The sequence below is a fragment of the Kitasatospora sp. NPDC058032 genome, from assembly GCF_042885845.1.
GTDB lineage: Bacteria > Actinomycetota > Actinomycetes > Streptomycetales > Streptomycetaceae > Kitasatospora.
Genome location: NZ_JBHVRK010000006.1, coordinates 113700 through 221825, shown reverse-complemented (window position 1 = coordinate 221825; position 108126 = coordinate 113700). Strand labels below are relative to the sequence as shown.

The 108126-nt window shown below is 73.9% G+C and carries 88 protein-coding genes, 1 pseudogene and 1 CRISPR repeat array (1 of these 90 cut by a window edge); of the genes and pseudogenes, 37 read left to right on the top strand and 52 right to left on the bottom strand.

The features are described from left to right. Positions 1-131: 131 nt before the first annotated feature. From ACFVUH_RS13100 to ACFVUH_RS13090, 3 genes are all read right to left on the bottom strand, one after another. A complete protein-coding gene (locus tag ACFVUH_RS13100) occupies positions 132-551 on the bottom strand; it encodes a hypothetical protein (RefSeq protein WP_387913021.1) in 420 nt (139 codons plus the stop codon). 264 nt (positions 552-815) lie between these two features. Then, on the bottom strand, positions 816-6347 hold the full coding sequence (locus tag ACFVUH_RS13095; protein WP_387913019.1) for an amino acid adenylation domain-containing protein: 5532 nt from the start codon (positions 6345-6347) through the stop codon (positions 816-818). A 103-nt stretch (positions 6348-6450) separates the two neighbouring features. After that, positions 6451-11424, bottom strand: a complete 4974-nt coding sequence (locus ACFVUH_RS13090; protein WP_387913017.1) for an amino acid adenylation domain-containing protein — start codon at positions 11422-11424, stop codon at positions 6451-6453. 467 nt (positions 11425-11891) lie between these two features. On the opposite strand from ACFVUH_RS13090, the gene ACFVUH_RS13085 reads away from it, so the two are divergent. Next, complete coding sequence (locus ACFVUH_RS13085) at positions 11892-12329, top strand: YchJ family protein (RefSeq protein WP_387913015.1); 438 nt, start codon at positions 11892-11894, stop codon at positions 12327-12329. Between the two features lie 30 nt (positions 12330-12359). Here ACFVUH_RS13085 and ACFVUH_RS13080 read toward each other — a convergent pair whose 3' ends face one another. After that, a complete protein-coding gene (locus ACFVUH_RS13080; protein ID WP_387913013.1) occupies positions 12360-13373 on the bottom strand; it encodes a polysaccharide deacetylase family protein in 1014 nt (337 codons plus the stop codon). 169 nt (positions 13374-13542) lie between these two features. On the opposite strand from ACFVUH_RS13080, the gene ACFVUH_RS13075 reads away from it, so the two are divergent. Beyond that, a complete protein-coding gene (locus tag ACFVUH_RS13075) occupies positions 13543-14076 on the top strand; it encodes a GNAT family N-acetyltransferase (protein ID WP_387913011.1) in 534 nt (177 codons plus the stop codon). Further along, on the top strand, positions 14063-14587 hold the full coding sequence (locus tag ACFVUH_RS13070) for a 2'-5' RNA ligase family protein (RefSeq protein WP_355361414.1): 525 nt from the start codon (positions 14063-14065) through the stop codon (positions 14585-14587). Before ACFVUH_RS13075 ends, ACFVUH_RS13070 begins: the two co-directional genes overlap by 14 nt. A 121-nt stretch (positions 14588-14708) precedes the next feature. Here ACFVUH_RS13070 and ACFVUH_RS13065 read toward each other — a convergent pair whose 3' ends face one another. Together ACFVUH_RS13065 and ACFVUH_RS13060 are read right to left on the bottom strand one after the other, a co-directional pair. Next, complete coding sequence (locus tag ACFVUH_RS13065) at positions 14709-15110, bottom strand: hypothetical protein (protein WP_387913009.1); 402 nt, start codon at positions 15108-15110, stop codon at positions 14709-14711. Between the two features lie 177 nt (positions 15111-15287). Beyond that, positions 15288-16181 (bottom strand): carbohydrate kinase, encoded by an 894-nt coding sequence (locus ACFVUH_RS13060; RefSeq protein ID WP_387913007.1) that lies wholly within the window; start codon positions 16179-16181, stop codon positions 15288-15290. Positions 16182-16539: 358 nt separating this feature from the next. On the opposite strand from ACFVUH_RS13060, the gene ACFVUH_RS13055 reads away from it, so the two are divergent. From ACFVUH_RS13055 to ACFVUH_RS13040, 4 genes are all read left to right on the top strand, one after another. After that, positions 16540-18048, top strand: coding sequence for a M1 family metallopeptidase (locus tag ACFVUH_RS13055; RefSeq protein WP_387913005.1), 1509 nt, complete (start codon positions 16540-16542; stop codon positions 18046-18048). Positions 18049-18566: 518 nt separating this feature from the next. Further along, the gene (locus ACFVUH_RS13050; protein ID WP_355361422.1) at positions 18567-19091 is read left to right on the top strand and encodes a SigE family RNA polymerase sigma factor; all 525 of its coding nucleotides are present in this window, start codon (positions 18567-18569) and stop codon (positions 19089-19091) included. Further along, positions 19078-19953 (top strand): hypothetical protein, encoded by an 876-nt coding sequence (locus ACFVUH_RS13045; protein ID WP_387913003.1) that lies wholly within the window; start codon positions 19078-19080, stop codon positions 19951-19953. Before ACFVUH_RS13050 ends, ACFVUH_RS13045 begins: the two co-directional genes overlap by 14 nt. Before the next feature lie 102 nt (positions 19954-20055). Beyond that, positions 20056-20304: a hypothetical protein gene (locus ACFVUH_RS13040; protein ID WP_355361426.1), complete on the top strand. Its 249-nt coding sequence runs from the start codon at positions 20056-20058 to the stop codon at positions 20302-20304. 26 nt (positions 20305-20330) lie between these two features. Here the strand turns inward: ACFVUH_RS13040 and ACFVUH_RS13035 are convergent, their stop codons facing one another. The 3 genes from ACFVUH_RS13035 to ACFVUH_RS13025 form a co-directional block, all read right to left on the bottom strand. Then, positions 20331-21956, bottom strand: coding sequence for a sigma-70 family RNA polymerase sigma factor (locus ACFVUH_RS13035; protein WP_387913001.1), 1626 nt, complete (start codon positions 21954-21956; stop codon positions 20331-20333). A gap of 172 nt (positions 21957-22128) precedes the next feature. After that, positions 22129-23181 carry a CAP domain-containing protein gene (locus ACFVUH_RS13030; protein WP_387912999.1) on the bottom strand — a complete coding sequence of 351 codons (1053 nt, stop codon included), beginning with the start codon at positions 23179-23181 and terminating at the stop codon, positions 22129-22131. Positions 23182-23362: 181 nt separating this feature from the next. Next, positions 23363-23902 carry a GNAT family N-acetyltransferase gene (locus ACFVUH_RS13025; protein WP_387912998.1) on the bottom strand — a complete coding sequence of 180 codons (540 nt, stop codon included), beginning with the start codon at positions 23900-23902 and terminating at the stop codon, positions 23363-23365. Positions 23903-24179: 277 nt separating this feature from the next. Between ACFVUH_RS13025 and ACFVUH_RS13020 the strand changes: the two genes are divergently transcribed. The 5 genes from ACFVUH_RS13020 to ACFVUH_RS13000 all read left to right on the top strand — a co-directional run bounded on the left by ACFVUH_RS13020 (position 24180) and on the right by ACFVUH_RS13000 (position 28382). Continuing rightward, positions 24180-25727: an ATP-dependent DNA ligase gene (locus ACFVUH_RS13020; RefSeq protein WP_387912996.1), complete on the top strand. Its 1548-nt coding sequence runs from the start codon at positions 24180-24182 to the stop codon at positions 25725-25727. 219 nt (positions 25728-25946) lie between these two features. After that, positions 25947-26201, top strand: coding sequence for a ferredoxin (locus ACFVUH_RS13015; protein WP_387912994.1), 255 nt, complete (start codon positions 25947-25949; stop codon positions 26199-26201). A gap of 89 nt (positions 26202-26290) precedes the next feature. Then, positions 26291-27496 (top strand): cytochrome P450, encoded by a 1206-nt coding sequence (locus ACFVUH_RS13010; RefSeq protein WP_387913182.1) that lies wholly within the window; start codon positions 26291-26293, stop codon positions 27494-27496. A gap of 228 nt (positions 27497-27724) precedes the next feature. After that, positions 27725-27886: a hypothetical protein gene (locus ACFVUH_RS13005; protein WP_355361438.1), complete on the top strand. Its 162-nt coding sequence runs from the start codon at positions 27725-27727 to the stop codon at positions 27884-27886. 118 nt (positions 27887-28004) lie between these two features. After that, positions 28005-28382, top strand: a complete 378-nt coding sequence (locus ACFVUH_RS13000) for a hypothetical protein (protein WP_355361440.1) — start codon at positions 28005-28007, stop codon at positions 28380-28382. Between the two features lie 68 nt (positions 28383-28450). On the opposite strand, the gene ACFVUH_RS12995 is transcribed toward ACFVUH_RS13000, so the two are convergent. From ACFVUH_RS12995 to ACFVUH_RS12980, 4 genes are all read right to left on the bottom strand, one after another. Continuing rightward, the gene (locus ACFVUH_RS12995; protein ID WP_387912993.1) at positions 28451-29341 is read right to left on the bottom strand and encodes a hypothetical protein; all 891 of its coding nucleotides are present in this window, start codon (positions 29339-29341) and stop codon (positions 28451-28453) included. Positions 29342-29473: 132 nt separating this feature from the next. Next, a complete protein-coding gene (locus ACFVUH_RS12990) occupies positions 29474-29758 on the bottom strand; it encodes a DUF427 domain-containing protein (RefSeq protein ID WP_355361444.1) in 285 nt (94 codons plus the stop codon). A 68-nt stretch (positions 29759-29826) separates the two neighbouring features. Continuing rightward, positions 29827-30063, bottom strand: coding sequence for a DUF6296 family protein (locus ACFVUH_RS12985; protein WP_355361446.1), 237 nt, complete (start codon positions 30061-30063; stop codon positions 29827-29829). A gap of 33 nt (positions 30064-30096) precedes the next feature. Then, positions 30097-30333, bottom strand: coding sequence for a DUF2277 domain-containing protein (locus tag ACFVUH_RS12980; protein WP_355361448.1), 237 nt, complete (start codon positions 30331-30333; stop codon positions 30097-30099). A 159-nt stretch (positions 30334-30492) separates the two neighbouring features. On the opposite strand from ACFVUH_RS12980, the gene ACFVUH_RS12975 reads away from it, so the two are divergent. After that, positions 30493-31773: an MFS transporter gene (locus ACFVUH_RS12975; RefSeq protein ID WP_387912990.1), complete on the top strand. Its 1281-nt coding sequence runs from the start codon at positions 30493-30495 to the stop codon at positions 31771-31773. Between the two features lie 9 nt (positions 31774-31782). Here ACFVUH_RS12975 and ACFVUH_RS12970 read toward each other — a convergent pair whose 3' ends face one another. The 4 genes from ACFVUH_RS12970 to ACFVUH_RS12955 all read right to left on the bottom strand — a co-directional run bounded on the left by ACFVUH_RS12970 (position 31783) and on the right by ACFVUH_RS12955 (position 36140). Further along, the gene (locus tag ACFVUH_RS12970; RefSeq protein WP_387912988.1) at positions 31783-32328 is read right to left on the bottom strand and encodes a gamma carbonic anhydrase family protein; all 546 of its coding nucleotides are present in this window, start codon (positions 32326-32328) and stop codon (positions 31783-31785) included. Positions 32329-32415: 87 nt separating this feature from the next. Beyond that, entirely contained in the window at positions 32416-33618 is a 1203-nt protein-coding gene (locus ACFVUH_RS12965; RefSeq protein ID WP_387912986.1) for a serine hydrolase domain-containing protein, read from the bottom strand. Between the two features lie 364 nt (positions 33619-33982). Next, the gene (locus tag ACFVUH_RS12960; RefSeq protein WP_387912984.1) at positions 33983-35281 is read right to left on the bottom strand and encodes a serine hydrolase domain-containing protein; all 1299 of its coding nucleotides are present in this window, start codon (positions 35279-35281) and stop codon (positions 33983-33985) included. 292 nt (positions 35282-35573) lie between these two features. Then, positions 35574-36140 carry a DJ-1/PfpI family protein gene (locus tag ACFVUH_RS12955; RefSeq protein WP_355361459.1) on the bottom strand — a complete coding sequence of 189 codons (567 nt, stop codon included), beginning with the start codon at positions 36138-36140 and terminating at the stop codon, positions 35574-35576. Positions 36141-36393: 253 nt separating this feature from the next. On the opposite strand from ACFVUH_RS12955, the gene ACFVUH_RS12950 reads away from it, so the two are divergent. Then, complete coding sequence (locus ACFVUH_RS12950) at positions 36394-36942, top strand: RBBP9/YdeN family alpha/beta hydrolase (protein WP_387912982.1); 549 nt, start codon at positions 36394-36396, stop codon at positions 36940-36942. A gap of 378 nt (positions 36943-37320) precedes the next feature. Further along, the gene (locus ACFVUH_RS12945; RefSeq protein ID WP_355361463.1) at positions 37321-38601 is read left to right on the top strand and encodes a glycerophosphodiester phosphodiesterase; all 1281 of its coding nucleotides are present in this window, start codon (positions 37321-37323) and stop codon (positions 38599-38601) included. A 98-nt stretch (positions 38602-38699) separates the two neighbouring features. Here ACFVUH_RS12945 and ACFVUH_RS12940 read toward each other — a convergent pair whose 3' ends face one another. Next, positions 38700-41054 carry a transglycosylase domain-containing protein gene (locus tag ACFVUH_RS12940; RefSeq protein WP_355361465.1) on the bottom strand — a complete coding sequence of 785 codons (2355 nt, stop codon included), beginning with the start codon at positions 41052-41054 and terminating at the stop codon, positions 38700-38702. Between the two features lie 255 nt (positions 41055-41309). Beyond that, positions 41310-42413: a hypothetical protein gene (locus tag ACFVUH_RS12935; RefSeq protein ID WP_387912981.1), complete on the bottom strand. Its 1104-nt coding sequence runs from the start codon at positions 42411-42413 to the stop codon at positions 41310-41312. A 109-nt stretch (positions 42414-42522) separates the two neighbouring features. Here ACFVUH_RS12935 and ACFVUH_RS12930 point away from each other — a divergent pair, with 109 nt between their 5' ends. Both ACFVUH_RS12930 and ACFVUH_RS12925 read left to right on the top strand, forming a co-directional pair. Then, positions 42523-43539, top strand: coding sequence for an SPFH domain-containing protein (locus ACFVUH_RS12930; protein WP_355361467.1), 1017 nt, complete (start codon positions 42523-42525; stop codon positions 43537-43539). Continuing rightward, positions 43536-44450, top strand: a complete 915-nt coding sequence (locus ACFVUH_RS12925) for a hypothetical protein (RefSeq protein WP_387912979.1) — start codon at positions 43536-43538, stop codon at positions 44448-44450. Before ACFVUH_RS12930 ends, ACFVUH_RS12925 begins: the two co-directional genes overlap by 4 nt. Positions 44451-44475: 25 nt before the next feature. Here ACFVUH_RS12925 and ACFVUH_RS12920 read toward each other — a convergent pair whose 3' ends face one another. The 6 genes from ACFVUH_RS12920 to map all read right to left on the bottom strand — a co-directional run bounded on the left by ACFVUH_RS12920 (position 44476) and on the right by map (position 59216). Next, positions 44476-45315, bottom strand: coding sequence for a universal stress protein (locus ACFVUH_RS12920; RefSeq protein WP_355361471.1), 840 nt, complete (start codon positions 45313-45315; stop codon positions 44476-44478). Then, a complete protein-coding gene (locus ACFVUH_RS12915) occupies positions 45308-46243 on the bottom strand; it encodes a universal stress protein (RefSeq protein WP_355361473.1) in 936 nt (311 codons plus the stop codon). Before ACFVUH_RS12915 ends, ACFVUH_RS12920 begins: the two co-directional genes overlap by 8 nt. A 149-nt stretch (positions 46244-46392) precedes the next feature. Beyond that, positions 46393-46608 (bottom strand): hypothetical protein, encoded by a 216-nt coding sequence (locus tag ACFVUH_RS12910; RefSeq protein WP_387912977.1) that lies wholly within the window; start codon positions 46606-46608, stop codon positions 46393-46395. Between the two features lie 281 nt (positions 46609-46889). Beyond that, positions 46890-47438, bottom strand: coding sequence for an SMI1/KNR4 family protein (locus ACFVUH_RS12905; RefSeq protein WP_387912976.1), 549 nt, complete (start codon positions 47436-47438; stop codon positions 46890-46892). A 119-nt stretch (positions 47439-47557) separates the two neighbouring features. Next, the gene (locus ACFVUH_RS12900) at positions 47558-58294 is read right to left on the bottom strand and encodes a LamG-like jellyroll fold domain-containing protein (protein WP_387912975.1); all 10737 of its coding nucleotides are present in this window, start codon (positions 58292-58294) and stop codon (positions 47558-47560) included. 154 nt (positions 58295-58448) lie between these two features. Further along, a complete protein-coding gene (gene map, locus ACFVUH_RS12895) occupies positions 58449-59216 on the bottom strand; it encodes a type I methionyl aminopeptidase (RefSeq protein WP_387912974.1) in 768 nt (255 codons plus the stop codon). 97 nt (positions 59217-59313) lie between these two features. Here map and ACFVUH_RS12890 point away from each other — a divergent pair, with 97 nt between their 5' ends. Continuing rightward, positions 59314-59589 (top strand): helix-turn-helix domain-containing protein, encoded by a 276-nt coding sequence (locus ACFVUH_RS12890; protein ID WP_387912972.1) that lies wholly within the window; start codon positions 59314-59316, stop codon positions 59587-59589. 52 nt (positions 59590-59641) lie between these two features. Here ACFVUH_RS12890 and ACFVUH_RS12885 read toward each other — a convergent pair whose 3' ends face one another. The 5 genes from ACFVUH_RS12885 to ACFVUH_RS12865 all read right to left on the bottom strand — a co-directional run bounded on the left by ACFVUH_RS12885 (position 59642) and on the right by ACFVUH_RS12865 (position 63310). Beyond that, positions 59642-60412, bottom strand: coding sequence for an SDR family NAD(P)-dependent oxidoreductase (locus tag ACFVUH_RS12885; RefSeq protein WP_387912971.1), 771 nt, complete (start codon positions 60410-60412; stop codon positions 59642-59644). A 95-nt stretch (positions 60413-60507) separates the two neighbouring features. Beyond that, positions 60508-61098, bottom strand: a complete 591-nt coding sequence (locus tag ACFVUH_RS12880; RefSeq protein WP_387912970.1) for a TetR/AcrR family transcriptional regulator — start codon at positions 61096-61098, stop codon at positions 60508-60510. Between the two features lie 92 nt (positions 61099-61190). After that, positions 61191-61487, bottom strand: a complete 297-nt coding sequence (locus ACFVUH_RS12875) for an MTH1187 family thiamine-binding protein (protein WP_355361483.1) — start codon at positions 61485-61487, stop codon at positions 61191-61193. 72 nt (positions 61488-61559) lie between these two features. Further along, positions 61560-63101 carry a SulP family inorganic anion transporter gene (locus ACFVUH_RS12870; protein ID WP_387913180.1) on the bottom strand — a complete coding sequence of 514 codons (1542 nt, stop codon included), beginning with the start codon at positions 63099-63101 and terminating at the stop codon, positions 61560-61562. 83 nt (positions 63102-63184) lie between these two features. After that, complete coding sequence (locus tag ACFVUH_RS12865) at positions 63185-63310, bottom strand: hypothetical protein (protein ID WP_387912968.1); 126 nt, start codon at positions 63308-63310, stop codon at positions 63185-63187. A gap of 609 nt (positions 63311-63919) precedes the next feature. Between ACFVUH_RS12865 and ACFVUH_RS12860 the strand changes: the two genes are divergently transcribed. Together ACFVUH_RS12860 and ACFVUH_RS12855 are read left to right on the top strand one after the other, a co-directional pair. Next, a complete protein-coding gene (locus tag ACFVUH_RS12860; RefSeq protein WP_355361487.1) occupies positions 63920-64447 on the top strand; it encodes a pyridoxamine 5'-phosphate oxidase family protein in 528 nt (175 codons plus the stop codon). A gap of 114 nt (positions 64448-64561) precedes the next feature. Then, positions 64562-65050 carry a glutathione peroxidase gene (locus tag ACFVUH_RS12855; RefSeq protein ID WP_387912966.1) on the top strand — a complete coding sequence of 163 codons (489 nt, stop codon included), beginning with the start codon at positions 64562-64564 and terminating at the stop codon, positions 65048-65050. Positions 65051-65127: 77 nt separating this feature from the next. Here ACFVUH_RS12855 and ACFVUH_RS12850 read toward each other — a convergent pair whose 3' ends face one another. Then, the gene (locus tag ACFVUH_RS12850; RefSeq protein ID WP_355361491.1) at positions 65128-66048 is read right to left on the bottom strand and encodes a LysR substrate-binding domain-containing protein; all 921 of its coding nucleotides are present in this window, start codon (positions 66046-66048) and stop codon (positions 65128-65130) included. Positions 66049-66144: 96 nt separating this feature from the next. Between ACFVUH_RS12850 and ACFVUH_RS12845 the strand changes: the two genes are divergently transcribed. From ACFVUH_RS12845 to ACFVUH_RS12835, 3 genes are read left to right on the top strand one after another with little or no spacing between them, the layout of a single operon-like run. Continuing rightward, on the top strand, positions 66145-66849 hold the full coding sequence (locus ACFVUH_RS12845) for a succinate dehydrogenase cytochrome b subunit (protein WP_387912964.1): 705 nt from the start codon (positions 66145-66147) through the stop codon (positions 66847-66849). Next, a complete protein-coding gene (locus ACFVUH_RS12840) occupies positions 66846-68792 on the top strand; it encodes a fumarate reductase/succinate dehydrogenase flavoprotein subunit (protein WP_355361495.1) in 1947 nt (648 codons plus the stop codon). Before ACFVUH_RS12845 ends, ACFVUH_RS12840 begins: the two co-directional genes overlap by 4 nt. Next, the gene (locus ACFVUH_RS12835) at positions 68789-69526 is read left to right on the top strand and encodes a succinate dehydrogenase/fumarate reductase iron-sulfur subunit (RefSeq protein WP_355361497.1); all 738 of its coding nucleotides are present in this window, start codon (positions 68789-68791) and stop codon (positions 69524-69526) included. The genes ACFVUH_RS12840 and ACFVUH_RS12835 overlap by 4 nt, the downstream gene beginning before the upstream one ends. Before the next feature lie 64 nt (positions 69527-69590). Here ACFVUH_RS12835 and ACFVUH_RS12830 read toward each other — a convergent pair whose 3' ends face one another. Together ACFVUH_RS12830 and ACFVUH_RS12825 are read right to left on the bottom strand one after the other, a co-directional pair. Further along, positions 69591-71372: a sulfatase gene (locus tag ACFVUH_RS12830; protein ID WP_387912962.1), complete on the bottom strand. Its 1782-nt coding sequence runs from the start codon at positions 71370-71372 to the stop codon at positions 69591-69593. Then, the gene (locus ACFVUH_RS12825; RefSeq protein ID WP_355361501.1) at positions 71369-71995 is read right to left on the bottom strand and encodes a PadR family transcriptional regulator; all 627 of its coding nucleotides are present in this window, start codon (positions 71993-71995) and stop codon (positions 71369-71371) included. Before ACFVUH_RS12825 ends, ACFVUH_RS12830 begins: the two co-directional genes overlap by 4 nt. 86 nt (positions 71996-72081) lie before the next feature. Here ACFVUH_RS12825 and ACFVUH_RS12820 point away from each other — a divergent pair, with 86 nt between their 5' ends. Next, the gene (locus tag ACFVUH_RS12820; RefSeq protein WP_387912961.1) at positions 72082-73053 is read left to right on the top strand and encodes a formylglycine-generating enzyme family protein; all 972 of its coding nucleotides are present in this window, start codon (positions 72082-72084) and stop codon (positions 73051-73053) included. 302 nt (positions 73054-73355) lie between these two features. Continuing rightward, the gene (locus tag ACFVUH_RS12815; protein ID WP_387912960.1) at positions 73356-73670 is read left to right on the top strand and encodes a hypothetical protein; all 315 of its coding nucleotides are present in this window, start codon (positions 73356-73358) and stop codon (positions 73668-73670) included. Positions 73671-73845: 175 nt separating this feature from the next. On the opposite strand, the gene ACFVUH_RS12810 is transcribed toward ACFVUH_RS12815, so the two are convergent. The 3 genes from ACFVUH_RS12810 to ACFVUH_RS12800 form a co-directional block, all read right to left on the bottom strand. Then, a complete protein-coding gene (locus ACFVUH_RS12810; RefSeq protein WP_387912958.1) occupies positions 73846-74886 on the bottom strand; it encodes a hypothetical protein in 1041 nt (346 codons plus the stop codon). Further along, positions 74886-75401: an RNA polymerase sigma factor gene (locus tag ACFVUH_RS12805; RefSeq protein WP_387913179.1), complete on the bottom strand. Its 516-nt coding sequence runs from the start codon at positions 75399-75401 to the stop codon at positions 74886-74888. The genes ACFVUH_RS12810 and ACFVUH_RS12805 overlap by 1 nt, the downstream gene beginning before the upstream one ends. A gap of 659 nt (positions 75402-76060) precedes the next feature. Further along, on the bottom strand, positions 76061-76669 hold the full coding sequence (locus tag ACFVUH_RS12800) for a helix-turn-helix domain-containing protein (protein WP_387912957.1): 609 nt from the start codon (positions 76667-76669) through the stop codon (positions 76061-76063). A gap of 143 nt (positions 76670-76812) precedes the next feature. Here ACFVUH_RS12800 and ACFVUH_RS12795 point away from each other — a divergent pair, with 143 nt between their 5' ends. From ACFVUH_RS12795 to secD, 3 genes are all read left to right on the top strand, one after another. After that, a complete protein-coding gene (locus ACFVUH_RS12795; protein ID WP_387912956.1) occupies positions 76813-77802 on the top strand; it encodes an alpha/beta hydrolase in 990 nt (329 codons plus the stop codon). A gap of 389 nt (positions 77803-78191) precedes the next feature. After that, complete coding sequence (locus ACFVUH_RS12790; protein WP_387912954.1) at positions 78192-78596, top strand: hypothetical protein; 405 nt, start codon at positions 78192-78194, stop codon at positions 78594-78596. Between the two features lie 149 nt (positions 78597-78745). After that, positions 78746-81097 (top strand): protein translocase subunit SecD, encoded by a 2352-nt coding sequence (secD, locus tag ACFVUH_RS12785; RefSeq protein WP_355361513.1) that lies wholly within the window; start codon positions 78746-78748, stop codon positions 81095-81097. A gap of 289 nt (positions 81098-81386) precedes the next feature. On the opposite strand, the gene ACFVUH_RS12780 is transcribed toward secD, so the two are convergent. The 4 genes from ACFVUH_RS12780 to ACFVUH_RS12765 all read right to left on the bottom strand — a co-directional run bounded on the left by ACFVUH_RS12780 (position 81387) and on the right by ACFVUH_RS12765 (position 84942). After that, a complete protein-coding gene (locus ACFVUH_RS12780; protein ID WP_387912952.1) occupies positions 81387-82319 on the bottom strand; it encodes an alpha/beta fold hydrolase in 933 nt (310 codons plus the stop codon). A 117-nt stretch (positions 82320-82436) separates the two neighbouring features. Further along, a complete protein-coding gene (locus ACFVUH_RS12775; RefSeq protein ID WP_387912951.1) occupies positions 82437-83351 on the bottom strand; it encodes a DUF2797 domain-containing protein in 915 nt (304 codons plus the stop codon). Between the two features lie 180 nt (positions 83352-83531). Further along, a complete protein-coding gene (locus ACFVUH_RS12770; protein WP_387912949.1) occupies positions 83532-84119 on the bottom strand; it encodes a rhodanese-like domain-containing protein in 588 nt (195 codons plus the stop codon). A 46-nt stretch (positions 84120-84165) separates the two neighbouring features. After that, positions 84166-84942 carry a TSUP family transporter gene (locus tag ACFVUH_RS12765; RefSeq protein WP_387912948.1) on the bottom strand — a complete coding sequence of 259 codons (777 nt, stop codon included), beginning with the start codon at positions 84940-84942 and terminating at the stop codon, positions 84166-84168. 337 nt (positions 84943-85279) lie between these two features. On the opposite strand from ACFVUH_RS12765, the gene ACFVUH_RS12760 reads away from it, so the two are divergent. The 4 genes from ACFVUH_RS12760 (at position 85280) to ACFVUH_RS12745 (ending at position 91870) form a co-directional block, all read left to right on the top strand. Then, positions 85280-86014 (top strand): hypothetical protein, encoded by a 735-nt coding sequence (locus ACFVUH_RS12760; protein WP_387912946.1) that lies wholly within the window; start codon positions 85280-85282, stop codon positions 86012-86014. A gap of 142 nt (positions 86015-86156) precedes the next feature. After that, positions 86157-88313: a restriction endonuclease gene (locus ACFVUH_RS12755; RefSeq protein ID WP_387912944.1), complete on the top strand. Its 2157-nt coding sequence runs from the start codon at positions 86157-86159 to the stop codon at positions 88311-88313. 181 nt (positions 88314-88494) lie between these two features. Further along, positions 88495-89265 carry an ABC transporter ATP-binding protein gene (locus ACFVUH_RS12750; RefSeq protein WP_387912942.1) on the top strand — a complete coding sequence of 257 codons (771 nt, stop codon included), beginning with the start codon at positions 88495-88497 and terminating at the stop codon, positions 89263-89265. Positions 89266-89311: 46 nt separating this feature from the next. After that, on the top strand, positions 89312-91870 hold the full coding sequence (locus ACFVUH_RS12745; RefSeq protein ID WP_387912940.1) for an ABC transporter permease: 2559 nt from the start codon (positions 89312-89314) through the stop codon (positions 91868-91870). Between the two features lie 89 nt (positions 91871-91959). Here the strand turns inward: ACFVUH_RS12745 and ACFVUH_RS12740 are convergent, their stop codons facing one another. The 6 genes from ACFVUH_RS12740 to ACFVUH_RS12715 all read right to left on the bottom strand — a co-directional run bounded on the left by ACFVUH_RS12740 (position 91960) and on the right by ACFVUH_RS12715 (position 98244). After that, on the bottom strand, positions 91960-92607 hold the full coding sequence (locus tag ACFVUH_RS12740; RefSeq protein WP_355375981.1) for an HNH endonuclease family protein: 648 nt from the start codon (positions 92605-92607) through the stop codon (positions 91960-91962). Positions 92608-92857: 250 nt separating this feature from the next. Beyond that, positions 92858-93709: an iron uptake transporter permease EfeU gene (gene efeU / locus ACFVUH_RS12735; protein WP_387912938.1), complete on the bottom strand. Its 852-nt coding sequence runs from the start codon at positions 93707-93709 to the stop codon at positions 92858-92860. Between the two features lie 64 nt (positions 93710-93773). Continuing rightward, entirely contained in the window at positions 93774-95096 is a 1323-nt protein-coding gene (gene efeB / locus ACFVUH_RS12730) for an iron uptake transporter deferrochelatase/peroxidase subunit (protein ID WP_387912936.1), read from the bottom strand. 133 nt (positions 95097-95229) lie between these two features. Continuing rightward, the gene (efeO, locus tag ACFVUH_RS12725) at positions 95230-96369 is read right to left on the bottom strand and encodes an iron uptake system protein EfeO (RefSeq protein ID WP_355375972.1); all 1140 of its coding nucleotides are present in this window, start codon (positions 96367-96369) and stop codon (positions 95230-95232) included. A 331-nt stretch (positions 96370-96700) separates the two neighbouring features. Then, positions 96701-97606, bottom strand: a complete 906-nt coding sequence (locus ACFVUH_RS12720; protein WP_387912934.1) for an ABC transporter ATP-binding protein — start codon at positions 97604-97606, stop codon at positions 96701-96703. A gap of 200 nt (positions 97607-97806) precedes the next feature. Beyond that, positions 97807-98244, bottom strand: a complete 438-nt coding sequence (locus ACFVUH_RS12715) for a GNAT family N-acetyltransferase (RefSeq protein ID WP_387912932.1) — start codon at positions 98242-98244, stop codon at positions 97807-97809. Between the two features lie 163 nt (positions 98245-98407). Between ACFVUH_RS12715 and ACFVUH_RS12710 the strand changes: the two genes are divergently transcribed. After that, positions 98408-100003, top strand: a complete 1596-nt coding sequence (locus ACFVUH_RS12710) for a M4 family metallopeptidase (protein WP_355375964.1) — start codon at positions 98408-98410, stop codon at positions 100001-100003. 74 nt (positions 100004-100077) lie between these two features. On the opposite strand, the gene ACFVUH_RS12705 is transcribed toward ACFVUH_RS12710, so the two are convergent. Further along, a complete protein-coding gene (locus ACFVUH_RS12705; protein ID WP_355375961.1) occupies positions 100078-101040 on the bottom strand; it encodes a D-2-hydroxyacid dehydrogenase family protein in 963 nt (320 codons plus the stop codon). Between the two features lie 119 nt (positions 101041-101159). Here ACFVUH_RS12705 and ACFVUH_RS12700 point away from each other — a divergent pair, with 119 nt between their 5' ends. Further along, on the top strand, positions 101160-101786 hold the full coding sequence (locus ACFVUH_RS12700; RefSeq protein WP_387912930.1) for a dihydrofolate reductase family protein: 627 nt from the start codon (positions 101160-101162) through the stop codon (positions 101784-101786). 246 nt (positions 101787-102032) lie between these two features. Here the strand turns inward: ACFVUH_RS12700 and ACFVUH_RS12695 are convergent, their stop codons facing one another. Next, positions 102033-102365, bottom strand: coding sequence for a hypothetical protein (locus tag ACFVUH_RS12695; RefSeq protein WP_387912928.1), 333 nt, complete (start codon positions 102363-102365; stop codon positions 102033-102035). 123 nt (positions 102366-102488) lie between these two features. Then, positions 102489-103973: a glycerophosphodiester phosphodiesterase gene (locus ACFVUH_RS12690; RefSeq protein ID WP_387912926.1), complete on the bottom strand. Its 1485-nt coding sequence runs from the start codon at positions 103971-103973 to the stop codon at positions 102489-102491. On the opposite strand from ACFVUH_RS12690, the pseudogene ACFVUH_RS12685 reads away from it, so the two are divergent. Further along, positions 103972-104193, top strand: a pseudogene (locus ACFVUH_RS12685) (hypothetical protein); the annotation flags it as partial. The gene ACFVUH_RS12690 and the pseudogene ACFVUH_RS12685 overlap by 2 nt on opposite strands. A 73-nt stretch (positions 104194-104266) precedes the next feature. On the opposite strand, the gene ACFVUH_RS12680 reads toward ACFVUH_RS12685, so the two are convergent. Next, positions 104267-105061, bottom strand: a complete 795-nt coding sequence (locus tag ACFVUH_RS12680) for a phosphotransferase family protein (RefSeq protein ID WP_387912925.1) — start codon at positions 105059-105061, stop codon at positions 104267-104269. 232 nt (positions 105062-105293) lie between these two features. After that, positions 105294-105505: direct repeats of the CRISPR family, unit length 29 nt; unit sequence GGGACCATCCCCGCGTGTGCGGGGAGCAG. A gap of 233 nt (positions 105506-105738) precedes the next feature. Between ACFVUH_RS12680 and ACFVUH_RS12675 the strand changes: the two genes are divergently transcribed. After that, positions 105739-106527, top strand: coding sequence for an SDR family oxidoreductase (locus ACFVUH_RS12675; protein ID WP_387912924.1), 789 nt, complete (start codon positions 105739-105741; stop codon positions 106525-106527). Here ACFVUH_RS12675 and ACFVUH_RS12670 read toward each other — a convergent pair. Both ACFVUH_RS12670 and ACFVUH_RS12665 read right to left on the bottom strand, forming a co-directional pair. Then, positions 106491-107159, bottom strand: a complete 669-nt coding sequence (locus ACFVUH_RS12670; protein ID WP_387912922.1) for a class I SAM-dependent methyltransferase — start codon at positions 107157-107159, stop codon at positions 106491-106493. The genes ACFVUH_RS12675 and ACFVUH_RS12670 overlap by 37 nt on opposite strands. A 92-nt stretch (positions 107160-107251) precedes the next feature. Further along, positions 107252-107491, bottom strand: a complete 240-nt coding sequence (locus ACFVUH_RS12665; protein ID WP_380686952.1) for a hypothetical protein — start codon at positions 107489-107491, stop codon at positions 107252-107254. 449 nt (positions 107492-107940) lie between these two features. Here ACFVUH_RS12665 and ACFVUH_RS12660 point away from each other — a divergent pair, with 449 nt between their 5' ends. Further along, positions 107941-108126, top strand: the 5' portion of a protein-coding gene (locus tag ACFVUH_RS12660) for a hypothetical protein (protein WP_387912920.1). 573 nt of this gene lie beyond the right edge of the window; the window shows 186 of its 759 coding nt (coding positions 1-186); its start codon is at positions 107941-107943; its stop codon lies beyond the right edge, outside the window.

The window sequence follows — 108126 nt, the reverse complement described above, 5'->3', positions numbered from 1 at the left end:
ACTTCACCCCCCCCCCCCTGCGGGTTCCGCCCGGCTTCGTGCGCCGGCCCCCGCACCCGGCCGCGGGGGCGGGGGGGGGGGGGCCCCCCCCCCCCCCCCCCCCGGGCCGGGCCCTACACCGGGTCAGGCGGTCAGACGGTCACCCAGTCACCCCAGGAACCGGGAACCGGGCGGGTCTTGTACCAGCGCCGGCCGTCGATGCCCATGACCGAGATGGTCACGCTGGACGCCGAGGGCGAGATGGCGATGTACGGGGTGTCGAGCGCCCACTTGCCGCCGAAGTTCTGCCAGCTGCTCAGCGAGCCGCCCGGGTAGCTCCAGCGAGTCCAGACCGCACCGTCGATGCCGATCACGAACAGCTGCCGGGTGCCGTCGGACAGGTTCCACCAGGTCTCGCCGCGGTTGGGGTCGGCCAGGTCACAGACGTACTGGCCGCCCCAGCTGAAATGGCTGCAGACCGAGACCGGCGAAGCCTGCGCCGTCGGCGCCACGCCCGCGATCGTGCCCGCCACCGCGGCCGCCACCAGCAGCCCCTTGAACCGGTTCTTCATGATGTTCCCTCCCCTTGGTCGTTCTACCGAGAAGACGCGGAAAGACACCGCCGGCCGCGGAGTCCGCTCCCCCGCCGGCGCGTCCGTCCATGGTCGCAGGGGTTGACATGTCATGGACAGACCAGCTTTCTGGGGTGCCGGATCACCCCGAATGAGAGTCAGGACTCCGCTTTCCCGGACTCGAGGGCCGGGGCCGTCGGGCGGGGACGACGGCGCCCCCGCCCCCTCCGGAGAGGGGACGGGGGCGCGTGTACGCGGGTGGTGCTACCGGCCGGTGGAGGCGTGCACCCGGTCGGCGGGGTCGTCGTCCTCGACCGGCTCCGGCTTGCCGGACGGGTGCGGCACCCGGACGGAGCCCGGGACGCTCCGGCCCTTGCGGGCGGCCTCGGCGAGGGCGAGCTGCCGGTCGGCCTCGGCCTGGATGGCGTCCTTGTCACCGATCTCGGCGTCCGGCAGCGCGTCCGGCAGGATGTCCTCCAGCAGGCGCAGCGGCCGGTAGGCGAGGCCGAGCAGGCCCCAGACGAAGAGCACCAGGCCGACCACCACGAGCAGCAGTCCGGCGCCGCGGCCCGGCCCGGTGCCGAGCACCAGGCCGACCGAGTCGGCCAGCGCGCCGCCGGGGCGCATCATCGGCTCGAAGACGTGGTCGGAGAGCGGGCCCGCGGTGAGGAAGCCGAGCGGCATCATCGACATGGCGAGCATCTGGTTGGTCGCCAGGACGCGGCCCTGGAGCTCCATCCCGACCTTGGTCTGGATCAGCGCCATCCAGTGCGAGTTGAGGATCATCATGGCCGACCAGAGGACGAAGAGTCCGCAGGCGGTCAGCACGGTCTCGGGCCGGCTGCCGGCCAGCACGGCGGCGAGGCCGACCACCGAGGTGAAGCCGATCATGCCGATGGTGCGGCGGCGGGTACCGCCCCAGAGCCCCATGACCAGGGCGCCGACCATGGCCCCGAGGCCGCCGAGCGCGGTGATGACGCTGAGCTGCAGGGGCGTGCCGCTGGCCAGCACCATCGGGGTGATCAGCACGGTGGCGACGGCGAACAGGTAGTTGAACACCACGAAGAAGACCACCATCGCAACCAGGCTGTGCCGACGCGCGATGTACCGCCAGCCGGTGACGACCTCGCGCCAGAGCGGCTCCTCCTGCTTGTCGAACATGGCGTCCGGGAAGCGGACCAGCAGCAGGCAGGTGACACCGGTGAGGAAGGTGACCATGTCGAACAGCACGACGCCGTGCAGGCCGATCAGCGTGACCAGCACGCCGCCCGCGAGGATGGCCATCATGTCGCCCGCGCCGGTGCCGAGCTGGGCGAGGCCGTTGGCCTGGCCCAGGTAGCGCTTGGGCACGAGCTGGGTGATCGAGGCGAGGTAGGCGGGCCGTTGGAAGGCTCCACAGGTGGAGCCGATGCAGGCCACCACGTAGATGTGCCAGATCTCGAGCAGGTCGGCCCAGAGCAGCAGACCGAGGCCGAGCATGCCGGCGGCGGCCACGGTGTCCGTGATGATCATGATCTTGCGCCGGTCGACCCGGTCGGCGAGCGCGCCGGCGACCGGTAGCAGCAGGACGGCCGGCAGCACCGCGATGAACGAGATCATCGCGAAGTCGAAGGCCGAGTTGGTCTGCTGGTAGACCCAGACGCCGAGCGCGAAGGTCGACAGACTGGTGCCGATCATCGAGACGAACTGGCCGATCGCCACCTTGGCGAAGATCCCCAGCTCGGCCCGGGCGGCCGGGCGCTTGACCGCGGCCGGGGTGGATATCTTCCCGGTGGCGGCGAACTCCGCCAGCACCCGGGCGAGTTCGTCGGCCTGGTGCTTGAGGAAGTAGTGCCCGGCGCGCGGCACGACGGCGAGCTCGACGGTGTCGCCGAAGTGCTCCCACTCGGCGTACCGCTCCTCGTAGAGCAGGGTGGCGCGGTCCTTCTCGCCGACCACGCACAGGATCGGGGCGTCGATCTTCTCCGGCCGCGCGTCCCCGTAGGCGCGGGTGTAGAAGTCCTCGGCCTGCCGCACGTCGTGGCGCAGCGCCCGGACCAGGAAGTCCTGCTCGGCCTGGTCGTAGACGTCGGTGAAGCCGCCCATGGCGCGCAGGTACTCCAGGTAGCCGCGGTTGGACAGCACCCGGTCGCCCGGCATCCGGCGGGCCATCCACTCGGCGAAGCGTCCGGGCAGCCGGGCGGCCGGGAAGGTGCCGCCGAGCGCGAGGCCGCGCAGGTCGACGCCGGCCGCCTCCAGCCGGGCGCCGAGGGCGGTGGCGAGCGCGCCGCCCAGGCAGTGGCCGTAGAGCAGGACCGGGCCGTCGACCTTCTCCAGCACCTGGGCGGTCAGCTCGTCGGCGAGCCCGTCCAGCTCGGCGAGCTCGTCGTCGGGGCGGCTCGGGTCGTGGCCGGGCAGTTCGACGGCGTACAGCCGGTGGCCGGCGGGCAGCGCGTCGGCGAGCGGCTGGAAGGTGATCGGGCTGCCGCCGCCGTAGGGGACGCAGACCACGTTGATCCCGGCCGGGGCGTTGCCGCGGGTGAGCTTGTGCAGCAGGCTGCGCGGGCCCTCGTCGGCGGTGCCGCCGGCCCGGGCGTCGATCAGCGCGGCCAGCTCGTGCACGGTGGGGTGCTGGAACAGGTCGATGACCGACAGGCCGTCACCGATCAGGCGCACGGCCTTCACGGCGGAGAAGGAGTCGCCGCCGAGCGCGAAGAAGTCGTCGGCCGCGCCGATCTCCTCGGCCTCCAGCACCTTGCGGTAGACCTCGGCCACCGCGTGCTCGGTGTCGGTGGTCAGCTCGCCGCCGCCGGAGACCGGCTGGGCGGCGACCGGCTCGGGCAGCGCGGCCCGGTCGACCTTGCCGTTGGCGTTCAGCGGCAGGGCGTCCAGGACGACCAGGGCGGCCGGGACCATGTAGTCGGGCAGCCGGGTGCGCAGCGCGGCGCGCAGCTCGCCCGGGTCGGGCGCGGCGGCCGGGTCGGCGGGCACCAGGTAGCCGACCAGGGAGCGGGCGGCGCCCTCGCCGCGGGCGACCACGACGGCCTCGCGCACCTCGGGGCGGGCGGTCAGCTCGGCCTCGACCTCGCCGATCTCGACCCGGAAGCCGCGGATCTTGACCTGGTGGTCGATCCGGCCGAGGAACTCGATCGCGCCGTCGGGGCGGCGGCGGACCAGGTCGCCGGTGCGGTAGGCGCGGTGGCCGTCCACCTCCAGGAAGCGCTCGGCGGTGAGGTCGTCGCGGCCGAGGTAGCCGCGGGCGACACCGCCGCCGGAGACGTACAGCTCGCCGGGGACGCCGAGCGGGACGGGGCGCCGGTGCGCGTCCAGCAGGTGGGCGCGGACGTTGCCGAACGGCCGGCCGAGCGGCGCGGTGGCCGCGTCGCCGAGGTCGGCGGGCACCGGCATGCCGAGCATCGAGACGGTGGTCTCGGTGGGCCCGTAGTGGTTGTGCAGCGGCAGGTCGGGCCGGGCGGCGCGGATCCGGGCCACCAGGTCGGGCCGCAGCGCCTCGCCGGCGCAGATCAGCAGCCGGGTGGGGAGGATCGCGCCGAGGCCGGTGCCGTGCGCGGCCAGGCCCTCCAGGTGGCTGGGGACCAGCTTCATGGCGTCGATCCGGTGCTCGGCCGCGTAGGCGGCGAAGGCGTCCGGGTCGGTGGCCTGGTCGCGGGTCAGCAGGTGCAGGCAGCCGCCGGCGGTGAGCGCGCCGAACACGTTGGTGGTGCCCAGGTCGGCGGCGAAGGTGGAGACCAGCGCCCAGTTCCAGCCCTGCTGGTCGCCGCCGATCCGCTCGCGCAGGCCGTGCAGGTAGTTGCGGTAGTTGCGGTGCTCGACGGCGACGCCCTTGGGCGCGCCGGTGGAGCCGGAGGTGAAGATGAGGTAGCAGAGGTGCTCGGGGCGGACGTCCGCCCCGGGCGCGTCGGCGCGCTCCTCGCCGTCCGCGACGACCACCGGCAGGTCGGCGGTGAGCCGCTCGCGCAGGTCGTCGGTGGTGACGACGGCGGCGGCCCCGGCGGCGTCGAGCAGCGCGTGGATGCGCCCGTCCGGATAGACCGGGTCGAGCGGCAGGTAGGCGCCGCCGGCCTTGAGGATGCCGAGCATGCCGACCACCAGGGCGGCGGAGCGCTCGACCAGCAGGCCGACCGGGCGGTCCGGGCCGACGCCGTGCTCGCGCAGCCGGTGGGCCAGCGCGTTGGCGCGCCGGTCGAGTTCGGCGTAGCTGAGGACGCCGTCGGCGCCGCGCACGGCGGGCGCGTCGGGGGTGCGGCGGGCCTGCTCCTCGACCAGGCCGTGCAGGGTGCCGTCGAGGTCCCAGGTGCGCAGGGCCTCGTCGTCCCAGGCGGTGAGCTGCCGCTGCTCGGACGGGGTGAGCAGGGCCAGCTCGGCGAGCGGGCGGTCGGGGCCGGCGGCCATCGCGTCGAGCACCGTGGTGAGGTGGCCGAAGACCCGCCGGACGGTGGCCTCGTCGTACAGCTCGGTGCGCCAGACGAGGTCGGCGGCGAGGTCGCCGCCGGTGTCGACGACGGCCACCGACAGGTCGAACTTGGCGGTGTCGGTGCCGATCGGCTGCCAGTCGACGCTGTGGCCGGGCAGCTCGGGGCGGGCCTCGGCCTGGTTGTGGACGTTCAGCAGGACCTGGAACAGCGGGGTGTGGGCGAGTTCGCGCTCCAGGCCGAGGGCGTCGATCAGCCGCTCGAACGGCAGGTCCTGGTGGCCGTAGGCGCCCAGGGTGGCGTCCTTGACGCGCTCCAGGAGCTCACGGACCGTCGGGTCGCCGGAGAGGTCGGTGCGCATCGCCAGGGTGTTGACGAAGCAGCCGACCAGCGGCTCGGTCTCGCTGCGGGTGCGCCCGGCGATCGGGGTGCCGACGGTGACGTCCTCGCTGCCGGTGTAGCGGCCGAGGACGGTCTGCAGGGCGGCCAGCAGCACCATGTAGACGGTGCTGCCGGTCTGTTCGGCGAGGGCGCGGATGCGGCGGCTGCGCTCGGCGCCGAGCTCCGCGGTGAACCGGGCGCCGGTGGTGCCGGCGACGGCCGGCCGCGGCCGGTCGGCGGGCACCGTGACGGTGGCGGTGGCGCCGCGCAGGCGCTCCTGCCACCAGGCCTGCTGGCGGTCGAGTTCGGCGGCGAGCTCGGTCTGCTGCCAGTGCGCGACGTCCGCGTACTGGACGGGCAGCGGCGTGAACGCCGGGGCGGTGCCGGTGCGGCGGGCGCCGTAGGCGGTGGCGAGGTCGCCGAAGAGCACGCCGATCGACCAGCCGTCGGCCGCGATGTGGTGCAGCACCAGGCTGAGCACGGCGCCGTCGCCGGTGCGCAGCAGGGCGGCGCGCAGCGGCAGGTCGGCGGCGAGGTCGAACGGACGGCGGGCCTCGGTCTCCAGCCGGGCCTCGATCTGCTCGGCGGGGACGTCGGCGGTGGTGAGGGTGAACCGGTCGGCGGGCAGCGCCTCGGGGCGCACCTCGCCGTCGACCTCCGGGTAGACGGTGCGCAGCACCTCGTGCCGGGCGAGGACGTCGGTGAGGGCGGCGGCGAGGGCGGCCTCGTCGGGCTCGCCCTCGATGCGCAGGGCGAGCGGGATGTGGTAGGCGGCGCTGTCCGGCTCGTACTGGGCCAGGAACCACATCCGGCGCTGGGCCGAGGAGAGCGGCGCCGGGGTTCCCTCGGGGCGCGGGGCGATGGTGCGGCGGTCGGTGCCGCCACCGGCCGCGGCCGCCTCCTTGGCGGCCTTGGCCTTGGCGAGGCGGCGGCGCAGCAGTTCCTGCCGTCTGGCGGCCGGATCCGGTTCCGGGACGGTCCCGGCGGTGGGCTGGTCGGTCATGCGGGCTCCCCCGTTCGGGCGCCGGTGTCTCCGGCGGCCGGGCGTGCGTTGGTGGTTCCGGGCTCTCCGGTGTTGCCGGTGGTTCCGGATGCGGTGCGGTGGCTCACTGGGCGCTCCCGGCGGTGGCGTCGAGGCCGAGGTCGTCGAGGTCGTCGATCTCCTCCAGCAGGCGCTCCTCGACGCGGCGGGCCAGGGCGGCCAGGGTCCGGTCCTCGAAGACGACGCGCAGGGGCAGTTCGGTTTCGAAGGTGTCCCGGATCCTGGCGAGCAGCCGGGTGGCGAGCAGCGAGTGGCCGCCGAGCGCGAAGAAGTCGTCGTGCCGGGAGACCCGTTCGACCTTGAGGACCTCGATCCACAGGTCGGCGAGCAGTTCCTCGCAGTCGCCCTCGGGCGGGGCGCCGGCGCCGCCGAGCTGAGGCACCGGCAGCGAGGCGCGGTCGACCTTGCCGGCGGGGGTCAGCGGCAGCGCGTCGAGCAGGACCAGGCCGGCGGGCACCATGTAGTCGGGCAGCCGCTCGATCAGGGCGCTGCGCAGCGCGTCCTCGGTGAGGCCCGGGGCGACGGCGTAGCCGGCCAGGGCCGCTCCGGCCGGGGTCTCGACGAGCCGGGCGGCGCCCGCGGTGACGCCGGGGACGGCGGTGATCGCGGCCTCGATCTCGCCCAGCTCGATGCGGAAGCCGCGGAGCTTGACCTGGGCGTCGGCGCGGCCGTGGTACTCCAGGCGGCCGTCGGCGCGGCGGCAGGCGAGGTCGCCGGTGCGGTACATCCGCGCGCCGTCGGTGCGGCCGGGTTCGGCGGTGAACCGTTCGGCGGTCAGGTCGGACCGGCCGTGGTAGCCGAGCGCGACGCCGTCGCCGGCGATGCACAGTTCGCCGATGCCGTTGACCGGCACGGGCTGCCCGGCGGTGCCGAGCAGGTGCAGCCGGGTGTTGGCGATGGGCGCGCCGAGGGCCACCACGCCGCTGTGGGCGGCGATGTCGGGGGTGACCCGCTGGACGGTGGACCAGACGGTGGTCTCGGTCGGGCCGTACATGTTCCACAGCGTGCCGACCCGGTCGAGCAGGGCGCGGGCGAGGTCGGCGGTGAGCGCCTCGCCGCCGCACAGGGCGGTCAGCCCGGGGCGGCCGGCCCAGTCGGCCTCCAGCAGCATCCGCCAGGTGGCGGGGGTGGCCTGGACGTGGGTGACGCCCTGCTTGTCGATCCAGGCGCCGAGCGCGGTCCCGTCGGTGGCGGTGGCGCGGTCGGCGATCTCCAGCCGGGCGCCGGTGACCAGCGGCAGCCACAGCTCCAGGCCGGCGATGTCGAAGGTGACGGTGGTGACGGCGGCCATCACGTCCCGCTCGGTGAGGCCGGGTTCGCGGCCCATCGAGGTCAGGAAGTTGACGATCGCGCGGTGCGGCACGGCGACGCCCTTGGGCGCGCCGGTGGAGCCGGAGGTGTACAGCAGGTAGGCCGGGTCCTCCGGGCCGACGGTGACGGCGGGCGCCTCGGCGGGGGCGGCCGCGTGCTCGGGGCCGTCCACCAGGACGCTCTCGCGGCCGTGCAGCAGCTCGTCGCCGGCGGTGGCGGTGTCGGCGACCAGCAGGGTGACGCCGGCGTCGTCGAGCACGCCGCGGTTGCGGGCGAGCGGCTGGTCGACGTCGAGCGGCAGGTAGGCGGCGCCGCTGCGCAGCACGCCGAGCAGGGCGACGGGCAGCAGCCGGCCGCGCCGGACGGCGACGGCGACCAGGCTGCCGCGGCCCGCGCCGCGGGCGGCCAGCAGGTGGGCCAGCCGGTCGGCGGCGGCGTCGAGTTCGGCGTAGCTCAGGGTGCCGTCGGCGGCGGACACCGCGGGCGCGTCCGGGGTGCGGGCGGCCCGGGCGGCGACCAGCTCGTGCAGCCGGGCGTCGGGGACCGGCGCCTCGGTGCGGTTGACCGGCTCGTCGGCGGCGAGTTCGGCGGCGGAGAGCATGACCAGTTCGCCGAGCGGGCGGTCGGGTTCGGCGACGGCGGCGGCGAGCAGCGCGACCAGGTGGTCGAGCGCGGCGCGCACCGACCGCTCGTCGTAGCGGGCGGTCCGGTACTCGGCGGACAGCAGCGGGCCGGCGGTCGGGAACTCCAGGAACAGCGAGAGGTCGGTCTTCGCGGTGCTGTTGCACACCTCGGCGACGAACGTCAGGCTCAGGCCGGGCAGTTCGACGCCGGCCACCGGGTGGTTCTGGACGGCCAGCAGCACCTGGGAGATCGGCGAGGCGGTGAGGCCGGCCGAGCCGCCGGAGGCGCGGGCGTGCTCGACGAACGGGAAGCCGCTGTGCTCGGCGGCCTCCAGGACGGCCGGGCGGACCCGGGCGAGCAGTTCGCGGAAGCTGTCGGTGCCGGCCACGTCGAAGCGCAGCGCGACGGTGTTGATCAGCGAGCCGAGCACCGTCTCCAGCTCGGGCACCGGGCGGACGGAGAAGGGGCTGAGCACGGCGACGTCGGTGCGTCCGGTGTAGCGGTGCAGCACCCCGCCGAGCGCGGCGAGCACCGCCATGTAGAGGCTGGCGCCCTCCTGGGCGGCCCACTTCTCGACGCCGGTGACCAGGCCGGCGTCGAGCCGGCGGGCGATCCGGCGGCCGGCGACGTCCTGCGGGTTGGGGTGCGGGCGGTCGCCGGGCAGGTGCTGGTCGCCCTCGATGCCGCGCAGCCGCTCGCCCCAGCGCTCGGCGGCCTCGCGGCCGGCCGCGACGTTGAGCTCCTCCCAGCGGGCGACGTCGGACAGCTGGAGGTCGGGCTCGGGCAGTTCGCCGTCCCGGTAGGCACGGGCGAGCTCGGCGAGGAACAGCCCGGCGGCCCAGCCGTCCATCGCGGCGTGGTGCACGGTGAACAGCAGCTCGTGCCGGTCCTCGCCGGTGCGGATGGCGAGGGCGCGCAGCAGCCGGCCGTTGAACAGGTCGAGCGGGCGGCCGGCCTCGGCGCGCAGCGCGGCGTCGAGCGCCTCCTCGTCGGGCTGCGCGCCGTCGGCCCCGGTGAGGTCGAGCAGCGGCACCTCGACGGCGTACGGCGGGCGGACGTCGGCGTCGACCGGGTCGTGCTCGGTCGGGATCGCGGCTCCGCGCAGCGCGGTGCGCAGCGCCTCGTGGCGGCGGACGACCTCGGTCAGCGCGCGGCCGAGCGCCTCGCGGTCGAGGGCGCCCTCGGCGCGGATCCGCAGCGGCACGTTGTAGAGCGGGCTGTCGTGCTGCATGGACTCGTGCAGCCACAGTTCGCGCTGGAAGTCGGTGGCGCGGGCGGGCAGGTCGGCCCGGCGGTGGGGCGGCTCGACGGAGGCCCGTCCGCCGCCGCCGTTGGCGACCCGGACGGCCAGGGAGGCGATGGTCGGGGCGGCGAAGAACTCGGCGAGCGGGACCCGGGTACCGAATTCGCGCTCGATCCGGGCCAGCAGGCCGGCGGCGAGCAGCGAGTGGCCGCCGAGGTCGAGGAAGACGTCGTGGACGCCGACCTCGGGGACGCCGAGCAGGCCCTGCCAGAGTTCGGCGATCCGGCTCTCGACGGGGGTGCGGGGGGCGACGAACAGCTCGTGCCCGGCGCGGCTGCGGGCGACCGGGGGCAGCGCCTTGCGGTCGGTCTTGCCGTTGGGGGTGAGCGGCATCTCCGCCAGGACGGCGACGGCCAGCGGCACCATGTAGCCGGGCAGCGAGGCGGCGCAGTGGGCGCGCAGTTCGGCGGGCGTCGGCTCGGCGGCGCCGGCGGCGGGCTGGACGAAGGCGGCGAGGTAGTCGCCGGCCTCGTCGCGCTGGACGACCGCGGCGGCGGACTCGACGGCCGGGTGGGTGGCGAGCACGGCCTCGATCTCGCCGAGCTCGACGCGGAAGCCGCGGACCTTCACCTGGTGGTCGACGCGCCCGTGGTACTCCAGGTCGCCGTCGGGCAGCCGGCGGACCAGGTCGCCGGTGCGGTAGCAGCGCAGGCCGTCGACGTGGACGAAGCGCTCCTCGGTGAGGTCGGGGCGGCCGTGGTAGCCGCGGGCCAGGCCCTCGCCGGAGAGGTAGAGCTCGCCGATGCCGCCGTCGGGCACGGGTATCCGGTGCTCGTCCAGGACGTGGCCGAGGGTGCCGTCGAGCGGGCGGCCGATGACCGGCTCGCCGGCCCCGTCGCGGGAGACCAGCGACCAGGTGGAGTAGACGGTGTCCTCGGTGGGCCCGTACAGGTTGTAGAGGCGCTCGACCAGGGGCTGGGCGTAGACCTTGTCGGCCAGGTGACGGGGGAGGGCCTCGCCGGCCAGGTTGACCACGCGCACGGTGCCCGGCAGACCCCCGCCGCCGGGAAGGCCGTCGCCGCGCAGCAGCGCCGCCATGGCGCTGGGCACGGTGTTGACCAGGGTGACCTCGTCCCGGGCGGGCAGCTCGGGCAGGGCGAGGACGTTCTCCGCGACGATGATCGTGCCGCCGACGGAGAGCGGGAGGAACAGCTCGTACACCGAGATGTCGAAGCACACGGAGGTGCCGAAGAGCACGCCGGCGAGGTCGGCGGCGGTGTAGGTGCCGGCCGCCCAGCGGAGCATCGCGTTGACGCCGCGCTGGGTGACCGAGACGCCCTTGGGGCGGCCGGTGGAGCCGGAGGTGTAGAGCACGTAGGCGAGCGCGTCGGTGGTGGCGTCACCGGTGGTGGGGCGCGCGGCGGCCGGGTCGAGCGGAGCGGCGGGGCTCTCGCCGTCGACGTACAGGAGGGTGGCGCCGGCCCCGTTCAGCAGGTGCTCGTGGGCGCGGTCGGTGACCACGACGGGGGCCTGCGCGTCGCCGACCACCAGTTCGAGGCGGTCGCGCGGGTACGCCGGGTCGAGCGGTACGTAGGCGCCGCCGGCCCGCAGCACCGCCAGCAGGCTGACCACGAGGTCCGCCGTTCGCGGTAGGCAGACGCCGACCAGTGTCTCGGCGCGCACGCCGGCGGCGGCCAGCCGTCCCGCCATCGCGTCGGCCGCGGCGTCCAGTTCCCGGTAGGTCAGCCGGCGCGTGCCGTCGATCACGGCGGTGGCGTCCGGTGTCCGTCTGACCTGCGCGGTAACCAGTGCGGCCAGCGGCGCGGCCGGATCCAGCGGGGGAAGTCCCGTCGAACTCATCACTCTCTCCCGAGGGGTGCTGCTGCATCGACTTGTGGTCGGCGAGAAATGGGCGGTGTGCCCTGGGAGATGGTGGGGTAAAGATCTACGAATCACCAGCACATTTCCGTCACTCGTTCGATATGCCGGAAAGATCACCCCCGACACGCCCGCCAGCGGTGCTCAAGTGTGACGGTTCGTTGGCGATTTCGTACACATTGTCAGGCGCCTTGGCAGGGACAGTGCGGACCGATACGGTCTCTTTCGACACCCCGTCAGCTACGGGCACGCATGCCCTGACGTCGGTGCAAGCGGATTTCCGCCTTCCGAATTGTCGGAGGACGGTCAACTTCAGGCCATTCCGCCGCGCCGGCGGAAGAGCTCAGGAAGGGCCCCCGGAAGGCCTCGGCGGGACCACTGCGGTCCACCCCGCCGGACCGCGCCCGCACCGCTTCGGAGCCGGCCCCGCGAGGCGCCAGAATGGACCCATGTCCCGACGCCGATCCGCCGAGCGCGCCACCGCCCCCGCGCCGCGCCTGCTGCCCTCCTCGCCCTGCCCCTGCGGCCTGCCCGCCAGCTACGCCGAGTGCTGCGGCCGGCTGCACCGCGGCCAGAACGCCGCGACCACCGCCGAGACCCTGATGCGCTCGCGCTACAGCGCCTTCGCCGCCCGCGACGAGGCCTATCTGCTGCGCACCTGGCACCCGGACACCCGGCCGGACTCGGTCGACTTCGACCCGGGGCTGCGCTGGCTGCGGCTGGAGGTGCTCTCCACCACCGAGGGCGGGCCGTTCCACGCCGAGGGCACGGTGGCCTTCCGGGCGCACTACGCGGACGGGCGGGAGGAGGGCGTCCTCACCGAGCACAGCCGGTTCGTCCGGCACGAGGGCGCCTGGGTGTACCTGGACGCCCTCTCGCTCGACTGAGCCGCCCCCTCCCCCGCCCGCCGGCCCCGGCTACAGGTAGTCGTCCAGCCGGGCCAGCGCGAAGCCCTGCGCGGTCACCTCGTCGACCACCTTGCGCAGCAGGTCGGGCATGGTGCCGTTCCACAGGTCGGTGCCGCGGAAGTGGGTGAGGATGATGTCACCCGGGTGGAGCCGCTGGTCCTCGTAGCGGTACTCCATGTGGTCCGGGAACGCCTCCTCGTTCCACAGCGGCACCGCCTGGACGCCGCAGGAACCGGCCGCCCGCAGGGTGTCCTCGTTGTACTCGCCGTACGGCGGACGGAACAGCCGCGGTCGGGTGCCGATCTGCTCCTCCAGCTGGTCCTGCTGGCGGCAGATCTCCTCGTGCTGGGTGCCGTAGTCGAGCACCTTGAGGTTGCGGTGGTTGATGGTGTGGTTGTTCACCGCGTCGCCCTGGGCGGCCAGCCTGCGGAAGTAGCCGTAGTCGGAGCGGGCCAGGTAGTCCGCGACGAAGGTGGACAGCGGGACGCCCAGTTCGGCGGCCATCCGGCTGAACTCCGGGTCCTTCTCGGCGCCGTCGTCGACGGTGAGGAAGACGATCCGCTCCTCGGTCGGCACCCGGTAGACCACCGGCGGCAGCCCCTCCGCGAGCTTCACCCCCTGGGTGGCGAACAGCGCCGGGCGGCTCGCCGGGGGCGGCGGGGCGGGCAGCGGCGGCCGTGCCAGGCCCCACCGCGCGGCCGTCTCCAGCGCCGTCCTGGCGGCGCGCGCCTTGCGGGCCACGGCTTCGCCGCCGGCCTCCTCCTCGGCGCGGGCCGGGCCCGGCAGCACCAGCGGCGCCGCGGCCGCGCGCGGCCCGCCCCGGTCCGCCGACGTGCCCTCCGCGTTTGCCGCCGCGCCCGCTGCCGTGCTCGTCGGCGCGCTCCTCGGCGCGCTCGCCGCGGTCCGCTCGGCCGAGGGCGCCGCGCCGCCCCCGCCCGGAGCGCCGCACCCCGCGACCGCGGCGGCCAGGCACACCGCCGCGACCAGCCCGTTGCGCCCCCGCCGCGCCTGCCGCCCCGCCAATCCCCCACCAGTACGACTATCTGATGGTCTATCCATAGCCCCACTGCTCCCCCGCCACGCCGACCGCCCAATCCCCCCGTCACCCACCCGGCCCACCAGGGCGTGGGCGATCGAGAGGATGATCGAAAAGGGCTCGCAACAGGGTCGGCGAGCGACCGATAATGCGCGCATGACGATCAGCACGCAGCGCAGCACCACCGAACTCTGGGCGATCGCGCCCGCCGATGTCGGGTCCACCGAGGCCCTGGCGCTGCTGCGGGACTACTACGTCGACGTCGCCAACAGCTACTACCGGCTGCACCTCGGGCGGGACGGCACCCCCGAGGAGATCGAGACCGGCCTCGCCGGCTCCCCCAGCGACGACCTCGCCCCGCCCACCGGGGTCTTCCTGCTCGGCCGCTACGCCGACGAGCCCGCCGCCTGCGCCGGACTGCGCGTCATCGACGCCACCACCGTCGAGCTGACCCGGGTCTACGTCCGGCCGGTCCGACGCGGCACCGGCGGCGGCGCCCGGCTGATGGCCGCCATCGACGAGGCGGCGCGGGCGCTCGGCGCCGAACGGATCGTCCTGGACACCCGGCTCGACCTGGTGGAGGCCCGCACCCTGTACACGCGGCACGGCTACCGGGAGATCCCCGCCTACACCGACCGCCCGTACGCCGAGATCTGGTACGCCAAGGACCTCACCCGTGCAGACCGTTGAGCTGCTCTGCGACCCGCCGCTGGACCGCGCCGTGCGCGCGGTCTGGCGGCAGCTCGCCGACGGCGGCGTGGACAGCCTCGCCCACAACCCGCACCCCGGCCACCGCCCCCACCTCACCCTGGCCGCCTGCGCGGGGATGCCCGCCGAGGCGGTCGAGCGGCTCGACGAACTCCTCGCGGACGCCCTGCCGCTGACCGTCCGCCTGACCGGCCTGCTCTCCTTCGCCGCCCGCAGCCGCCGCCGGGTGCTCAGCTGGTCGGTCGTCCCGACCCTCGAGCTGCTGCAGCTGCACCACCGGGTCTGGCAGGCCCTGGAACACGCCGAGGAGCCCGACCCCCACTACGTCCCCGGCCGCTGGTCCCCCCACCTCAGCCTCACCCGCCGCCTCCCCCCGGACGACGTCACCCTCGCCCACACCCTCCTCGGCCGCCACCCCGACCTCACCGGCACCTTCGACACGGCCCGCACCTTCGACTCCGACACCCAGCAGACCCGCCCCCTGGGCGCCTGACCCGCCGCCGCGCCGAACGGCACGCTGGGCCTCGGTCGGCACAACGCGCGCCGGAACATCCGGAACATGATGAACGCTCGGCCCACGTGCCGACACCGGCACGAGCGAGCATGCCGCCACATCACGGCGGGGTCAGCAGCCGGGGCCGATCGGCGCAGACGCTGTCAGGGCGAGCGCCGCGATCCGCAGCTCGGCGTCCCTCGACAAGTCTCGCCGCCAGTCTGCGCAGGCCGTGGCGCCGCGCCAGGCCCCGGGCGGGCAGCTCGATCCCGGACTCGGCGAGTGCTTGCTCGAAGGCGCTGCGGATTTCGTGGTCGCCGGCGTCGCGCGGCCGGCCGGCGAGCTCGCACAGCGTCGGAGTGTCGAGTCCGGCCGCGAGCGCGTCAGCAGCGATCATCGGCAGGTCCTCCGGGCGGACTTCATCCGCTTGATAGCGGCACGCCACCTCACCCGGAATCGTGAGCCCGCTCCGCGTCGGGGCTTCCGCTTCCGGTGTCGTTCCTGCCGCTCCCATGAGTTCCACGATGCCGGCACCGTTCCCAGGAAGGCCGGCCAGGGGGCGTGTCCGCCGCGCTCGGAGCTGGGGGGCGTCACCCGGTGCCGGCCGGTTGTGCGTGGGTGGGAGCGCCGGCCGGCTGCTCCGCCGAGGTGAGCGTGGCGATGGTGATCGCGGCCGTCTTGCGACGGGGCCGACGTGGGGCTATCCGCGCAGGGCTGCCGCCAGTTCGACGGTGTCGGGTGGGGTGGCTCCGGGGCGGGTGACGGTGAGGGTGGCGGCGGTGGTGGCGCGGGTGAGGGCGGTGGGGAGGTCGGCGCCGGTGTGGCGGGCGTGCAGGAGGGCGGCCGTGAAGGCGTCGCCGGCGCCGACGGTGTCGGCGACCCGGACCGGGCGGGCGGCGGCCTCGATGCGGCGGCCGTCGGCGGTGAGCGCGAAGGCGCCGGCCGGGCCGCGGGTGACCGCGACGGTGGCCGGGCCGAGGCCGAGCCAGTGGTGGGCGGCCTCCTCCGGGGTACGGCCGGGGTAGAGCCAGGCGAGGTCCTCGTCGCTGGCCTTGACCAGGTCGCTGAGCGCCACGCAGCGCTCGACCCGGCGGACGGCCTCGGCGTGCTCGCCCATCAGCGCGGGCCGCACGTTCGGGTCGTAGCTGACGGTGGCCCGGCCGTGCCACCGCTCGACCAGCGCGAGCACGGCCGCCGCGCCGGGCGGGGTCACGGCCGCGATCGAGCCGATGTGCAGGTGCCCCGGCGGGACGGGGAGGTCGCCGGCCGGGAGGGTCCAGCCGATGTCGAAGGTGTAGTGCGCCCGGCCCTCGGCGTCCAGCCGCACCACCGCCGACGGGGTGCGCGGGCCGGTGGCGGCGGCGGACGGCTCGCGCAGCAGGGTCACCCCGGCCGGCTCCAGGTGGGCGCGGATCAGCCGGCCGTAGGGGTCGTCGGCGAGCTCGGTGAGCAGCCCGACCGGCTCCCCCAGCCGGGCCAGTCCGTACGCGACGTTGGCCGGGCTGCCGCCCGGGTGGACGGTGTCGGGCGCGCCGTCGGTACGGACGACGTCGGCGACGCACTCGCCGATCACCACGAAGTGCGGGCTGGTCACGGGGCTTGCTCCTGCCGGTCCGGTGGGCCGGCGGGGCTGCGGTCGGCCGGCGCGGCTGCCCAGCCTACGAGGCGGCGGGCACGGCGGGAACGGCGTGCGGGCACGAGTACGGCCGCCGGTCCTGGCCAGGCGCTCCGGCGGCCGTGGCCCCGCCCGTCAGGGGGCGGAGCTCTTCGACGATATGACACTGCGCAGCCGCTCGGCTACCGAAGTGCTCCATCCGGGCGACGCCGCGTGTCGCATCGATTGTCGGAGCCCTCTGCTACGGTCCGTGCCCAGTAGATCGCTCACCGGAACCGGGGCCCGCTCCGGCGCCGGGAGCGGGTCCGTTCGACAGGAGAGCTTCGACACGAGAGAGGTGATCGCCTTGTCCTGGCGCCGTTCCGTCCTCACCGCCGCGCTCGCGCTGGCCGTGCTCCCGCTCGGGCCCGCCCCGGCGGCGGGCGTGCCGACGGCGGGCAGCGGGGACCCCGTGTTCCCCTCGCTCGGCACCACCGCCTACGACGCGCTCGCCTACGACCTCGCGTTCGACTACCGCCCCGCCGACCGCAAGGTCGACGGCACCACCGTGCTGACCGCCCGGGTGCTGAAGCGGTCGACGGGCCTGGAGCTGGACGCGCTCGGCCTGGACGTGCACGCCGTGCGGGTCGACGGCCGCCCGGCCGGCTTCCGGGCGCACGAGGAGAAGCTGACCGTGCTGCCGACCCGACCGGTGCGGGCGGGCGCCGTGCTGCGGGTGGAGGTCGTGTACACCGCCGACCCGCGCGCGGCACTGCCGCACACCGGGTGGGTGGTGACTCCGGACGGTTTCGCGGTGGCCGGGCAGCCGGACGGCGCGCACACCGTCTTCCCGTGCAACGACCGGCCGGGCGACAAGGCCCGCTTCGCCATCGCCGTCACCGCGCCCGACGAGCTGTACGGCGCGGCCAACGGCCTGCTCACCGCCACCGAGCCGCACCCCGACGGCACGACCACCCGGCGCTACGTCTCGCGCGAGCCGATGGCGACCGAGCTGGTCCAGGCCTCGGTGGGCCGCTACACGGTCCGCGAGCGTCGGGGCCCGGACGGCCTGCCGCTGCGCGACGTCGTGCCCACCGCGCGGGCCGCCGACCTGGAACCGGCTCTCGCCCTGACGCCCGGCCAGCTGGCCTGGGCCGAGCAGCACCTCGGACGGTTCCCGTTCGAGACCTACGGGCTGCTGCCCGTCGACACCGACGATCCGGCGGCGTTCGGCTTCACCGGGCTGGAGACGCAGACGCTGACGCTCTACAAGCCGGACTTCCTGCGCCGGGCGGAGCCGCTGATCGGCTCGCACATGATGCACGAGCTGGTGCACTCCTGGTTCGGCAACAGCGTCACCCCGGGCAGCTGGGCCGACCTCTGGCTGAACGAGGGCCATGCCGACTTCTACGGGCTGCTGTACCACTACGAGCGCGGCTGGCCGGACTCCGGCGGCTTCACCACGCTCACCGACCGGATGCGCGCCGTCTACGCCCGGGGCGACCAGTGGCGCCACGACTCCGGTCCGGTGGCGGCGCCGACCGCCGCGACGCTGTTCGACAGCCAGCGCTACACCGGGGGCGCGCTGGTGCTGTTCGCCCTGCGGGAGCGGGTCGGGCCGGAGGTGTTCGACCGGATCGAGCAGGCCTTCCTGCGGCGCCACGGCCACGGCACCGCCACCACCGCCGACTTCCTGCGCACGGCCGACGAGGTGTCCGGGCAGCCACTGAGCGCTTTCCTCCACCCATGGCTCTACGGCGAACGGACCCCGCCGATGCCCGGTCACCCCGCCTGGACGGTGGACCAGGTGGATCCCGGCGTCGCCCGGGAGACGGGAGGTGTGCCGCACGGGTCGGGGACGCTCTGAGCGGTTCGGGGAGGCGGCGGCGTGGGGCGGCGGCGTGGGGCGGCGGCGTGGGGGGGGCGGGCGGCGTGGGGCGGGCGGACCGCCCGGTCAGGCGCGCCCTGCCGGTGCCCCCGGGCGCCCTTCGCGCGCCCTTGGCTGGCCGTGGTGGGGGGCGGATCGTGGTGGCCACGGCCCGCCCGCCGCCCGGCCGAGTCCCGGCCGGCTCGCGGGCCGTCCAGCATCCGCCTCCGGCTGCACCCGGCTGCCCCTGGCCGCTCCCGGCCCGCTCCCGCCCTGCACCGCGACGCCCCGTCCCGCCGCCCCGGCACCCCTGTGGAGCCCCGGCCGGACCCTGCGGCAGAGTGGACGGGAAAACCGGACCGCCGAGCGGGGCAACCCGGAGCGGACCCCAACGCGTTCAGCAGCCGTGAGAACGACAGCGAGGACCCGGCGGCCACGGCCGACCGGCAGGACCGCCGCCGACGTGGCGGCACGGGTGACGGAAACGGCGGCGGGAACGGCATGGCGGGGGCAGCGGGATGAGGAACGCGACACCGGACTTCGAAGAGTTCGTTGCCGCCCGCAGCCCCCGGCTGCTCCGGATGGCCTGGCTGCTGACCGGCGACCCGCACCTGGCCGAGGACCTGTTGCAGACGGCGCTCGCCAGGGTGTGGCCTCGCTGGGAGCAGATCTCCATCGACCGGCCCGAGGCGTACGTGCGCCGGGTGCTGGTGAACTCGCACGTCTCGTGGTGGCGCCGTCGCTGGCACGGGGAGCTGCCGCACGAGCAGCTGCCCGAGCCGCCGGCGGCCGCGGACCCCTTCGACGACGTGGTGATGGGCCAGGTGGTGGCGGCCGCCGTCCGGGCGCTGCCGCCCCGGCAGCGGGCCGTGGTGGTGCTGCGCTTCTTCGAGGACCTCAGCGTGGAGGACACCGCCGAGGCCCTGGGCTGTACCACGGGCACCGTCAAGAGCCAGACGCACCGCGCCCTGCAGGCGCTGCGCGGTCGGCTGCCCGCCCGGGAGCTGCTCATGAACGGAGGTGGTCGTCGTGACGGATCCTGAGTTCACCGCTGCGGACGCCGGGGAGCGGGAGACGGCCGAGGACCGCGAGGTGGCGGACGAGCTGCGGGTCCTGCTCCAGCTGGCCGCCCCCCAGCTGCCCTCGCCCGAGGACCGGATGCAGCGCGTGCTGGCCCGGGTGCTCCGGACCCGCCGCCGTCGTCGCCGCGCCGCCCTCGCGGGCGGACTGGCCGTCGGACTGACCGCCGCCGTACTGGCCGCGGCGCCCGCGCTGGCGCCCGGACCGCCGGCCACCGCGCTCGGCCCGGCCGCCTCCGGCCCGCCCGCCGACGCGTCGCCGAGCGCCTCGCCGGAGAGCGGGGCCGCCGACCAGCGGACGGTCCGCTTCCGCGGGCTGGACGACATCGCCGTCGACGTTCCGGAGGGCTGGTACGACCTCACGGTCCTGCCCGCCCCCAACCATCAGGAGCCCGTCGGCTACCTCGCCTCCCAGCAGCTGTCCGACGAGTCCGCCTGCCCGACCCGCGTCGGCCTGCAGGACTCGGTCTGCGTCTCCGCGGGCGGGCTGTCCAACGGCGGCGTGGTGCTCGCCCTCCGGCTGGTGCGCGATCCGGGCGCCGTCGGCAAGTACGGGGGCGAGGAACTGCTGCGCCCCGCGCTGAACGACGAGGACTGCGGGGTGATGGGCGGCACTCAGCGGGTGATCGGCTTCCGGAAGCTCGTGCTGGGCGGACGGCCGGAGGTCGTCCAGCTGACGGGCTGTCTGCGCCGTCCGTCGAAGGAGACGCTCGCGACGCTGGACACGATGGTCGCCTCGGTCCGCCCGGCCGGACAGGCTTCGGACGGCCCGCTCACCCCGTCCGCCCTGGCCGCCCCGACCACCCCGGCCGACCGCACGAAGTGACCACCCACGAGACGTGACCGTGGGGGCGCGCCGCCGACCCCGGCGCGCCCCTGAACCGCGGCCGGGCCGTGACCCGGGTGGCGGAGCGTCGTTGGAGGGGGCATGAAGAAGCGCAGCATGCTCGCCGTCGCCTCGCTCGCCGTCGGCGTCGTGGCCTCCCTGACCGCCCCCAGCGCCCACGCCGCCGGCCTCGTCGGCCAGGGCGACCTGACCGGACCGCTGCAGAGCGGGCCGCTCGCCTCGGTGCCGAACGCCCTGCCGGGGCAGGTCGGGGACGCCACCGGGGTGGTCGGCCAGACCACCGGCCACGTCACGGGCGAGGCGCCGGGGCTGGTCGGCCTGCCGGTCTGACCGACGGGTGCGTCTCGGCCCATCGCTCAGCCGAGCGGGGTGCCGAGGTCCTGGGTCCAGTAGGAGCCGCCGGGGCCGGTGGCCACGCCGATGCCGACGTCCTTGAACGCGCAGTCCAGCATGTTCGACTGGTGGATGCCGCCGTCCATCCAGCGGGAGAAGACCACGGCCGGGGCGCTCGGTCCCCGGTCGAGGTTCTCGCCCCACTGCGACCAGCGGTAGCCGGCTGCGGTCAGCCGGGTGTCCGTCCGGCTGCCGTCGGGAGCGACGTGGTCGAAGAAGTTGCGGGCGGCCATGTCCTCGGAGTGCTTCTGGGCGGCGGCGTGCAGCTTCGGGTCGATCCGCAGCGGGGCGCAGCCCCGCCGGGCCCGCTCGGCGTTGACCAGGTCGACCAGCTGGCGCTCCGGATTGGCCGGGACGGCCGGGGCCGTGCTCGGCCGGGTACTGCTCGCGGTGGGCGTGAGCGCCGGACCGGTCGTCGCCGCCGGTGGATCCGCCGGGGCGGGCACGGCAGTGGCCGACAGGGGTGCGCTCGGGCTCGGCGCGGCGGGTGCCGGGGGCGGCAGTGCCGGGGCCGACGGGGTTGATGCTGTCCGGTCCGGGGCGTCCAGGGCGGTGGCCGGGGTGCTCGCTTCCGGGGCGGGGTCGCCCGGTCCGGAGTGCTGGGGCCAGACCATCGCGAGCGTCGCCGCCGCGAGCACGGCCGCCGTCCCGCCCGCCAGCACGGTCTTCCGGCGGGCGTACCCGGCCCAGCCGCCGGTTCCTCCGGCCGGGTCGGCGGGCGGTGCGCCGGGCGGCGTGCCCCCCGCGGTACCCGTCGCGCCCGTCCCGCCCGTGGCACCCGTCGCGCCCGTCGTCTGGAAGACCAGCCCGTGCGGGCCGTTCAGCGGCACCGGAACGAGCGCCAGCCCGGCCAGCAGCCCCTCCGCCGGGACGAGGTCGCGCCCCAGCCCGTCGCAGGCGGCGCAGCCACGGATGTGCCGGGCTATCCGCTTGCGCCAGACCGAGTTCGGCGTGCCGTCCCAGCCCGCCGTCAGCTCGGCGAGTTCCGGGCAGCGCGGGTAGGCGGAGAGCGCGCGGACCACCACCCGGCCGGCCTCCAACTGCTTCTTCATCCGCTGGACGCGCACGGCGGCGTGCTGCGGCGTCAGGTCGAGCGCCTCGGCGAGTTCGGCGCGGGTGAGTTCACCGCCCGCCTCCAGCCACCAGAGGGCGAGCAGGTCCCGGTCGTCCGGGTCCAGCCAGCGGGTGGCCTCGGCGACCTCGCGGCGCTGGCCGGAGAGGCCGAGCCGGAGGATGGTCAGGTCGGTGAAGTCCGCGCGCGGGTCGGCCAGTTCCCAGCTCTCGTCCAGGCCTCCGACGGCGGCCTGCTGCTGACCGGTCGAGCGGCTGCGGACCTGGTTCATGGTGATCGCGACCAGCCAGGACCGGAACGCCTCCGGGTCGCGCAGGCCCGCCAGGCCGTCCAGGGCCCGGATCATCGTCTCCTGGGCGACGTCGTCCACGTCGGCGTGGCCGTTCAGCGCCCGGCCGGCGACGTTGTAGACCAGCGGGAACCAGGCGGCGACCAGCGCCTCGCGCGCCTGCGGGTCGCCCGCCTGGGCCGCGAGCACCAGGGTCGTCCCGGTCCTGCTCTGCACGTCTACGTTCATGGGTCCGCACTCCGTCTTGCTGTCGTCCGTCCGCCGCTGCCTCCTCGGAGACTTCTGGAGAGTGCTCAGATAACAACAATTCACGCTGATTCGGAAAATCGGAGCCCGCCGCCGTCCGGCGGGCCCGGACGGCGGCGAGGAGGCAGCCCGGAAGGACGGCCAGGACGGGCGGTCAGGACGGCGCGGCGAAGACCTGCGTCCACCAGGGGCCGCCCGACCCGGTCCGGACGCCGACGCCTATCTGCTTGAAGGAGCAGTTGAGGATGTTGGCGCGGTGGCCTGGGCTGTTCATCCAGGACTCCATCACCGCCGCCGGGTCCTTCTGGCCGCGCGCGATGTTCTCGCCCCAGGTGCTCCAGCGGTAGCCGGCCGCCTCGATGCGGTGGTCGGCGTGGTAGCCCTCGGGGCTGGCGTGGTCGAAGAAGCTCCGGTCGGCCATGTCGTCGCTGTGCACCTGGGCGGCGGTGGTCAGCCGGGCGTCGACGGTGAGCGGTCCGCAGCCGGCCTGCGAGCGCTGGACGTTGACCAGGTCCACCACCTGCTGGGCGATGGAGCCGTTGGACGAGCCGCCGGGCTTGGTGGTGGCGCTCGGACGCGGCGCGGTCGTGGAGGGCTTGGCACCGGCGGTCGCGGTGGCGGTCGCGGTGGCAGGGGCGTCGGGGGTGGCGGGGGCCGAGGCCGGAGCGCTCGGCTGCTGCGGGTCGGTGCCCCCGCCGGTGGCGGCTGCCGCGCCACCGGGTGCCGTGCTCGCAGCGGGGGTGTGCGGCGCGGCGGAGGCGGTGCCTGGCCCGCCGGAAGCGGACCGGCCCGGGGTGCTGGCCGCCGGGGCGGCGGAGGTCACGGGGCTCGTGGGTGAGGTCCCGGCCATCGGGGCCTGGTCGGTCGCGACCGGGGCCGCCGCCGGGGCGGCGGCGCCCGCCCCGGGTACCTGGATACCGTTCCGGTCGCCGGCCTCCGCGGCGACCAAGGGCTCGTGGGAGACCGCCCGGGCGGCGGTGTCGTTCCCCTCCTCGCCCCGGTACACCGCGTACCCGGCGCCGGTCAGTGCGGCGATCACGCCCGTCCCGGCCACGGCCGCGACGACGGCCACCACCGGTCCGGCCCCGCCGCGGCGGCGCCGCCGGCCGTGGCCGCTTCGCCGTTCCGCCGCGCGCCGCGCGGAACGCCCGCCGGGGCCGGGACGCCCGGTCGCGGGGAGGATGGTGGTCCGGTCTTCGCTGTTCACCTGCGCACGCTTCCTGTGTTCGGGTCCGTCGGGTCCGACGGGAGGGTCCGCCGGACGGGTGCCGACACAGGGGAGACCGTCGGGAGATCACCGAATAACGGAAAAGTGCGAACTGATTTCCGAACAGGACGGCGGAGCAGCAGGACGGCGCAGGACGGAGTGACGCAGCGGCGCGGCACCGTCAGGCGTCGGCCGGGGGCATGTCATAGGTGACGAACCGGGTGCGCGTGGCGACCTGGTCGTACTTGCTGCGGGCGCGGTAGTTGTCCTCCGAGGTGATCCAGCGGACGGCGTTCCAGCCGCGCTCGGCGGCGATCTCGCGCAGCCGGGCGAGCAGCAGGTCGACCGCGCCGCCGCCCCGCGCCTCGGGAGCGACGAACAGATCGTCGAGGAATCCGGCGACCGCGCCGTGCAGCGGGCGCACGAAGGGCCGGTAGTGGGCGAGGCCGACCGGGGTGCCGTCGGCGTCGCGGACCAGCAGGCCGTCCAGCTCGTGGGCCGGGTCCGTGAGCCACGACCAGACCAGTTCGGCCTTCTCGTCGGGGATCGGCACCCGGTAGAAGGCGCAGTAGCCGCGGAACAGCTCGCGCCAGGCGGCGAAGTCGGCCTCGGTCGGCGCGTCGACGCTCCAGCGGTCGGCGGTGACCGGGGCGGCAACGGCCGGTTCGGTGACGAGCGGTTCGGTGACGACCGGTTCGGTGGCGGCGGTGTCCGAGGTCATGCGGGGCTCCCTCTGGGTGGGTGGGTGGCGGGTGGGCCGGGATGCGCGCCAGCATGACGGCCCGTCGGCTCGGGCACCGATCGACAGCGTGGCCAAGAACGCCGCACCGCCACGCCAATCCGTCGGCTGGACCAGCTGCGCCTGGACCGGCTGCGACCGGCCCGGGTGCGGCCGGCCCCGCTGCCCGCCGCGCGTCGGCGGCCCGGATCGCCGATCCTGGACGCCCGGCCGGCGATGCCCCCGCCCCCGGAACCCCGCCCTCCCGAGGAGGCCCGCGATGCTGCTCCGCCGCCTGGCCCTGACCTCCCGCGCCGTGGCGGCCGAGCCCGGCCGCCGGGCCAAGACCGGGCTGCTCGCCGACTGTCTGCGCGCGCTCGGCCCGGACGAGGCGCCGTCGGCGGTCACGCTGCTGTCCGGCGAGTCGCAGCGGCTGCGCACCGGCCTCGGCCCCGCCGCCCTGCGCGACCTCCCGCCGCCCGCCGCCGAACCCGGGCTGGGCGTGCGGGAGACGGAGCGGACGCTGGAGGCGATCGCCGCCGTGCACGGCGCGGGCGCCCGCACGGAGCGGCACCGCCTGCTGACCGGGCTGTTCGAGCGGGCCACCGACGCGGAGCAGGCGTTCCTGCGCGCCGTCCTGCTCGGCGATCTGCGCCAGGGGGCGCTGGACGCGGTGGTCGCGGACGCCGTCGCGCAGGCCGCCGGGGTACCGGCGACGGCGGTGCGCCGGGCGCTGATGTTCCGCGGCTCGGCCCGGGCGGTCGCCGAGGCCGCGCTGACCGGCGGGCGGGCGGCGCTGGACGCGTTCCGCCTGGAGGTGGGCCGGCCGGTGCGGCCGATGCTGGCGGCCTCGGCGCCGGACGTCGCTACGGCGCTGGAGCGGTTCGCCGGGCCGGTGGCACTGGAGTGGAAGCTGGACGGCATCCGGGTGCAGGTGCACCGGGACGGCCGGGACGTCGGCGTCTTCACCCGGTCGCTGGACGACATCACCGCCCGGGTGCCCGAGGTGGTGGAGGCCGCGCTGGCGCTGCCGGTGCGGGCGGCGGTGCTGGACGGCGAGGCCCTCGCGCTCGGGCCGGACGGCCGGCCGCGGCCCTTCCAGGAGACCGCCGCCCGCACGGCGGCCCACCGGGACCCGGAGCGGCTGCGCGCCGAGGTCCCGCTCGGCGTGCACTTCTTCGACCTGCTGCACCGGGACGGCGAGGACCTGGTGGACCGCCCCGGGCGGGAGCGGTGGGCCGCGCTCGCCGGGGCCGTCCCGGCCGGGCTGCGGGTGGCGCACACCGAGACCGGGGACCCTGCCGAGGCGCTCGCCTTCTTCGAGCGGGCCCTCGCGCACGGCCACGAAGGGGTGCTGGTGAAGGACCCGGCGGCGGGCTACCGGGCCGGGCGGCGCGGCGCCGGCTGGGTCAAGGTCAAACCGCGGCACACCCTGGACCTGGTGGTACTGGCCGCCGAGTGGGGCAGCGGACGGCGCCGGGGCTTCCTCAGCAATCTGCACCTGGGCGCGCGGGCGGGCGGCGAACCGGGGCTGGGCCCGTGGGTGATGCTCGGCAAGACCTTCAAGGGGCTCACCGACGAGACGCTCGCCTGGCAGACCCGGGAGCTGCTGGCCCGCGAGGTCGAACGGGACGCCCGGACCGTCCGGGTACGGCCCGAGCTGGTCGTCGAGATCGCCTTCGACGGGGTCCAGCGCAGCCCGCGCTACCCGGCGGGGCTGGCGCTGCGGTTCGCCCGGGTGGTGCGCTACCGGGGCGACAAGAGCGCGGCGGAGGCGGACACCGTCGCCACCGTCCGGGAGATCGCCGTCGCGGAGGGCCTCGGCTGAGCTCCCGGACCCACCGGCACTTACCCGGAACAACCAACTGATGGCATATCAAACTCCGTTTTTGGCAAACCGGTTCACGACCGGAGGCATATCGGCCATTCTCCGCGAAGTGGCCGTCCACTCTTCGTGTGCGACGAGAGCCGGGGTTAGCTTGGCCATGACAGCGGAGGGCGACCCGGCCCCGGCGCGCCGGTGCCACACCACGGAGAGGTGTCCGACATGCAGGTGAACGTCGACCGGGACCGCTGCTGCAGCTCCGGCCAGTGCGTCATGACGGCGCCCGAGGTCTTCGAACAGGACGAGCGGGACGGCCTGGTGAACGTCCGCCCGGCCGCCCTCCCCGCCGCGTTCCTCGCCGACGTTCGCCTCGCCGCCGACCTCTGCCCCGGCGGTGCGATCAGCGTCACCGAGACCGACACCCGCACCGACACCACCACCGAGACCGGGGCCGACGGGCCCGGCACCACCGACTGACGACCACCGCCCGGACCCCGCCGCCCTCCCGCCGTCTCCCACCGCCTGCCACGGCTCTCACCCGTCACGCGAGGAGACCACCCTTGAGCATGTCCACCGTCCCCGTCACCCCGATCCCCGCCCGGCACGACACGGCCTGCCCGTTCGCGCCGCCGCCCGCGTACACCGAGGCCGCGAGCACCGGCCCGGTCAGCCGCGCGGAACTCCCCGACGGCAGCCCCTGCTGGCTGGTGACGGGCTACCAGGAGGTCCGCACGGTGCTGTCGGACCGCCGGTTCAGCGCCGACGCCCGGCGGCCCGCGTTCCCGTTCCTGAGCGAGGGGCGGCGCGCGCTGGTCGCCGCCAACCCGTCCTTCCTGCGCCTCGACGACCCCGAGCACGCCCGGCTGCGCCGCATGGTCACCGGCGAGTTCCTGGTCAAGCGGGTGGAGGAGATGCGCCCCGACGTCCAGCAGATCGTGGACGAGGCGCTCGACCGGATGACGGCCGGGGGCGGCCCGGCCGACCTGGTCTCCGCGTTCGCGCTGCCGGTGCCCTCGCTGGTGATCTGCCTGCTGCTCGGCGTCCCGTACGAGGACCGGGAGGCGTTCCAGGAGAACAGCCGGCTGCTGCTCACCACCAGCGCCGACGACCGGGACATCACCCGGGCGCAGGACGAGCTGCTGGACTACCTGACCCGGCTCGCCGAGCGGAAGCGCTCCGAGCCCGGCGAGGACATCGTCAGCCGGCTGGCGGCGCGCGACGACCTCACCGTGCGGGAGGTCGCGTCGACCGGGGTGCTGCTGCTGGTCGCCGGGCACGAGACCACCGCCAACATGATCGCGCTCTCCACCGCGCTGCTGATGCGCCGCCCCGAGCAGGCCGCCCGGCTCGCCGACCCGGCGGCCGTGCCCGGCGCGGTCGAGGAGCTGCTGCGGCTGCTCACCATCGTGCACACCGGGGTACCGCGGCAGGCGCTGGAGGACGTCGAGCTGGGCGGCACCCTGATCCGCGCCGGGGACGGGGTGATGGCGATGCTGTCGACGGCCAACCGGGACGACGCCCTGTTCGGCGCCGAGGGCCGGCTGGGCGTCGACGAGGTCGACCTCGACCGGGAGGCGCGCCGGCACCTCGCCTTCGGCTTCGGGGTGCACCAGTGCCTGGGGCAGCCGCTGGCCCGGGCGGAGCTGCAGATCGCGCTCGCCACGCTGTTCCGGCGGCTGCCGGGGCTGCGCCTGGCGGTGCCGGAGGAGGCGCTGGAGTTCCGTACGGAGGCGCTGATCTACGGGCTGAGGTCGCTGCCGGTCACCTGGTGACACCGGGTGGAGCCTGAACCGGGCCTCACCCGGGCCTGGGCCGAGCCTCAGCCGGGCCTGGGTCGGGCCTGGGCCGGGCGGGGGTCGGCACCCGCCCGGTTGGCCCTCCCCGGGGTGCGGAGGCAGGCTGGAGGTGCGAAACAGCGAACCGGCCCGGCGGCCGCCCGGCACCACGGTGTGCCGAGGCGGGTCCGGTCGCCCCGGCCGGCCGAGGAGACGGAGCCCGCGATGACCGACATGAGCGCACGCTCCGAGGTGAGCACCGACCGGGACGAGGACGTCCGCGCGGCCGACCCCGAGGAAGGCATCACCTCGATGCAGAACCAGCACGCACAGGACACCTCGCAGGCGGAGGGCGAGCCCCAGGAGGAGCCGAGGGCGGGCTCCTGACCCGCTCCGACCGCTCCGACACACCAGTTGCCACAAGGCCGCCCGAGTCCCGGGCGGCCTTCGCGACCGCCGGTGTCGCTGCCCGAGCGGCGGCGGACCGGCGAGGGAGGATGGGCGCATGACCGAACAGCAGCAGGGCACGGCAGGACAGGGCCCGGCGGGCGGGACGGGCGGGACGGCGGGGCGGGCGGCGCCTCCGCTGGATCCCCGGTCCTCGTGGGCCACCTGGACCACCCAGTCGATCATCAGCGGGCCCGGCGGGGTCACCACCGTCGAGGTCGGCCCGATCTCGGGCGACCTCACCGTGCACACCACCTGGGTGGACGGCGAGGTACAGCTGACCGTGCAGTACACCGGCGCGCTGGACTGGTACTCGGTGGCGGGCAGCCCGGTGCCGGCGGCCGACGAGAACACGGCGCGGGCCGTCCACCAGGCGATGGTGAACGCCGTGAAGGCGGGGCGGGGCGCAGCGGCCCCGCAGACACCGGCCGGCTGACCCGGCCAGGCACCGCCCGGCACCGCCCGGTGTCCCCGGGTGGTGCCGGGCCGCCGCGGGTACGCCCGTCAGTCGCCGCGTTGCGGCTCCGGGGCGGGAGCCGCGGCCACCCAGTACCCCGGGTCGGCCGGCGGGCGCTCGCGCAGGTCCTTGCGGACCGCGCGGGCCACCTTGCGGGTGTCGCGCAGGTTGACCGTGGCGCCGATGCCCGCGCCGACCAGCAGCGGGGTCAGCGACGGCAGGCGACGCAGCGAGCTGCGGGTCAGCCGGCGGCGCACCTGCTGGCGCACCTCGCTGCCGAGCGCCATCGCGGTCAGACCGGCCGGTTTGGCGAGCAGCGTGGGATCGATGCCGCGCCGGTCGGCCCAGGCCCCGACGTAGGCACCGGCGCGCTGGGCGGCGGTCCCCTGGACGGCAAAGCCGTAGACCTCGTGCAGTTCGGCGATCAGCTTGATCTCGACGGCCGCGACGGCGATCGTCTCGGCGGCGATCTCCACCGGCATCGCGGGCGGCACCGGGAGCATCGCGGCGGCGCCCACACCGGCGCCGAGTGCGCTGGAGGCCCGGCTCGCTCCGGTGATCAGCAGGTCGGCGAGCTTCTCGGGGTCGGCGGCCCCGGGGTGCTGGGCGCGCAGCGTGGCGAGGTTGCGGACCGGGATGCGCGGGGCGGTCCGGAGCAGCTGCTCGGTGAGGGCCCGGCCGCCGTACGCGGCGCCCTTGGCGGCGGTCCGGCTCCCGGTGCCGAGCCGGCGGGCGATGGCGGTGACCAGCCGGGCGCCGCGACGTCGGCCGCGTTCGACGGCCGCCCGGTACTCGGCGAGCCCGCCGGGGCCGCCCTCGGCGGGCTCGCCGGGTTCGGGGCGTTCGAGTTCCTCGACCAGGCCGGCCAGCTCGTCGGCGACGCGGTCGGGGGTGGGCTCGGGCTGCGCGGGCCGTCCCGGCTTCCTGAAGAGTGCCATGGTGTGGCGGTACCCGGCGGGGTGCGGCGACACGCCCCGGGGGTTGTCCCGGTCCTGCGACAGGACGACGACGGCCGCGTTCCGGTGGCCCGGGCCGTCAGGCCGGGGCCGTCAGGCCGGGGCCGGGCCGGTTCACTCGGTGATCTCCACGCCCCGCCAGAACGCCACCCGGCCGCGGATGTGCTCGGCCGCGGGATCGGGGTCGGCGTAGTACCAGGCCGCGTCCGGGTTGGTCGCGCCGTCGACCTGCAGCGAGTAGTACTCGGCGGTGCCCTTCCACCCGCAGACCGTGGTGGTGTCCGACGGGCGCAGGTACTCGGTGCGCACGGAGTCGGCCGGAAAGTAGTGGTTGCCCTCGACGACGACGGTGTCCTCGCTCTCGGCGACGACGGTGCCCTGCCAGCGTGCTGTGGTCATGTCCGGAGTCTGCCCCACGGGGACGGCGGTGTCACCGGGTCGAAGCCAGGTCGGAGCCGCGGCGGGCGTCAGGGCAGCGGCTGGGCGTGCACCGGGCAGTGCGGTGTCTGGTGGCCGCCGGTGGCGAGCATCCGGACCTCGCCCGCGTCGCTGATCTCGGCCCGCACGATGCCGCTGGGGTCCTCGTACACCGGGTGGCCGCCGGGCCCGGTGGCACTGGTGCGGGCGACCACGACCACGTCCTGCGGGGCCTGGGTGCCGGGGGTGCCCGGGAAGGTGAGTGCGTAACGGGTGACGGGACTCATCACCGACCTCCTGGTGCCTGTTCGACCCGGTCGCTAGGCGGCGGCCCTGGCCGGACGGGCGGAGGAGCCGCGGACCTCCAGCTCCGCGAGCAGCTGGGCGGTGGCCTCCGTGACGGCGTCCACGGCCCGGTCGAAGGCCTCGCGGTTGTGCGCGGCCGGCGCCCGGAAGCCGGACACCTTCCGCACGTACTGGAGCGCGGCCGCGTGGTAGTCCTCCGCCGTGGCGTCGGGCGTCACGGGTGGTCTCAGCGTCTTGATACTGCGGCACATGACCCCAGTCTCCCGCGCGGACGTCCGGGAGGCGACCCCCGTCCGTCACCGGACCGTCCACCGCCCCACACGGGCACGTCATCCGGTCGCACAGGAATTCGGATTAGGATTTCGGCCGGACAATCCCGACTCCTCCCGTTTCTCTCCCGGAGTACCCCCTTGCCTCTCGCGCTGGTCGCCCTGGCCGTCACCGCGTTCGCCATCGGAACCACCGAGTTCGCCGCCATGGGGCTGCTCCCCCAGGTGGCGGACGGCCTGGACGTCTCGATCCCCCAGGCCGGCTGGCTGATCTCGGCGTACGCGCTCGGCGTGGTGATCGGGGCGCCGCTGCTCACCGCGCTGGCCGCCGGACGGCCGCGCAAGGCGGTGCTGGTCGCGCTGGCCGCCTTCTTCGCCTTCGGGAACCTGCTCTGCGCGCTCGCCCCCGACTTCTGGACACTGGCCGCCGCCCGGCTGGTCAGCGGGCTGCCGCACGGAGCGTTCTTCGGCGCCGGGGCGGTGGCGGCGGCCGAGCTGGTGGCCCCGGACCGGCGGGCCCGGGCGGTCGCGGTGATGTTCTCCGGGCTGACCCTCGCCAACGTGGTCGGGGTGCCCGCCGCGACACTGCTCGGCCAGCACCTGGGGTGGCGGGCGACGATGCTGGTGGTGGTCGCGATCGGCGCGGCCGGGGCGGTGGCGATCGCCCGGCTCGTCCCGGACCTGCCCTCCCCCGCGCAGGCGGGCCTGCGGCACGAGCTGGGCGCGTTCCGCAGCGGGCAGCTCTGGCTGGCGCTGGCCACCGTGGTCTTCGGCTGCGGCGGCTTCTTCGCCTGCTACTCCTACATCACCCCGCTGCTCACCGAGGTCTCCGGGTACGCGACCGGCTCGGTGACCCTGGTGCTGGCGCTGTTCGGGGTGGGGATGACGATCGGCAACCTGCTCGGCGGGTACGCGGCCGACCGCGCGCTGCGACCGACCGTGTGCGCCGCGTTCCTGCTGCTCGCCGCCGTGCTGGCGCTGTTCGCGGTGACCGCGCGCACCGAGTGGTCGGCGGCGGTGACGGTGGTGCTGGTCGGGCTCTTCGGGTTCGCGATCGTGCCGGCGGTGCAGACGCTCGTGATGCGCGAGGCGCACGGCGCTCCGACGCTGGCCTCGGCGACCGTGCAGGGCGCGTTCAACCTGGCGAACGCCCAGGGCGCGTTCTTCGGCGGACTGGCGCTGGACGCGGGGCTGGGCTGGACCTCGCCACCGCTGGTCGGCTCGGGCCTGGCGGCCTCGGGCGCGGTGATCGCGGTGGCGGCCTGGGCCGCCGACCGGCGTCGGCGCGGGCGGACGCCGACGGTCGTGGTCGCCACCGGAAGCGGAAGCGGTGCGGGCGGCGGAAGCGGTGCGGGCGGCGCCGCGGCCCTGGTGCCCGGGCCCGCGCCAGCCGCGGACGACCGGGTCGGCGCGGGCCGCTGAGGCACCGGCTCAGGCGGAGGCGGCGGGCGGCAGCGGGCGCAGCTCGCGGTGGCCGTCGGCGAGCAGCAGGTAGCCCTCCGCGTTGAACTTGATGCCGGCCCGCTCCTCCTCGGTCAGCTCGCGGCGGACCTTGGCCGGCACCCCGGCGACCAGCGAGCCGGGCGGGACCTCCATGCCCTGCGGCACCACGGCGCCCGCGGCGACCAGCGAGCCCGCGCCGATCCGGGCGCCGTTGAGCACGGTGGCGTTCATCCCGACCAGCACGTCGTCCTCGATCACGCAGCCGTGCAGCACGGCGTTGTGGCCGACCGAGACCCGCTCCCCCATCACCAGCGGGAAGCCCAGGTCGGCGTGCAGGGTGCAGTTGTCCTGGACGTTGCTGCCCGCGCCGACCGTGATCGCCTCGGCGTCCCCGCGCAGCACCGCCCCGTACCAGACGCTCGCCCCCGCGCCGATCGTCACGCTGCCCACCACGACCGCGTTCGGTGCGACGAAGGCGCCCGGGTCGACGGCGGGCACCCGGCCCCCGACTTCGGCGATCAGCGGCTCTGCCATCTCTCGTCCTCCTCGTGACGACGGCCCATCAGGTGCGGGCCATGATGGCATCCCCGCCCGGCCGGTCCGGGAGCCGGGTGGCCCCGGTCAGCCGGTGCAGGTCGCGGCGTCGACCAGCTTCCCGTAGGCCTCCCCGGTGGCCCGGGGCAGCTGCTCGTCGTCGCCGTTGATCGAGACCGCGAACTGCCGGCGGAGGTCGGCGGTGGAGAACACGGCGGTGAAGTAGCCGTAGATGCTTCCGGTGTGGCCCCAGAGCGTGCCGCCGCAGGGCGTGGCCGCCCGCTCCAGGCCGAGGCCGTACCTCCCGCCGCTCTGCGGGGTGACCGTCGTCATCTCCGCGAGCTGCTGCCGGGGCAGCAGCCGCCCGCCGAGCAGGGCCGCGATGAAGGTGTCGAGGTCGGCGGTGGTGGAGATCCCGGCGCCGGCCGCGTCCGCCATGCTCGGGTCCAGCCGCGTGACGTCCGTGGGACCACCGGGGTGCGCGAGGTAGCCGTGCGCGTGCGGACCCGCGATGCCCGTCTCGTGGACGGGCATGGAGGTGCCGGTCAGGCCCAGCGGGCGGATGATCCGGCGCTCCACCTCCTGCTGCCAGCTGCGGCCGGTGGCCCGCTGGACGATCTGTCCGACCACGACGTAGTTGGTGTTGGAGTAGTGGAACTCCTGGCCGGGCGCGAAGTACGGCGGGTGGGCGTTGGCCAGGGCGATCAGCTGCTGCGGCGTCCAGCGGGTCCAGCGGCCGGTGTCCAGCCACTCCTGGACCTCGACGGGGTCCTTCCCGGGGCCGAGGGCCGGATCGTCGGCGAAGTCGAACAGCCCGCTGGTGTGGCTGAGCAGCTGGCGCAGGGTGATGTTCGCACCGTTCGGCACCGCGCCCGGCAGCAGCTTCTCCACCGGATCCTCCAGGCCGAGCCGCCCCTCGGCGACCAGCTGGAGCACGACGGTGGAGACGAAGCTCTTGGTCAGGCTGCCGATCCGGAACCGGCCGTCCGGGGAGGCCGGGGCGCCGGTGGTGATGTCGGCGGTGCCGGCGGCGCCCTTCCACAGGGTGTGGCCGTACTCGCCGACCCGGGCGAGCGAGGCGGTCACGCCGTCGCCCGCGAGCATGCCGCGCACCGAGGCCTCCAGGGCCCTGGTGTCGACGCCCGTCCGCGGGCCCCGGCCGGCGGCGTCCTCCGCCGTGTCCTGGGGACCGGTCACCGTCACCACCGCGGTCGGCGCCGCCGTGCCGAGGGCGCCGGCCGTCGGGGCCGCTACACCCACCAGACCCGCACCCGCAAGCGCGAGCGCCACGACGCGCACCGCCGTCCCGCGCCACCGGCGTTCCGCTCCCGCTCGGGACCGCCCCCGCGCCGCCCCCGGGTCCGCTCCGTGCCCGAACTCCGTCATGCCCATGAACCCTCCCCTGCCCGTTGCCACCGACTCCGGCAACTCCGGTGCCAGTCACCAGAACTGACATTCCGACAGATACGGCCGAAAGGTCGTCGGCCCACCGTCCGTACCGGCCGCGACTCGGGTACGACCCTCGCACGGCGGTCGCCCCTCGGGTAGGCCCTCGGACAGGGGATGCCCCCGAGGCCCGCCCGGGGGTGCCCTGGAGACCCACCCCGGAGTGCCCCGATCCGGGGGCACTCCGGGGTGGGCCGACGGTCCGGGGTCAGTCCCGGCCGAGCGGGGCCGGGGCGTCGCAGGTCGCGGCGGCGACCAGCTTCTCGAAGGCCTTCCTGGTGGGCAGCGGAGTCGAGATGCCACTGCCGTTCATCGACACCGAGAGCTGGCGGCGCAGGTCGGCGGTGCCGTACAGGAAGGTGCTGAAGCCGGGGATGCCGCCGGTGTGGCCCCAGAGCTCACCGCAGTCGGTGGTGGTCCGCTCCAGGCCCAGGCCGTACCCGCCCTGGCTCTGCGGGGTGACCGTCATCATCTCCGCGAGCTGCTGCCGGGGCAGCAGCCGCCCGCCGAGCAGGGCGGTGATGAAGGTGTTGAGGTCGGCGGTGGTGGAGATCCCGGCGCCGGACGCGCCCGCCATGCTCGGGTCCAGTTCGGTGACGTCCACGCGGCCGTCGGGCAGGTCGAAGTAGCCGTGCGCGTGCGGGCCGGGGACGGCCGTCTCGTGGTCGGGCATGGAGGTGGCGGTCAGGCCCAGCGGGCGGATGATGCGGCGCTCCACCTCCTGCTGCCAGGTGCGGCCGGTGGCCCGCTGGATGATCTGTCCGGCCAGGATGTAGTCGGTGTTGGAGTAGTGGTAGCCCTGACCCGGCGGGAAGTACACCGGGTGGTTGTTCGCCAGCGTGATGAGCTGCTGCGGTGTCCAGCGGGTGTAGCGACCGTTCACCAGCCACCGTTCGAGGGCGCCGGGCGCTCCGGGGTCGAAGGCCTGGTCCTCGGTGTAGTCGAACAGCCCGCTGGTGTGGTTGAGCAGCTGGCGCAGGGTGATGTTCGCGCCGTTCGGCACCGCGCCCGGCAGCAGTCGCTCCACCGGGTCGTCCAGGCCCAGCCGCCCCTCGGCGACCAACTGGAGGACGACGGTGGAGACGAAGGTCTTGGTCACGCTGCCGATCCGGAACCGGCCGGTGGCCGAGGCCGGGGCGCCGGTCGTGTAGTCGGCGGTGCCGGCGGCGCCCTTCCACAGCGTGCGGCCGTACTCGCCGACCCGGGCGAGCGAGGCCGAGGCACCGCCGGAGTCGACGATGGCCTGCGCCGCCGCGTCCAGGGCCCTGGGGTCGACACCCTTGCGCGGCCCCCGCGCACCGGTGTCCGGCGTCACCCCGTCCTGGGCGCCGGTCACCGTCACCACCCCGACCGGCCCCGCCGTGCCGAGGGCGCCGGCCGCCGGGGCCGTCACCCCGACCAGGCCCGCGCCCGCGAGCGCGAGCGCCACCAGGCGCGCGGCCGGGCGGCGGCGACGCCCCGCGCCCCCGCGACCGCCCGGATCCGTTCCGCCCCTGTGTTCCGCCATGTCCGTCCACCTTCCCGTGTCCATGCCGAGGAGCGCGTTCAACACCCTTGTGCATCTCGGCACTTGACACGCTGCCAGGTGGCGGCGGCCAGGTCGTCAGCCCATGGTCCAGGTCGGCTCCGACCCTGGACGTACCTTCGAACGGTGGGCCGCTCCCCCTCAAGGATGGGCCACTCCCCCGAGACCGCTCGGGGACACCGGCGGGCAAGGACACCGGCGCCCCCGCGTCCAGGCGGTCAGGCGTGCAGGCGTGCAGGCGTGCAGGCGATCAGGCGGTCAGGCGGTCAGGCGGTCAGGCGACCGGGGCCTTGACCCGCAGCACCTCGATGAACGCCCGCAGCCACGCCGGGTGGTCGGGCCAGGCGCGGGCCGAGACGACCACGCCGTCCACCACCGCCTCGCCGTCCACATAGGTCGCGCCCGCCGCCTTCACGTCCGGCTCCAGGGCCGGGTAGGCGGCGCTGGTCCGCCCGCCGAGCACCCCGGCGGCGGCGGACACCAGCGGGCCGTGGCAGATCTGCGCGACCGGCTTCTCGCCCTCGAAGAAGTGCCGGACGATCCGCTGCACCTCGGGGTCGTTGCGCAGGTACTCCGGGGCGCGTCCGCCCGGGATGACCAGGGCCACGTAGTCGGCCGGGTCGACGTCAGCGAACGCCACGTCGGCGGGCCAGGTGTAGCCCGGCTTCTCGGTGTAGGTGTCGAACCCCTCGACGAAGTCGTGCACCACGAACTGGAGCCGCTTCTTCGCCGGCGCCGCGATGTCGACCTGGTAGCCCTCCTCGCGCAGCCGCTGGTACGGGTAGAACACCTCCAGCGACTCCGCGGCGTCCCCGGTGACGAGCAGGATCTTCGATGCCATCGTCGACATCCCTCCGAAGTGATCGGTCCTCGAACAGTGGAGCAGTGGTACGGACCCCGACCGGCGGGCACCGGTGCGGGACCGCACCAACCTCCCGCACCCGTCCCACCCGCGCAACGGGGCGCACCGGTCAGCCGGCACCCTGTGCGCGCCCCCGCACGCCCCCCGTCGGCGGCGCGCGCCCCCACCAGGGCACACGCCTAGACTCCGTGCTGCCCCATGACCGCGACAGCCCCGGAGGGAGTCCGCCCCGATGTCGGACCGCACCACCTATCTCGTCCTGCCCGGCTACCAGAACTCCGGACCGGCCCACTGGCAGAGCCGCTGGGAGGCGGCCGACCCGGTGGCCTTCGTCCGGGTCCGGCAGCAGGACTGGGACCACCCGGAGCCGGAGGCCTGGGTGGGTCAGGTGGACGCGGCGGTCGCCGAGGCGGCGGTCGACGGGCCGGTGGTGCTGGTGGCGCACAGCCTCGGCTGTGTGGCGGTGGCCCGCTGGGCGGCCACCGCGCCGGCCGGACGGACGGCGGCCGTGCGCGGCGCGCTGCTGGTCGCGCCCGCCGACGTCGACCACGCGGACGTGCCCGAGCTGTTCGGCTTCCGCCCGGTGGCGCTGTCCCGGCTGCCGTTCCCGGCCACCGTGGTCGGCAGCACCGACGACCCGTGGGTCACCCCGGAACGGGCCCGGCGGTTCGCCGGGGCCTGGGGCGCGCGCTACGTCGAGCCCGGCGCCTTCGGGCACCTCAACTCCGACTCCGGGCTGGGCGACTGGCCGCTGGGCCGGGAGCTGCTCGCCGCCCTCTGAGCGGACGGGCGGCGCGGCTCGGGGGCTCGGGGGGGCCACGGGGCTCGGGGGCTCGGGGACCAGGGCTCGGGGGCCCGCGTTCATCCCAGGTTCCGGGGATGGGATTGCGTCCACCTCCCGGGCCAGAATCAAACGCAGTGGTCCGCCCACCCCGGACCGGGGGCCGGCCGCGGTGCGTGACCGCGGCCGGCCTCCCCCGTTCCCCGGGGCGGCGAGGCTCCAGCGGCGGCGGGGCCGGACGACGGGTACCGGGCCCGGACGGTAGGTGCGGGAACTTCTCCCGCAGTTCGCCCGACGGCCACCCGGCGGGGCACCACTGCTCCTAGTCTGCGGGCGGCACTCACACCGCGACGCCATCAGCGCGAGCTAGGAGCATCCATGACGTACCGTCCGTCCGACGGCAGCACCCCGGCGCAGTCCCCCGACACCACCGCCTCCTCCCGCCGGTCCTTCCTGCGGGTCACCGGTGCGGCCGGGCTCGGCGCGGCGGCCCTCGCGGCCGGCGCCGGCGAGGCCTTCGCCACCCCCGCCGCCGACGAGCCGGGCGACGAGCAGTACGGTGCCGCCGACGAGCGCGGCGCCGCCCGCCCGACCGGTACCCCCTCGCCGGTGCGCACCGGCACCGGCCTGGACCGCCTGCCGCACCCGCTGATCATCGGTCACCGCGGCGCCCCCGGCTACCGTCCCGAGCACACCCTCGGCTCCTACGACCTGGCGCTGCGGCTGGGCGCGGACGTCATCGAGCCGGACCTCGTCCCCACCAAGGACGGCCACCTGGTGGTCCGCCACGAGAACAACATCGCGGAGACCACGGACGTCGCGGACCACAAGGAGTTCGCGGACCGCCGCACCACCAGGACGATCGACGGCGCCGCCCAGACCGGCTGGTTCACCGAGGACTTCACGCTCGCCGAGCTGCGCACCCTGCGTGCCAAGGAGCGCCTGCCGCAGCAGCGCCAGCGCAACACGCTCTACGACGGCCGCTGGGCCGTGCCGACCTTCCGCGAGGTGGCCGACTTCGCCCGCAAGCGCGGCCGGGAGCTGGGCCGGGACGTCTGGGTCTACCCCGAGACCAAGCACCCCAGCTACTTCCGCTCGATCGGCCTGCCGCTGGAGGAGCGCCTCGCCGACGAGCTGCGCCGCACCGGCCTGGCCGGGCGCAACGGCCGGGCGATCCTGCAGTCCTTCGAGCCGAGCAGCCTGCAGCGCCTCGCCAAGCTGGTCGACAACCCGAAGATCTTCCTGCTCAGCGGCCCGACCAGCCAGCCGTACGACTTCGTGCTGTCCGGCGACAAGCGCACCGTCGCCGACCTGGTGAAGCCCGAGGGCCTGCGCTGGATCGCCTCCTTCGCGCACGGCATCGGCCCGACCACCACCCTGATCGCGCCCGTCGACGCGACCGGCAAGCTGCTGCCGCCGACCACCCTGGTCAAGGACGCGCACACGGCGGGCCTGCTGCTGCACCCCTACACGGTGCGCAACGAGAACTCCTTCCTGCCGCTGGACTACCGTCGGGGCACCGACCCCAACGCGTACGGCGACTCGATCGGCTGGGCGAAGTACCTCTACGAGCTCGGCGTGGACGGCTTCTTCACCGACCAGACGGACAGCACCGTGCTGGCCCGCCAGGACTTCTGGGCGGCCAAGGGCGTGCACTGACGCCAGGCTCCGCCCACGACCGCGCCCCGGAACGTCCGTCGACGTTCCGGGGCGCGGTGCCGTGCGGGGCGCGGTGCCGTGCGGGCGGGCGGGCCGGCTCAGCCGTCCTGGTGCTGCTGCTCGGGCTGCGCGGGCTCGCCCTGCTGCTGGTCCGGCTGCTTCGGCGGCTGCTCCTGCTGGGTCGGCTGCGCGGGCTTGGGGTTCGGGCTGGGGTTGCGCGGCGCCCGGGTGGACGGCTGGGGGCGTCCGGGCCAGGACGGCCAGTCGGTCGCGGAGCCGCTGCCCGATCCCGGGCTCGCCGAGGGGTCGCGCTTGGGCGCCGGGTTGGGGATGTAGACGGTCTTGAACTCCTGCTCCGGCATGCCCCGGACGGCGTCGTTCATCGCCATCTGCCAGATCGGTCCGGGGCCGGTGGCGCCGAAGACCTCGTCGAACCACTTGCCGCCGATCCGGATGTTCTTCATCTTCACCCCGCCGGCCGGGCCGCCCAGCCAGACCGAGGTGGCGAGGTTGGCGGTGTAGCCGCTGAACCAGGCGGACTTCTTCTCGTCGGAGGTGCCGGTCTTGCCGGCGATCTGGCGGTCGTCGTCGAGGCCGAGGTCGCGCGCGGTGCCGCCCTTCTCGGTCACCCCGAGCAGCACGGTGTTGATGATGTCGGCGGTGCCCTCGGAGAACACCCGCTCGCACTTGGCGGGGCTGACCGCGACGTCCTTGCCGTCGATCGTCTTGATGGCGCTGATCGCGACCGGCGTGCAGTAGGTGCCGCGGTTGGCGAAGGTCGCGTAGACGTTGGCCATGACCAGCGGGCTCACCTCCTGGGTACCCAGGCCCAGGGCGGGCAGCTCCTCCAGCGGCTTGCCGCTCGCCTTGGTGAGCACGCCGAGCTTGTTGGCCATCTGCTTGACCGCGCAGAGGCCGATCTCCTGCTCCATCTGCACGAAGTAGGTGTTGACCGAGAGCGCCATCGCCTCCTTGAGCTCGTACGGGCCGACCTCGCCCGTCGACTCGTTGGGGATGGTGCCGCTCTTCTTGCCCTTGTCCAGGTTCTTCCAGGTGCCGTCGCAGGTGCTCATCGTCGGCCAGTCCATCTTGTTCGGCGAGTCGTAGGCCTGGGTGGAGGTGAGCCCGGCCTCCAGGCCGGCGGCGGCCACGATCGGCTTGAAGTTGGAGCCCGGCTGGAAGCCGTTGCCGCCGCCCATCGCCGCGTCCACGTTGTAGTTGACGACCGTCTGGTTCTTCGACGGGTCGATGCCGTACGGGCGGGTCTGGGCCATCGCCAGGATCTTGCCGCTGCCCGGCTCCACCATGGTCATCGCCGCCGACACCTCGTCGGTGACCTTGACCTTCGTGGTCACCGCCTTGAGCGCGGCGGCCTGCTTCGCCGGGTCGAGGGTGGTGTGGATGTACAGGCCGCCCATGTCCCAGAGCTTCTTGCGCTCGGCGGCGGTCTTGCCGAAGACCGGGTCCTGCTTGATCACGTGCTTGACGTAGTCGCAGAAGAAGCCCATGCCCGCGTCGGCGGTGATGCAGCCGTTCTGCGGCGCCTGGTAGTGCAGCACGATCGGCCCGGACTTGGCCTCCTTGGCCTGCTCCGCGGTGAGGTGCTTGTTCTCCACCATCTTGTCGATCACGACGTCACGGCGCTTGCGCGAGGCCTCGGGGTGGGCCTTGGGGTCGAACTGGGAGGGGTTCTGCACCAGGCCGGCGAGGGTGGCCGCCTCGGCGACGGAGAGGTCCTTGGTGTTCTTGCCGAAGTAGCGCTGGGCCGCCGCCTGGATCCCGTACGCCTGCTGGCCGTAGTAGGTGATGTTCAGGTAGTTGGTGAGGATTTGCTCCTTGGTGAGCTCCTCCTCCAGCTTGATGGCGTACTTGAGCTCCTGCACCTTGCGGCCCAGGGTCTTGCGCTGGGCCTCCCGGACCGCCACCTGGTCGTCGCCGGCCTTCTCGACGTTGACGTTCTTCACGTACTGCTGCGTCAGGGTGGAGGCGCCCTGCAGGGCGGTGCCGCTCTCCGCGTTCTTGGTGATGGCCCGCAGGACGCCCTTGAGGTCGACGGCGCCGTGCTCGTAGAAGCGCGCGTCCTCGATGTCCACCTGGGCCTGGCGTATCAGCGGGCCCATCTCCTCCGCGGTGATCACCCGGCGGTCGCGCTCGTAGACCTTGGCTATCTGCTGGCCCTTGGCGTCGAATATCCAGCTGGCCTGGGTCAGCGGCGGGGCCTTCAGGTCGTCAGGGATGGTGTCGAACTCCTCCACGGTGCCCTTCATGCCGAGCCCGAGCGCGCCGGCGGCCGGCAGCGCGATGCCCGCCAGCAGCACGCCCGCGAGGGTGCTGTAGCCGAGGAACTTCACGCCGTGGCCGAGGAGGCCGAGCGGGGTCTCCCGGCGCCGGGGGCGCGGCACCCAGGTGTCGAGGGGCTCCGGGGAGGGCGTGCGGCGGCTTCTCCGTGACATAGTCGGAACACTACGTCCACGAAAACCGCCCGTGGGGCCGGTGTTGGCCAAGCTTTGTCACAAATCGGCGACAGATCGGCGTTGTTGGGCGTGGCATGACCACCGGACCGGAGTCCGGCCCGGTGCGGGCGGGGTCGTTCGCCGACGTCCGACCACGGCCGCCGCACCGAAACCGTTCGGGCCCCTCCGGCCGTCCGGCCCGTTCGGGCAGCTCCGGCAAGGCGGGCAGTTCCGGCGGCGCGGGCGGCGCCGGGGTCAGCCGTCGCGCTTCTTGCGGCGCAGCCCGAACACCGCGCCCGCCACCGCGAGCAGGAACGCCACCCCGAGCACCCGGTCCCCGGTGCCGGCCTCGGAGGAGCCACCGTCGGCCGAGGACGACGAGGAGCCCGCCGAGGCGCCCTCCGACGGCGGGGCCGCCGCGCCGGACGACGGCGCCGAGCGGTCCGCGGCCGTCGCGGTCGGGGTGGGCGTGGCGCTCGGCAGCGGCTTGACCGTGTCCGGGAGCTGGTCGTCGTCCAGCGGGGAGCGCCAGACCGGGCTGTCCTTGCCCTCGCTGCCGTAGAGCAGCGCCCGGCCGTCGGCGGTGAAGGTGACCGACTCGCCCTGGCGCTGGAAGGGCGTGGACAGCGGCTCGTCACCGCTCGGCGCGCCGTCCTTCCAGCGGTAGAGGGTGGCCGAGAAGTAGCCGCGCAGCACCAGCCGGGTGCCGTCCGGAGAGAAGGCGCCGTCGGTGATCCACGGGACGTCGGCGATCCGCCGGAAGGTGTTGACGCCGCTCGCCGACAGCTGCTCGGGACCCTGGTAGAGGCCGCCGCCGCCCTGCTTCTTGCTCGCGATGTAGGCGCGGCCGGTCACCGGGTGGACCATCAGCGCCTCGGCGTCGCGCGGGCCGTCCTCGTAGCGGACCCGGTAGCGGGTCACCTGCACGGTCTGGTCGCGGAGTTCGGCGGGCTCGGCGAAGGCGTAGATCCAGACCTCGGGCCACTTGCCGCCGAGGTTGTCGCCGATGTCGCCGACGTAGAGCCGGCCGTCCGGGCCGAGCGAGATCGCCTCGACGTCACGCGGCTCGATGCCGCGCAGGGTGACGGTGGCGACGGTGCGGCCCTGGGAGTCGACGGCGTAGACGTACGGGCCGTCGTCGCTGTCGTTGTGCGTCCAGTAGACGCCGGGGTGCTGCCGGCTGGCCGCGAGACCGCTGGACTCGGTGATCCGCGGGTCGCCGATGGTGAACGCCTGGCCGCCCGGGTCGGCCGCGCGGGCCGGCGGGGCGCCGACCGTGGCGGTGGCGGCGACCGCGGCGGTCGCGCAGGCGGCGGCCAGCAGGGCCGCGGGGAGCCTCGTCGTTCGCGTCCTCAGCACCGGTCGATCCTCCCACGGCCGTGGCGGCGGGACCGGACCGACCTTTTTCGTCACCTTGACGAAAACAGCGGGCGACCAATATCGTCATCACGACGATAAGGAGTCGCTCATGGCCGACATCACCAAGCGCTTCGGGCTGCGCCACCTGCGCGCCCGGCCCACCGCCCACATCCGCCACGTCCGGCACGGCCGCCTCGCCCACGACGGCACCGGCCTCGCCTTCTGGTTCCGCCCGCTCACCGCCGCGCTCTCCGAGGTCCCGGTCGACGACCGCGAGCTGGCCATGCTCTTCCACGCCCGCACCGCCGACTTCCAGGACGTCACCGTCCAGGGCACCCTCACCTACCGGATCACCGACCCGGCCACCGCCGCCGCCCGCGTCGACTTCGGCATCGACCCCCACACCGGCGCCTGGCGCTCCGCCCCGCTCGACCAGCTCGCCACCCTGCTCACCGAGACCGCCCAGCAGCACGCGCTCGGCCTGCTCGCCCGCACCCCGCTGGCCGCCGCGCTGGCCGACGGCGTCACCGCCGTCCGCGAGCGGATGGCCGCCGGGCTCGCCGCCGAGGCGCGGCTGGCCGAGACCGGGCTCGCCGTGATCGCCGTCCGGGTGGTCGCCCTGCGCCCCGAACCGGAGGTGGAGCGCGCGCTGCGCACCCCCGCCCGCGAACTGGTCCAGCAGGAGGCCGACCGGGCCACCTTCGAACGGCGCGCCGTCGCCGTCGAGCACGAGCGCGGCATCGCCGAGAACGAGCTCGCCAACCGGATCGAACTCGCCCGGCGCGAGGAGCAGCTGATCACCCAGCAGGGCGCCAACAGCCGGCTGCAGGCCGAGGACGAGTCCGCCGCCGACCGGATCCGCACCGACGCCGAGGCGCAGCGCCGCACCCGGCTGGCCGGTGCCGAGGCCGAAGCGGCCCGCGCCCTGGGCGAGGCCAAGGCCGCCGCCGAGGCCGCCTGGCTGGCCGCCCACCAGCAGGCCGACCCGGCCGTGCTGCGGGCGCTCGCGCTGATGCGCCTCGCCGAGCACCTGCCGCGGATCGACAGCCTCACGCTCACCCCGGACGTGCTCACCGGTCTGCTCGCCAAGCTCGGCGCGACGGGCGCCGAGGGGGCCGGGCGGTGACGCTCGCGCCCCGGGTGGTCCTGGTGCACCGCCGCACCGAGTACCAGGAGCTGCTCGCCCATCACGGCACGCCCGGCCAGGCGGCGTACTTCCTGAGCAGCCGGGGCCGGTCGGTGGAGGAGATCGAGCTGCGCCACCGGCGCCAGGAGCTGGCGCTCGCCGAAGCGGCCGGCGCAGTGCCGCTGGACTGGCGGCGCACCCGGGTCGAACGTGCCGACCTGCCGCGGTTCCTGTTCGAGCCGCAGGACGTGGTGGTCGTGGTCGGCCAGGACGGGCTGGTCGCCAACGTCGCCAAGTACCTGGCCGGGCAGCCGGTGATCGGCGTGGACGCGGAGCCCGGACGCAACCCGGGCGTCCTGGTCCGGCACCGCGCGCACGACCTCGCCCGGCTGCTGCCGGCCGCCGTCGGCCCGGGCGCCGAGCGGCGCACCGAGGAGCGGACCATGGTCGAGGCGGTGGCCGACGACACCCAGCGGCTGCTCGCGCTCAACGAGGTGTACATCGGCCAGCCCGGCCACCAGACGGCCCGCTACCGGCTGGCGGTCGAGGAACGGCCGGGCGGGGCCGACGCCGGTGAGCCGCAGGCCTCGTCCGGCGTGCTGGTGGGCACCGGGACGGGCGGTTCCGGCTGGTGCCGCTCGGTCTGGCTGGAACGCGGCGGGCCGCTCCCCCTGCCGGGGCCGGGCGCCCCGGCGCTCGCCTGGTTCGTGCGCGAGGCCTGGCCCTCCCCCGCCACCGGCACCGCGCGGGTGTACGGCCTGCTCGACGCGGGCCGGCGGCTGGTCCTGACGGTGGAGTCGGACCGGCTGGTGGCCTTCGGCGACGGGGTCGAGGCCGACGCGCTGGAGCTGGCCCGGGGCCAGAGCGTCCGGGTGGGCGTGGCCGCCACCCGACTGCGGCTGCTGGCGTGAACCCCGGGCCGGCTCCCGCGTGTCATCACTCCGCCGTGCGTTCCTCCGGATGACGGACGACGACGACCGGGCAGTGGGCGTGCTGGATCATCGCCTGGCTGGTGGAGCCCAGCAGCAGGCCCGCGAAGCCGCCGCGGCCGCGGGCGCCGACCACCAGCAGCTGCGCCTCCCGGCTCGCCTCGATCAGCGCCGGGCGGGTCTGCGCCTCGAAGACCTCGGAGCGCAGCTCGACGTCCGGGTACTTCTCCCGCCAGCCGGCCAGCGCCTCGGCGAGCACCCGCTCCTCCTGGTCGGGCCAGCTGGTGCTCGGGTGCGCGATGTGCAGGGCGGTCAGCGGGGCGCGGCGGGCGGAGGCCTCGGCGAAGGCGAAGCCGAGCGCCTCGGCGCCCACCCCGCTGCCGTCCACCGCCACCAGCACCGGCCCCTCCGGGTCCGGCCGGCCACGGACGATCAGCACCGGGCAGTCGGCGTGCGCGGCCAGGTGGACGGCCACCGAACCGATCAGCAGGGCGCCGAACCGGCCGAGCCCCCGGCTGCCGACCACCACCAGCCCGGCCTCCCGCGACCAGCGGGCCAGCACGGTCAGCGGCTCGCCGGTGACCAGCTCGGTGGCGATGTCGAGGCGCGGGTCCAGTGCCTCGGCGCGGGCCCGGGCGTCCGCCAGGATGCCCTCCGCCTGGTGCCGCAGCCCGCCCTCGGGCGGACCGTCCTGCGCCGGCCCGAGCGGGACGTGCATCAGCGGCCAGATGAACGCGTGCACGATCCGCAGCCGGGTGCCGCGCAGCCGCGCCTCGCGGACGGCGACGTCGACGGCGGCCAGGCTCTCCTCCGAGCCGTCGACGCCCACCAGCACCTGGTCACGCATCGCCGGCCTCCTGCTCCTGCTGCTCCTGCTTCTCGTCCCGCTCGTAGGGGACGACGGCGACCGGACAGGGCACGTGGTGCAGGACGGCGTGCGCGACGGCGCCGATGTGCGCGCCCAGCGGCGAGCGGCGGACCCGCCGTCCGATCACCACCAGCTCCGCTCCCGCCGCACGGTCGGCGAGCACCTTGGCCGGGCGGGCGTTCACGGCCTCCTCGGTGACGGCCACCCCGGGGTGCTTCTCCCGCCAGGGCTGCACCACCCGGGTCAGCTCGCCCTTGGCGTACACCAGCATCTCGCCGGTGACGTCGACGCTGGCCGCGATGCCCGCGTACTGGTAGGTCGCCGGCAGTGTCCAGGAGTACACGGCGCGCAGCGGCAGCCCGCGCCGCTCGGCCACCTCGAAGGCGTGCGCCAGCACCGCGTCCGCTCCCTCGAACGGGTCGACGCCGACCACCACCTCGCGCGGGCCGGCCGCTTCCTCCCCGTCCTCCCCCCGCCGGACCAGCACCACCGGGCAGTCCGTCCGGGCCAGCACCCGCTGGCTCACCGAGCCGACCAAGAACCCGGCCACCGCGCCGAACCCGCGCGAGCCCAGCACCAGCAGCTCCGCGGGCGCGCCGTCCGGCTCCTGCGCCCCGCTCACCTCGTCGACCAGCGCCCGCACCGGGTCGGTCGGCACCTGGACGGCCTGCACGGTCAGCTCCGGCCAGCGCTCCCGCACCCGCAGCTCGGCATCCCGCAGCGTGACGTCCGCCTGCCGGCGCGCCAGATCCACCGTCCCGAGCACCGCGAGCGGCGTCACCACCGTCGGCCAGGCGAGCACCACCTTCAGCGGCAGCCCGCGCCGCGCGGCCTCCTCCGCCGCCCAGTCCAGCGCGGCAAGGCTCTCGGGCGAACCATCGACACCGACGACGACGGACCTTGTCATGACGACCTCCGGCAGTTCTCGAACAGGATGCGGCCGGACGGGGTGGAAGCCCGGCCGCAACCACCACCCTTCCCGCCCCCTCCCAGTCCACCCAGAGTCCAAGGTCCCCGCCACCCGGCCGACGGTCCCGCGCCGCGGACCGGAAGCCGTCAGCCCTCTCGCCCGTTGCGGTACTCGTGCGGGGGAATGTTCCAGGAGCCGTCGCTGAAGGGATTGGGCAGCGTCCCGTCCAGAGCACCGGCGAGAAACTCACCGAAGCCCATCCCGTACCGGCGCCACGGGGCCGTTCCGTACGGCACCTGGCGCCTGAAGACGACGACGTCCCAGCTCTCGGGATCGAACGAGTTGCAGACCCAGAACGCCACGTCACCATTGGCGGTCGTCGCGAAAGGAAAGAAGCCTGCCCTCCTCGGACAGCCGGGAGACGCAGGCCTGTCTCCCTCTCCGACTCAGCCCAGTCGACAACATCCCCGCGGCCTTCTGAAGCTCCAAGCACGCCGAGCACTTCACCCCCCGCGCCGGGTGCCCGACGGGGGCCGCGGGGGAGCCGCCCCGCGAACCCGGAACTCCCCATGGCCCCCGCCGGTGGGCCTATCGACAAGGCGCCGTCGTGGACAAAAAGGTCCACACTCGCGCACCAGCCAAGCTAATCATTTATCGGCTCAAAAAATGGCGGCATCTCGCCGAACTCAACCAGTTCATCGGAATCATTCAGTTCCGACTCAGGGTTCAGGTATCGCAACTCCTGCGCAAACTTCACAATGAATTCGCCGAACGAGCCATCGAAAACCACCGGGTCAATGCCGTTCATATTGGTAACGATCTTCCATCGATCTGGATTCTCGTCACAGGGCCAGAAGAAATGCTCGTCCCCAGACTGGTCATAGCCCCACGAGATAAGCCCACCTGGACTCGGGAAGAAACTGAACGGATACCTTCCCGACTCGACTCGCCGCGACCGGCCGAAAGATTCATGAATTCTCAGCATGCGCGACAAGAGGGGGGTGCGGCCGTCAGGATGGAAAATTACCAACTCCCCACAGATCAATCCCGGACCATAGACATCGACAAATTCCTTGAAATCACCGGGAAGGCGCGATCCAAGATACTCCTCGATCTCCCCCCAGGCGCCCGCCCGATAGCCATGGGCCGGCGGCGCGCCAAAGATCCGGAAAATCTCGTCAAGATTCGACAAATCTCAGCACTCCACTAATCGAAGACAGGCGCAGGACACTGTAGTTCAATACCGCCACCTTATCAAGTGTCAGTTGCCATGTATGCCGCAAATCCCGCAAGAGCGGCCGCAAGTGGGTATCATTTGCAGCTGCTTCCCACCGCATCCGCACTATTGATAATCTCGCAATTAACCTCTACGGAGCCGAAGGCAAAGAACTTCACCGAGGTAGGGATCGGCGACGACTTGTTCCCATAGACGGGAATCACCTCAACGAAAACACTCCCACCACCCTTAATAGATTCCACAACCTCATCTTCCGCATTTTCATACATCCACTGATTTGCCACTTGATACATTGTCACAAAGTTGCGAGTGTCCGAGTTTGATCCGCCCATGGCAAATCCGATCAGGTGCCCCCGCGCCCTGTTCGTCACCGGAAGAGTCGTAAGATCCGGCAACGGAAAGGAGAGCCGCGGTCGAGGGCTGGGGGTGTAATCAGACTGGGTGAGCTGGGCGTAGGCACCAGAAGCAACACACACTCCAGCGTGTTCCTTCCTCGGGAGGTAGACCTTGGAACCGTCAAACGCAGCACCTGTGTCGCAGCGATTGCGCCGCGGATCGTCCTGACCCGGATCAGGGTTGCTCGGTTCGGGGCCAGGAGCGGTCTCGGTGGTGGGAGTGACGTTGGCGGCCAGAACGAGCATCGCGAGGACGTCGGTGCTGCTATAGGAAGCGGCGAGGAAGTTGAGGGCGTCGCGGGTGTCCGGAGCGACCCAGTCGGCTTGAGGGGTGGGTCGCTGGGGGGCCGGCGCGTTCTTGTCGAAGATGGGCTTGGGGGGCTCGGCCTTGGGGGCGGCCGGGCGCGGGGGTGCCTTGACGGGGCTGCAGGTCTTGCAGGGCTGCGGCTTCTGGGGGCTGCGGGCTCCGGTCGGGTTCTTGACGGGCGAGCCGGTCGGGTTCTTCGGCGCGGCCGGGCCCTTCGGCGGCGCGTACGGCGACCCCTGGGCGACCGGCGAGGGCGGGGAGCCCTGGCCACGCGGGGTGCTGCTGGACAGGCGTCCGGGGTTGCTCCGGCGCCAGTCCCGGGCCTCCTGCTTCTCCTGATCGATCTCATTGCGCCAGGAGCTGCTCGACGAGCTGCTCGCGGAACCGTAGCCGCCCATTCCGAGGCCTGCCACACCCGCGCCGGGGAAGGCCAGGCCCGGCGCGGGTGCCGGGTTCGGAGCCTGCGCCCGGGCGCCCGAGGTGTTCGGGACGTACGGCGCGGCCGGCTGGGCCGCCTGCGCGGGGGCCTGGTTACTCCCCGGGTTGATGGTGATGGAGCCGCTGAACTTACCGCCGTCGCCGGACTTGATCTCGCTGCCGTAGCCCTTGACGACCACCACCCTCGGAGCGGGCAGAGGGACGTTGGGACCCACCCCGCTATCGTTCCCGATGAACGCCATGTGCCCCGTCGGGTCGGTGGCGTTGAGCGGGCCGGCATTGCCGTAGGTGTAGCGGTTGGCCTGGACGGACGGAAACGGGTTCAGCTGCCAGGAATCCCGGGAGGTGAAGCCGCCGGTGCCGGGGCGGTACCAGCGGGCGTGCATGTTGACGTCGCCGGTGGTGGGGTCGGTCCAGCCTGACTGGTAGCCGAGGCTGGAGCGGGTGCCGCTGGTGGTGACGGGCTTGCCGAAGGGGTCGTAGGTGGCGGCCCCGATGACGGCGGTGCCATCGGCGTTGAGAGTGGCGGTGGCGTCGGTGTGCTGGTCGGTGCGGATACGGACGTTGGTGGTGCCGTCGGTGGCGCCGAGGAGAGTGCCGGCGCTGTCACGCGCATAGCTCCAGGTGCCGTCGCTGACCAGGTTGTTGGTACCGCCGTCGTAGGTGAACTTGGCGGCGTTGCGGGTGCTGACGCGGTCCAGGCCGTCGTACGTGTAGGTGGTGGAGCCGTCGCTGACCAGGCGGTTGAAGGCGTCGTAGCCGAGGGCCTCCTGCTGCACTCCGGTGGTCACGGCGGCGAGGGTGCCGCGGGCGGTGTAGCGATAGGTGCTGGTGCCGTCGCCGACGAGGCGGTTGCGCTCGTCGTAGGAGGCGGTGGCGGTGCCGTTGCCAGTGCGGTTGCCTGCGGCGTCCCATGTGTAGGGCGTGGTGGTGCCGTCGGCGGTCCAGGAAGTGAGGCGGCCGGCGAAGTCGTAGCCGTAGGTATTGTCCTTGGCCGGCTCGGTGAGGGTGCCGCTGACGATCTTGCGGGTGAGGCGGTTGTCGAGGTCATACGCGTAGGCAGTGGCGGTGAGCTGGGTGCCGGTGCCGACGGTGGGGTTCACGAGGAGCTGGTCGGTGGTGAGGCGGCCCAACGCGTCGTAACTGAGGCGGCGCTCGGACATGGCCTTGAGCTTGGTGGTGTCCGCCGGGTCCGGGGCAGCATAGACATGCTTGCTGAGGCGGCCGTCGCCGTCGTAGCCGTACCAGTTCTGGGTCCCGGTCTGCGGGTTGTGCGCCCAGTCCAGCTGGCCGTCGGCCCTGTAGCCGAAGTAGGTGGTACCCGTGGACTTGTCCCAGCGCTTGGTCTGGCGGCCCTCGGCGTCGTACTCCCAGGTCTGGGCCTGGGCGTTCAGCTCGGTGCCGGCCTTGAGCAGCAGGCCGCGGTCATTGTAGGCGTACGCCTGGGCCGTCAGGGCAGTCGCGTTGTGCTGGACCAGGTGTCCGGCCTTGTCGTAGACGAACTCGCGGTCAGTGGTGGCCGCCTCGGCCCCGGTTCCGCTCTCGCGGACCACGCGCCCGGCCGGGTCGAAGGTGCGAGTACGCACCACGCCGCCCGGTTCAGTGAGCTTCACTGCCTGACCGGCCACGTCGTACGCGGTGGTCCAGGTGCGGTCGGCCGCGGCGGGGTGGGCGGTGGTGGACGGTTCTACGGTGCTCTCGGGAAGGCCCCAGGCGTTGAACGTGTAGACGGTGGTGTTGCCGCGTCCGTCGGTGACACGGGTGCGGTTGCCTGCGGCGTCGTAGCCGAAGGTCGTGGTGACCGACTCGCCGGCCGAGACGGGCTCGGTGAGCGCGACCGGGCGGCCGAGCACGTCGAAGCGGGTGGTGGTGACGGCGCCGGTCGCCGGGCTGGTCGCGCTCACCGCTCGGCCTTCGAGGTCGAACGCCGTGGTGACGGTGCGCAGGACCGCACCGGCGGAGTCGAGGTCCTCGGCGACGACCGGGTTGCCGAGGCCGTCGAAGCGGGTACGGACAGCCTCTCCCATCGGGGTGGTGCTCTTGATGAGACGGCCTGCGCCGTCGTAGTCGCGGCGGCTGGTGCGGCCGAGCGGGTCGGTCGCGGTGACGATCTGGCCGGCCGCGTTGTACGTGGCCTTCCCGACGCTGCCGGTGGGGCTGGTGGCGGCGGTCTGGTTCCCGGCGTCGTCCCAGGTGAACCTGCTGGTGAGGTTCTGCAGGGTGGGCTTGCGTTCGACGACGGTGGCGGTGAGGACGCGGCCGAGCTGGTCGTAGGTCGCCTCGGTGCGGGCCCCCACCGGATCCGTGGCGGAGAGCTGTAGGCCCGTGGGGGTCCAAGTGGAGGTCCAGGTGGGCGGGTTGTCGTCGACGGGAGGCTGCAGACCGCCGAGCGAGTTGGGCTCCACACGCCTGGTCTCGTGACCCAGGCGGTCGTACGCGAACGTGGTCCGTCGCCCGGCCGCGTCATTGGCAGCCACGACACGCGACAGCTTGTCGTACTCGACCGTGCTGGTGGCGGTGAGCGGGGTGCCGGCTCCGGGTGGCGTGTAGGTGGGCAGGGTGGCCGAGGTGGCACGGCCGAGCCGGTCGACGGCGGTGCGGGCGACCCGGCCGAGCGGGTCCTTGGCGGAGACCGCCTCGCCGAACGCGTTGTAGCCGGTGGTGGAGATCGGCCGAACGTTCGCCGCAGCGCCGCCGCCGCTCTCCGCCGACACCGGCGGCGAGGCGACGGTCACGGCGCGGGCGAGGGTGTCGTAGCCGTACGTGGTGGTGTAGGCGGCCGGGTCCGCGCCCGCCACGTTTCCGAGCGGCGAGGTGCTGCTGACGACCAGGCCGCGCTGGTCATAGGCGTAGGTGGCGACGGCGCTCGGTCCCCCGAGCGAGGAGGACAGCTCGCTGCGGGTCAGGCGGCCGGCGGTGTCGTAGGTGCTGCTCTGGACACTGTTCTCGGTGTCACTGACCTTCAGCGTGGTGGACGTGACACGGTCGTCGGCGTCGTAGCTGGCGGAGATGGTGCGCTTGAGGCCCGCCGGGTCGAGCACGCTCTGGGTCACGTGGCCCACCGAGTCGTAGGTGTTCACCGTGGTGGTGCGCCCGCCGCCGGTAGTGCGCTTGACGAGCTGTCCGGCACCGTCGTACTCGTTCGCCTCCAGCACGATGGAGCGGCTGGTGCCGTCGGACTGGGTCACGCCCTCGGCCGTGGCCGTCGCGGGCAGCCCGTCGTCGAAGTAGGTGAAGGAGGTGACGGCGCCCATGGCGTCGGTGACGGACGCCAGGCGTCCGGCCGGGTCGTAGGCCCGGCTCTCGACGGTCAGGTCACGGGTGGTTCCGCCGTCGCCGGTCCACCCCTCGACGACGGTGGTCGCGCGCTGGCTGCGGGGGGTGTAGGTGAACCGCGTGACCTGGCCCAGCGGGTCGGTCAGGCGCGTCGTGCGGCCGAGTGCGTCGTAGCCGTAGCGGGTGATGCCGCCCTCGGCGTCGGTGTCGGTCTCGGCCCGGCCGGCCGTGTCGTACACCGTCGTGGCGGTCCGCGAGCCGTCGGTGCCGACGATGTCGGCGACCGTCGTGCCGGTCACCCGGCCGTCCCCGTCGTAGGTCGTCGTGGAACGGGTCTGGTGCTCGGCACCGGTCACCGCGTCGGAGACCTTCGGCCCGGTCTGGACGGTGAGGCGGTTGAGCACGTCGTACGCGTAGGTGGTGGTGACACCGGCCGGCTGCGCGTCCGAGGTCTCGGTCGTCCAGGTCTTGCGGCCGACCGCGTCGTAGCCGTAGGTGAAGACGAGCCCGCTGGGCAGCACGGACCGGACCACGTCGCCTGCCGCATTGTAGGCGTACGTCGTCACCGCACCGCCGGCCGTGGTCTCGGTGGCGAGCAGGCCCGGCGGGGTGGTGCCGCCGCCGGTGGCCGGCTCGGCGCCGGTGGTGTAGGTGGCGCGGGTGGTGCGGCCGTCGGGGCGGGTGGTGGTGTCGGGCAGGCCCAGTGCGGTGTAGCTGACGGTGGTGCGGTAGGTGTTGTCAGCGGGCCCGGAGGAGCGGCCGTCGCGGGTCTCGGTGGGTTTGTCGTTGCGCGGGTCGCGCGGGTTGTCGGGGTTGTGGAAGTAGCTGGTGTAGGAGGTCCAGCAGGAGTTGACGTCGCGGCAGGTGGTGAGCGAGACGGTGTTGCCCCGGGCGTCGTGGCCGCTGACCGCGGCGTGGCCGTTCGGATCGGTGACGGTGTGGAGGAAGCCGCCGGTGTCGTACGTGTAGTTCGTCGTGGCACCGGACTCGTCGGTGCGGGCGATGAGGCGGTTGGCCCGAGTCGCGTCGTGTACCTCGGTGGAGGCGTTGCCGGCGGGGTCGGTCAGCGTGACTCGGGACGCCAGCTCGGTGGCGGCCGACAGGGAGCGGGCCTGGTAGTGCGCGGCGACGCGCTCCGCGGTCAGCGGGTGCTGGTAAAGGGCGACCTCGTCGATCTGGCCGTTCAGCCAGGACCAGCCGCCATTGCCGCCGGGTGCGTTTCCGACGTAGCCGCCACCCAGGTAGGTGCGGTTCATGTTGAGGTGGTTGACCGTTCCCGCGAGGGTTCCGGCCAGCGCACCATCCAGATAGAGGGCCTGCGTGCCCTGCCCAGCGCTGAGAACCGCGTGGTGCCACGAGCCGTCGGTGACGACAGCACCCGAGGTGATCGGGCCGCCGGAGATGCCGTGGTACCACCCGCGGAGCCTGCCGTCGGAGCCGACGAACAAGGCCGGCACCACGTTGTACGGCGCGGCGTTCATGGGTTCGCTCTGCAGGGACAACAGCACACCTGGGCCCGTGGTGCGGAACCAGAGTTCGGCGGCGATGTCGGTCTTGGTCTGAAGGATGGGCGTGGGCAGGTCGACGTAGGAGGTGCTGGTGCCGTTGAACTCGGCCGCCTTGCCGTCACCGGGACCGAACACTCCGGTGGTGGCGGGCTTGGCGGCCGGCGCGTAGGTGCCGTTGCCCTTGATCGCGGCGACCTCGCTGGCCGCTGTGGTGCCCACGGTCTCGTCCAGGCGCCAGTAGCCGCCCGGCGAGTCGGCGACTACCGAGGCCCGGTAACCGACGCCCTGACCTGCCACCTGTGAGCTGCGGGCCCGGTAGTGCGCGACGACGTCCGCCTCGCTGAGCGGGTGCTGGTAGATCGCGGCCTCGTCGATCAGACCGGTGAAGTGGCTGATGTCGCCGGGAGAGGCGGGCCACATCCGCGCGAAGCCCGCGCCCAGGTAGGTACGGCTGTTGGCCTGGTGGTCGACGGAGCCCTGCTGGGTGCCGAGGAGCCGGCCGTCCAGGTAGAGGCTCTGCGCGGAGCCCTGTACAGACAGCACCGCGTGGTGCCAGTTGCCGTCGGTGACGGCGGTCGGGGAGACGGTGTCACCGGAGGCCTGGCAGCAGAACCGGCCGCGGAGCAGGCCGTCGGAGCCGACGTACATCACGGGAGTCCAGCTGCCGCCCACGCCCGCCGGGTCGTCCAGCGCGCGGCTCTGGTCTCCGAGCAGCACGCCCGGCTTGGTGGTGTTGAACCAGAGCTCGACGGCGAGGTCGGTGCCGGTGTGCAGGACGTCCTGGGGGATCTCGATCTGTGCGGCGGAGCCGCCGTCGAAGCGTGCCGCGGTGTCGTCGGTGGGCGCGAAGATGCCCGGCTCGCGCTTGGTGACGCCGTCACCGTAGGTGCCGGCCAGGCCGCTGCCGGCCTCGCTGGCTGCCAGCGCGCCGCCGCGGTCCCCCAGGCGCCAGAATGCGGCGGGGTCGGAGGCCTTGACCGCGTTGCTGTAGAGGAACGAGCCACCGGTGAATGCGGGTTCGGAGATCTTCCAGTCGCCGCCAGCCGAATCGGTGACGGTGGTGAGCCGTTCGGAGACTCCGTCGTAGCGGGCGCGGGCGCCGGTGCGGCCGGTGGGCAGGACGGTACCGGTCAGCTGGGCGCTGCCGGTGCGCAGGGCGTAGTGCTCGGCCACGGTGCGGTCGGTGAGCGGCTGGTCGTAGACGGCGACCTCGTCGATCTGGCCGCTGAACCAGGACCAGCCGCCGTTTCCACCAGGCATGGTTCCGGTCCAGCCACCGCCGAGATAGGCGCGGTCCATGTTGAGGTGGTCGATCTCACCGGCGGCGGTCCCCACGAGCGTGCCGTCGAGGAACAGCGCGGTGGTGTTCCGGGCGCCGGCGAGCACGACGTGGTGCCATGCGTTGTCCGCGACCGTGTCGGTGCTGGTGATCGGGCCTCCGGTGACGCCGTAGTAGAGGCCGCGGAGCCGGCCGTCGGATCCGACGTAGAGCGCGGGAACGACGTTCCACGGATCTTCGGACATCGCCCGGTTCTGCTGGGAGAGGATCACACCGGCGGAGGCCGTGCGGAACCACAGTTCGACGGTGCGGTTGGTGGAGGAGCTGATGGCCCGGCTCGGCAGCTCGACCCAGGAGGTGGGCCGTCCGTTGAGGGTCACCGCCGTGTCGGTGCTGCCCGCCAGCGGACCGGGTGCGCCCCAGACCACGTCCTTGGCATCGGCCGGTGCTCGGTCGCTGACCTGAGCGTCGTTGGCGGCGGCGGTGTCGCTGTTCTCGCCGAGCCGCCAGTATCCGCTTGCTCCGGCGTCCCGCACCGAGGTGCGGTAGCGCGAACCGGTGGCGTACTCGTAGACGGTGCAGCCCTTGTCAGCGGTGAGGGAGACCCCCGGCGGGCAGACCTTGCTGAGCCGGTCACCGTCGTACCGGTAGGACCAACTGCCGGTGGAACCGGTGGGGGTGATGGCGGCCACGTGATTACCGGTCCAGCTGAAGTCCAGGTGGCGGCCCGAGGTGGTGTCCTTGACCTGGACGAGTCTGTCGCCTGCGTAGAAGAGCTCCTGGATGTGCCCGGCCATGTCCCGGACCTGCCCCAGCCTGCCACTCGGGTCGAAGTAGTGGGTCTTCCCGCCGCGGTCGGTCAGAAGCCAGTTCCCGTCTGGGAGCCGGCTCAGGTTGGCGGCCATGCCGGAGCCTCCGACGTAGGCGTTCTTGCCCGGATCCCAGCCGAAGCGGGCCCGCGATCCGTTGGCGGCGGTCAGAAGGACGTTGCCGGGCAACGAGAGCCAGCTGGAGGTCTCGACGTCGATGCGCATGTCCCAGGGGCTGCCCCAGCCCGCGCCGAAAGCGCCGGTGGTGCGCGGATCCAGGGAGTTGTAGCTGCGGGTGACGGAAAGGTCAGGACCGACACTGGGCAGGGAGGCGTCGGTGGCGGCGGTGGTGTAGTTGCCGGCGGCGGTGTTGAAGCTTCGGCCGGCGTCGGAGCCGTTCACGAACTGGTTGGGCTGGGGCAGGACGGTGCGGATGTACGACGCGAGGGTCTTGGGGCTCTCCCCCGCGCCGTCACCGGCCTGGGCGTACCAGGCGTACTGCTCGTTCCAGGTCAGCCAGCCGGGCGGGACGGTGAAGCGGGACTGGCGGGTGAGCCAGCCGGAGTCCTTGCAGTCCACACGGGCGTCGCTGCCGACGACGCGGCACACCTCGAAGCGGTAGTCGAGCTCACGCGGGGCACGGTCCGGGTCCTCGCCCTCGACGGTCAGGGTGGGCTGGACCTGGTACACGACCGCGCCGGAGGGCGGAGCCAGCCTGGTGACGTGCGGGGGCACGTTGACGGAGGAGATGCGGATCGCGATGGGCTGCACACCCGCGTCGGCCCAGAAGTTGCTGGTCTGGTAGTCGTCCATGGTGAACGCGACGGTGTAGGTGCCCTGCGGCAGGGACCGGATGCGTGCGTCGATGACCACGCCGCCGCCCGGGGGGACGTCGTAGGGCATGGAGGTCCAGGCGACGTTGCTGCCGTAGCTGGTGATGTTGTTGCCCCACTGGTCGAACAGCAGGTACGACATCTTGTAGCTGTTGCCCGGCTTCCAGGTCTCCATCCCGCGGTTCCAGGCCCGCAGCCGGACGATGCCCTCCTGGGTGGCCGTCACCGGCTGCTGCAAGCCCCACAGGTCGTAGTCCGCACCGTACTTGGACCAGGTGACGTCCAGCACCGGCTGGCCGCCGTTGTGGTCGTCGCTGCCGAACTGCTTCCAGGCGTAGGAGTCCCACATGTCGGCCTTGATCGCCAGGCCGTAGTTGGGCGTCCAGTGGTGGGTCCACTCGTTGACGAGGTTGCGTCCGCCGGCGCCGAGGTCGATGGACTCCCAGGCCTGCCCGCAGACCCAGTCGCTGTTGGCGTTGGGCCGCCAGCCGTGCGCGAACGCCGGGGCCGCGAGAGCCGGTCCGGACGACGGGCCGGGGAAGGAACGCGGCGTCCCCTCCCACCAGTTGGAGGTGATCTGGTGGATGCCCACGGTGCGTGAACGGCAGCTGCTGGACCAGCCGTTGAACAGCGAGAGCCGCACGCCCAGCACGTTGGCGTTGCTGAGGGCGTCCTCCAGGCCGTTGAACTTGATGTAGGACTCGGCCTGGTGCGCGCCGCCGTCGTAGGTCCCGACCTTCAGCACGGTGTCGCCGGAGAAGTCCAGGTTGTAGGGCGACTCGATGTAGGTGCCGTCGACGGCCTTGATCGAGGACAGCGAGGGGTCGACCTTGATCGGGTAGACGCGCTCGGGAGCGTGCAGCCAGGCCTCGTCGAGCTTGACCTTGAGCGCCTGGCCGCCGCCGTCCAGGGGGACGAGTTCGTAGCCGACGCCCCCGGACACCGTGCCCTCCTCGGTGTTGGGGGCGAAGGCGGAGTCCTGCATCCAGCCTGCCGGCATCCGGCCGCGGGCCGTACCCGCGGCGTCGGTGAAGACCACGGCACCGTTGGCATCCAGGCTCGCGGTCACTCCCTTCAGGCGCAGCGGAAAGATCCACTCGGCAGGGGCGGCGGGGTCCTTGAGGACCAGGGTCTCCTTGAAGGACGTGCTGCCGGCCTGGAAGGTGACATCGGAGTGCGGGCGCGCATCGGGGTAGGTGATGGTGCTGCCCTGGGTGGTGCCGGGAGCGGTCGCGGCGCCCTGGAGCACGTAGCCGACGGAGAGGCCGTCACCGAGTGCCAGGCGGACCAACGGGTCGGCGTCGGCGGTGAGGCCGAGGGTCAGCTTGCTCTCACCCGCCACGGGGGTCCAGCCGGACTGGCTGGATGCCGCGCGGCCTGCGGTGGCCGTGCCGTCCGGGATCAGGGTGGTGTCGATCGTGGCCCAGGAGCCGTCGGCCCGCCGGAAGTTCACGGGGGTCGGATAGCTACGGGTGGTGAGGGTGCCGTCGGTGTTCTGGTAGGTGCGTTGGTGGGCGGTGCGCTTGTCCACCAGTTCCGTGCTCCTGGCCGGATCGAAGCCCTTGGCCGCAGTGGCGTCGGGGGCGGGCTTCCCGGCAAGCTCCGCCCGGCCCTGCGGCTTGGCCGGGGCGTCGACGGCCTCGGCGTCGGTGGCGGGCAGTTCGGCGGGCGGAGGAATGACCGAGGCCGCCGGGTCGACGGCAGCCGGCTGCTCCTCGGGCAACTCACCCGGCGCGGGCGCCGCGCCGTCGCGACCGCCCTCGGCCCCTGCCGCGCCGGTCTCGGCCGTCATCGCCTCATGGCCTCGGCCCTCCGCGTTGCCTGTCACCTGCCTGGGCAGGGGACCGGGATCCGGTGCCGCCGCGACGGCCTGACGGACGATCTCTTCCGCTGCCGTCGCACCCTCCGCCGTCCCGAGGACGACCATGGTCAACGACAGCACGATGGCGAGGGAGCGGCGCAGCACGCGGGACCCACCTGACGGTCAAGGGAGCATAAACCGAGCGTGCGCAGATATATCTGACTGTCATTAGGTCGACAAAGATCCATCGAGCGCGAAGTGATCCAACTCACATCACAAACAGGATCAAACATGAACGATCCCGCGCGCAGCCAACCGCTCAGGGGAGGGTGAGGATGCGGGGGCCGGCTTCGGTGATGGCGACGGTGTGCTCGATGTGGGCGGCGCGGGTGCCGTCGGTGGTGCGGAGGGTCCAGCCGTCGGGGTCGGTGGTGTGGGTGTCGGTGCCGCCGGCGATGAGCATGGGTTCGATGGCCAGGACCAGGCCGGGCTTGAGGGGGAAGCCCCGGCCGGGGCGGCCCTCGTTGGGGAGGTGCGGGTCCTCGTGCATGCGGCGGCCGATGCCGTGGCCGCCGTAGCCCTCCAGGAGGCCGTAGCGGGCGGTGCGGGCGACGGTGCCGACGGCGTGGGCGATGTCGCCGGTGCGGTGGCCGACCACGGCGGCGGCGATGCCGGCCTCCAGGGCGCGGCGGGTGGTGTCGATCAGGCGGACGTCCTCGGGGCGGGGCGTGCCGACGGTGAAGCTGACGGCGGCGTCGCCCGCCCAGCCGTCCAGGACGGCGCCGCAGTCGATGCTCACCAGGTCGCCGTCGCGCAGCCGGTAGCCGTTGGGGATGCCGTGCACCACCGCGTCGTTGACGGAGGCGCAGATGACGGCCGGGAACGGCACCGGGGCGAAGGACGGCCGGTAGCCGAGGAACGGCGAGGTCGCCCCGGCCTTCCGCAGCACGTCGTGCGCCACCTCGTCCAGTTCCAGCAGGCTCACCCCGGCACCCGCCGCCCGCTCGACCTCGGCCAGCGCCATGGCGACCACCCGCCCGGCCTCCCGCATCGCGGCCAGCGCCGCCTCGGACTTGAACTCCACCATGAGGTCCTCCGACCAACCGGCTCCAATTCTTATACCGGTATTTGTATCACGGTCGGGATGGTGCCGACGGCAGGACCCGTGGCCTACCATCGGGGGCATGGTGAGGACTCCGCTGACCCCCGGGGAACGCGAGCGCGGCGAGCGCTTCGGTGTGCTGCTGCGCGAGGCGCGGGGCGGGCGCAGCATGGTCGAGGTGGCGGCGGCGGCCGGCGTCTCGGCCGAGACACTGCGCAAGATCGAGACCGGGCGGGCGCCGACGCCCTCGTTCTTCACCGTCGCGGCGCTGGCGTACGCGCTGGGGCTCTCGCTGGACGAGCTGGCCACCGCCTGCGCGGATCCGGCCGAGGACGAGGGCGAGGCGCTGTCGGCCTGAGCCGGCGGGGGCCGGTGGCGCCCCGGGTAGGGAGGCCACCGGCCGGCGACGGTCAGGCGGTGACGCCGCCGTCGAGGACGAGGTCGGCGCCGACGGTGAACGCCGACTCCTCCGAGGCCAGGTGGAGGACGGCGGCGGCGACCTCCTCGACGGCACCGGCGCGGCCGACCGGGATGCTGTCCTTCATCCGGTCCGCCTTGTCGGAGTCGCTCTCGCCGGGCTGGGAGGACATCGTGGTGTTGATCGGGCCGGGGCTGACCAGGTTGATCCGCACACCCTCGGCGATGTGGTCGCGGGCGGCGGCCCGGGTCAGGGTGGCGACGGCGGCCTTGGAGACGGCGTAGGCGCCGACGTTCTCGAGCCGCCGGTGGGTGCCGAGGTTCGAGGAGATGTTGACGATCGCCCCGCCGCCGTTGGCGCGCAGGTGGGCGATCTGGTGCTTCATCGCGTACCAGGTGCCGGTGAGGTTGATGTCGATCAGCCGCTGCCACTCCTCGTCGGCGACGTCGGCGATCCGGCCGACGCCGCCGAAGACGCCGGCGTTGTTGACCGCGACGTCCAGGGCGCCGAACCGCTCGACGGTCTCGCGGACCAGGCGGGCGGCGTCGGCGGCGTCGGACACCGAGCCGGTCAGGGCGACGGCGGTGCCGCCCTCGCGCTCGATCAGGGCGACGGTCTCGGCGAGCGCGCTCGCGGTGCGGCCGGCGACGGCGACGCGGGCGCCCTCCCCGGCGAAGGCGAGGGCCACGGCTCGGCCGATGCCGCTGCCGCCACCGGTGACCAGGACGGACTTGCCGGTGAAGCGGGTGGTGCTGCGGGTCATGCGAATGCTCCTCGATCGGAGGTCTATATTGACCGTTCGGTTCAGAATGGAGACAGCAAAAAACACACCAGCAGACGAACAGTGGAGCGGACCGGTCAGCCCAGCAGGGCGAGGGCCTGGCCGGCGGCGTCCCGCAGCCGGGCCGAGCCGTCGCCGGCCTTGCCGATCACCCGCATGCCCTGGAACAGCACCAGCAGCATCCGGGCGATCGCGTGCGGGTCGCGGTCCTCGGACAGTTCGCCCTGGGCCTGCGCCCGGACCAGCGCCGCGGTCAGGACCGTCTCCAGGTGGGCCAGGTTGGCCTCCACCCGGCGGGCGGCGTCCGGATCGTGCGGGGCCAGCTCCACCGCGGTGTTGGTGACGAAGCAACCGCGCCGCCGCCCGCCCTCGCCGTCCGTGGCGGACTCGCCGGCGAAGCGGAGGACCAGGGCACGGACGGCCGGCAGCACCGGGCCGGGCTGCGACAGCTCGGCCAGCAGCACGGGTTGCTGCTGGCGGCCGTAGCGCTCCAGCGCGCGCAGGTAGAGCTCCCGCTTGCTGCCGAAGGTGGCGTAGACACTGGCACGGGCGATCCCGAGGTGCTCGACCAGGTCGGCCATCGAAGTGGCCTCGTAGCCGCGCTCCCAGAACAGTTCCAATGCCGACTGGAGCGCCGCGTCCGGGTCGAATTCCTTGGTTCGCGCCATGCCTGAAAGGTAGTCGTTTCCAGATCGATCGGTCAAGAAAGAAAATCGGCGGTTCGGCCCGCCCCGACGCCGGGGCGGGCCGGCCGGGCGGCTCAGCCCCCGGCGAGGTGGCGTTCCACCGAGGCGACCTTGCGGGTCAGACCGTCGGTGACCCCGGCCCGGTCGTCGATCTTGATGACGGTGCTCACCCGGTTGCTGTAGGCCTTGACCGCCTCGATCGCCTCCCGGATGACCGGCATCACCTCGTCCCACTCCCCCTCGATGCTGGTGAACATCGCGTCCGTACGGTTGGGCAGCCCGCTCGCGCGGACCACCCTGACGGCCGCGGCGACCGCCTCCCCGACGTCCTCGCCGACCCCGAGCGGGGTGACCGAAAAGGCTGCGATCACGGCTGTGTCTCCTCCCAGTACGGCTCCCCGGGCGGCCCGGGCGGCCGGCGGGCCACCAGGCTAGCGAGTCGGTCAGACCACGGTCGGCAACGGCGGGTCGACCGCCAGCGGGGCGGAGCTGCGCGCCCGGTGCTGCGCCGCCCAGGCGGCCAGGGCGACCGTGCAGGCGTGGTCCAGGTGGCGCAGCCCGGACCAGTCGAGTTCGACCGGGCGGTCCGCCGGGAGGCGTTCGAGGGTGTCCAGCAGCCGGGGCAGCCGCAGGAAGGTGGCGTTGCCGCTCAGCCGCACCCGCAGCGGCGTCTGCCCGACCGGCCCGGTCTGCCCGTCCTGCTCCGCCCCGGGGGCGGTGGGCGGCTCCTCCACGGCGATCTGCAGGTGCGAGGTCTGCCAGGCGGACTTGACCACGGCGAGGCCGATGCCGATCAGCACCCCCTCGAACAGGTCGGTGGTGACGACCGAGACGGTGGTGACGGCGAGCACCGCCGCCTCGCCCCGGTGGTCACGGCAGAGCGCGACGATCCGCCGCACCGGGATGAGCTTGGCGCCCGCATGGACCAGGACGGCGGCCAGCGCGGTCAGCGGGACCAGCCCGAGCACGCCCGGCAGCAGGGCGGTGAACAGCAGCAGCCAGCCGCCGTGCAGCACCCGGGAGGCCTTGGTGCGGGCGCCGGCCTGGACGTTGGTCGCACTGCGGACGATCACGGCGGTCATCGGGAGCGCGCCGAGCAGACCGCAGAGGGCGTTGCCGACGCCCTGGGCGGCGAGTTCGCGGTCGTAGTGGGTACGCGGTCCGTGGTGCATCCGGTCGACGGCGGCGGCGCTGAACAGGGTCTCGGCGGAGGCGATCAGGGTGAAGGCGAGGACGGTGCCGACGCCGGCCGTGGTGGCCAGGGCGCCGAGCGCGGCATGGTCGGGCAGCCGGATCACGTCGAGCAGCCCGGCCACCTCGACCCGGGCCACCGGCAGGTCGGCGACGGCGGTGACGGCGGCGGCCAGGCCGACGGCGCCGAGCGGGCCGGGCAGCGCGCGGGCGAGGCGCGGCGGCAGGTACTTCCAGGCGATCAGCACCAGCAGGGTGGCGATGCCCAGCGCCACCGCGCTCGGCCGGGCGGCTCCGGTGGCGGCGTCGCGCAGCAGCGCGGGCAACCCGGCGATCTTCTCCGGCCCGGTGCCGGGGGCGCGGCGGTCGGCGAGCGCGTACAGCTGGCCGAGCACCAGGGTCAGGCCGATGCCGGCCAGCATGCCGTGCACCACGGAGGCCGACATGGCACGGAACCAGCGGCCCAACCGCAGTGCGCCCATGGCGAGTTGGAGCAGTCCGGTGAGCAGCACCAGGACGCCGAGGGCGCCCGCGCCGTACTGCTGGACGGCTTCGTGGACGAGGACGGTCAGACCGGCGGCCGGGCCGCTGACCTGCAGGCTGCTGCCGGGCAGCGCGCCGACCACCAGGCCGCCGACGATGCCGGTGACCAGGCCGAGTTCGGCGGGCACCCCGGAGGCGACGGCGACGCCGACGCAGAGCGGGAGGGCGACCAGGAAGACCACCAGGGAGGCGGGCAGGTCGTACCGCCAGGGGACGGCGCGCAGGACGGCGGCCGGGCCGCGGTGGCGCAGCGTCCGGCGGGGGCGGGCGCGACCGGGCGGGGCGCTGCGGTGCGGGGCGGCGGGCGGGCGCTTGCGCCCGCGGGGCAGGCCGTTCACCGGCGCACCCCCGGCGGCGCGATACGGGCGGCGGGCGTGGTGGCGGGCAGGACGGCGGGCGTGGTCGTGGGCATGATGGCGGGTGCGGCGGGGCAGGCGGGCAGGGCACGGCGTCGAGGCATCGGGAGATTCCTTCCGCGCACCGGCACGGCGGCGCGCCGCGGGCGGCGCATCGCTGCGGGTGCGTTGCTGCGGGTGCGTTGCTGCTGAAGGCTGCGGTGCTGCGGTGGCGGCTGGGACGCGCGGGACGGGCCGGCCGGCGCGGCGTGCGTGCTGCACGGGACCCGACGGCCGGAGTTCCCCCGATCCCCGGAATGTCCCGAACCCCCTTGCCGTGACCCCCTGTTGAACATGGCAACCATGACGGGCCCGGCGTGCCACCGACGGTACCCAGCGCCCCGGAACACGCCAACCTCGCACACCGAACCTCCACCCGGACAGCACACCAAGCGCGCTTCCGGGCCGGAATCCCGGCCTCGGACGGGTACGCACGTTCGTCCGTCGAGCATGCGGCCGACCCCCCGGCGGTCCCGCACCGCGGAGCCGGAGGAGGACACGGCCTCCCCCAGCATTCCGCGAGCCCGCTCCGGGCACTCCGCGAGCCCGCCCCGCCCACCGCCGCGGTCCCGCTCGGCGGCACGCGTTCCACCCCCGGGCAGTGCGGGTACGTACCAAGGAACCGCCCGCGTGCGACGTGCGCGCGCGGGCCATCCTGCCCGGGAGGCCCCACCGTGTCCTTCGCGATGACCCGCGCCGAGTGCGAGCGCTTCCTGGCCGGCGTGCACGTCGGCGTCCTGTCCGTCGCCGAGGCGGAGCCCGGCGCGGCCCCGCTCACCGTGCCGATCTGGTACTCCTACCGGCCCGGCGGGCTGATCACCGTGCTGACCGGGCGGAACTCCGTCAAGGCGCGCCGGATCCGGACGGCCGGCCGGTTCACGCTCTGTGCCCAGCAGGAGGAGACACCCTGCCGCTACGTGAGCGCGGCCGGGCCGGTGGTGGCGATCGAGGACCGGGTCGACCCGGACGAGCGCGCCGCGCTGGCCCACCGCTACCTGCCGCCGGCCACCGCCGCCGCCTACCTGCTGGCCACCGCCGAGCAGCTGACGGCCGACGTCACCGTCCGGATGCGGCCCGAACGGTGGCTCAGCGCCGACTTCGCCCCCGTCACCGAGCAGATAGCCCTGCTGGAGCGGTCGGCCGCCGAGCACTCCCCCTCCCGTCGGCGCGCGCCGGAACACCCGCCGTCCGGGCGCGGTTGAGCAGGTGGGCGGCACCCGGCGGGGTACCGTACCCGCGCGGGCCCGCCCGCCACGGCACCACCGCCGACCGGCCCCGACCCACCACCGACGACCTCCTCCGAAGGGGACCCCACCGTGAGCCTGTACGACATCCCGCTGCGCACGCTGTCCGGCGAGGCCGCCTCGCTCGCCGACTACAAGGGCAAGGCGCTGCTGATCGTCAACGTCGCCTCCAAGTGCGGCCTGACCCCGCAGTACGCCGGCCTGGAGCAGCTCCAGGAGCGGTACGCCGAGCGCGGCTTCACCGTGCTGGGCTTCCCCTCGAACCAGTTCGCCGGGCAGGAGCCGGGCAGCGCCGAGGAGATCCAGACCTTCTGCTCCACCACCTACGGCGTGACCTTCCCGCTGTTCGAGAAGACCGATGTGAACGGCGAGGACCGGCACCCGCTGTACGCGCGGCTGACCGAGACGGCCGACGCCGAGGGCCAGGCCGGGGACATCTCCTGGAACTTCGAGAAGTTCGTCCTCGGACCGGACGGCACCGTGGCCGCCCGGATCCGCCCGCGCACCGAGCCGGAGTCCGACGAGGTGATCGCCGCGATCGAGGCCGTGCTGCCCAACTGAGCAGCCGCGTGACGGAGCCCGGGGCCGCAGGACGCGCCCCGGGCTCCGCGCGCACCTCGCACCTCGCACCTCGCACGCTAGAGCAACAACCGCGTCCCCGGCGGGAGTTCGCCGTCCCGCGCGGCGTCGTGCAGATGCGCCAGCAGGGTCGCCCGCAGGGCCTCGGCCGCGCGGGTCGGCGGCACCTCGTGGCCGTGCGCGACGGCGATGGTGCGCCCCAGGCCCGGGCCGGCGAACGGGGTCACCGCGAGCCCCGAACGGTGGGCGACCATGCCCGGCAGCACGGCCGGCCCGAGCCCGGCCCGCACGAAGCCGAGCACCGCGTCCATCTCCCCGCCCTCGACGGCGAACTCCGGCTCGAAGCCGGCCTCCCGGCAGGCCGCCAGGGTGGCCTCCCGCACGTCGTAGCCCTCCCGGAACATCACCAGCGGCCGACCGCGCAGCTCCGCCACCCGCACCGTGCGCCGGGCCCGCCGCTCCGCCGAGACCAGCACCAGGTCCTCGTGCAGCAGCTCGGTGACGGCCAGCGCCGGCGCGGCCTCCCCGCGCGGCGGGGTGATGATCAGCGCGAGGTCCAGCTCCCCCGCCGCCAGCGAGCGGACCAGGTCCCGCGAGCCGCCCTCGCGCACCACCAGCGCCACGCCCGGGTAGCGGTCCCGGAACACCCGCAGGACGTCCGGCACCAGGCTGGTGCACAGGCTCGGGGGCGCTCCCAGCCGCACCCGGCCCCGGCGCAGCTGCACGGTCTCCTGGACGGCGAGGCGGGCGCTCTCGGTGTCCGCGAGGATGCGCCGGGCGAGCGGCAGCAGGGCGTCGCCGGCGTCGGTCAGCGCGATGTTGCCGCGGGTGCGGTGGAACAGCTCGGCGCCCAACTCCCGTTCCAGCGACCGGATCTGTTGCGAGAGCGACGGCTGGGCGACATGCGCCGCCTCGGCCGCGCGGGTGAAGTGGCGGGTCTCGGCGACGGCCACGAAGTAGCGGAGTTGCTGGAGCTGCACCCAGCCAGGATAGGCCGCATCGATAGGCGGTGCCTATGGTGGCCAGCCGCAGCATGTCTTGGACGCACCGTCGTCGCCCTCCCTACCGTTGTCGCCATGACAACCGCGACTCGGACGGCCCGGCACCCGTCCACCCTGGTGACACTGTGGCGGTCGACCGTCGGCAAGAAGGCGGTCATGGCCGTCAGCGGGCTCGCCATGCTGCTGTACCTGGTCGCCCACATGCTCGGGAACCTCAAGGTCTTCTTCGGGCCGGACGACATCAACGGCTACGCGGCGTGGCTGCGCACCATCGGACAGCCGCTCCTCGGCCACGAGTGGTTCCTGTGGATCGCCCGGGTGGGGCTGCTGGCCGCCGTCCTGCTGCACGGCGTCGCCGCGTACCAGCTGAGCCGGCGCGACCTCGCCGCCCGGCCGAGCAAGTACGCCCACCAGCGCCGGCGGGCGAGCTACGCGACCCGGACGATGCGCTGGGGCGGGGTGATCCTGGCGCTGTTCATCGTCTGGCACATCCTGGACCTGACCACGCTGACCGTGAACCCCAACGCCGAGCACGGCAAGGTGTACCAGAACATCGTGGCCTCCTTCGGGACCTGGTACTCCTGCGTGATCTACATCGTCGCGATGCTCGCCGTCGGCCTGCACATCCGGCACGGCTTCTGGAGCGCGGCGCAGACCCTCGGCGCCAACAACGCCCGCCGCGACCGCGCGCTGAAGCTCACCGCCAACGGCCTGGCGCTGCTGCTGACCGTGGGCTTCCTGTCCGTCCCCGTGGCCGTGATGACCGGAGTGGTGAGTTGAGCGAGTACCCGAACTACACCGTCGGCGAGCCGATCACCGACTCCCGGGCCCCCGAGGGGCCGATCGAGCAGCGCTGGGACCAGCGGCGGTTCGAGGCCAAGCTGGTCAACCCGGCGAACCGGCGCAAGCACACGGTGATCGTGGTCGGCACCGGCCTGGCCGGCGGCGCCGCCGGCGCCACCCTCGCCGAACAGGGCTACCACGTCGTCCAGTTCTGCTTCCAGGACTCCCCCCGGCGGGCCCACTCGATCGCCGCCCAGGGCGGCATCAACGCCGCCAAGAACTACCGCAACGACGGCGACTCGATCCGCCGGCTGTTCTACGACACCGTCAAGGGCGGCGACTTCCGCGCCCGCGAGTCCAACGTCCACCGGCTGGCCCAGGTGTCGGTGGAGATCATCGACCAGTGCGTGGCCCAGGGCGTGCCGTTCGCCCGCGAGTACGGCGGTCTGCTGGACACCCGCTCGTTCGGCGGCGTGCAGGTCTCCCGGACGTTCTACGCCCGCGGCCAGACCGGCCAGCAGCTGCTGCTCGGCGCCTACCAGGCACTGTCGCGGCAGATCGCCGCCGGGAACGTGGAGATGCACGCCCGCACCGAGATGCTGGACCTGCTGGTGGTCGACGGCCGGGCGCGCGGCATCGTCGCCCGCGACCTGGTCACCGGCGAGATCACCAGCCACACCGCCGACGCGGTGGTGCTCGCCTCCGGCGGCTACGGCAACGTCTTCTACCTCTCCACCAACGCCAAGAACTCCAACGCCACCGCGATCTGGCGGGCGCACCGGCGCGGGGCCTACTTCGCCAACCCGTGCTTCACCCAGATCCACCCGACCTGCATCCCGCGCTCCGGCGAGCACCAGTCCAAGCTCACCCTGATGAGCGAGTCGCTGCGCAACGACGGCCGGATCTGGGTGCCCAAGGCCAAGGGCGACGCCCGCCCGCCGGCCGAGATCCCCGAGCAGGAGCGGGACTACTACCTGGAGCGGATCTACCCGGCCTTCGGCAACCTGGTGCCGCGCGACATCGCCTCCCGGGCCGCCAAGAACGTCTGCGACGAGGGCCGCGGTGTCGGCCCCGGCGGGCAGGGGGTCTACCTGGACTTCGCCGACGCCATCCGCCGGCTGGGGCGGGACGCGGTGGAGGCCAAGTACGGCAACCTGTTCGAGATGTACGAGCGGATCACCGCCGAGGACCCGTACCGGGTGCCGATGCGGATCTACCCGGCGATCCACTACACGATGGGCGGCCTCTGGGTCGACTACGACCTGCAGACCACCGTGCCCGGCCTGTTCGCGATCGGCGAGGCCAACTTCTCCGACCACGGCGCCAACCGCCTGGGCGCGAGCGCGCTGATGCAGGGCCTGGCCGACGGCTACTTCGTACTGCCGCCGGTGCTCAACGACTACCTGGCCCGCGAGAAGCTCCCCGCCGTCCCCGCCGACCACGAGGAGCTCGCCTCGGTGGAGGCCGAGGTCACCGACCGCCTCAACCTCATCCTCGCGGTGGACGGCGACCGCACCCCCGACTCCTTCCACCGCGAGCTCGGCGAGCTGCTCTGGGACGAGTGCGGGATGGCCCGCGACGAGGCCGGGCTGCGCCGTGCGCTGGAGCGGATCCCGGCGCTGCGGGAGGAGTTCTGGCGCCGGATCAAGGTGCCCGGCACCGGGCAGGAGCTCAACCAGTCGCTGGAGAAGGCCAACCGCCTGGTGGACTACTTCGAACTGGCCGAGCTGATGTGCCTGGACGCGCTGCACCGCGCCGAGTCCTGCGGCGGCCACTTCCGCACCGAGAGCCAGACGGCCGACGGCGAGGCGGCCCGGCGCGACGGGGAGTTCTCCTACGCCGCCGCCTGGGAGTTCACCGCCACCGGGCAGGCGCCCGTCCTGCACCGCGAGCACCTCGACTTCGAGTACGTCCACCCCACCCAGCGGAGCTACGCGTGAACCTCACCCTTCGGATCTGGCGCCAGGCGGGCCCCGACACGCCCGGCTCGATGACCACCTACCAGGTCAGCGGGATCAGCCCGGACATGTCCTTCCTGGAGATGCTGGACACCCTCAACGAGGAGCTGATCACCCGGGGCGACACGCCCGTCGCCTTCGACCACGACTGCCGCGAGGGCATCTGCGGCGCCTGCGGCATGGTCATCAACGGACAGGCGCACGGCCCCGAGCGGACCACCACCTGCCAGCTGCACATGCGGCACTTCCGGGACGGCGACACCATCGACGTCGAGCCGTGGCGGGCGGCGGCCTTCCCGGTGGTCAAGGACCTGGTGGTGGACCGCTCCGCCTTCGACCGGATCATCGGCTCCGGCGGCTACATCACCGCCCCGACCGGCAGCGCGCCCGACGCGCACGCCACGCCCGTCCCCAAGGAGGCCGCCGACACCGCCTTCGAGCACGCCGAGTGCATCGGCTGCGGGGCCTGCGTGGCGGCCTGCCCGAACGGCTCGGCGATGCTCTTCACCTCGGCCAAGGTGGTGCACCTCAACGTGCTGCCGCAGGGCGCGCCGGAGCGGAAGTCCCGGGTGCGCGACATGGTGGCCGCGATGGACGCCGAGGGCTTCGGCGGCTGCACCAACACCGGCGAGTGCGCGACGGCCTGCCCCAAGGGCATCCCGCTGCCCAGCATCGCCGCGATGAACCGCGAGTTCCTGCGCAGCTCGCTGGGCTGACACCACGCCGGCACCCCGGCTGCGCGGCGCCCTTCCCCGCGCGGGGAGGGGCGCCGCTCTGCGGCTACGCGCCGTCCGCGCCCGGCAGCGCGGCCAGGGTTCCGGCCAGGGCGTGCAGGTCCGCCGCGCCCACCGAGGGGCCCATGGCGGCGAGCCGGAACGGGGACATCCCGCCCAGCATCGCCCGCAGGCCGGGGTTGACCAGCATCGGCAGCCGTTCCAGGACGGCCTCGCGCGCCCCCTCGTCCGCCAGCAGCGCGCGCAGCGGGGTGTGCACCGAGAGCGGGCCGGCCGGGAAGTCCTCCGGCGCGGGCAGCGGCTCGCCGGCCGCGAGCGCCTGCGGCCGCTGGGCGCGGACCAGCAGGTGCTCGGCGGTGACCGGCCCCTCGGCGGGCAGACCGAGCCGTTCGAACTGGTCGGCGGGCGCGTCGCTCTCGCGCAGCGCCTCGGTGAGCAGCGTCGCCATCCGCAGCTCCAGCTCGTCGTCGACCAGCGGGTGCTCCTGCTCCGGGTCCGTCTCCAGGTCGAACAGCAGGGTGCCGAAGGCGTACGGGTTGCCCCAGGAGGTGGCCGGCATCCGCAGCACCGGCACGCCCTTGGTGAACGGCAGCGGACCGGCCAGGGTGGCGCCGGCCAGCTCCTGCGGGGTGAAGTGGCCGCGCATGTGGGTGGGCATCAGGGTGTGCTCGTACAGCGGCCGGTTGGACGCGTCCTTGCTGGCGCGCATGTAGACGTGGCGGCCGTCGGTGATGTTGACGTGCCCGCCGAAGACGCCGAACAGGCCGTGCGGGCGGACCGGGGCGTCGTGGGCGACCGTGTCGACGAGCGGACGGCCCTGCATGTCGGCGGTGCGCGGGACGTCGAAGTACTCCAGCACGGTCGGCCCGAGGTCGACGGTCTGGACGAGGGAGTCGCGCCGGCCGGTGGCCCGGCTGCGCGGGTCCCAGACGAACAGCGGGGTGTGGATGTTCTCGTCGTACCAGGGCTGGATGTTCTTGCCCCACCAGCCGCGCTCGCCGAGCAGCAGGCCGTGGTCGGTGCAGACGATCAGCAGGGTGTCGTCCCACAGGCCGTGCTCGTCGAAGGCGTCCAGGACGCGGCCGAGCGAGTCGTCGCACATGGTGAGCAGCGCGGCGTACTCGTTGCGGGCGTGCTCGACGGCCTCCGGGCTCTCGGTGACCCTCTTGTAGTCGGGCCAGTCGAAGTGCGGGCCGTCCCAGTCGTGCGGGTAGTGCTTCTTGTGCTCGGCGTAGGAGTAGAACGGCTCGTGCGGGTCGAAGCACTCGATCTGCAGGAACCAGCGGTCCTGCTCGCGGTTGGTGGCGATGAACTCCAGCCCGGCGTCGAAGGTGCGGGTCTGCGGGTGGTCGGCGACGTCGGCCAGGTACTGGCGGTTGACCCAGTCCTGGCGCCACATCGGACCCGCGCGCCAGGAGAGCGTGTCGGGGATCTCCGGGTCGGCGACGTGGCCCTTCCACTTGTCGCCCTCCTGGCCGCGGAAGAACTCGTAGCTGTCGTAGCGGTTGTGGTAGGTGGCGCCGCCGTCCTCCCAGTAGTGCTGGTGGTCGGTGACCAGGTGGGTGTAGACGCCCGCCTTGCTCAGCAGGTCGGGGACGGAGTCGTCGAAGGGCTCCAGCGGGCCCCAGGAGCGGTGCAGGAAGTTGTAGCGGCCGGTGTGCATCTCGCGGCGGGCCGGCATGCAGGGCATGGAGCCGCCGTAGCAGTTGTCGAAGGTCGCGGTCCGGGCGGCGAGGCGGGCGAAGTTCGGTGCGACGGTCCAGTCGCAGCCGTAGGGCGGCAGGAACCGCCGGTTGAGGCTGTCGAACATGACCAGGACGGCTTTCACCGGGGCGTCTCCTCGGGAGCGGAGGGGTGGGCGGTCGGGCTGGCGGTGGGGCTGGCGGTGGGAATGGTTCCGTCGACGAGCAGCCCGCGGATGCGCTCCAGCCAGTCGAGCCAGGCGTCGGCGGCGCGGGCGCCGTACTCGTGGGTGAGTTCGCGGATCATCCGCAGCCGCCGGACGTCCGTCTCCGGCGTGCCCTCGGGAAAGTGCAGGGTACGGTCCCGGGGGCGCATGACCGCCACCTGGCGGCGGCGGTACTCGAGCTCGGTGTCGACCAGCGGAAGCAGCTGCTCCGGTGCGAGCTGGGCGGAGAAGTAGAACCGGGCCATGAAGTCCGGGTCCTGGAAGCGACTGGTCGGTTCGTACGGCGAGCGGGCCTCGCGCACCAGCTCGGCCCGCCCGGCGTCGGTCAGCCGGTAGACCTTGGCGTCCGGCCGGCCGTCGCGCGGGTCGGTCTCGTAGACCACCCAGCCCTGCTCGGCCATCCGCTTGAGCAGCCGGTAGATCTGGCTCGGGTGGGCGTTGGAGCGGACGAACTGCCCCTCCCCCGCCAGCCACTCCTTGAGGTCCCAGCCGCTGCGCGGGTGCAGGCCCAGCAGGCCCAGCAGGACGTGGTCGAACTTCACCGGTGCCCTCTCCCCGGCTCTCGCCGGTTCCTCGAACGTCGCTAGGTGCATTCTCACCTAGGTGCAAAGTGCTATAGCTTGGGCCCATGAGTCAACCCCCCGCCGCGCGAGCCTGCTGCATGCCGTCGGCCCGGACCGGCCCCGGACCCGCCCCGCAGCCGCTCCCGCCGCCCCCGTCACGCCCGGCGGCCGGACACCCGGAGCATCCCGAAGTGGCGCTGCCCGGCGGGGTGTTCGCGATGGGGGACGCCTTCGGGGAGGGCTATCCGGCGGACGGCGAGACGCCCGTGCACGAGGTGGAGCTGGCGCCGTTCACCATCGACACCGAACCGGTCACCACCGCCCGTTTCGCCGCCTTCGTCGAGGCCACCGGCCACCGCACCGACGCCGAGCTGGCCGGCTCCTCCGCCGTCTTCCACCTGTTCGTCCTCGCCGATCCCGCCGACGTGCTCGGCCGCTCCCCCGCCGCACCCTGGTGGATCGAGGTGCGCGGCGCCGACTGGCGCCACCCGTTCGGCCCGCTCGGCGACGCGGAGGACCTCCGGGACCACCCCGTGGTGCACATCAGCCACCGCGACGCGCTCGCCTACTGCCACTGGGCCGGACGCCGGCTGCCCACCGAGGCCGAGTGGGAGTACGCCGCCCGCGGACCGCTGGCCGGCGCCCGCTACGCCTGGGGCGACGAGCTGCGCCCGGACGGCGCGCACCGCTGCCGGATCTGGCAGGGCCGCTTCCCCGACCTGCCGACCGGCGAGGACGGCTGGTTCGCGACCGCACCGGTCGGCAGCTACCCGCCGAACGGCTTCGGCCTGGTGGACGTGGCCGGGAACGCCTGGGAGTGGTGCGCCGACCGCTTCGACCCCGACTACTACGCCCGCTCACCGCGTTTCGACCCGCGCGGGCCCGGCGAGGACCACGACGGGACCCGGCGGGTGCTGCGCGGCGGGTCGTACCTGTGCCACGACTCCTACTGCAACCGCTACCGGGTGGCCGCGCGCACCGGCAACACCCCCGAGTCGACCAGCGGCAACTGCGGCTTCCGCACGGTGGCCCGCTGAACCGGGGGGCGCCTCCTCGAACGCCCGCACCCGGCGCGCGAGTTCGACACGCGCGCCCCGCTCCTTCGACTCTTCGTCAGGATCGGTGCTGACTCCCCGGATTTCGCGCTACCGTGGTCCCCGCCGAAAAGGAGTGTGCATATGCCCGAGGTCCAGGCCTGCTCCGGATGCGGCGGGTCCGGGGGGACCCAGAAGACCGAAGCCACGGTCGAACGGGACGAGGAAGGGAGTACGGTGCCGAAGATCCACGTCTTCTGGTCGCCGTGCGGTCGGTGCCACGGATCCGGGACGGTGATCGTCGGATGAGGTTGGTCTTCGAGTGCGTCGAGTGCGGCAGCCACTACCTGCCGCCGGAGGCGATGGTGTACCCGGACGGGCCCGCCTCGCCGATCTGGTGCACCTGGTGCCAAACCGCCAAGCGCGCGGCGGGCGTCCGGGAGGACCCGCTGCTGGCCCGCCTCGCCCTGGCGACCGCCCTGGCGACCGCCCGGGCGGCACACGCCAGAACGGCCGCCGACGAGCCCGCCGTCACCCGCACCGACGTCCGCCCCTCACGCCCACCGGTGTCACGCCGCGCCCGCTCCGGCCCGGGCGCGCTGCGCAGCAAGCTGGCCTAGGCGGTTCCCGGGACCGTGGTCGTGCGGCTCGCCGGCCGGGGCCCTTCCGACGGGCCCCGGCCGCGTGCCGGTGGGCAACGACTCCGTGCCCGCCCACTGCGCACCGGCCGATGACGCACCTCCACCACCGGTCGGATGATCCACGGGAAGCGGCCCGGTCTTCCGGCACGCGCGGTCAGACCCTTGTCACATCGCGCGTCCCGGTTCCCGGCCGGATGATGTAGATCCCGGACCCGGGCAGCGTCTCGCGCGAATCCTCCCGGAGCCGGTCGACGCTGATCTCGGCCGGCCATCGCGTGCGGAACTCCGACCAGCGCACTCCTGCGAGGTCGACCCTGGTGAGGTCGGCGGTGCTCAGATCGGCCGTGGTGAAATCGTCCAGGACTTCGGAGAGAAATTCCAGGTCGAGGGTTTCCGGTTCACCGATCCCGAGCAGTTCCCCGACCTGAACGGCCAGCGCCCGCGTGAGATACTCCACCTCCCGCACGGCGCGGGCCAGATCGCCGCCGCGCACCGCGTACATGAACACCTGGCAGGCCCGCAGGAACTCCGCAACAGCCGGGTGGCCGGCGCTTCTTACACGCTGGTCGATCGCCGCCGCCATTTCCCGGACGAGGATCTGCCCGATGGCTCCCGCTTGGTCGATCGCGGGGTAGTGGGACTCCAGCAGCGCGACGATCTCGTGCGCCATGTCCCGCAGTTCCCACGCGAGAGCAGCCCGGCCGTCCAGCTCGTGGGCGATTCCCCGGGCGATGCCCTGGGCGACGAACGCGGCCCTCTTCAACGGCATCCGGTGGTACCGGCCGAAGCCGAGACCGTAGGTGAGATCCTGCGCCAGCACCACCGTGCGAATGAGCAGGTCGGCGAGGATCGCCGAGGTGACCAGCGGATGCTCCCGGAGCACGAGCCGCTGCTCGGGGTCGATCAGCTCGAACCGCTGGTGCATCAGACCGACGTCGTAGAGGGGCGCGGCGGCCTCCTCGAAGTCGGTCCTGGCGGCGCTCCGGAAGGTGATGGACGCGAGCCCGGCTTCGACGTCCAGCACTGCGTCCAGGCTTTCGGTGAGGTTCTTGTGCTGGGCGCAGATCATCACCTCACGCAGCCCTGCCTCCACGTCGAGATGATCGCCCAGCCCGTCCAGGAAGGTTTTCTGCAGATCCTCGAGCCGGCCCGAGGACTCACGGTTCGGGCGTCCAGGGGCAGACTTCTCGCCCATCACTCCCCCTCCCTCTCGGTCATCTTTCTGGAGACGGTCAGGCGCGCTTTGAACAGGCTTGCCCTGACTGCCGCCGGTTTCATTCCCAACTCGGCCGCAATTTCCGTCGGGGAATATTCGTCCAGCGTCCAGGCCATGACCTGACGCTGACGGGGAGGCAGACTGCTCAGCAGATTCAGAATGTCCTGCTGCCGCTCCCATTCCATCGCCTCGTCCGGCGCCGGCAACAATGAGGTCGGCTCGAAATCGAGGTCCTCGATGCTTTCCTCGACGCGACTGAAGGCGCGCACCAGCTCGCGGGACGCGACCCTGCGGCACCACGCTTCCGGCGACTGGATGCGGTCCCACCGCCCGTAGGCCTTGACCATCGTGTCCTGGGCCAGCTCCGCGGCCAGGGGTGCCGGAGCCCCCTGCCACATCAGGAACGCCACCAGTCTGCGGAGGCACGTACGGTAGAAGTACGCAAACTCCTCGCTCCGGGGGCTTGTTCCGCTACCGCTGTCGGGGGCCGGCAGACGTCCGAGGGACGCCGCGGAGACGGCCTCCCCGTCTGGGCCGGTTTCACTCATGTGCGCCGCGACCCCGCTTCTCCTGCGCCACCGGCCGCCCCGGACCGTCGCCGTCGGCGTCGTCGTCGGCCTCGCACATGCGAAGCGCGAGGACGACAACAACAGGAGGGGGCGGGGAGGACCGGGGACCGCTCCGCCGACGTGGCCACAACTGCCCCACGAGGGTGATCGACGCCCCCACCAACCCCAGCACTGCCACCACGACCGAGCCCGTGACGGGATCCACCAGCACTCCTCCGCTGCCGTTCAACACTTCTACAACTAAGAGTCCAGGGAAGGCAGAAGCGTTAACCAGTCGGAGGATCCCTTTTTGCTCCGGTCGACCTGGCGCAGCGGTGCGGCCGGTCCGACGAGGACGGAACACTGTCCGCCGGGCCGTCCCTCGCCCGCCGGCGGCACCGGCGTCAGCCCACGACGCAGCCTCACGGCGGTTCGGGAGGTGCGGAACGCCGGGGGGACAGTGGGCACTTGAGGCCCGAGGCATGCCGGAGGCCGTTGCGGTGACGGTTTCCTTCACCGATGGCGAACACCGGACACACGAGGTGTTCAACCGCTCCGCAACACGCTCGGCCCTGCTGGCAGGGGCCCGGATGCAGTGCTCCGCCCTACCGGGCCCCACGGCCGAGGGCCGGAGTGCGCGACCGTAGGCGCTCCCCCTGCGGCCCGAACATGATCAGGTACTCGACCGGTCCGCCGGGTCCGGCGTTCGCGACTCCGTGGGCGGTGCGGGTGTCGAACTCGGCCACCTCCCCGGCGCTCAGGACGAGGTCCTGCTCACCGAGCGCCAGCCACAGCCGTCCGTACAGGACGCACAGCCATTCGTACCCGTCGTGGGAGACCTGCCGCGGCCGGGCCGGCGGGGCGTCGACGGCGGGCAGGACGTGCTTGTGGGCGTGCAGGCCTCCCACATACCGGGTCAACGGCAGCACCACCTTGTCGCCTCCGGCGCGCTGCGGCACCGGGATGCGCGGTCCTCCTTCGGGGACGGGTGCGATGCCGGCCAGCTCGTCCAGGGAGCTGCCGTACGCCTTCGCGAGCCGCAGCAGCACCTCCAGGGTCGGCTTGCGCCGACCGGTCTCGATCCGCGACAGCGTGCTGAGCGAGATGCCGGTCGCGCGGCTCACGTCGGTGAGCGTGGCGCCGCGCTGCTCGCGCGCGGTCCGCAGCCGAGGGCCCATGGCCGCCGGCGTGTCGGCCGTGCCGTCGTCCGTCACCGTCGCCCCGCTCCCTCCGGCCGTGCCGCCTCCACCGCCCTGTCCTGCCAGTTTGCCAGAATGGCAAGGATGCTCGCATCGGGTGACTGCCGCCCCGCAGGATCGGTGGGCAACCGCGGCCACCCGTGCACCGAGGAGAAGCCATGCACCAGCCCGCATCGTCCGCCGACCTGCGCCACCGCACCGTCGAGGCCCCCGCCGGGCGCCTGCACCTGGTCGAACAGGGCACCGGACCGCTGGTCCTCCTCGTCCACGGCTTCCCCGAGTCCTGGTACTCCTGGCGCCGCCAGCTCCCGGCCCTCGCCACGGCGGGGTACCGGACGGTGGCGCTCGACGTGCGCGGCTACGGCCGCTCCTCCAGGCCGGCCGCGACGGACGCCTACCGGATGCTCGACCTGGTGGCGGACAACGTCGCGCTGGTGCGCGCCCTGGGCGAGGAGCAGGCGGTGGTCGTCGGGCACGACTGGGGCTCCGGCATCGCGGCGGCCTCCGCCCTGCTCCACCCCGAGGTCTTCCGCGCCGTCGGACTCCTGAGCGTCCCCTACGCGCCGCCCGGCGGCCCCCGCCCCACCGACGTCTTCGCGCGGATGGGCGGCGACCAGGAGTTCTACGTCTCGTACTTCCAGGAACCCGGCCGGGCCGAAGCGGAGATGGAGCCCGACCTCCGGGGCTGGCTCGCCGGCTTCTACGCGGCCATGTCCGCCGACACCATGCCCACCCGTGGCGAGCCCGACCCCCACTTCGTGACCCGCGCCGGCGGCCGGCTGCGCGACCGCTTCCCCGGCGGCAGGCTGCCCGCCTGGCTGACCGAGGACGACCTCGACGTGTACGCCGGGGAGTTCGAGCGCACCGGCATGACCGGCGCCCTCAACCGCTACCGCGCCATGGACCGCGACTGGGAGGACCTCGCCGAGCACCGCGGCGCCCCGATCGAGCAGCCGTCCCTGTTCATCGGCGGTGCCCTGGACGCCTCCACCACATGGATGGCCGACGCGATCGACGCCTTCCCGGCCACCCTCCCCGGCCTGACCTCCACCCACATCCTGGACGGCTGCGGGCACTGGATCCAGCAGGAGCGCCCCGAGGAGGTGAACCGCCTGCTGACCTCCTGGCTCGCCTCCCTCCGGCGCTGAACCGTCTTCCCGTCACGATCGGTCAGCACCGGGAGGAGCAACCCGGCCTCCTCGGCAACGGCCCCGGGCGGTACGGCGGTAGCGGCCGGAGCGGAGCACTGCGTCGTGGGCGAGTTCGGCCTCGGCGTCGACCGGCGGCCAGCGACCAGCGACCGGCGGGCCAGCCGTGCGAGGGCGTCCGCCCGGCAGTGCCGACGGCGTCCCGGACGGTCCGCAGATCGGCTCCGCGGACGTCCCCGCGGCCGACGCCGGCGCCCGCCGGACCGTGACCCCGGACCCGGCCGGTCCGCTTTGCGGCCCGCACCTCCCCGCACGGCGGTGGCGTCGCCTAGAGTGAGAGGTTCTTGCGGGCGGGGCCGGGTGACGGCGTGAGCGGGGAGGGGGCCGGAGTGGAGCGACGTGTGCGTCGGGCCGCGGCGGCCGCGCTGTCCTGCGCGTTCCTCGCGGTCTGGGCCGTCTGCCAGGTCCTCCTCGGTACGGCGGCGGGCGCGGCGCAGCCGGCGTCCGACGCGCCGCCGGCCGTCGCCGCCGTGCGGCTCGGCCCGTCGGGTGCGGAGGTGCGGCGCGCCGCGGACCGTCCCGGCTTCGACGTCGCCCTGCGGCGGACGACCGCCGCCGAGCCCGGCGTCCGGCTGCCCGTGTTTCCGCCGGTCGCGCTCCCGCCCGCCCGGACGGACGTCCCCCGGCCCCGGTCCGGGGTGTACGCGCCGGGGCCGCGCCAGGAGCGGGCGCCGCCGCCCGGCCACTACGACCCCCGCCACACCCGCGGTCCCCCCTCCACCCGGTCCAGCTGACGTTCCACCGCGCCCGCCGACCCCGGGTGCCGCGGCCTGCCCGCGGCCCGGGGCGTTCCCGGCGGTGCGCCGTTCCCTTGCGTCCGCCCGTCCCGGGTGCGGCGTCCCCCGCGGACGCCCGGCTCCCGCGGACCGCCCGTGGAGTACCCATGTCTACTCGCCGTGCCACGTTCTGGCGCGCGCTCGTCGCGCTCGCCGTCGTCGGTGTCTCGCTCTACGTCGCCCTGACCACCCCGCCCCGTCTCGGTCTCGACCTGCGCGGCGGCACCCGGATCGTCCTGGAGACCCAGGACTCGCCCACCGTCCGCGCCGACGCGGACGCCACCGACCGGGCGCTGGAGGTGCTGCGCCGCCGGGTCGACGGACTCGGCGTCGCCGAAGCTTCGCTCGCCCGTGCCGGGGAGCGGCGCATCGTCGTCGAACTCCCCGGCGTCCAGGACCCCCGCGAGGCCGCCGGGGTCATCGGCCGCACCGCCCAGCTCACCTTCCACCCCGTCACCGCGACCGCCGACGGCCCGGCCGGGCCCCCCGCGGCGGACGGCTCCCGGGTCCTCGCCGACCCCGGCCTGCCCGGCGGCCACCTGCGGCTGGGCCCGCCGGCGCTGACCGGTGACGGCGTCAAGGACGCCTCGGCCGTCCTCGACAGCCGGACGGGCCTCGGCTGGAGCATCGACCTCTCCTTCCGCGGCTCGGCCGGCGACGCCTGGGCCCGGCTCACCGGGGAGGCGGCGTGCGCCGCGCCGGGCGACCCCGCCCGCCGGGTCGCCATCGTGCTCGACGACCGCGTCCTGTCCGCCCCCGGCGTCCAGAACAGCGTGCCCTGCGGCCAGGGGATCACCGGCGGTTCGACCCAGATCACGGGTGGCTTCTCGGCCGAGGAGGCCCGCGATCTGGCGGCCCTGGTGAAGGGCGGTGCCCTGCCCGTCCCGGTGACGGTGATCGAGCAGAGCACCGTCGGCCCCACCCTCGGCGCCGAGGCGATCCGGGCCAGCGCCCTGGCCGCGGCCATCGGCCTGCTCTGCACCGCGGCCTTCATCATCGCGGTGTACCGCCTGCTCGGGGTGCTGGCCACCGTCGCGCTCGCCCTCTACGGACTGATCTCGTACGCCGCCGTGGTCGCGCTCGGCGCGACCCTCACCCTGCCCGGGCTGGCCGGCTTCGTGCTCGCCATCGGCATGGCGGTGGACGCCAACGTGCTGGTCTTCGAACGGGCCAGGGAGGAGTACACCGCGCCCCGGGCGGCCGGCCGCGGCAAGGAACGCGACCTGCGGCGCCCGCTGCGCGTCGGGTTCGCGAAGGCGTGGAGCGCGGTGGCCGACTCCAATGTGACGACGCTGCTCGCCGCCGGGCTGCTCTTCGTGTTCGCCACCGGCCCGGTCAAGGGCTTCGGGGTGACGCTCTCGATCGGCGTGCTGGCCTCGATGTTCTCGGCCATGCTGATCACCCGGCTGCTCGCCGAGTGGGCGGTGCGACGGCCGGCCGTCGCCCGGCGGCCCGCCCTGACCGGCATGGCCACCGTCGGCCGGCTCCGGACCCGGCTGACCCGGCGCCCGCCCCGGCTGATGCGCCACCGCCGGCGCTGGCTGGGCGCCTGCGCCGGCCTGCTGCTGCTCGCCCTGGCCGGGATCGGCGGGCGCGGCCTGGACTTCGGCGTCGAGTTCACCGGCGGCCGGGTGGCGCAGTACACCGCCGCGCAGCGGGTCGACGCGGACGCCGCCCGCGCGGCGGTGGTCGGCGCCGGATTCCCGCAGGCCGTGGTGCAGACCACCGGCGACACCGGCGTGTCCGTCCGTACCAAGGAGACCGGCGACGACCAGCAGCAGCGCATCCGGCAGGCGCTCACCGGCGTCACCGGCGAACTGTCCGTGGAGCGCGACGAGCTGATCGGCCCGAGCCTCGGCAGCGAACTGCGCGGCTACGCGCTGGCCGCGCTCGGGCTCGCGGTCGCCGCCCAGCTGCTCTACCTCACGATCCGCTTCCGGTGGACCTTCGCGGCCGCCGCGGTGATCGCGATGACGCAGGACCTGCTGCTCGTCCTCGGCCTCTTCGCCTGGCTGGGCAAGCCGGTGGACAGCGTCTTCCTCGCCGCGCTGCTCACCATCGTCGGGTACTCGGTCAACGACACGGTGGTGGTCCTGGACCGGCTGCGCGAGCTGCGCCGCACCGGGACGAAGGCGAGCTGGGCGGACCTCGCGGACCGCGCCGTGGCGCAGACCCTCCCCCGGACGGTGAACACCGGCATGGGGGCGCTGTTCGTCCTGGTGGCCCTGGCGGTGCTCGGCGGCGACTCGCTCGCCGACTTCTCGGTGGCGCTGCTGGCCGGGATCCTGGTGGGCACGGCGTCGACGGTGTTCACCGCGATGCCGGTGGTCGTGCTGCTCCAGGGACGGTTCCCGGACCGGCCGCGGGAAGGCCGGCAGGCCCGGACGACGCGGGAAGCACGGACGCCGCACACCGTCGGCGCGGCACGGGAGCGCGACCACAACGGGGCGGTGGTCTGAGCGGCGCTCGATCCGATCCCGGAGTTCGGTCGGGGAGCGTGCTGCAGCTGATCCGGGACGGCTTCGTCCACCGCGCGGGGGACGCCTCCGCGCGGTGGGCGAGGGCCGCCTTCAACGGGACGGGACAGCCTGCGTGACCCCCACCGCGCGCGGCTCGGCCTGGACGCGGCGGGCGACGGTGTTGACGTCGCGTGGTCGGCGAGTGCGGGGACCCGGCGGGGGTCGGGAGAGGCGGTCGACGGGCTGCTGCTCGCGGTCCACGCGGGCGAGGGCGTGCCACGGCCCTGGTTCAGGCGGCCACCGTGTCCGCGGTGTCGGCGAGGAAGCGGGCGAGGTGGTCGGCGACGGCCTCCGGGGCGTCCTCCGGGCTGTAGTGGCCGACGCCCGGGAGTTCGACCACCCGACCGGTGGGGAAGGCCTCCCGGAACAGCGGCAGGAAGTGGCGGGCGTTCAGCGTCCGGTCGGCGGTGCCCCACAGGGCCAGCGCCGGGACGGCCGCCAGCGCGGCGCGGGCCGCCGCGTCGGGCTGCTCGAAGCGGTGGGCGCCGGTGGCGAAGCCCTTCGCCCAGCCGATCGCGCCGATGCTCTCGGCCGCGTTCGGGAACGGCGCCCCGTACGCGCGCAGCCAGGTGTCGGTGGCGAGGGCGGGGTTCTCGAAGCCGTTGAGCCTGAGTGTGCCGAGGATGGTGACGTCGAGGGAGCCGAGCACCGGGTCCAGCGTGCCGTCGGCGTGCGCCCGGGCGATCCAGCGGAACCACGGGGAGTCGGCGGCGTTGGCGGTCAGCGCGTCACCGAGGCCGGGCTGCCCGAACGGGGTGGGCCCGTTGACACCGACCACCCGGGCGATCAGCTCGGGCCGGCGGGCCGCGAGGCCCATGCCGACCGGCCCGCCGAAGTCGTGCCCGACGAGGGTGATCCCGCGCAGACCGAGGTCCAGGACGAACGCCTCCACGTTGTCGACGTGGTCCTGCAGCCAGTAGGTGCGGCCGGCGGGCGTCGCGCTCTTGCCGAACCCCATGTGGTCCGGGACGACGACCCGGTGGGCGGGCGCGAGGCGGCGCACGACGCCCCGGAAGAGGTAGCCCCAGGTGGGCTCGCCGTGCAGGCAGAGGACGACCGGGCCGGTGCCCTCGTCGACGTAGTGCATCGGGAAGCCCGGCGCGGTGCTGAAGTGCGGGCGGTAGGGGAAGGTGCCGTCGAAGGTCTCGTGGGCGGCGATCATGGCGGGCCTCTCGCGCGGGCGGCAGAAAGCCAGGCGGTAGCGAAGTGCAACCAGGCAGGGCTGAGCCTAGGCGCGCCGGTTTCTATACGCAACCACCGAGGTCGAGCGCCCGCCGGCTCAGAAGAGCACCTCCTGGGTGTCCGGCTCGGCGGGGCGGACCCGCTCGCTCAGCGTCAGGCCCGAGGACGGCCGCCCGGCCGCCGGGGCGAGCGTCCAGCCGGTCAGCAGCCGGGTGTCCAGGAGCAGCGGCGCGGCGCCGTCCGGCTGGTCGAGCAGCAGGTGCCGGCCGATCGGCGGGCGCAGCCGCCCGGTCAGCACCGCGCCGTCCGCCAGTCCCTCGACCGCGCGGTACACGGCGGGGGCACCGCCGGTCAGCCCGAAGACCCCGACGTGGTCGGTGACCGGGTGGTCCGCCAGCAGTTCGACGCCGTGCCCGCGCAGCAGCTCGTGCGCCCGGGCCCGGGCGTCGGTGAGCAGGGCGCGGCGGTGGTCGGCATCACCGTGCTCCCACCAGTGGTCCACCTTCACCCGGCTCTTGAACCGCTCCCGGGCCAACCCCGAGGCGGCCACGGTCAGTTCGGCCCGGCGGACGGCGGGCAGCGCGCCCCGGGCGGCGAACGTCCAGGCGAGCGCGCCCTGTTCGAGCAGTCGGCTGGTGCCGCGCTGCTCGGCGGTCAGCCCGACCTTGAGCAGCCCCTCGCCGAACCAGGCGAGGTACAGCCGGTAGGTGCGGCCGTCGTCGAGGATCTGGTCCCGGGCCAGCGCCAGCCCGCGGTCCACGCTCTGGCAGGAGGCGCACTGCACGGCGGCGCCGTCCGGCGCGATCACGGAGTGGTGCGGGCAGGGCGTGCGCTCGTCCTGCCCCTCCAGCCACGCCCCGATGCAGCGGCGCGGGCCGCCGACCAGCCAGCCGACCTCCACCCCGGGCACCGCCTCGCGCTCGTGCACCCGCCGCCCGTGCACCGCGCTCAGCACGGCCCGCCCGTCCCGCCACCCCAACCCGGTGGACACCCAGCCGCCCGCCACGCTCACCCGCCACCTCGCCGCACACCGTCCGAACCCCCGAGGCTACCCTCGGCCACCGACAGCCGGGAAAGTCCCGCTTCCGGCGGCGGGTGGGGGTGGGTGCGCGGGCCGGGCAGGCCGGGAATGGCTCCGCCGCCGACGCGGGTCGGCGGCGGAGCGGAGCGCGGGTGCGGAGCGCGGGTGCGGTCAGTGGGCCTCGGCGAGGGTGGCGAGGGTGGCTTCGAGGTCCGCGGCCTGGCCGGGGCGGGGGCGGTTGTACGGCAGGCGGGAGAGCAGCGAGCCCATCGCGCAGGTGTTGGTCACGGCCGAGAAGACCAGGCCCGCGCCGACCGCCGCCGAGACCCAGCGGGCCCCAGGGCGGACGAGGTCGACGACCACGCCGGCCAGCACCAGCCCGCCGGCCGCGAAGCGGACCTGCCGGTCCATCGCCCAGGGTGCCCGCGCCGGGGCGCCCTCGGGCCGCTGCACCTCGTGTCCGGCGGCTGCCCAGGCGCTGGTGCCGCCGACCAGCGTGGCGGCGGGGATGCCGGCCGCGGCCAGCGCCTCGCAGGCCCGGCCCGAGCGGTTGCCGGAGGCGCAGACGACGAGGAGTTCGCCGCGCGCGGCGACCGTGCGCAGGGCCGGGAGGGCGAGGTCGAGCCGGTCGAGCGGGATGTTCAGGGCGCCGGGGACGTGACCGGCGGCGTACTCGCCCGGGCTGCGGACGTCGACGACGGTGAGGGCGGCGAGGCGGGGGTGCGCCTGGGCCGGGGTGAGCTCGGTGAGGGCGGCCATGGAGGCTCCTTGCGGTAGGGAAGAAGGGGAACGAGGTGGTCAGGGGTCAGAGCAGGGCGTCGGCGCCCATCACGGCGGCGACGCCGAGCAGCAGGGCGGCGAAGGTCCGCTGGAGGACGGCCCCGGAGAGGCGGGCGGCGAGCCGCTTGCCGTCCCAGGCGCCGAGTACCGCGGCGGCGGTGAACGGGGCGATCACCGCCCAGTCGAGTCCGGCCGCGCCGCCACCGCGGGTGACGAGCGAGGCGGAGGCGTTGACGGCGATCACCGGGAGGCTGGTGCCGACGGCGGCCTCCATCGAGAGCCCGACCGCGCCGACCAGCGCCGGCACGGCCAGGAAGCCGCCGCCCACGCCGAGCAGGCCGGTCAGCGCGCCGAGTCCGGCCCCGGAGGCGGCCGCCCGCCCGGGGCGGGCACCGGCGGGCACCGGTGCGTCGGCCGCAGCCGGTCCGTCGGCCGACGCCGGGCGGGGCGGGCGCAGCATGCGGACGGCGGCGAGCGCGGCGACCAGGGCGAAGGCCGCGGTGAGCAGGCTCTGCGGCAGCCTGGCGGCGGCGGCGCCGGTGAGGGCGGCGGGCAGCAGGCCGGCGGCGGCGAAGGCGAGGGCGGTTCGCCAGCGGATGGTGCCGGCCCGCATGTGGGCGACGATCGCGGAGATCGAGGTGGCGAGCACGATCAGCAGGGCGGCGGTGGTGGCGGCGGCCGGGGAGAGTCCGAGCAGGTAGATCAGCGCGGGGACGGCCAGGATGCCGCCGCCTCCGCCGAGCCCGCCGAGGACCAGTCCGACGACCGCTCCGGCGGCGAGTGCCAGCAGCAGGGTGGTCATCGGCACCACCCCGGGAGGTGGGGGCGGGCCGGGCGGGGGTCGGCCGGTATGCGGGCGGCCGGGGCGGGGCGGTGGTGGTGCATGGTGGTGCTCCTGCAGGGGGGGGTGGTGCCGTGCCGGGAGGGCGGTCAGGCGGTGAGGACGGTGGGGCCGGCCCCGACGGCGGAGGTGAAGGTGTCGTGGCCCTCGATCTCCGGGGTGTCGACGAAGAACACGTGCCTCTCCTTCTCTGGGCTTTTTACCCCCAGGGGTATCCACCGGGCACTGTCGACTGTAGCAGAGATACCCCCAGGGGCATCGCTGGGCAAAGCCCGCCCGACCGGCTACCGTCCTGCGCATGACCAGCACGGACCCCACCTCGCCGCCCGGCGACCCGACCCCCGACGACCTGGCCGCCATACTCCGGCTCGCCGTGGACACCCTGCGCGCGGCCCCCGCCGGCGCCGGCTGGTCCCGCCCGGCCGGCGGCGTCGACTGGGACTGCTGGACCACCGTCGAACACCTCGCGGACGACCTGCTCGCCTACGCCGCCCAGCTCGGCCCGGCCGAGCCGCCCCGCGACCGGTACGTGCCCTTCGTCGCCCGGCGCCCCTTCCCCGGAGGGCCGAACAGCTTCGCCTTCGCCCGCCGCGAGGACGGCCCGGACGGCCTGCTGGAGGTCCTGGAGGCGAGCGGCGGGCTGATGGTCGCGATCGCCCGGGCCAGGACCCCCGAGGTCCGCGCCTTCCATCCCTGGGGGCTCGCCGACCCGGCGGGGTTCGTCGCGATGAGCCTGGTGGAGACGCTGGTGCACGTGCACGACGTCGCCGAGGGCCTCGGACTGCCCTGGCAGCCGCCGGCCGACGTCTGCCGCCGTACCCTCGCCCGGCTCTTCCCCGACGTGACGCCCGGCGCGATGCCGGACCCGGCACCGGACGCGGAACCGGACGCGACATCCGACCCCGCTCCCGACCCCGCCGCCCCCTGGCCGACCCTGCTCTGGGCCACCGGCCGCGCCGCGGCGCCCGGCCGCCCGCGCCGCACCGAGTGGCGCTGGTACGCGGACGTGCGGGAGCCGGCCACCGCCCCCTGACGCCCGTTCACCCCCCGCCGACGCCGCAGGTCGCCGGGGCTTTGCGCGCGCCCCCGGTACACGTTCTATTGTGGCGGGCGCGGCGGCGGCGCGGCCGGGAGGCGGGCGCCGCGGCGGACCGGCGTGGAACGAAGGGGTGGACGTGGCGGGGCGGCGGAACAACGGGGTGCTGGCGGTCTGGGCGGAGACGCAGCGACAGGAGCAGCGCCGGGAGGAGGCCCGGTGGCGCGCCCAGGCCGCCGAGCAGAACCGGCGGGAGCGGGAGCAGCGCGAGGCCCAGAAGGCCGCGGCCCGCACCGAGCGCGAGGCGCAGAAGGCGTACCAGCAGGACCGGGAGGCCCAGGCGGCCCGGCGGACGGCCGAACTGGACGCCCGGGTGGAGGAGTTGCGCGGTCTGCTGACGACCGGCGCGGGCGCCGCGGCGTTCCGGGCGCAGAGCCTGCTGGCCCCGCGCCCGGTGCCGCCGTTCGAGCCGGGCCGGCTCGGCGAGCCGGTGCCGATGCCGGACCAGGCCCGCTACCAGGTGCCGCCGCCCGACCCGGTGCAGGCCCGCAACCCCGGGGTGTGGCAGCAGTACGAGCAGTACGTGGCGCAGGCGCGGGCCCGGTTCGAGCAGGACTGGTACGCGGCGCAGGCGGCGGAGGCGGACCGGCAGCGGCGGTTGGCCGAGTACCACGGGCAGTACCTGGAGTGGGTGGCCCGGTTCCGCCGGGAGGACGAGCAACGGGCCGCCCGGACCGAGGAGTTGCTGCGCCGGCTGCGGTCCGGCGAGGCGGAGGCGGTGCAGGAGTACTTCACCGCGGTGCTGTACGCCTCGGCGGGCTGGCCGGAGGGTTTCCCGCGACAGCTGGTGGCGGCCTGGGAGGCGTCCGGCCGCCAGCTGGTGGTGAACTGGGAGCTGCCGGGCCCGGACGTCGTCCCGGCGACCGCCCGGGTGCGGTACGTGAAGTCCGACGACCGGGAGGCCGAGGTGGCCCGCCCGGCGACGGAGCGCAAGGCGCTGTACCGGGAGGTGCTGGCGCAGACCGCGCTGCGGGTGGTGGCCGAGCTGTACCGGGCGGACGGGGACGGACTGCTGGCCTCGGTCGTGCTGAACGGCTTCGTGCGCGGCATCGACCCGGCGACCGGCCGGGAGGCGGAGCGGTTCCTCACCACGGTGACGGTCGACCGGGGCGAGTTCGCCGGGCTGGCGCTGGACCGGGTGGCGGCCGTGGAGTGCTTCCAGGGCCTGGGCGGCGTGCTGTCGGCGCGCCCCGAGCGGCTGGACGAGGTGCGGCCGGACCGGCTGCCGGAGACGGTCGGCGGCAGTGTGGCCGGACAGGGCGGCGAGGACGACCCGGACCTCTTCGAGATGGACCCGATCGAGTTCGAGGAGCTGATCGCCGAGCTGTTCCGGCTGCGCGGCTTCCGGGTGATGACCACGGCGCGCAGCGGTGACGTCGGCGTGGACGTGGTCGCCGAGGACCTCGATCCGGTGACCGGCGGACGGATCGTCATCCAGGCCAAGCGCTACCGCTCGACGGTCTCCCCCACCGCGGTGCGCGACCTCGACTCGACGGTGCGCCACCACGGCGCGATCAAGGGCATCCTGGTGACCACCGCGGGTTTCGGGCCGGGTTCCTACGAGTACATCCGCAACAAGCCGCTGAGCCTGGTGAGCGGGCCGGAGCTGGTGGAGCTGCTGGCGGAGCAGGGCCTGCGCGGGCGCCTGGGCGAGCGGACGAACGGCGCCGGCCACCGCGTACCGGCGGCCTCGTCCGCCGGGAACCCGACCGAGCAGCGCGCGACCAGCACGCTGGCGCTGTCCTGGCGCAGCCGTACGGCCGGCGGGGACGCCGTCGAGCTGGACGTCTCGGCGTTCCTGTGCGCGAACGGCCGGGTGCTGGACGACGAGCACTTCGTATTCTTCAACAACCCGCAGGACCCGGCCGGCGCGGTGCGGCTGCACCCCACCCGCTCGGTGCCGGGTGAGCCGGTGCGCCGCGCCGAGCTCACCCTGGAGCCGGGGCGGCTGGCGCCGGGCGTGGACGAGGTGGTGGTGGCGGTGTCCACCGAGGAGGAGGAGCCGCCGGTGCTGCCGCTCGGCTATGTGCACGGGCTGACGGTGGCGGGCGTGTTCGGCCCGGACACCGACGGTCCCGCCGAGTGGGCGGCCGAGACCGGCGGGGTGTCGCAGCGCGCGATGGTCCTCGGCTCCTTCCAACGGCGCGGCGGCGTCTGGCGGTTCACGCCGGGCGGGACGCCGGTGGAGGACGGGCTGGCCGGGCTCGCGGTGCGCTGGGGCGTCGCGATCGAGTAGTCGCCGCACAGCATCTCAGGGTCGGAGGTCATACCTGAGGAGGAGGAGCACCCCCGCCGAACCGCCGGTACGGCGGGGGGAGCCCGTACCCGGGGGCGACAAAACGGACGTGGGCCGCTTGAAAGAATGTAAAGGGAAGGCAATCTTCCGATTCTTTGACCCGCACCTCCAGGGAGCCCTCGTGACGATGTCCGCAACCGCCGTCCGTACCGGCCGGGCGGCCGCCCGCGCCACCGGCCTGTACAAGGTCTACGGGGAGGGCGAGACCCGCGTCGTCGCCCTCGACAACGTCAGCGTCACCTTCCCCCAGGGCGAGTTCACCGCGATCATGGGCCCCTCCGGCTCCGGCAAGTCCACCCTCATGCACTGCATGGCCGGCCTGGACACCGTCTCCTCCGGCTCCTCCACCATCGGCGACACCGAACTCGTCGGCCTCAAGGACAAGCAGCTCACCCAGCTGCGCCGCGACCACATCGGCTTCATCTTCCAGGCCTTCAACCTGCTGCCCACCCTCACCGCCCTGGAGAACATCACCCTCCCGATGGACATCGCCGGCCGCAAGGCCGACAAGCAGTGGCTCGACCGGGTCGTCGAGACCGTCGGCCTCTCCGGCCGCCTCTCGCACCGCCCCAGCCAGCTCTCCGGCGGCCAGCAGCAGCGCGTCGCCTGCGCCCGCGCCCTCGCCGGAAAGCCCGACATCATCTTCGCCGACGAACCGACCGGCAACCTCGACTCCCGCTCCGGCGCCGAGATCCTCTCCTTCCTGCGCAACTCCGTGCGCGAACTCGGCCAGACCGTCGTCATGGTCACCCACGACCCCGTCGCCGCCTCCTACGCCGACCGCGTCGTCTTCCTCGCCGACGGCCGCATCGTCGACGAACTGGCGAACCCCACCGCCGACACCGTCCTGGACCGCATGCGCCGCTTCGACGCCAAGGGCCGCACCAGCTGACGCCCCGCGTCCGCCACCCGACCCTCCGCACACTCCAGGACACCCCATGTACCGCACCGCACTGCGCAATGTGCTGGCCCACAAGGGCCGACTGCTGATGACGGCGCTCGCCGTCCTCCTCGGCACCGCCTTCGTGGCCGGCACCCTCGTCTTCACCGACACCTTCGGCAACGCCATGCGCTCCCAGAGCGCCAAGAGCTACTCCGACATCGCCGTCACCGTCAACGACCGCGCCGCGGTCAGCAAGGGCTACGACCACGGCGCCAAGGCCTCCGACGGCCCCTCCCTCACCGAGGACACCCGCACGGCGATCGCCGCGCTGCCCGGCGCCGCCGAGGCCCGCGGCGTGGTCAGCGGCTTCGCCGGGATCGCCGACCGCAAGGGCGCGCTGATCGGCAACGGCTTCTCCACGACCGGCACCAACTACGTCCCGGGCGCCGACGGCACCGACCCCCGCTTCCCGCTGGTCGACGGCCGGGGCCCGCGCACCGCCGGCGAGGTGGCCCTGGACGCCAAGACCGCCGAGAAGGGCGGCTACAAGGTCGGCGACACCGTGCGCGTCGCCGTCAACGGCCCGGTCATGGAGCTGAAGCTCACCGGCACCGTGACCACCAACGACCCGCGGGTGATCTCCGGCGGCTCGCTCGCCGCCTTCGACACCGCCACCGCGCAGCAGCTCTACCTCGCACCGGGCCGGTTCGCCGAGATCGACGTCAAGGGCAAGCCGGGCGCGGACGACACCGCGCTGCTCGCCGCCGTCAAGCAGGCCCTGCCCTCCTCCGAGGACGTCGAGGCCCGCACCGGACGCGAGCTGGCCGACGAGCAGGACCGGATGATCGAGGCCGGCACCAAGGGCATGTCCACCGCGCTGCTGGTGTTCGCCGCCATCGCGCTCTTCGTCGGCATCTTCATCATCGCCAACACCTTCACCATGCTCGTCGCCCAGCGCACCAAGGAACTCGCCCTGCTGCGCGCCGTCGGTGCCAGCCGCAAGCAGATCACCCTCTCCGTCCTGGCCGAGGCCCTGCTGGTCGGCCTGACCGCCTCGCTCGGCGGTCTGCTCGCCGGCATCGGCATCGCCGCCGGCCTGCAGGCCGTGATCGGCTCGCTGGACACCGTCATGCCCACCGGCCCGCTGGTGATCGCCCCGTCCACGGTGATCGCCTCGCTCCTCGTCGGCACCCTGGTCACCGTGCTGGCCGCCTGGCTGCCCTCGCTGCGCGCCTCCCGGATCGCCCCGATCGCCGCGATGAGCTCGGCCGAGCAGCCCGCCACCCAGAAGTCCCTGCTGGTGCGGAACATCATCGGTCTGTTCTTCGCCGCGATCGGCGTCGCCGGACTGCTCGGCGGCGCCGCCGCCAAGTCGGTCAACGTGGTGGGCCTCGGCTCGGGCGCGCTGATGATCGGCGTCTTCGTGCTCACCCCGCTGCTGTCCCGCCCGGTGATCGCGCTGTTCGCCCCGGTGCTGCGCAAGCTGTTCGGCACGCCCGGCAAGCTGGCCCGCGAGAACGCCGTGCGCAACCCGCGCCGCACCGCCGCCACCGCCTCCGCGCTCACCATCGGCGTCACCCTGATCACCGCGCTGACCGTGGTCGGCGCCTCGGTGAACAAGGCCGTCGACGAGGCCACCGCGAGCGACCTCAAGGCCGACTACGCGGTCGCCATGGAGAACTTCTCCATGCTCTCCCCCGAGGTCGCCGACCAGATCGTCAAGGTCCCCGGCGTCACCGCGACGAGCGTCCTGCGCGAGGTCTCCGTGAAGGCCGTCGCCGACGGCGACACCTCCCTGCTCACCGCCGTCGACGCCGCGACCTTCGACCAGCTGGTCGACCTCAAGGTCACCGCCGGTGCGGCCGACGCCCTCAAGCAGGGCAAGCTGATCTCCACCACCGGCTATGCCGAGCGCAACGACCTCACGGTCGGCTCGACCCTCGACATCACCTACCCCGACGGCGCCCGCGGCACCCTGACCGTCGGCGCCCTGATCGAGAGCAACAGCCTGGTCGCCGGGCTGGTCGCTCCGAACCAGCTGGTCGGCCCGCACGCCGCCGCCGGCTCCGGCCTGGAGAAGGTCCTGGTCAAGGGCTCCGACGGCGCGACCCCCGAGCTGAAGCAGGCGCTGCGCGACGCGACCGGCGGCAACCCGCTGATCACCGTCAAGGGCGAGAAGGACATCAAGGCCGAGAACAGCCAGATGGTGACGGCCGTGCTGAACATCATGTACGGACTGCTGGGCATGTCCGTGGTGGTCGCGGTCCTGGGCGTCATCAACACCATGGCGATGTCGGTCTTCGAGCGCCGCCGGGAGATCGGCATGCTGCGGGCGGTCGGCCTCGACCGGCGTGGCATCAGCCGGATGGTCCGGCTGGAGTCGCTGATGATCGCGCTGTTCGGCGGTGTGGTGGGCGTGCTCCTGGGCATCGTCACCGCGTGGGCCGGCACCCGGACCCTGGCGGACACGTTCAAGAACATCACCATGGTGGTGCCGCCGGGGAAGATCGCCTTCTTCCTGGCCGCCGCCGCGGTGATCGGCCTGCTGGCCGCGCTCTGGCCGGCCCGCCGGGCCGCCCGGATGGACATCCTGGGCGCGATCAAGAGCCAGTAGCGCCCGCCCCGCCCCGTCACACCGCACCGCCCGCCGGGATCGCTCCCGGCGGGCGGTGCTGCCGTTCCAGGCCGTGGACGAACGTTTCCTCAGCAGCCGTTGAGGATCGAGGAGAGGGCGCTCTTCTCCGCGCTGTCGACGGAGAGGCCGTAGTAGTACTTCACCTGCACCCAGGCGCGGGCGTAGGTGCAGCGGTACGAGGCCTGCGGCAGCCAGTTGGCCGGGTCCTGGTCGCCCTTGGAGCGGTTGGAGCTCGCGGAGACGGCGACCAGCTGCGGGCGGGTCAGGTCGTTGGCGAAGGCCTGGCGCTGGGCGGTGGTCCAGGCCCAGGCGCCGGAGCGCCAGGCCTCGGCGAGCGGCACCAGGTGGTCGATGTCGAAGCTCGACGCGCCGGTGGTGGTCACGTTGTCGTAGACCGAGACCCAGCTGCCGCTGACGGCGGCGCAGTTGGCGTCGGTGACGACGTTGCTGCCGTCGCGCTTGAGGACCGTCTCGCGGGTGTTGCAGGTGCCGGAGATGGTGATCCAGTGCGGGAAGAGCGCCCGGTCGTAGGTGGTGGTGTGGGACTCGGCGGCCACCGCGATCGCGGCGAGGTAACCGCGGGCGGTGGCGGCGGAGATCGGCGTCGGCAGGGCGGCCTGGGCGGTGCCCGCGCCGGTCAGCAGGGTGGTGAGGGCGAGCAGCAGGGCGCCGAAGGCGGCGGCCAGGGCACGGCGGGGCGCGGCTATCGCGGACATCGCGGACATGCGGGGACTCCTGGGTCGAGGAGGGCAGGGGAAAGCCCCCGGGCGGGAACCGGCCCGGGCTGCCCACCAGGATGGGGGCGCAAGGGTTTACGCGGGTAGATCCAGGAGGTGAACTTTTTGACCAGCTGTCAGGTACAGCGGCTGCCGACACGCCGGGAACGCCGAACGCCCCGTCCGGCGGGTGGCCGGACGGGGCGTTCTGGGGTCCTGCGCGGGTGCGCCGATGGCGCGAACCGTTCGCTCAGGCGGCCGACTTGGCGGCACCCGGCTTCGGGGCGACCGGCTTGGCCGAGCCGCCGCCGAAGACCCCGAAGAAGAAGGCCAGCGTCGGCACCAGGTAGGCGAGCCAGACCACCAGCTGCAGGACCGTCGGGTCCGGCTGGAAGTTGAAGACGCCCTTGAGCAGGGTGCCGTACCAGCTGTCCTTGGGGATGGTGGAGGAGATGTCGAAGGCGAGGTTGTGCAGACCGCCGAGCCAGCCGGCCTCCTGGAGGTCGTGCACGCCGTAGGCGAGCACGCCGGCGGCGACCACGACCAGCATGGCGCCGGTCCAGGTGAAGAACTTGGCCAGGTTGATCTTCAGCGCGCCCCGGTAGAACAGCCAGCCCAGCACCACCGAGGTCAGCAGACCGAGCGCCGCACCGATGATCGGGTTGTAGCCGTCCGAGGTGGCCTGCACCGCGGTCCAGATGAACAGCGCGGTCTCCAGGCCCTCCCGGCCCACCGCCAGGAAGGCGGTGACCACCAGGGCGCCGGTGCCCATCGCGAGGGCGGCGTCCAGCTTGCCGTGCAGCTCGGTCTTCAGGTGCCGGGCGGTGCGGCGCATCCAGAACACCATCCAGGTGACCAGACCGACGGCGATGACCGACAGCGTGCCGCCGAGCGCCTCCTGGGCCTCGAAGCTGAGCTGGGTGGAGCCGAACTGCAGCACGGCGCCGAAGGCCAGGCTGAGCCCGACCGCCACGCCGATGCCAGCCCAGACCGGGGGCAGCCGGTCCTTGCGGCCGGTCTTGACCAGATAGGCGATGAGGATGCAGACGACCAGGCTGGCTTCGAGTCCTTCGCGCAGGCCGATCAGGTAGTTGGCGAACACGCTGGCTCCCTGGGAGGTGAAGAGGGTGATACGGGCGAGACGGGTGGGGGGTCGGCTCCGGGCCTCAGCCGAAGAGGGCCTGGCCCCACCACTCGCCGGGCTTTCGGACGCCCGCGGGGCAGGCGAAGTGGGCCGAACCGACGTGCTGGATGTACTCGTTCAGCGCGTCGGAGGCCGCCAGCCGCTGCTGGAGCGGGACGAACGCCTTGCGGGTGTCCCGCTGGTAGGCCAGGAAGAACAGGCCCGCGTCCAGCCGGCCGAGGCCGTCGGTGCCGTCGGTGAAGGAGAAGCCGCGGCGCAGGATCATCAGGCCGTTGTTGGAGTCCGGGTGGGCCAGCCGGACGTGCGCGTCCTGCGGCATGGCCTTGAGGTCCGGGGCGTCGTGCTCCTTGGCCCGCCCGTACGGAGCGCCCTCGCCCTTGGTGCGGCCGAAGACGTCCTCCTGCTCCTTGAGCGGGGCGCGGTCCCAGGTCTCGATGTGCATCCGGATCCGGCGGGCGACCAGGTAGGAACCGCCGGTCATCCACTCCGGGCCCTCGCCGGGGGCGGCCCAGACGTGGTCGGCCAGCTTGGCGGTGTCGGTGCCGGCGATGTTGTGGGTGCCGTCCTTGAACCCCATCATGTTGCGCGGGGTCTGGGCGTCCGGGGTGGTCGAGGAGGTCTTGCCGAACCCCAGCTGCGACCAGCGGATGTTGACGGTGCCCATGCCGATCCGGGCCAGGTTGCGGATCGCGTGCACGGCGACCTGGGGGTCGTCGGCGCAGGCCTGGACGCACAGGTCGCCGCCGCTGCGCTGCGGGTCGAGGTTGTCGCCCTTGAACTTGGGCAGGTCGATCAGGGCCTCGGGCCGCTTGGCCTGGAGGCCGAAGCGGTCCACGCCGTCCTTCTCGAACAGGCTCGGGCCGAAGCCGATGGTGAGGGTCAGCCGGGAGGCCGGCAGGCCCAGGGCCTCGCCGGTGTCGTCCGGCGGCGCCTCCGGCAGGCCGCTGGCCGCGCCGCTGCCGACCTCGCGGCCACCGGTCATCGCGGCGGCGGCCTTGGTCCACTCCTTCAGCATCTTGACCAGCGACTCGCGGGTGGCGGTCGCGGAGACGTCGAAGGCGGCGAAGTGCAGCCGGTCCTGGACGGGAGTGGCGATGCCGGACTGGTGGTCGCCGTAGAAGGGGATGTCGGCGGTGGCCGCGGCCGGGGCGGCCGGGCTGTCGTCGTCCTGGCGGGTCGCGGCGGCCACCGAGCCGACGCCGGCCGCGCCCAGCGCGACCCCGGCGCCGGCCCAGCCGATCACGGCGCGGCGGCTCACCGCGGTGCGGCTCGCGGGGGCGGTGTCGGCGGCGGTGGCGTCGTTGCCGGACGGCGTCCCGTTCTGCTGCTGGTTCTCGGCGTCCATCGGCGGGCGGGCCCTTCTCTGTGCTGGACTCACGGATGCCGTGGCGGCCACGGGGGCCGCCACGGCGGAGTGCGGGGGTGGTGCGCGGTGCGGTGCCCGGCGCGCGCCGCTGGCGGGCGCCGGGCGGCGGGTACTACTTCACGACCACCGCGGCAGCCAGCTTCGACAGCGGCTCGGCCAGCGCGTTGACGGCGTCGGAGAAGGTCTTGCGCTCGGTGTCGGTGACCTTGTCGTACGAGGTGTAGGTGCCGTCGGGCTGCTTGAACTTGGCGAGCAGGGTCTCGATGGCGGCGAACTCGGAGTCCAGCGTCTTGGCGAGCTCGGCGTCCTTCTCGGCGGCGACCGGCTTCAGCAGCTCGTAGGCCTTCTTGGCGCCCTCGACGTTGGCGACGAAGTCGGCCAGGTCGGTGTGGCTGTAGCGGTCCTCCTCGCCGGTGACCTTGTTGGTGGCGACCTCGTCCAGCAGCTCCTTGGCACCGTTGGCCATGCTGGTCGCGGTGATCTCCGCCTCCGGGATCTTCTTCTGCCAGTCCTTCAGGTCGGCGACCAGCTGGTCGGCGAGCTTCTTCTCGGCGTCACCGATGGTGCCGTCGGCCCACAGCGACTTCTCCAGCTTGTGCCAGCCGGTCCACTCCTGGCCCGGCTCCAGCTTGTCCTCGCGGGTGTCGGTCTTCGGGTCGACGTCACCGAAGCTCTCGGCGACCGGCTCGGTGCGCTCCCAGCCGGTCCGCGAGGGCGCGTAGAGGGACTTGGCCTTGGCCAGGTCGCCGGCGTTGATCGCGGCGGCGAAGGCCTCGACGGCCGGGATGGTGGCGTCCGCCTGCTCCTGGGCGTACTTGCGGTAGGCGTCGACGGCCGCGGTCAGCCGCGGGTCGGCCGGGGCGGCCGACCCGCCGTCACCGGTGACGGTGATCTTCTGGCGGATGCCGTCGCCGACCATGCCCGGCTTGCAGGCGACCTCGTAGGTGCCGGCCTTGATCTCGGCGTTGATGGTCGTCTTGGTGCCCGGGCCGATGTTCTCGCGCTCGGTGACGATCTTGTCGCCGGCCGCGTAGACGTAGACCTCGGTGACCTTCGAGCCCTTGTTGGAGATGTCGAACGCCACGTGACCGGCCGGGAAGCTGGTCTTCGAGAGCTCGCAGGCGCTGTCGGTGGCGTTCACCGCGACGGCGTCGGCCGCGGCCTTGTCGTCCTTCTTCGAGCAGCCGGCCAGTACGGCGGTCGCCACGGCGAGGGTGAGCAACGTGGCTGCGGTGGAACGACGGGCGGGCATGCGGGCTCCAGCGGTCGGGGCAGGGCGAATCAGGGCAGGGCTCAGCGCGGGCGACTGGGAGGGCGTGGTCCGCACCGTCCCCAGCCACTTAGCTAAGGCATACCTTAGGGATATCAGATTTTGCCGTCTACACCGGGGTCGGTCACGAAACGGTGCAGGTGGGAGCGGGCCGACGGAGCCCCGGCCGTCGACCCACGGACGATTTCCGGCCACCGGGGGCGCGCCGGGGCGTGGCCAATAGGGCAAAGAAGTGGTAAAGGGGCGCGCACCGGCGGTGCGCGCCCCCTCTCGAACCTCGCTCGGGCTCTGGAGCCTGCTCGGGTCCCGGGTCTCAGACCTCCGGGGTCCGACGGGCAGCGGCCCGGGCGGTCCAGCGACCCTCGTGCCGGGTGATCCGGATCGGGTGCCCGAAGGTGGCGCTCACCAGCTCGGTGGTCATCACTTCGTCCACCGGCCCGGCCGCGACCGTCTCCCCGCCGCGCAGCAGCAGCGCGTGCGTGGTGGACTCCGGCAGCTCCTCCAGGTGGTGGGTGACCAGCACGCTGGCCAGCTCCGGGTGCTGATGGCGCAGCAGGTCCAGGCTGTCGAGCAGCAGCTCGCGGGCGGTCAGGTCGAGCCCGGTGGCGGGCTCGTCGAGCAGCAGCAGCCGCGGGCTGGGCATCAGCGCGCGGGCGATCAGCGCCCGGCCCCGCTCCCCCTGCGAGAGCGTGGTCCACGCGGACTCCGCGGTCGCCGCCATGCCGAGGGTCTCGATCAGCCGCTCGGCCCGGTCCAGCTCCTCCGGGGCGGGCTTGCGGTGCAGGTCCGGCTCGATGGTGTTGGTCACGCCGGTGAGCACCACCTCGCGCACGGTCAGCGGTGAGCGCAGCGGGTGGCGCGGGTTGACGTGGCCGAGGTGGGCGCGCAGCTCGCGGATGTCGACCCGGCCGAGCCGACGGCCGAGCACGTCCACCTCGCCGCGGGTGGGGTGGGAGACCGCGCCGAGCAGGGCGAGCAGGGTGGACTTGCCGGCGCCGTTGGGGCCGAGCAGCGCCCAGTGCTCGCCGGGGCGGATGGCGAGGTCGATCCCGCGCAGCAGGTGGCGCCCGTCGCGGACGACGTCGACGGCCCGGGCGCGCAGCAGCGGCAGCGGGTCCACGTCGACGGCGGGGGACGCGGTGGCCGGGGCCGTGGCGGCGGCCGGACCCACGTCGGACGGGTCCGAGTCGGACGAGGTGCGCGGGTCGGACGTGCTCATGCGGGCGGGCCTCCTACGGGTCCGGTGCCGGGCAGGGTCACGGAGACGGCGCCGCACCGGAGACGGGCCGGCGCCGACCGTCCGCGTGCAGAGTACAACCGTTCGCCCGGACGGCGGTCCGGGCGTCCGAGCGGTGGACACCGGCCCGCCGCTCGGCGTCCGGGCGCCGCCGAGCCCCGGGCGTCCGAGCGGTGGGCCGTTCAGAGCGCGAGCAGCCCCGCGTCCGTGGGCCGGAAGCCACAGGCGTCGAGGTAGTAGCCGCGCAGGTGCGGCTCGAAATCGACGTGCAGCCAGTCACAGCCGGCCGCGCGGGCGTTCTCGGCGGCGACCGCGACCAGCCGGGTGCCGGTGCCGCCGCGCCGGACGGCCGGGTCGACGGCGGTGTCCAGCAGGAAGGCGTGGACGCCGCCGTCCCAGAGGACGTTGACGAAGCCGAGCAGCGGACCGTCCGGGGCCGGGCGGGCGCAGACCCAGCCGAGGCTGTGCCGCTCCAGCCGGACACGCCAGGGCGTGGGGGCGCCGTCGGCCCCGGACCCGCGGTGGCCGAAGGCGGCCGCATGCAGGGCATCGAGCTCACGGTCCGTGAACTCGCCCCGCCAGTGGAGGTCGAGGGGCGAGAGGGGCTGGGGGTTCGTCATGGCGCGAGCGTAGACGGACTGCTCACAGGCAGTCGCTCTTGATCAGTACAGGACACAACTTGGCAAAGTTCTGACGCCACCTCTAGCTCTGACTGACTGATCACCGTCAATCTCATCGCAGCCCTCATCCCCGCACCACGCAGCATCCCCGACTGGAGCCAGAGTGAGCCCCTCCTCCTCTTCTCGCCGCCGCCTCGCGGCCGGAGCCATAGCCGCCACCGCCGCCCTCGTCGCGGCCACCGTCACCGCCGGCACCGCCTCGGCCGCCCCCGCCGGCCGTGACGCCGCCATCGCGCAGGCCCGGGCCGACGTCGCCCGCAACGCCGCGGTCTTCGGCTTCGGCGACGGCCAGGACCTCGTCGTCAAGGACGTCGTGCTCGACGCCGACGGCAGCCGGCACGTCCGCTTCGACCGCACCTACCTCGGCCTGCCCGTGGTCGGCGGCGACCTGGTGGTCCACCAGGACGCCCGCGGCCGGCTCAAGGACTCCTCCCGCGCCGCCGCCCACGACGCCGCCGTGAAGACGATCGTCCCCAAGGTCCCCGCCCAGCTCACCGCCGGTCGCGCGCTGGCGGCAGCCCCCGGCATCGGCGACGCCAGCAGCAGCCCCGAGCTGGTCGTCTGGGCCGCCGACGGCACCCCGCGGCTGGCCTGGCGCACCACCGTCCAGGGCACCGGCGACCACGGGCAGCCCGCCGGCCGGGTCGTGGTCACCGACGCCGACAGCGGCGCGCAGATCGAGGCCTACGACTCCGAGCACCAGGCCTCCGGCACCGGCCACTCCGAGTACACCGGCGACATCACCATCGACACCACCGCCCAGAGCGGCGGCGGCTACGCGCTGATCGACCCGCTGCGCGGCCACACCACCAAGGACGCCCGCAACCTCTCCGCGAGCGCGATCAACGCCAACTCCGGCACCCTCTACACCGACGCCGACAACGTCTGGGGCGACGGGAAGAAGTTCTCCACCGACCGCGCCACCGCCGCCGTCGACGCCCACGCCAACACCGCCTGGACGTACGACTACTACAAGAACACCTTCAACCGCAGCGGCATCAAGAACGACGGCAAGGGCGCCACCGTCTTCGTGCACGTCGGCACCAAGTGGGACAACGCCCAGTGGTCCGACAGCTGCTTCTGCATGATGACCGGCGACGGCGACGGCGTCACCGACCCCGAGCAGGTCGACCTCGACACCATGGGCCACGAGATGACCCACGGCGTCACCAGCGCCACCGCCAACCTCCGCTACAGCGGCGAGTCCGGCGGCCTCAACGAGGCCACCTCGGACATCTTCGGCACCATGGTCGAGTGGTACGCCAACAACCCGGTCGACACCGGCGACTACCTGTTCAGCGACCAGTCCACCCCGCCCTGGCTGCGCCGCTTCGACAAGCCGTCCCTGGACGGCCGCTCCGCCGACTGCTGGAGCCGCAAGGTCGGCCAGCTCGACGTGCACAACTCCTCCGGCGTCGGCAACCACTGGTTCTACCTGGCCAGCGAGGGCAGCGGCGCCAAGACCGTCAACGGCGTCGGCTACAACAGCCCGACCTGCAACGGCTCGACGGTCGCCGGCATCGGCAACCAGAAGGTCGCGAAGATCTGGTACCGCGCGCTGACCGTCTACATGACGTCCACCACGGACTACAAGGGCGCGCGCACCGCGTCCCTGAACGCCGCCAAGGACCTCTACGGCGCCAACAGCACCGAGTACAACGCGGTCGCCGCCGCGTGGAGCGCCGTGTCGGTCTCCTGACGCCCGCTCCGCGCCGCGGCCCGTCGCCCCCCTCTCACGGAGGAGGGGGGCGACGGGCCGTCGGCCGTCAGCCGTCAGCCGCCCAGGACGCGGACGGGCGAGCCGGCCAGGAACGCCGCGATGTCCTCCACCGCCTCGCCGTAGTAGCGGCGGTAGTTGTCCCGTGACACGTACCCCAGGTGCGGCGTGGCCAGCAGCCGGGGCGCGGTGCGCATCGGGTGGCCGGCCGGCAGCGGCTCCCGGTCGAACACGTCCACCGCAGCCCCCGCGATCCGGCCCCGCGCGAGCGCCGCCAGCAGCGCGTCCTGGTCGACGATCGCCGCCCGCGAGGTGTTGACCAGGTACGCCTCCGGCTTCATCAGCGCCAGCTCCGGCGCCCCCAGCAGCCCCCGGCTGCGCTCGCCGAGCGCCAGGTGCACGGAGACGAAGTCGCTCCCGCTCAGCAGCTCCGGCAGGGACCCGGCCCGGGCCACCCCCACCTCCGCCGCCCGCTCATCGGTGAGGTTCGGGCTCCACGCCACCACGTCCATCTCGAACGCCAGACCCACCCGGGCCACCCGCGCACCGATCTTGCCGAGGCCCAGCAGACCCAGCCGGCACCCCGCCAGATCGGCGCCCACCGTGCTCTGCCACGGCCCGCCGGTGCGCAGCGCCGTACTCTCCTCGACCAGCCCCCGGGCCAGCCCCAGCAGCAGCGCCCAGGTCAGCTCCACGGGCGGCGTCGAGGAGCTGGCCGTCCCGCAGACCGTCACCCCGTGCGCGCGGGCCGCCGCGTGGTCGATCACCGAGTTGCGCATCCCCGAGGCGACCAGCAGCCGCAACCGGGGCAGCCGGGCGAACACCGTGGCCGGGAAGGCGATCCGCTCGCGCAGCGTGACCACGATGTCGAAGTCGGCGACCGCCGCGACGAGTTCGTCCTCGGAGGCGGGATGCTCGCGGAACGCCACCACCTCCACCCGGTCGGAAACCGGCGACCAGTCCACGATCGTGGTGGCGACACCCTGGAAGTCGTCGAGTACGGCGCAGCGAAGTCTCATGCCCCGCACTCTTCCAGACCGGCCGGGGCGCCGGACGACCGGCGTGGCGCACCGGCGGCGCGGGCGGCCGTCTGGGATCTTGGACCCCGGGGGGCGGCATCCGACCGGGGAGACCCTTCATGGCCAAGCTCGTCCTGACCACCTTCCTGACCCTCGACGGCGTGATGCAGGCGCCCGGCGGACCGGACGAGGACCGCGAGGACGGCTTCGCCCACGGCGGCTGGCTGTTCCCGTTCGCCGACGACGAGGAGTTCGGCGCCCTGATGGACGGCGTGCTCGGCCGGGCCGGCGCCTTCCTGCTCGGCCGCCGGACGTACGACATCTTCGCGGGCTACTGGCCGAAGGTCACCGACCCGGCGGACCCGATCGCCGCCCCGCTCAACGCACTGCCCAAGTACGTCGCCTCGACCACCCTGCGCGAGGCCGCCTGGTACAACACCACCGTGCTGACCGGCGCCGCCCCCGGCGGCCTGGTCGCTGAGGTGGCCGCGCTCAAGGAGCGGCTGGGCGACACCGAGATCCAGATCCACGGCAGCGGCGCCCTCGCCCGCGTGCTGATGCCGCACGGCGTGATCGACGAGTACCACCTGGTCACCGCGCCGGTCCGGCTCGGCACCGGCCACCGCCTCTTCCCCGAGGCGGGCCCGCCCACCGCCTTCCGCCTCACCGGTACCCGCACCACCCCGTCCGGCATCACGGCGCACACCTACCGGCCGACGGGGCCGGCGCGGTTCGGGACGTTGTAGGGGGCGTTCAGCAGCCGCAGGTTTCGGCTACCCGGAGGGTCAGCGGGTCCGGCTCCGTGCGCTGCGCGGCCTGTGCGGCCTGCTCGGCCTGTGCCGCCTGTTCGGCCTGCGCGCTCTGCGCCTCGTCGGCCGTGTCTCCCCCACCCCGCCCCGGCGGTCTCACGTCGCGCCGAGGCCGAGATTGGCCGCCTGGGATCGTCGATCTGAATTCGATCTCCTGTTTCTCCGCAATGCGTTGACGCTTCGTCAGTTCCTGGTCGCCGCCGGCTCGCCCGGGAGCGGAGGGCGGCCGAGTCGGTGCCCCCGGGCGGTGGTCTCGACCCAGTCCCGGCCGAGTTTCGCGCGCAGGTAGTTGAGGCGGACACGGACCTCGTGCTCGGTGGCCGCAGCGAAGTTCCAGACCCGGTCGCCGATGTCCCGGGCGGCGCGGAACTCGTCCCCCTGCTCGATGAGGCCGAGGAGGAGACGGCAGTCGCCGTAGGTCAGTTGGACCACCCGGCCGTCGGCCACCGCCTGCCGGGCGTGGAAGTCGACCGAGAGCCGCCCGTCGGACGTCCGGCCGGTCGTCGCGCGCTCCATCGCCACCTCCGTTGCGGTTGTCCCCGCCCTCTTCGCCCGCTTCCCCGGTACGACGGTACGACGGTACCGCCCGCCCGGTCACCGTGCGGGACCGGGCGGGCGGTGCGCCCGAACCGTATTCGGCTACTGGCGGGCGGAGAGCCAACCGGCCAGCTCGGCGGGGCGGTTGGTGATGATGCCGTCGACGCCTGCGGCGTCCAGGGCCTTCCATCGGGCGGCCGAGTCGACGGTCCAGACGTTGACCGCGACGCCCGCCGCGTGGAGGGCCGCGATCACCCCGGGGCGGGCCGCGAGGGCGGCGTCGGCGGGGTTGTAGGCGGACAGGCCGAGGTCGCGGGCGACCGCCACCGGGTCGGCGTCGAGGTCACCGCGCAGCAGGGCGAGCGGCAGGTCGGGGGCGAGTTCGCGGGTGTAGCGCAGGGCGTCGACCTCGAAGCTCTGGACCAGGACGCGGCCGGTCATGCCGTGGTCGCGGATGTCCTTGACGATGCGGGCGACCTCGTCGCGGGTGTGCGGGCCCTTGATCTCCAGCAGCAGGCTGCCGCCGCGGGTGCGCAGGTCGTCCAGCTGGGCGGCCAGGCTCGGCACCCGCGCACCGACCGTCGTCGGGGCGAACCAGGAGCCGGCGTCCAGGCCGTCCAGCTGGGCGGCCGTCAGGTCACGGATGCGGCCGCTGCCGTTGGTGGTGCGGTTCACCGTGTCGTCGTGCAGGACGTACGGCACGCCGTCGCGGCTGGGCTGGACGTCGTTCTCGATCCAGTCGGCGCCGGCCCGCCGGGCGACCTCGTCGGAGAGGAGGGTGTTCTCGGGCGCGGCGGAGGAGGCGCCGCGGTGGGCGAACACGGTGAGCGGCGCACCCGGTTGGCGGACGAAGGCGCCCGGGGCGAGGGCGGTCACCTTGAGGTCGTCGAAGGAGACCTGGGCGCCGTTGACGATCAGGGCCTGCCCGCCGTCGGCGCTGCGGGCGACCTGGGTGGTGCGCATCACCTCCCGGCCGTCGAACAGCCAGCGCGCGGTGGTGCCGTGCACCTCGGCGGCGATGCGCACGTCGCGCCCGGTGGCGGCGGCGGTCGGGGCGGAGCCGGTGTTGGTGACGTTCCAGGTATTGGCGGGGGTGCGCTGGGCGAACTCCAGGCCGTTGGCGACGGTGGTGGTGGAGCGCATGGTGGCGATCGACCACGGGGTGCTGCCGTCGGCGGGCACGTCGAGCCCGAGCGCCGCCCAGCGGGCGCCGTCGACGACGGTGTCGAAGCGGGCGGTGGCCTCGATGCGGAAGTCGGCGAGGTGGCGGCCGAAGGTGATGCGGGTCTGCTGGTTCCAGTCGGTGGAGGCACCGACGAGGCGGCCGTTCTCCACCTTCCAGGCGCCCTCGACGGCGGTCCAGCCGGCGGGGAGACCGGGGCCGTTGAAGCCCTCGTCGACGACGACCTCACCGGGCGCGGGGGCGGCGGAGGCCGCGGGGGCGACGGGGGCGCCCGGGGTTGCGGAGGCCGCGTGAGGGGTGGTCAGTGCGACGGTGGTGACGCCCAGGACGGACGCGAGCAGCGCGGCGAGCAGGCCGGTGCGACCGTTCTTCGGGGCGGAGGTCGACAGGTGACTCTTTGTCATGTGCCGAACGGTATTCGATCACCACCCCGCCGGGAAACCGTCGGCCCGTCAACCCCGCTCCTACTTCACCGAGGGCTGCCCGATCGCGACCGTCGCCCTGGAGCTCGCGGGCGGCAACGAGACTCTGCGCCAGATCTGCGCGGACGTGTACGCGGACTGGCAGGCCGTGCTCGCGAAGCGCCTGACGGCGGAGGGCTTCGAGCCCGCCGAGGCCGACGCCGCCGCCGCGACAGGCGCTCGCCCTTCTGGAGTGCGCGGCACTGTTCGCCCAGGTGCGCCGCTCCGTGGACTCGCTACTCGACGCCGCGCACCGCCTGTTCGCCGCCGCCCGGGCCTGACTCACCCTTCAGCTGGGATCTCAGCACGTCGACCTCACAGCCCGGCGAGGCGGGGTCGAACCCGTTCTCGGCCAGCCAGCGGATCACCAGCAGGCTCCGCAACGACCACCACGCCCGGATCACATCGAGGTCGATGTCGGCGTCGGCACCGTAGCCGGCGAGGACCTCACCGAGGCGCTCCGGGTGCCCGAGGGTCAACGTGGCGAGGTCGTAGTGGGCGTCGCCCGGGGCCGCCTCGGACCAGTCGATCACGCCGGTGACCTCGTCACCGTCCACGAACACGTGGGCGACCTGCAGATCCCCGTGGATGAACGCGGGTCTCCACGGCCGCAGCGCCACCTCGGCGATCCGACGGTTGCCCGCGACCAGCCCGGCGGGCAGCACATCGTTCGCGAGGAGCCACTCGCACTCACCGTCGAGCCGCGCCGCCACCGCGTCGACACCCAGCCCCGGCCACGGCGGCAACGGCGCATCGTGCAACCGCCGCACGGCCGCCCCCGCCGCCGCCCACGCCGCCGCCGAAGCCCCCGACACCTCCCCCAACCGCCCCAGCTCCACGCCGGGAACAGCCCCGAGCGCCAGCACGGGCGGCTTCCGCCAGAGCACGGGCGGCGTCGGAATCGGCACCCTGCCCATCGCCTCCACCTCGACATCGGTACGCGCCCGGTCAGCGTCGACCTTGAGAAACACCTCGCCGACACGGAGCGTGGCCCGTTCGCGATGCGCGACGACTACCTCGACTTCTTCCACGCCGCCCATTATCGCCAACTGGCCACCCCCGTCACCGGATTTAACCCGGCCACCCACGAGGCCACACCTCCCGCCAGCCCCTGACCACGGACCAGGCCGGCCCACTACCGCCGCCAAGCGCCCAGCCAACCTCAAGCCCGAACTTGCAACAGCCGCAGTACCCCACAACCCGCCGCTGCTCCCCGGCTCCGGGGAGCAGCGGCGGATCCGATGACAGCCATCGCCGAGGTCAGAAACCATCCCCGCGCGTGCGGGGAGCAGAGCCACGGCTCCGGCCGGGCGAGGGTGACGCCGGGACCATCCCCGCGTGTGCGGGGAGCAGGAACCACCATTCCGCGTCATCGCTGATGGTGAGGGACCATCCCCGCGTGTGCGGGGAGCAGTCCATGACCAGCCGGTCGACTGGAAAATCCCGGGGACCATCCCCGCGTGTGCGGGGAGCAGAGGCTGTGAGCTGCGGGTTTAGGGCGGGGTAGGGCGGGATTCTGCAACTTGTTGAGATTCGGGCATTTCCGACTTTCGGGGTACCTCGTGGTGGGTGACGGGAGAACCCTATCCAAGGTGCTCCACAGGAACTCGGCCGGTCCGACTTCCTGTGCAGCACGAGCGGGAAGCTTGCGGGGTTGAAGGGTAAAGGGTTTGACGGTCAGCCACGGTTGAGCGGACGATCACTTGTCATGACGATCGGCGACGAATCCCCGCGCTCCCCCAGCTCCCGGCCCGTGGCGTTGGTCACCGGTGTCGGGCGGACGGTGGGGATCGGTGCCGGGGTGGCGAGGCGGCTTGCCGGGGCCGGGTGGGATGTGGCTTTCACTTACTGGACGCCCTATGACCGGCGGATGGCCTGGGGCGAGGAGCAGGGGGCCGCCGAGGCTGTCGGGCAGGCGCTCGCGGACGAGGGTGCGGCGAGTGTCGCGGTGGAGGCCGATCTCGCTGAACCGGACGCTCCGGGGCGGGTGTTCGACGAGGTGGAGAGGCGGCTCGGCGGTGTGACGGCGTTGGTGCTGTGCCACTGCGAGTCGGTGGACTCGGGGCTGCTCGACACCACGGTGGAGAGCTTCGACCGCCACTTCGCGGTCAATGCGCGGGCGAGCTGGCTGTTGATCCGGGAGTACGGGCGTCGGTTCGCCGGACCGGCGGGCAGTGGACGGATCGTCGCGCTCACCAGCGACCACACGGCGGGCAACCTGCCCTACGGGGCGAGCAAGGGGGCGCTCGACCGGATCACGCTCGCGGCGGCGCGCGAGCTCGCCCATCTGGGAGTGACCGCCAATGCGGTCAACCCCGGCCCGGTGGACACGGGTTGGATGACGGAGGAGGTGCGGACGGCGGTCGTCGGCCACACGCCGCTCGGCCGCCTCGGCACGCCCGAGGACACCGCGAACCTCGTCGCCTTCCTCTGCTCGCCGCAGGGTCAGTGGGTCAACGGTCAGCTCCTGCTGAGCAACGGCGGCTTCGCGAGCTGAGCGGACGGGCCGTCGGCGGCGAGGACCAGGACGGTCCAGTGCACGTCGGTGCGGCCGTGCAGGTCGGGGCGTTCGGTGTGCAGCAGGGAGTGCAGGCCGTGGGCCCGGGCGAGGGCGAGGGTTTCGTCGGCCGGGGCGTCGTACATCCGGCGGTCCGGCGGGACGGGGCCGTGGCGCACGGAGAGGAAGAGGCGGCCGGCGGGAGCGAGCAGGCCGGCCAGCGCGGCCATCGCCGACGGGCGTTCGTCCGGGGGCAGGTGCATCCAGACGGCGGTCAGCAGGACGACGTCGAAGCGGATGCCCTCCTCGCCGAGGCGGCGCAGGTCGGGCAGGGCGTCGTCCACCCAGCGGACGCCACTGCCGGCGTGCAGCCGCTCGCCGATCCGGCGCAGCTCGGCGGTGGGTTCGGCGGCGACCACCCGGTGGCCGAGGGCGGCCAGCGCGGCGGCGTCGCGGCCGCTGCCGGCGCCGACGTCGAGGACATCGCAGGGGTGGGGCGGGAACAGGTGCCGGGCCTCTCGGTGGACCTCGGCGAACGTGACGGCTTCGTACTGCGCCGCCAGCTGTTCGGCCGCCGCCCCGTAGCCGGTGGTGCCTACCGGGCGGTCCGTGCCCAATTCCCCCGTCGCCACCGCTCCCCCTCCGCCGTCCGGCGTCAACCAGGCCCGCCGGGACTGTCAACGGACCGCGCCAACCCTACCCCGGATGGCCGTCACGCTTGCGGTCAGGCCTCGCCCGGGTGCCAGGTGGGCCATTCCCACGGGCGGTCCTCCCACTGGACGCGGGCCGGGTCGCGCGGGTCGAGGTCGGGGAACAGCTGGTGGATCCGCGGTTCGAACTCCTCCGGGCCCAGCGGCTCCCAGCCGTGGCCCTCGAAGTGGACCAGCCGGTAGCGGCTGTCGGTGCGGAACTCGGCGACCTTGACCTGGGGCTGCGCCGTGCCGGACGGGCTGTTGGTTTCCATGCCCCCAGCATGTGGCGGACCTCCGGGGAGCGCACCCGGGGTACGGCAGCCAGCGTACGGCCAGGGGGCGTGAGGAGGGGCGGTCGCGCCCCGGGGCGCTCTTCCGGGTCATGTCCCGCCGTCGGCGCGCTCGTTGAGCACGGCGAGCGGGGCCCTACGGCGGCCCCGGACCGGCCCCGTTCCCGTACGACCGGGCGGCGCCGACGGGTGAGCCGCCGGGGAGCCGGAGCAGGCGATGGCAGGAGGACGAGGACATGAGCGGGCAATCGACGGGTGGCGGCACGGCGGCAACCGGCGGGCCGCCGCCGAATGGCGGAGTGCCGAACGGCGGTCCGCCACCGCCGCGCGGACCGGTGGTGGGCGGACCGACAACGGCGGGCCGGGCACGGCCGACGGGTCCGGCGGGTCCGGGAGGTCCCCCGGGTCCGGGGGGACCGGGCGGTCCGGGGGTGACGAAGCCGTCCGGCGTCGTGCAGTGGCAGTGGCCGGCCCACGCGTGGCAGCCGCCGCCGGTGCCGGCCCCGCCCGCGAACCCCAGCGAGCCGCCGCCCTGGGAGGCGATGGCCGAAGCCGCCGCCGAGAAGGCCCGACAGCGACGGCGCCGGGCGTGGATGGCGGGTTCGGCCGGGATCGTC

What these genes read in the sequence shown, in the direction of transcription:
- ACFVUH_RS13100 (WP_387913021.1), bottom strand. Translation starts at nt 551, where the DNA reads ATGAAGAACCGGTTCAAGGGGCTGCTGGTGGCGGCCGCGGTGGCGGGC.
- ACFVUH_RS13095 (WP_387913019.1), bottom strand. Translation starts at nt 6,347, where the DNA reads ATGACCGACCAGCCCACCGCCGGGACCGTCCCGGAACCGGATCCGGCC.
- ACFVUH_RS13090 (WP_387913017.1), bottom strand. Translation starts at nt 11,424, where the DNA reads ATGAGTTCGACGGGACTTCCCCCGCTGGATCCGGCCGCGCCGCTGGCC.
- ACFVUH_RS13085 (WP_387913015.1), top strand. Translation starts at nt 11,892, where the DNA reads ATGTCCCGACGCCGATCCGCCGAGCGCGCCACCGCCCCCGCGCCGCGC.
- ACFVUH_RS13075 (WP_387913011.1), top strand. Translation starts at nt 13,543, where the DNA reads ATGACGATCAGCACGCAGCGCAGCACCACCGAACTCTGGGCGATCGCG.
- ACFVUH_RS13050 (WP_355361422.1), top strand. Translation starts at nt 18,567, where the DNA reads ATGAGGAACGCGACACCGGACTTCGAAGAGTTCGTTGCCGCCCGCAGC.
- ACFVUH_RS13040 (WP_355361426.1), top strand. Translation starts at nt 20,056, where the DNA reads ATGAAGAAGCGCAGCATGCTCGCCGTCGCCTCGCTCGCCGTCGGCGTC.
- ACFVUH_RS13035 (WP_387913001.1), bottom strand. Translation starts at nt 21,956, where the DNA reads ATGAACGTAGACGTGCAGAGCAGGACCGGGACGACCCTGGTGCTCGCG.
- ACFVUH_RS13025 (WP_387912998.1), bottom strand. Translation starts at nt 23,902, where the DNA reads ATGACCTCGGACACCGCCGCCACCGAACCGGTCGTCACCGAACCGCTC.
- ACFVUH_RS13020 (WP_387912996.1), top strand. Translation starts at nt 24,180, where the DNA reads ATGCTGCTCCGCCGCCTGGCCCTGACCTCCCGCGCCGTGGCGGCCGAG.
- ACFVUH_RS13015 (WP_387912994.1), top strand. Translation starts at nt 25,947, where the DNA reads ATGCAGGTGAACGTCGACCGGGACCGCTGCTGCAGCTCCGGCCAGTGC.
- ACFVUH_RS13010 (WP_387913182.1), top strand. Translation starts at nt 26,291, where the DNA reads ATGTCCACCGTCCCCGTCACCCCGATCCCCGCCCGGCACGACACGGCC.
- ACFVUH_RS13005 (WP_355361438.1), top strand. Translation starts at nt 27,725, where the DNA reads ATGACCGACATGAGCGCACGCTCCGAGGTGAGCACCGACCGGGACGAG.
- ACFVUH_RS13000 (WP_355361440.1), top strand. Translation starts at nt 28,005, where the DNA reads ATGACCGAACAGCAGCAGGGCACGGCAGGACAGGGCCCGGCGGGCGGG.
- ACFVUH_RS12995 (WP_387912993.1), bottom strand. Translation starts at nt 29,341, where the DNA reads ATGGCACTCTTCAGGAAGCCGGGACGGCCCGCGCAGCCCGAGCCCACC.
- ACFVUH_RS12990 (WP_355361444.1), bottom strand. Translation starts at nt 29,758, where the DNA reads ATGACCACAGCACGCTGGCAGGGCACCGTCGTCGCCGAGAGCGAGGAC.
- ACFVUH_RS12985 (WP_355361446.1), bottom strand. Translation starts at nt 30,063, where the DNA reads ATGAGTCCCGTCACCCGTTACGCACTCACCTTCCCGGGCACCCCCGGC.
- ACFVUH_RS12980 (WP_355361448.1), bottom strand. Translation starts at nt 30,333, where the DNA reads ATGTGCCGCAGTATCAAGACGCTGAGACCACCCGTGACGCCCGACGCC.
- ACFVUH_RS12970 (WP_387912988.1), bottom strand. Translation starts at nt 32,328, where the DNA reads ATGGCAGAGCCGCTGATCGCCGAAGTCGGGGGCCGGGTGCCCGCCGTC.
- ACFVUH_RS12960 (WP_387912984.1), bottom strand. Translation starts at nt 35,281, where the DNA reads ATGGCGGAACACAGGGGCGGAACGGATCCGGGCGGTCGCGGGGGCGCG.
- ACFVUH_RS12955 (WP_355361459.1), bottom strand. Translation starts at nt 36,140, where the DNA reads ATGGCATCGAAGATCCTGCTCGTCACCGGGGACGCCGCGGAGTCGCTG.
- ACFVUH_RS12950 (WP_387912982.1), top strand. Translation starts at nt 36,394, where the DNA reads ATGTCGGACCGCACCACCTATCTCGTCCTGCCCGGCTACCAGAACTCC.
- ACFVUH_RS12945 (WP_355361463.1), top strand. Translation starts at nt 37,321, where the DNA reads ATGACGTACCGTCCGTCCGACGGCAGCACCCCGGCGCAGTCCCCCGAC.
- ACFVUH_RS12940 (WP_355361465.1), bottom strand. Translation starts at nt 41,054, where the DNA reads ATGTCACGGAGAAGCCGCCGCACGCCCTCCCCGGAGCCCCTCGACACC.
- ACFVUH_RS12930 (WP_355361467.1), top strand. Translation starts at nt 42,523, where the DNA reads ATGGCCGACATCACCAAGCGCTTCGGGCTGCGCCACCTGCGCGCCCGG.
- ACFVUH_RS12920 (WP_355361471.1), bottom strand. Translation starts at nt 45,315, where the DNA reads ATGCGTGACCAGGTGCTGGTGGGCGTCGACGGCTCGGAGGAGAGCCTG.
- ACFVUH_RS12915 (WP_355361473.1), bottom strand. Translation starts at nt 46,243, where the DNA reads ATGACAAGGTCCGTCGTCGTCGGTGTCGATGGTTCGCCCGAGAGCCTT.
- map (WP_387912974.1), bottom strand. Translation starts at nt 59,216, where the DNA reads ATGGTGGAGTTCAAGTCCGAGGCGGCGCTGGCCGCGATGCGGGAGGCC.
- ACFVUH_RS12890 (WP_387912972.1), top strand. Translation starts at nt 59,314, where the DNA reads ATGGTGAGGACTCCGCTGACCCCCGGGGAACGCGAGCGCGGCGAGCGC.
- ACFVUH_RS12885 (WP_387912971.1), bottom strand. Translation starts at nt 60,412, where the DNA reads ATGACCCGCAGCACCACCCGCTTCACCGGCAAGTCCGTCCTGGTCACC.
- ACFVUH_RS12880 (WP_387912970.1), bottom strand. Translation starts at nt 61,098, where the DNA reads ATGGCGCGAACCAAGGAATTCGACCCGGACGCGGCGCTCCAGTCGGCA.
- ACFVUH_RS12865 (WP_387912968.1), bottom strand. Translation starts at nt 63,310, where the DNA reads ATGCCTCGACGCCGTGCCCTGCCCGCCTGCCCCGCCGCACCCGCCATC.
- ACFVUH_RS12845 (WP_387912964.1), top strand. Translation starts at nt 66,145, where the DNA reads ATGACAACCGCGACTCGGACGGCCCGGCACCCGTCCACCCTGGTGACA.
- ACFVUH_RS12820 (WP_387912961.1), top strand. Translation starts at nt 72,082, where the DNA reads ATGAGTCAACCCCCCGCCGCGCGAGCCTGCTGCATGCCGTCGGCCCGG.
- ACFVUH_RS12815 (WP_387912960.1), top strand. Translation starts at nt 73,356, where the DNA reads ATGAGGTTGGTCTTCGAGTGCGTCGAGTGCGGCAGCCACTACCTGCCG.
- ACFVUH_RS12810 (WP_387912958.1), bottom strand. Translation starts at nt 74,886, where the DNA reads ATGGGCGAGAAGTCTGCCCCTGGACGCCCGAACCGTGAGTCCTCGGGC.
- ACFVUH_RS12795 (WP_387912956.1), top strand. Translation starts at nt 76,813, where the DNA reads ATGCACCAGCCCGCATCGTCCGCCGACCTGCGCCACCGCACCGTCGAG.
- secD (WP_355361513.1), top strand. Translation starts at nt 78,746, where the DNA reads ATGTCTACTCGCCGTGCCACGTTCTGGCGCGCGCTCGTCGCGCTCGCC.
- ACFVUH_RS12780 (WP_387912952.1), bottom strand. Translation starts at nt 82,319, where the DNA reads ATGATCGCCGCCCACGAGACCTTCGACGGCACCTTCCCCTACCGCCCG.
- ACFVUH_RS12770 (WP_387912949.1), bottom strand. Translation starts at nt 84,119, where the DNA reads ATGGCCGCCCTCACCGAGCTCACCCCGGCCCAGGCGCACCCCCGCCTC.
- ACFVUH_RS12765 (WP_387912948.1), bottom strand. Translation starts at nt 84,942, where the DNA reads ATGACCACCCTGCTGCTGGCACTCGCCGCCGGAGCGGTCGTCGGACTG.
- ACFVUH_RS12760 (WP_387912946.1), top strand. Translation starts at nt 85,280, where the DNA reads ATGACCAGCACGGACCCCACCTCGCCGCCCGGCGACCCGACCCCCGAC.
- ACFVUH_RS12745 (WP_387912940.1), top strand. Translation starts at nt 89,312, where the DNA reads ATGTACCGCACCGCACTGCGCAATGTGCTGGCCCACAAGGGCCGACTG.
- ACFVUH_RS12740 (WP_355375981.1), bottom strand. Translation starts at nt 92,607, where the DNA reads ATGTCCGCGATAGCCGCGCCCCGCCGTGCCCTGGCCGCCGCCTTCGGC.
- efeB (WP_387912936.1), bottom strand. Translation starts at nt 95,096, where the DNA reads ATGGACGCCGAGAACCAGCAGCAGAACGGGACGCCGTCCGGCAACGAC.
- efeO (WP_355375972.1), bottom strand. Translation starts at nt 96,369, where the DNA reads ATGCCCGCCCGTCGTTCCACCGCAGCCACGTTGCTCACCCTCGCCGTG.
- ACFVUH_RS12720 (WP_387912934.1), bottom strand. Translation starts at nt 97,606, where the DNA reads ATGAGCACGTCCGACCCGCGCACCTCGTCCGACTCGGACCCGTCCGAC.
- ACFVUH_RS12715 (WP_387912932.1), bottom strand. Translation starts at nt 98,244, where the DNA reads ATGACGAACCCCCAGCCCCTCTCGCCCCTCGACCTCCACTGGCGGGGC.
- ACFVUH_RS12705 (WP_355375961.1), bottom strand. Translation starts at nt 101,040, where the DNA reads ATGAGACTTCGCTGCGCCGTACTCGACGACTTCCAGGGTGTCGCCACC.
- ACFVUH_RS12700 (WP_387912930.1), top strand. Translation starts at nt 101,160, where the DNA reads ATGGCCAAGCTCGTCCTGACCACCTTCCTGACCCTCGACGGCGTGATG.
- ACFVUH_RS12695 (WP_387912928.1), bottom strand. Translation starts at nt 102,365, where the DNA reads ATGGAGCGCGCGACGACCGGCCGGACGTCCGACGGGCGGCTCTCGGTC.
- ACFVUH_RS12690 (WP_387912926.1), bottom strand. Translation starts at nt 103,973, where the DNA reads ATGACAAAGAGTCACCTGTCGACCTCCGCCCCGAAGAACGGTCGCACC.
- ACFVUH_RS12675 (WP_387912924.1), top strand. Translation starts at nt 105,739, where the DNA reads ATGACGATCGGCGACGAATCCCCGCGCTCCCCCAGCTCCCGGCCCGTG.
- ACFVUH_RS12665 (WP_380686952.1), bottom strand. Translation starts at nt 107,491, where the DNA reads ATGGAAACCAACAGCCCGTCCGGCACGGCGCAGCCCCAGGTCAAGGTC.